Origin of the sequence: Nonomuraea sp. NPDC050404 (assembly GCF_040655495.1) — a bacterium.
Lineage (GTDB): Bacteria > Actinomycetota > Actinomycetes > Streptosporangiales > Streptosporangiaceae > Nonomuraea.
Map to the genome: position 1 here is coordinate 1 of NZ_JBFAKB010000018.1, position 110,708 is coordinate 110,708.

Below are 110,708 nucleotides of genomic sequence, written 5' to 3' on the forward strand. Positions count from 1 at the left end.
GGTCGGGCAGGAAGGCTGCTGGGCTGGCTTCGGCCAGGGTGCGGTAGTGGGTGACGGCTTCCTGGATGGTTTCCAAGGCGGCGGCCCGGTACCCGGCTAGAGCCTGCCGGACAGCAAGGTTATTGAGTGCACGGCCGTGGTCAGCGAGTGCCTGCTCATCGGTCCCGACCTCCCCGGGCACCTGAGCTTGCGCAGCGAGCAGCGCGAGTTCGCCGAGCGAGGTGTGCCCGAGTGGAATCTGTTCGGCGAGGGCCGCGAGCGGCAGGGGCGTGCCGGGCTCACGAGCCAGCGTTTCGAGCGCGGGCACGAACGGACCGCCCTGAGCCGCGGCGACGCTCAAGGCAGACCGCCACAGGCCGGGCCGGCGGCCAAGCGCTGCGGCCGCCAGATCCGCCGCCCGGTGAGCGTCGTTCTGGGTGGCGCGGGAGATCGCCTCACACGCGTGATCGAGTTCCTCGCCGGTCGCTGCGTCAATGCAGCGGTCGAACAGTTCGGGGTCGCGGCGATGGGGGCGCACGAGAAGGTGCGCGCCGATCGGGTCGGGCCGGATGGAGAGGGTTCCGCTCTCGGGCTCGGTGACCACCATCTCTTCGACGAGATCGGCCAGATGGTCCCGTACGATCCGTTCATCGATCCCCAGGACCTTGGTCACGAGCCCCGGCACGCGCTCCTCGCGCGGAGACAGCAACGCCAGACAGGCCCCCAGCGACCAGAAGATGTGTTTCGACGGCACGTCGCTCGCGTGCCGCTGTTGGTAGGTCTTCTGCCAGTACTTGAACTCCCGCTCCATGACCTCCTCATAAAGCTCGGCGTGCCCACGCGGCAGTTCGCGGACGCCCTCGGCGGCGAGCCAGGCGTGCAGGACGAGGTCGAGCGTCGTCCACTGGACCGGTTGCGGGATGTCCACCGGCGAAGGGCCGACGAGGTCGTGTCCGGCGAAGGCTCGGGATGCGAGCCGGAAAACGCGCCACGGCGCCGGGTGCAAGGGTTCGAGGCGGTGGGGTAAAACTGCGACGTCATGGTCGTCGTCGGACAGCGCCTGCTCGATGTCGGCCCACCAATCGCCCTTGAGACGTGCGGTGAGGACCACGCACGTCGGAGCGGCCCGGCTGCGGACGACTCGAAGCAGAGCGTTGACCTCTTCCGACCTCGCGGCTTCCGCGTAGTCGACGACGACGAGCAGCGGTGAGACGAGCCAGCCGAGCCAGGTGAGTTGGACGTCGTCGGGCTTGCGGATGAGGAATCCGGTGTACCAGCCCTGTTTGGCCATCGTCGCAGCGAGTTCGGCCGCCAGGTGGGTCTTGCCGGCCCCACCGAGCCCGTACAGGATCGCGATCCTTGTCCGGTTCTCTTGGTCGGCGAGCTCGCACCAGTCGACGAACAGGTCGAGTTCGTCACGCGGCGCGAACGGGATACGCCCCCGCCGTGCCTGAAGCTCCGTGAGCGGCCCTGCCTTGGTCCGCGCCGTATAGTACGGCCTCGTCAACGGCTCGCTCCTGGGCGTCTCTGGCTGCGGCAGGATGTCCCCCTCATACAGCCCTACATCGACCCCGAGTCCCCACCGCCCGCACAGCTCGGCACCCGCTGCGACGGCCTTCTCCCACGACAGCGGATCCTCTCGCCCCCCATATCCGTGCGCTGCCCCGGTGACGTCGATGGCGAGGAACGTCCCGTTCGTCTCCCTGACGAGCCCCGCGGAAACCTGATCAGGCACCTCCTGCTGTACGAGAGACGACAGCGGATAGTCGAACGACACCGGGCGTTGGTACTCCCCGCCGAGCCACACGACGACGAACGCATGGAACGTTCCGCCGGCGGTGGCGGGCTCAGCGATGACGATGATCGGGTGCAGCCCGGCGTCCAGGCACCCTCCCGCGTAGGTGACGGCGATGTCCAGACACGTGGCGTGCCGGTGATGCAGCAGCACTTCGCCCGGCGTCCGGATGACCTGACCGCCCGAGTCGCTCGCCGCGTCCTCGTGCGCATATCTGATGTCGCGCCGCGCGAACGCCTCGTACAGCGCCCGCGCCCGAGCAGACCGCGCGTCCACGCCGGGAGCCGGCGCGCCCTTGCCGAGCATCTGCCCGACGACCCCGCGCTGCACGTACGCGGGCAGCAGGCCCGCCATGCTCTCCCGCGACCACCGCAGCCAACCGCTCACAGCTCAGCTCTCCTCTTCGACGGCCCCGATGACGTCGGCGCAGCTCAGCGGATCCCCTCCGGGGGCCTGTGCGATGACCTCGACACGATGCTCCCCCGCCGGCAGGGGCGGCAGAGCGAACTCCCAGACACCCGCGTCCGTCGCCACACCGGGTACGGCGAGTCCAGCGATTCGTGCCTCCACGACGGTCTTGTCCTCGACGGCCGCGCCGTGCCAGCGTGCCCTCAGCGCCACCGGCGCCCCAGCCGGAACCGTCTCGTCCAGGTCGAGTCCCAGCCATGGCTCTTCGGGCGCGTCTCCGCGCGTCGCGGACGTCGAGGCACCGGACAGGATCGCGAGCGCTTGGATGATCTTCGGGCTGGACGCCATCGGCAAGTGCCTATCTCGGACGGGCCGCCAGCGCGACCGTTGCCCGTCCAACTCCAGAGGCACAGCCGAGAACCACGGCACCGTCCCGTCACCGCCGCGCTCAGGCTCCGGCAGCCATTCGGCGTTGACCTTCTCCACCCTGACCCGGCCACCCTTCAGTGTGCTGCGCCCGAGCGTCGCGTGGCCGGGTGCGAACAGCGGCTGAAGGTCGGGCGCGCGCTCGCCGAGCCCTTCCCACGCGGTCCGGATCTCCTCGTGCATGGCGTACGCCCGCCGTGCGTGCTCCGCCTGGGCGGCTTCTGGCCACGGCAGCTCCGCCGGGTAGAGCGCCGCGGGATCGGCGCCCGGCTCCAGCCCAGGCGTCAACTTCCCGGCCAGGACGCTGCGGTACCGGGGCAGCAGATCGTACGCCGACGGCCAGCGCCGCATGATCTTCGTGAGCCGCGGATCACGCACGGCTCCCACACCGACGCCGTTCCACAGCCAGTCCAACACCTTCGGAGCTCCCCGATGCGGCGTTCCGGCCGTGATCAGGGCCGCGCACGAGGATGCCCCACCCAGCGGCCCCAGCCAGTACCGGGCGACGAGCCCGCCCATCGAGTGCCCGACGACGACCACCCGCCGCAGGTTGTCCTCCGGCCGCCCCAGACGATCCCGCAGCCGACGAGCCAGTTCCTCGGCGGCGACCGCCACCCCGGCCCGGAAGTCGTATGGGAACAACAGGACGTTCGCGGACGAGTCACCGGCTCGGCCGGGCGCGATCGTGTCGAACTTCGCGTTCGGAAAGGCGTTCCGCATGCGGATGACGAGATCGCCGTATCCTGGCACCAACGTCTTGCCGATAAGTCTGATCGTCGGCATCAGCTCCACCGGCACGAGCGGGGCGTCGATGTCGAGTGCCCCCGGCTGGAACACCCGGCGGAGCCCTTCGTGGAGTCCGCCCCACACACACTCGCCACGCTCGTCTCGCAGAACGCTGCCGAGAATACCCGGAACGATCACCACGATGTGCCTGAGCCGCGCCATTCATCGCTCCCGACCCGCTGACTGAGAAAGCCACGATATATGCGCCGTTCCGGGAACGTTGGGTATCTTCCCCACTAGCTTCCACTGCCCTACATAACCGAAATTCCGATCTCGGCCGACCGCAAATGAGAGAGGTCAGCGGGTATTCGCAATGATCGTGGCGAAGATGCGGAACAGCAGGCTGGCCAGCCCGAGCACCGCGCCGGCGATGACAACACCCCGTAGCCACGCCGAGTCCGGCACCGTCCCGGCGAGGACGAGCAGGCACACCGCCAGGTCGGCGATGATGACGGTGGCTACGGTCAGGGCATAGTTCCGGACACGCTCAAGTGTCCAGAACCGGACGTTCCGCTGCCTCGCAGAGAGGCCATCGAAATACTTCGAATCCCAGACCAAGGCCAGCAACACGACGGGCAGCACCTGCGCCACCGTCGCATAGAAGTCGCGCATTCTGCACCTCTCCGGCCAGGAAACACGAGCATCCTATTCCGACAAGCCCGCCGCATGGCCCGAAGCGGGTTATTCTACCCGGCACTGAACGGGCGATATGCCCCATTGCGTCGGGAACGGGAAAGGGAGCTGGCCGATCTTCCTGGCATCGAACATACGATCTTCGTAGCCTTGTTCGGTTGGCAAGATGCCAGTCGGCAGTTCATCGGCAAGGAGCAGCCTGGCACCCCGCCGCGAAGTTCACGGCCACAGACAATCTCCGATGGCCGCCGGAGGCGATGCCGAGCGGCCTGGGCTCCGGCACGACACCGTCGGAGGTCTCCAAACGCCCGCCTGTCTGCTGGACTAGGTCGAGAGCGCGCGCTGGCGCCTCGGCAAGTCGCGATCGCAGCTCCTGCTCCACTATCCGCAGTGTCTCGGTGGCCGATGCGATGTCGTCCACCTGGTTAGCCTCGGCCACTCGGGTGGCCAGCGGTAGGCCAATGGCCAGCAGGTAAGAGTGGCCGTCCTAGGTCGCCGCATTGCCCCAGGTCGGAGCCGTGTGAGGATGGCCAGTCGCTGCCCCGACTCTACTGGAGTCCCAGTATTTAGAAGTGCGGGCGGGCTCCATAGCGCTCTAATTCGATTATATCTATTTTCCAATCTACACTTTCCTGCGCTCTTAATTCTCCCTTGTTTTCTTTTCGGTGCAGCTCGAATCGGGATTCTGTTTCCTCAATTGGGGTGGTTGACTTTCATGGGTGTCCAGCCGAGAATATTGGTAAAGAATCGCCGGATGTGATTGATCCAAGCTCCGTTTCGAGATGTAATTGAAGTGTTCGAGGGCAGCGACGCGAAAGCGTTGCAACGGAAACGGAGACAGGAAATGTCGTACGCGGCTTCTGGTAAGAGCGTTCCCGCCAACGTCCCCGGAGAGGGTCTAACTCCGGAGGACATGGCGCGGGTGACGGCGGAGGACTGGGCGGAGATTCAGCGGCTGGCGCGCGGCTATTGCCGTACGGTGGACGCCACGCGGTCCCGTAAGCGGATGGACGGAAGCGCCACGATCGTCAAGCAGGGGCACGCGCCGTATGGCACCGACGACGTTTCGGATGACGTCACTCAGGACGCGGTGCTGCTCTTCGCCCAGAAACTCAGGGACATCTCCGCGTCGTGCCGCAAGGCTTCCGAGAGCTCGGCGGATGTCCCTCTGTGGACTTACGTCCGGCGGGATGGGGGCGAGATGACCGTCTCACGCACGACGCTCCACAGGTGGGCCGTCCGAGACGCCGCCGCGCGGAACGGCTACCGGGTTGATGTGCCTCCCACTGAGGTCGAAGCCACACCCGGTGCTCAGCTCATGCGGGCGGTGTCGCACGTGGAGAACGCCACACGGGCGGCTGCGGCGTTCTGCATGGCCCAGAACAGTGCTGTCATCTTCCGGCAGGCGTTCGGGGACGGCGGAGACTTCCCGCTTCTGCGGGCCATGATGAGGATCGCGGGACAAGCCGATGATCTGGGGCGGGCGGGGATTCTGGGCCAGGTCGCACAGGCGCGGTACGGAGGGGCGTACGGCTCCCGGCGGGCTGTGATCAGGACGCGTGATGCCGCCCGGGCAGAGTGGCGGGAACTGTCCGAGCGCATTGACGGCGCCAGGGACATGCTCAGGTGCGACGACCAATCCACGGAGGAGTAGCCAGAAGAGAAGAGAAAGGGCCTCAGAGTTGCTCTGAGGCCCTTTTCTTGTGGCGCGTTCAGCGTGGACGCGTGCTTGGGATGGGACGTATTGAAAAGGCGTCGGATGGCGGACGATTGGGCGGGCTGGGCACCTGTATTTAAGTGAGAGCGAGATTCGTCGAATCACGATACGGAAGCCTGGAACGGCTGCCCTGCTTCGCATCGCATACCTGAAAGGAACATGCGAGCGCGGACGATTGAGCCGTTCCGGTCACCGTATTTAAGTGAGAAAGGTTTCGCGGCGTAGCAACGTCACTAATTCTCGCCTCACCGGTTATTTTCGCCAGCGCGCCGCAGCGTCAGCACAGCGCGGTGCTGGATTTTTCCCGTTCACCCGGTCATCGGCCGGGACTTTCTCATGTCCGGAGGTTTCCATGACCGCTGCATCCGAACTCGCCAACACCGTCACGATCAAGAACCTGGCTGATCTGGTTTCGACCGTGCCCTACCTGCTCGGGTTCCACCCCACGGAGAGCCTGGTGGCAGTGGGTATCCATGACGCGAAGGCGAAGGCGGTCGTGCGCCTGGACCTGACACAGGACCCTGCCGAGATGGCAGAGCGGACGGGCCATCTGACGAATGTGCTGGTGCGCAACGGCATTCACCAGGCGCTACTGATCGGCTATGGGCCTGGTTCTCAGGTCACACCGATGATGGACGCCGCTACCGAGGCCCTTCCCCAAGGCGGGGTGAACATCAGCGACGCGATCCGGGTTGATGACGGGCGTTACTGGTCCTACATCTGCACGGACGCCAGCTGCTGTCCTCCGGAAGGGGCGCCGGTCGGTCTCACCAACAGCGTGCCCGCCGTCGCCGCTGTGGTGGCTGGGATGCGTGCGCTTCCCGACAAGGCGGCCCTGGCCGCAACCTTGGACCCGCCTCAGAACTTCGATCAGGCCCGCGCCCTGAGCATCACACGGGAGGTCTGCGCCCGGGCGAAGAGGACGAGCGGAGAGTGTGACGACTGGTTCGGGGATGGTGTGAAGCGGGTCATCGCCGCGCTGGATCGCGCTCAGGCCAGAGAAGATCTCGACGCTGAGACGGCGGCCTGGCTCGGTGTGTGCCTGACCGCGAAGCCTGTACGCGACATGGCCATGACGTACATCCAGCGGTACGGCGCAGAGACCCACCTGCGCCTGTGGACGGAGGTTACCCGCAAGGTTCAGCCCGCGTTCGTGGCGGCCCCTGCGACCCTTCTGGCGTTCGCCGCGATGTGCCGGGGTGACGGGACGCTTGCGGGCATCGCGCTCGATCTGGCTCTGTCGGCCAGCTCTCATTACACGCTCGCGCTCCTGTTCGTCGAGGCGCTCATGGTGGGGCTGCCGCCGTCCGAGGTGCTCGGGCGCGACTGGAGCCAGATGGCCGACGACATCGCCGCGCGGGTCCAAGAGCAGCCCTCGGCTGCTTGGCCGCTGCTTCCCGAGGGCTGGTGATCACCCGGTCGCTGACTCGTACCGCACATAACCGTCTCGCCGCCGTGCCTTGGAACAGGGCGCGGCGGCGAGGCCGTTCCCCGATCCATCAATGCTGCCTTGACGTGCCGAAACGAAGGGATTTTCGATGGATGACGGCAATGTGAATGATCTCGTGCTGGAGATCGCCGCGCATCTGAACGGATTCACCCCCAAGACCCTCTGGGGGACGCCGTACCTGATGGGACCGGACGGTGCGCGCCTGGCCGTGCACCCGCTGTTGGGACGGATCGAGTGGATCGTGGTGACAGGGCTCTACCGCGTCGAATCGCCCGACCTCCGACGCCACTCGATCATCGTGGCAGCCTCCCGGGGGCCGAAGCATGTCGCGAAGAAGGTCACTCGCCGGCTGCTGCCGAGGTACATGCGCGACCTCAAACAGCAGCAGGCCAAAGCGGAAAGGTGTACCGAGCGGGCCGATCTGGTGGGCACCCTGTCGACCTTCCTGCCCGGCAACACGATCACCGCAGGCGAGCAGGCGATCGTCCTTCGGTGGCAGCTCGGCTCCATGAGCGGAGTCTTCGAGGTACGAGACCAGGCCACCCGCATCGAGATCCGCAACGCGGACCGCGAGCTGACCGAACGAGTCGCGTACGCGATCAACCAGCGCTCCACCTGAGCGCACGAGACATCTCCACGGGCACCGGTTCCGACCGGTGCCCTTCCTATTTCAACCAGCCAGAGAGAGGCAGCGCACCATGTCCCGTGAGTCCCTGGAGTGGCTGAACACGAACACGCTGATCGGTCACACCGACAAGCGCGGAACTGCCTGGCACCACCGGGCAAGCATGCAAAGGGAGGAACCCAACCACTACCCGGGCGCGATCCCCGTGGAAGACGTCAAGCGGCGCCTGTTCGGCTGGCAGGCGCTGTCCAGCCCGGTGTACGTGGAGGACCCACGCGGTGGGCTCGCCCAGGTGCCCGACCGGCAGGCGATCCTGCGCAGCGACAACGGCCACGTCATGGGCATCTTCTCCGATGGCTACGAACCACATCCGTATGTGGAATGGCTGGTCGGCAACATCTCCCGCCTTCTGGACGCCGATCTGTCGATCGGCTCGGCCGGACTGCTGAAGGGTGGCGCGGTCGCCTGGGTGTCGGTCGAGGTGCCCGACAACATCCGCACCCCCGAGGGGGTGGAGTTCCGTCCGCACCTGTTCGGAGCGACCTCCTTCGACGGCTCCCTGGCCACCACCTTCAAACGCGCGATCACGAACATCGTGTGCGACAACACGATGGCCGCCGGACTCGCCGAACGCGGCCAGCAGGTCAAGATCAAGCACTCGCGCAACTCCAAGTTCCGGCTCACAGAAGCTCGCGAGGTGCTGAACATCGTCTACACGCTGGCCGACGCGTTCTCACAGGCCGTCGGAGATCTCTGCCGCGTCCCGGTGCCCCGGAGCCAGTGGAACGCCTTCCTGGACGCCCACGTACCGATGCCCGGTCAGCGGGGCCGCAGTCGCACCATGGCCGAGAACAAGCGCGACGCCTTGGCCAGGCTCTGGAACCACGACCTTCGCGTGTCGCCCTGGCAGGGAACGGCATGGGGAGTGGTCCAGGCGGTCAACACCTACACCCACCACGAGCAGAACGTACGCGGCGCCGATCGTGCCGAACGGAACATGCTGCGCGCGGTGACCGGCGGCGTCGACGAGCTCGACCGCGAGACCCTGCGCACCCTGTCCACGGTCCTGGACCGCTCGCTCACCATAGCCGTCTGAATCCCACTGATGACGAGGTCGGCTCCCGGCCCGCGCCGGGAGCCGATCGGAAGGAGAGATCGTGTTGTGGACCTGCCCCCGCTTGGGGCGCTCCTGGACACCCACCGGCCGTCCTGCGCGGCGGTCTCGGCAGGGCTCCCGTGAGAAACGGCTCAGAAGCACGGAACAGCGCGCGCTTCGTACTGGAAGGACCAGGTCAGAGCGTCGTTCGCTGGCATAGGGTGTGAGCGAGGCTTTGGCTTGGGATTGATGACGTTGTTGGCAGCCTTGCTCAGCATGCCAAAGACGCCGTGCTCGGAAGCTTCTGAGGGTTCTGAGGCCGCCCCGGCCCTGTCTGAACCGCTGGTGCAGCGGAGATGCCATGAGCGAGCAGGGTCGGAGGCGACATGAACGAGGCGACGGCGCATCTGCTGTTCGACGTGGTTGAGCGCATGGAGAAGAACATCATGGCGCTGGAATGCCCGGCGATCGTGGCGCTGCAGGGCGCGACCAAGCTCTTTCTGAGCGATTACGACTACCTGCGCGACACCGGGACGGCGGTGGCGTTCGAGGCCAGGGCGGCAGAGAAGGCCCTGGAGATCGACGCGGTTCGGTGGGTGCTGGCCGTTCCGCAGGTGTGGTTGTTCAGGCCGCCGAGCACGATCTCCGCTCGGGCCGTCTCCAACCATCCCTTGAGGGAGGGCGAGCAGGAGGCGATCACGTGGATGAGCGCCGACCAGGAGGACGGCGTGGACTACGGGCGAGTGGTGTACGTACGCCGCCCGAGCGGGGAGCCAGTCTTCGAAGAGCCGGAAATCTTCGAGATTGGCATCATGCCGGAGGAGGCCATGCCGGGCTTCGTTCTGCTGCAGCGAAGCCTGGCCAGAGAGTGAGGGCCGGCTCCGAGGAGCCAGCCCTCGACCGACTCGAATCTGTTGTTCGAAGGCAGATTGAAACGGTCGCTGTGAGCCTATCGCCTGCTACTGGGCGCCGCCAGAATCCTCGCGGCGGGCCGTACAGCACCGATGAACTCCCGTTCCCGGTAGGGATCACCTGCCCAGGTAGCGATAAGTACGGTGCTGCCGGTGGAGGGGGCGTGCACCATCCGTTTGGCGTCGATGGCTATGCCGACGTGGTGGATCGTTGCCGGGCTGGCGGGGTCGTGGGCGAAGAAGACCAGATCCCCGGGACGGATCTGATCCCGTGGAATGCGAGTGCCTGCGTTCCACTGCGGGGAGGTGTGTCCGCCGATCTGGACTCCTGCTTTGGCCCACGCGTACTCGGCCAGGCCGGAGCAGTCGAACCCGTGGATGTGGGCGCCGTGACCGATGCCGTATGTGGGCCCGTTGGCGTTGCCGCCGCCCCAGGAGTATGGGATGCCGCGCATGCGCAGCGCGGCCTGTACGGCGATCAGCCCACGCTCCGCTCCGGCCAGCACCGCTATGTCGGGGAGCTGCCCGCACAACTCCGCCGAGACGGATTCGGGATGCTCGGCCCGAGGCGGTGAAGGGCTGGCGTCGTCACACATCGTGGCGGTGACGTGGGTGCCTGCGGCGAGCCCGGTGAGGAGCGCGACGCCGCCCATCAGAGCGGCGGCTGCGGCAACGATCGACGCCAGCCCGGTTTCCGTGATCAACCGTGTGCGCTCGATAGGGGCCAGTGGCCGGCGAGCTGTGCCAGGCGCAGGCGTGTGCCTCGGCGATCGTGCGGGAGCCAGATCGCCTCGTGAGGGCTGGCGCCGGTGACAGCCGTGGCGCACGGCACGGAGATCAGGCTGGCACGGAGCTGGAGGCGTTCCTGCAGGTTGATCTCGCGGCGCGGGGAGGAGGTGAGGAACAGGACAGGCGTGGTGATCCCGGTGGCCGTGGCCAGAGCGGCGTAACCGTCCAGTTTGGCCGCGACGCGGCCGATAGTTTCGGTGCCGGTGTCGTATTCGAGGAAGAAGTCCAGCGTCATGTCGTCTTCGGTCCATCGGCCGTAGGCGTCGGGGCGGACGTGCGTGCCCCATTGGGTGGCGCAGCGCCTTTCTGACCACCAGGTATGCAGATTGCATCCGCCGGTATGGCGGGCGGTGCCGTACAGGTGGGCGAAGACGTCGTTGGTGCCGACGGTGTGGGCCAGGCGCTGGCTGTGAGAGATGGACAGGACACGTTCGCGGCGGTAGCCGAATTCGGACACTTCGGTGCCCTCCTCGGTTGCCAGGATGGCAGCGCCGGACTTGCCGAGCACGTAGTGCCAGGGCGCCGAACCGGTCGGTGGCTGAGGGCGGAAGCGGTCCAGAACGCTGATGTCATGCAGCTTGACGAGGCGGTGGCGTGCGGTGGTCGAGTCATTGAAGGCGATGCGGGCGATCTGGTGACTGGTGAGGACCCTGTGGTCCCACACCAGCCGGATCAGGTTCCTGTCGCGGCTGGTGAGCTGGATGGTGAGTGACGCAATGACGTCAGGCGTGTAGTGCTGGTTCATTGATCTTCCCTTCGTGTGGCGGTCTGCTGTCGCGGGTCGTTGTGCGGCAACGCTTTCTGGCGGGGCGGGGTGCGGCCGTGAGCTTGGGCGGCGGCAAATCGGATGCGTTGGGCGACGTCGGGGTCTGGAGGGGGCAGGGGGCGGGTGCGCAGGGTGAAGGGCGGGGTTTCCCCAGACCGGACGATGAGGCGGGCGGCGGCCTGGTAGGCGCCGAGGTTGGCCAGGTCGTGACGGGTGAGGTAAGGGCTGAAGTGGTGTTCGGTGTCGCGGGCGTCCTCGGGCGAGAGACTGAAGTAGATCTTGTTGCGGGCATCTGAGCTGATGGCCTGGATGAGGTCCCGGGGGAGCTGGGCCAGGTGCTGGTGGGCCAGGACGATCGACAGGCCATAGGCGCGGGCCTCGGCGAGCATGTCGGACAGGGCGCGGGGCATGTTGAGGAAGTTCTGGGTTTCGTCGACGTACAGAGCTGAAGGGGCGCGGCTGCGGCCGAGGCGGGCTCGGTGGGAGGCGGCCTGCCAGACCTGGGCAAGCAGGAGTGAGCCGAGCAGGCGGACGGTGTCGTCACCGAGTACGCCTTTGGGTAGGCGGGCGAGAAGGATCTTGCCGTCCAGCACGTCGCTGACATCGAAGGTGGATTGGGCGGAGCCCAGGATGTCGCGGACGAACGGGCGGAGCAGGAACGCTCGCAGTTTGTTCATGATGGGCGCGGTCACGTGGGACTGGGCCTGCTCAGAGAGGCGTTCGTACCAAGTCCAGAAGCCCGCCAGAAACGGATCGTTCAGCCGGTCGGTGAGCTGGTGGCGGTAGGCGGGATCGGTCAGCAGAGCGGGGATGTCGGCGAGAGTCCCACCGCTGCGTGACAGGGTGAGAGCGCAGCCACGCAGGATGTCGTCGCTGCGTGGACCCCACGAATCGGCGTAGATCTTGTGGAAGATGCCGACCAGGTTGTCCACCAGAGTGTCTTGGTTCGGCCCGCTCAGCACGTTGAGCGCAGGTCGGGAATGTGCGTCGTCGGGGTCGATGAGCGCCATGCGCTGCCCGGCGGCTTCGGGGATGAGGCCGAGCAGGTCAGCGATCAGGTCGCCCTTGGCGTCGATGACGGCGACGCCGCGTCCGGCTTCGATGTCCGAAAGGATCATCTGGGCGAGCAAGGTGCTCTTGCCGGTGCCGTTCGGACCGAGGACGTGCAGGTGATGGCAGGAATCCCGTACGCGGAGCGCGACCGGCCGTTGGTGGCCGGCGTCCGCCGTACCAAGTACCTTGCCCTTCTGGGCGACCTGCGGAGTGGGTGCGACCGTGTTGGCTCCGGCCCGCCGCAGACCTGGGACGGCGGGATCGGTGGGCAGATGCGCGAGCGCGGCGAGCTCGGGGATCGACAACAGGAACCCGCGGCCAAGACGGCGAGAGGCCAGCACCGGTGCCGGTCGGAACAGTCGGCGCCGTTCCAGTCGGTTATGCCCCGAGTAGAGGGAGAACGCGGCGGCGACCGCATGCGCACGCCCTCGGATGGCACGGCGGTGCAACTTGGATGCGCCGCCGTCGTCTGCCTGGACGGCGTAGCGGATGGCCACCTCATAGCGGGGCTTGAGAGCTTTGTCCCGGATGGCGCGAGCCTCGGCATAGTGCTCCAGCCGCAGAGCGTGATCCGGCTCCCGATGCTGGCGGGGATTACCCGGAACGGTGAGATCGAGGATGCTACGCAGCAGCGCGACAGGAACTCCTGGGCGGGAGAGGCGGCGGCCGGTGACGGGGCGGGCCAGGATCTGTACTGCGGCGTGCTGCCACGCCGACATGCCCACTCCGGCGCCGAGCAGGGCTCGAAGGGGATCCTGGTCGTGGTCGCTCCGGATCGGCAGCCGCTCCTCGCGGGCGATCACGAACTGTCCGCCGACGGCTTGTCCGCTCAGCGGCACCGGTGGGTCCGCCTCCACCACGGTGGTACGCGCCGAAGGCCAGGCAGCCTCGATCGCGTGGTCGACCAGGTGCTGAGGGACGGTCCCCGGAACCCACATGAGGATCCGCACACCGCCGACACCGAAGTGGTATTCGAAGGTCAGGTGCGGCTGGCCGAACAGGACGCGCTTCCACGCAGGACGAAGAAGCCCGAGCAGGTTCCCCCACAGCGCCTCGGCACCGGGCAGGTCCGCAACCGGAGGGGCCAAGATCTCCAGACAGCGTGCCCCTTGAGCTGCGGCGTTGTGACGCAGACGCACGATCAGGAACCGGCTCAGACTTGCCAGGAGCACACCGCATGAGATCAAGACAGCGACCTGCCAGCCGTCCCTGTGCAGCCACCTCAGTACGAAGGCCAGCAGGACATCCGGATCGTTGAAGAGGTGATCGATAAGCGTCACAGCTCCTCCTCGTACTGGGCCAGGAACTCCTGGCCCGTGGTCACGAGCCGGTGTTCCTGCTCGCTGGCCAGCACCTGGAACGCCACCCGAGCAGCGCCGGAATCGGCGGCCAGGAGCCCGAACCCTCTGTCCGCGGACAGGAGCAACTGGCGTTCGCCGTCGGACAGGTTGAAGGCGTCTGTGACCGCGTCGATGGCCTGAGGCGCCTGCCGTAGGAGGATCTGCGTGGCGGAGTTGGCGATGATCGCCTGACCGGCCGGGGAACCGAGCAGGTCGGCGGCGTCCTGAGTGACGACCGACAGCCCTGCCCAGTGCTTACGGGCTGCCTTGGCCATCCGGAGCAGGAACTTCGCTCCTTCGAGATCTTTCATGAGCAGCCACGCCTCGTCGACCACCACCAGGCGTGGACGTCGTAGGTCCGGGTTGGACACCCGTCGCCAGACAGCGTCCAGGGTGAGCAGCGTGCCGACGGCCTTCAGCTCCTCCGGCAGATCCCGCAAGGAGAAGACGATCAGGTGAGAGTCGGGCCGGGTGGTGGTGGGCCCGTCGAAGAGCCGGCGGTGGCTGCCTGTCACGTATGGCGCGAGCCCGGCTGCCATCTCGGCGGCCCTGGGATCCACGTCTTCGGTAAGCGCGGTTACCAGATCGCGCATCAAGGGCGGAGACCGATCCCAGGTGTCTGGGTCGAAGGTGATCCCCGCCTGCTTGTACGCGGCGAGGATGGCCCGATCCAGCGCGGCCCTACTCGTTTTGTCCAGTGGTTCGCCGAGCATGACCGTGATCAGCGTGTGCAGGAACAGCACCCTTCGGGTCAGCGCGTCCCGTCCGTCGGTGGGCAGGTCGAAGGGGTTGAGCTTGACGTCCGGTGCACCGAGGTGGAGGTAGGCGCCGCCGACGGCTTCGCACAGCCGGGCGTACTCGTCCTCGGGGTCGATGACCGCGACCTCGATGCCGGTGTACAGCGAGCGCAGCGCTTCCAGCTTGGCCAGGTACGACTTGCCGGCCCCACTGCTGGCGATGATCGCCGAGTTGTGGTTGGGCTGGGCGAACCGATCCCAGGTCACCAGGGAAGCGCTGGCCGCGTTCGCCCCGTACAGCACGGCGGTTGGTCCCGTGGCGGCGGGCAGGTCGGGGCTGGTGAAGGGGAAGGCTGCGGCCAAGGCCGGAGTGTCGAACGTACGGGTGGCGTTGAGGTTGTCGACCGCCACCGGCAGCGAAGACACCCAGCCCTGCAACTGGCGGAAGGCGACCTGGCGGGCGTCCAGGAGCAGGGACGCGGCCAAGGCTCGAACCTGGGCACACGCCTCGTCCAACTCGCCCTGACTGGCCGCGTGAACGGTCAGGTAGATCGAGACGCGGAACAGTCGAGCCTGCCCGCGAGCAATCCTTGATGCGAGTTCCTGGGCGTCCTCAGCGGCCACTTCGGCACTTGGATCGAGAAGGCGCCCGTGCTGCTGGTCACTGCGCAGCCCGGATTCCAGCCGGGCCAACTGCTTGCGTAGGCGATCAGCGGCCACCAGGGAGGGAATCGGATCCATGTGGAGCGACACGTCCAGGCGGCCGGGATAGGTCAGCAGCGGCTCCAGCCACCCGGAGGCGACCTCCCGTGGATACCCGCTGATGGTCAAGGTCGCGCACAGCCCATCGCCGACTCGTAGATGGGACGGCCGGACCAGGACCGCGTCCGGCCCGAGGCCACCGCGAGCCGGCGTCGTGCGTCGGAGTTTCACGAGTGCTCTCCCTTTGTGATGACCTCGTCCGGCTCGGCAAGCTGATCGGTGGACAGCGGTGGCGCGGCTGGGTCGAAGCAGGACGCCAGCACGGCGCTGGTGGCATCGGCGCTCAGGAGCTTGACCGTGACGCCGCAGGCCGAGAGAAGCCGCGTGGCCTCCTCCACCCGCCGCACCGCCCTTGCCGCTGCCGCGTCCTGGCCACCCCCGGATGGCTCGCGAACGATCAACAGGACCTGGCGGCGCAGCAAGTCATGCCGGCCGGACAGATCGGCCAGGAACGCGGCATGCTCGTGCGCGGCGGCCGTCAACGCTGGATGAGCAAGGGCGCCGGTGCCCTCTATCAGTTGATTGATCGTCGGTGCGAGGTCCACCCGCTGGGCGCGCAGCAGGATCTGCGCCGGGCCGGACAGAGAGTTGAGCCAGCGGCCGAACGTCGCCACGAGCGCGTCCTGCTCCTCTGGCGTCCGCAGGGCGAAATTGACCGTGGACACCTCCGCCACTGCGGCGACACCATCGGGGCCGAGGTCGATCAATCCGTCACCGATCACGCCGCGAGCAGGCAGCCGCAGTGGTGCAGGCTGTCGGCGCGTGTGGGCAGGCACCCACGCCGGAGCCGCAGGAGCCTGCTCGGACGAAGAGGCGAGGGCCTTCGGCGAGACCAGGTGACGCAGAGCTGCCAGCAGATACCGATCCAGCGGTACGCCGTGACGCCGCCCGATCGCCAGCAGAAGCCCTGCCACCGCGACCGGCAGCGCTCCGGCAACGAACACGAGCAAGTCGATGTGTTCACCGGCGATCAGATAGGCGACGTACAGGAGGGCAGCCGTGCCGCCGAGAATCGCTACCTGGCGTGCGGTGCACGATCCGACGATGCGATCGTCCTGGTCCACATCGGCGGGAATCCGTACTGACCAGCTCACTTGCGCTCACCTCCTGCAGCGGGCGGGGTACGCCGCCCTGGGTTCTTGGTGTTGCCGGGGTAGACCGGCGGCAGGAACACGGCAGGAGGAACCGGTTGGTGGCCGGCCCGGGGTGGATAGGGGTGATCGCGAAGAACCGGGCCAAAGCCGGTAGGCCCGATGAAGACCGGAGGCTGTTGCCACTGCGGCCGGGGCGCAGCGCTTGTGTTCACGACCTGGACTGGCGACGCCGGGGTTCGTCGACTGCCCGAGGGACGGTTACCGGTCGGTGGGTGCGTGCCCTGACGCGGCCCTCCGCGAGGAGCCGGTCCAGTGGGCGGACGAGGGGTGCGCGAACCCGCAGGACCTGTTGGCCCCGGCCGTCCGGGCGGACGACGCGGGGGCAGGACCGTGCCCTGAACGCCGGGTACCGCCCGGGTACCGGTAGAGGCCCGGACGCCCCGGCCCAGGTGCAGAGCATTCAGTACGGGGGAGGCGAACTTGTAGGCCAGGGCGTACTTGACGATCCGCATGATCGACGAGCCGCGCCCTGCCGTCTGGGCGAAGATCGGGCGCAAGATCCAGCGTGGAATGCGCACCAAGATGATCAGCAAGCACAGGGCAAGGACCAGGTTGATGAGCTGGCCGGACGGGATGAGCCCGAGCAGCAGGCGCCCGTCCTGGTTGAAGAAGACCCGTACGGTCATCACCAGGGTCAGTGACTGTGCCACCTGGGTGATCAGCAACCCGGTGAAGGCGCGCCACCAGAACCGGGCCAGCCCGTCGGTGTAGGGCAGCGCCAGACAGGCCAGCGCCAGGGGCGCGGCCACGACCAGCAGCAGCACCATCGCGGTCCGCATCACGAAGGCGATCAGGAGAAGAATCAGCAGGATGACCGCGACCAGCGCGAGCAGGATGTAGAAGCTCTCGTCCTGGGCGGGAGGCATGATCATGGTCTGCAACGTCGTCAGCGCGCGCCGGCCGTCGAAATCCTGTCCCAGGAGCGCCTGCGACAGCGCATTGGCCAGCTCGATGATCTTGCCGCAGATTGTGAAGCTGGTGTTGGCGGCCAGGGCGGCAACCAGGAGACGGGGCAGCACCTCCTTGACCGCGTACCGGGTCTGCACCGTCTCGTGCCCCATCGCCGCTATTGCGCCGATGGTTGCCAGCAGGACGAACCCGCTGTTGGCGATCACGGTGCTTGCTTGCCACAGGTCGAAGACCCTGTCGTTGCCGGTCACATCCGGGGTGGCAAGCAGCGTTACCGAGAGGACCTTCAACATGGGTTCGATCGCCAGCGCTACCAGGTTGGAGAACCACGAGTTGATCCAGCCCGCGACCCAGTCCCCGATGCCGAACCCGCCCCCGGGAGCCTCGATCGTGACATCTCCCGGCGATGGGGACGGCGAAGGAGAAGGAGACGGTGTGGCAGCGGCGGCGGCCGTTGCGGCAAGACAACTGGCAATGGCGGCAGCGGCCAGGGGCACCAAGGTCCGGCGAGCGGAAGCGCCGATGAAGGAGCGCGGCATCGGGACTCACTCGCCCACGATTCGCTTGAGCACGCTCATGAACAGCGGTGCCAGCACGGCCAGGGCGTAGCCGAAGGCCGCCGCCTTCAGGGCACCCTTGGCCTTCTGGATCTCCCCGGGGTCACCGCCTGCGATCAGGTAGCGGAGCCCGCCGATCGTGAGCATGAGCGTTGCCAGGGTGGCCAGCAGCCCGATCAGCCAGTTCCGCAGGTTGGTGAACACCGTGTTCAGATTCGCGGGAGCGGCAGCCGCCGCGTCGGCGGCGGCGAGTGCCTTGGTTGCCACTGCGGCAATCAGCAGTGCGGCGATTGCCGCTGCGGCAATGAGAGAGGCGGCCATGCCTCGTAGGTGGTACTTCCGCTGCCGTGGCTGCCGTGCCGGTTGCCGCCGTTTGGCCCGCCCGGCTACGGACGGGTGGTTGGGAGAGATCCGCGCGGGGCCAGGGTCAGTGTCCCCGCCTCCTTTACTGTCGGTTGCTGTGTCTGCATCCGGTGTTGCCTGGCTCCGCGCGGAAGTTGTGGGCGCGTTCCCTGGAAGTGGGGAAGCGGTGGGGGGATCAGTGGCCCGCCGGCACAGTTCGTGCAGCAGAGCCATGTCTGTGGGGGACGGCTTGTGGGTTGGATCCGAAGGGCGCAGAGGTGCGGGCTCCAGCCGGGTCAGGCTGATGAGTTCGGCCTCGTGTTCGCTGAGAACGCCGTCGGCGATGGCGTCGATCAGCACCACTTCGGGGTGATACCAGGGGCGCAGTGGCGTCGGTCGCTCACCCGCCGGAGCCCTATCGACGATGTAGCGGCGAGCGCGCTCTCCCGACCAGTGCGCGGCTTCACACAGGCGCGGACGGATGCCCGTCAAGTGGGTGTCTACCCGGTGCAGCCCACGGAGGAAGCCCGCCAGGACCGCGATGTCGATGTCCACCGGATCCCCGCAGGGCAGATCACGGGTCAGTGAGAGCGCGATCCGGCGAAGCGGGGGCATCGCCATGCCTACAGCCGCGACCGTCCATGACGGTCCGGAGTGACGGGCTCGCACGACCAGCTCTCGCCAGACGGCGTCTCGTACGTCATCGGTGATCTCATTGCTGGTGAGCAGCTCGCGCAGCTGCAGCAGCACGATCGGTCCTCGGGGCAGACCGGGCGCAAGGGCGGTGCAGTCCAGGGCCAGGCTTCCCGGGCCGGTGGTCAGCAGCCGGAACGAGGTCTCCGCGGTGTCCAATGGCGATTCAGCAGGGCGACGAGCGCTCATGTCGTACTCCGGTCGAGATGAATCTCTGTGGTCTCGAAACCGGTCTACGCACCGCCTCAGAAACGGCTGAGAATCCCACTGGGAGGCTGCTCAGAAATTCGTCAGAACCTCGCGTTTCTGAGCGATCCCCACAACAGGCGAAGCGGTCATATGGGGCGTGTTGCCGAGCTTCTGAGCGGATTCTGAGCCCGCTGCTTGCCTGGTCACTGCCGCTCAGGGTCGTCGCTGCGACTTCTGGCGGCACGCATCCGGAAATGTGTCCCGACAACAACCATGGAGATTCGTAATGAGATTTACACCGACGGACTTTCCGTTTCGATCAAGCGGCGTGGCCAGTGTCTGACGGTTTCTCCGGTCGCGATCCAGACAGCACGGGCTTTCACCGCCTGGACGCACCACCACCTCGCCCCACCGTCCGAGGTTGAAATTGTCCTCGGAGCTCGAACCGGCAACGGAACCTTGGTGGGCGTTGTGTTCGTCGTCGACGGGGATGTCGATGGAACGGCCGAGCTCGCCTGCCTGTCCACCGATGGCACGCCCAACGCCAGCTCAGCCCTACTGGGCGCAGCCCGAAAGGCAGCCCACGCGGCTGGCTATCGGCATCTGATCGTCTACACCTGGCCGAACGAGCTCGGCACCAGCCTGGACGCCGCCGGCTTCCGTCCCATTGGGCAGACCTGTACATCTCATGGCGCGATCCGCGTGGTGTGGGAGGCCAGCACGGTCGGGGGTCGCCGATGACTGTTCTACGCGAGCCGTACTGGAGCGACGAGCAGGCGGCCATCTACCACGGCGACGCACGCCAGGTGCTGGCCGAGATGCCCGCAGCTTCGGTGGACTGCATCGTCACCAGCCCGCCGTACTGGGGGCTGCGGCACTATTGCGACGGTCAATACGGCCAGGAACCCACGATCTGGGCGTACATGGACACCCTACGGGACACCTTCGCGGAGGCTCGCAGGGTCTTGGCGGACGATGGCACCTGCTGGCTCAACCTGGGTGATGTCTACGCCGCCAACTCCGACGGCTGCGCCCGCGGAGCCGACTACAACCACCGCCAGCCGCTCGTACGCCCCAAGGCCCGCCAGTCGGTGCCGCCGAAGAACCTGCTCGGCATGCCTTGGCGGGTGGCCTTCGCGCTACAAGACGACGGCTGGATCCTGCGAAACGCGATCGTCTGGCACAAGCCGAACGCGATGCCGCAGTCCGTCCGGGACCGACTGTCCAACCGCTACGAGCTGATCTTCCTGCTGGTCAAAGAGCGGCACTACCGGTTCGACCTGGATCCGATCCGGGAGCCGTACACAGGAGACCGCCCGATCAGCAGGAGGAGCCGCTCGGGCGGCAACAAGCCGAACAGCATTGCCACCGCCTGGCCGCCACCCGGCAAGAACGGCGACGCGGCAGGCCCCCGCTACGGAGCGGCAATGTGCCCCACAGGAAGACGGCATGCCGCCGCCCACCCGGACGGCAAGAACCCAGGAGACGTCTGGTCGATCTCCACCCGTCCACTACGGGCGGCGCACTTCGCGGCCTTCCCGATCGACATCCCGCTCAAGGCCATTGCCGCCGGCTGCCGCCCCGGTGGCAAGGTCCTGGACCCGTTCATGGGCAGCGGCACGACCGGCATTGCCGCCCGGCAACTCGGCCGCACCTTCTCCGGCATCGAGCTCAACGTCGACTACTGCGACCTGGCTCGTACCCGCCTCACCGAGGCTGGGGGCCGGGGTGTCTGATCAGCCACAAAGGGCCTGCTCAGGGCCTCTGGAAACAAGCTCGAAGGCATACCCTGCAGGGCCCGCACGCTCGCGGACCGGTAACCGGGGTTCCGAGCAACACGAGCTGCGAGTGGAGGTCCCTGAGACGTGTCCGTCCCTGACCGCTGGAGCAGCACGCATGCTCCTGCGGATTCTTCTGAAGCGAGCTGCAGAACGTCAGCAGAAAGAGAGGAACACTGAATGACCCGATTCGCCTTCTGGGGAAGGGTGTCCACAGAGGACAACCAGGACCCCACCTCGTCGAGGAACTGGCAGCTATCCCGATCACGGGCGTTGATCGAGCCCCACGGCGGCGTCATCGTCGCGGAGTTCTTCGACATCGACAAGTCACGATCGATCCCACCGCAGCGAAGGCCGCAGGCCGGGGCACTGCTGGACGAGCTGAGTAACCCCGCACGAGGGTTCGACGCCGTCGTGGTCGGTGAACCGCAGCGAGCCTTCTACGGCAACCAGTTCGGGCTGACCTTCCCACTCTTCGAGCACTTCGACGTCCCGCTGTGGGTGCCCGAGATCGGCGGGCCCATCGATCCGGCCAATGAAGCCCACGAGCTGATCATGTCGATGTTCGGAGGGATCAGTAAGGGCGAGCGCAACCGGATCAAGCTGAGGGTGCGCTCCTCGATGGCGGCGCTGGCGCAGGTGGAGGGGCGCTATCTCGGAGGGCGCCCACCTTACGGATACCGCCTGGTCGATGTCGGCCCGCATCCCAACCCTTCCAAGGCGGCCGACGGCAAGCGCCTTCGCCGTCTTGAGCCGGACCCTCTTACCGGTCCCGTGGTGCAGCGCATCTTCGCCGAGTTCCTCGGGGGCAAGGGGCTGTTCGCCATCGCGGAGGGGCTGACCCGCGACGGCATCCTCTGCCCCTCGGCTTACGACCGGGCCAGGAACCGCCACCGCAGCGGGATCGCCTGGTCCAAGGCGGCGGTCCGGGCGATCCTGCTCAACCCTCGCTACACCGGCCGGCAGGTCTGGAACCGGCAGCGTAAGGACGAGGTGCTCATCGATGTCAACGACATCGCCCTCGGCCACATGACCAAGCTCCGCTGGAACGACTCCGACAACTGGATCTGGTCCCAGCAGGCCGCCCATGAGGCGCTGGTGGACGATGACACCTTCGCCCAGGTTCAGGCACTACTGGCGGCTCCTGGACGTGCGCAGGAAGGTCGTAAGCCGCGCCGGACTCCCCGTCCGTACATCTTCCGAGGGCTGCTCTTCTGCGGTCTCTGTGAGCGGCGCATGCAAGGCAGTTGGAACAACGACAAGGCGCACTATCGCTGCGTCTTCCCGCGTGAGTACGCGCGGGTCAACCAGCTCGACCATCCACGCTCGGTCTACGTCAGAGAGGAACTGATCGTCGAGCCTCTCGACGCTTGGCTGGCCATGACCTTCGACCCTGAGCACCTGCCGGACACCATCCGGGCGATGTCCAACGCCCAGCTCGCCGACGACCACCGCCTGGCGGAACTCGAAACCATCCGCCAAACCGTGGCCGAGTGTGAGCGCAAGCTGACCTCCTATCGCGCTCTCGTCGATGCGGGGAGCGACCCGGCTGTGGTCGCCGGGTGGATCGCCGAGACCGAGGCGAAGCGGAAGGTCGAGCAGATGCGCCTGGACAAGGTGATGAGCAAGATCCCGAAACGACTCAACGAAGAGGAGATAGCCGAGATGGTTGCCAGGGTCGGAGACCTGCGCGGGACACTCCGTAACGCGGACCCGAAGGACAAGGCCGAGGTGTACGCCGAGCTGGGTCTGCGTCTGTCCTACGAACCGGCCAGAAACGCAGTGATCGCCCAAGCTGAGCTTGGGCGATCATGTACGAAAATGTGTCCGAGGGGGGACTTGAACCCCCATGCCCATCACTGGGCACTAGCACCTCAAGCTAGCGCGTCTGCCTATTCCGCCACCCGGACTTGGTGCCTGCACGCGAGACCGTCATCCCGCGTCGGCTCAGTAAGGTTAGCAAACTCTGAGGGGTGCGTCATACCAAGAATCCGCACGCCGTCAGAGTCCTCCCTCATCACCGACTCATGGGCCCGTCTGGAGCTCCGGATGGGGTCTTCTTGGAGTGGAGGGCTGGGGGTTGGGGTGGTTGTGGTGGGTTTGGGGGATGGGGGCTTGATGAATTTCTGGTTCCTGGGCGAAAGGGCCTTGCGACAACCTTGGGTGGCGCTACAGTTACGGACTGTTGAGGGGTGAGTCCACGGACCGGCCTCACGACGTGAGGCCGGTTCTGGAGCTCGGGAGGGCATGTGACGCGCGAGGCGGTGCGACAGATGAGGGTTGTGGCCCGTGCTGCGTGCCGCCCGCGCGTGACTGTCCCGGCGCAGGACGTGACCACCGATCAGGGTGACCGGATGGCGCGGTTCGCGGCCGGTGCCCGTCGGAGCGTCGTGCGGGCAGTCGCGATTGGCGCCCTGGTGGCCGCCGGGTGGCTGCTTGCTGTTGTGTTCGGCATGCTCACCGCCGCTCCGGCGGCCGCGGACGCCACCGCGGTGACTGGAGCGGAGCTGACAGGGGCCGCGCATCAGTCCCTCACCGGTTCCGACCGTGCCTCGGCTCCGGATGGTGCCGATACTCCCGACCGTGCCTCGGCGTCGGACAACGCCGAGGCCATGGCCGGACGTACGGTCAACGGTCTCAACAGCCAGCGGGACCCTGGTCTTCCACCGCCTTCCGACGCCGGCAAGATTCTCGACACCGGCAGTCTGGTGCCAAATGGCGGCGGCAGTGGTCCCTCCGGGTCCGGGGAGGTCGCGAGGTCTGTGTTTGACCCGCGGCCCCAGGCTGGACGCGTCCCCCTGGCGCGTCTGCTTCCCCCTATCGTCCGCACAGCGGCGGACGACCCCTCTTTCTCACCTGACTGATCCCCGCCCCCGGGCGTCGGCCGGAGCTGATCGAGTACGGAGTCAGCCGGCGGCGCATTCCAAGCGGTAGATGCGGCGGAGCGTGGCATGTAGTCCCTCCGTCCGCGGCCGAACACCTCAGTTCGGTTGGTTCGCGAAACCCGAGGTTATTCCGCTGTACGCGTGAGGTTGTGCGTGTGCGCGTGGGGTTGTGCGAGAGCACGTGAGGTTGCGTGAAGAGCGCGCGAAGCTCGGCGTCGCAAGGCGGAGGACTCAGCGTCGGTAGGCGTGGAGTTCGACGTCACATGGCAGAGAGCTCAGAAGCGTCGCAAGGCGTGGAGCTCGACGTCTCAAGGCGGAGGGCTCGGTGTCGGTAGGCGTGGAGTTCGACGTCTCAAGACGGAGAGCTAAGAAGCGTCGCGAGGCGCGGAGTTCGACGTCGCAAGGCGCGGAGTTCGACGTGCAGGTGCGTGAAGCGTAGGTGGGGATACGCGCGTAGGTGGGGATACGTGAAGCTCGGCGCGAAAGCGTACGGCTTCGCTCGCACCTGAGCACGTTGAGCCGCGTGAAAACACGTGAAGACGCGTGGATTCACGTAAGTGCGCGACGACACGCGACAGCACAGACCTCTCACACCACACCGCATGACACACCCTCACGCGGCCTCGGGTGGCCCGCGGACCGTTCAGGTAATCCCCCCAAGAACCACAAGGAGCATTCATCATGCGAACGTGGGTTAAAGCATCGAGCCCGGCGGCTCTGCTCGCCGTGGCCGTAATGTCCTTCGGCGGCGGTACCGCGCTGGCCGACACCTCCGGCGACGGGTCAGTCGCCGGCGGCAACCAGGCCGACCTGCCGATCTCCGTGCCGATCGACATCAGCGGCAACTCCGTCGGCGTGGTCGGCAAGTCGGAGGCCACCTCTCAGGGCGGCGCCGAGGTCGTGAACGAGGGCCGTGGGGGCATCCCCAACCGCACCTCGGGCAACGGATCCGTCGGCGGCGGCAACCAGGTGAACGCGCCGGTCAGCGTGCCGATCAACGCCTGTGGCAACGCGGTCTCCCTGATCGGCAAGTCCGACGCGGGCTGCAAGGGCGGGGCCACCGTCCGCACGCAGGGCAGGGGCGGCGCCGGCGGTAACCAGACCTCGGGCAACGGCAGCGTGCTCGGCGGCAACCAGGTCACCGCGCCGATCAGCGCGCCGTTGAACGCCTGCGGCAACGCGGTGGCCATCTTCGGCGACTCGACGGCGGGCTGCACCGGCGGCGCCAACGTCTTCAACACCGGCCGGGGTCCGGGCGGCAACCGTACCTCTGGTAACGGCAGTGTGCTCGGCGGGAACCAGGTCATCGCGCCGATCAGCGCGCCGATCAACATCTGTGGCAACTCGGTGGCCGTGGTCGGACGGGCGTTCGCCGGCTGCAGGGGCGGTTCGACCGTGACCAACAACGGCGGCCCCGGCAACCGTTACCGGACCGCGCAGCACCAGGCCGCGGGTTCGAGCGGCAACGACACCGACGGGCGCTTCGGGGCCGGCAGCGGGAACCAGGTCATCGCGCCGGTCAGCCTGCCGGTCGACGTCTGCGGCAACGCCGTGGGGAACGCCGCCGCCGGCTGCAAGGGCGGCGCGACCGTCTCCAACAGCGGCGCGGGCGGCAACCGTACCTCGGGTGCCGGTGGTGTGCTGAGCGGCAACCAGGCGGTCGCGCCCGTGAGCGCGCCGATCGACGTCTGCGGGAACGCAGCGGCCGTGCTGGGCCACGCCTTCGCCGGCTGCAAGGGCGGCGCCACCGTGAAGAACCCGGGCAGGTACTCCGGCGGCAACCGTACCTCGGGAGCCGGTGGGGTGGGGTCGGGCAACCAGGCGATCGCGCCCGTGAGCGTTCCGGTCAACGTCTGCGGCAACGCCGCGGCCGTGCTCGGCGCGTCCCAGGCCCGCTGCACGGGCGGCACGGGCGTCTGGCCGCAGAACGGGCCCGGTGGGGGCAACAACCGCACCTCCGGCGCCGGTGGCGTGGGGTCGGGCAACCAGGCCGTCGCGCCGATCTCCGTGCCGGCCAACGTCTGCGGGAACGCCGCGGCCGTCCTGGGTGACGCCGCCGCAGGGTGCCTCGGCGGCTCGCACGTCGGCAGGCCGGGGTACGAGCGTCCCGACGGGTTCGAGCGTTTCGCCCGATCCAACAGCAAGTACGCGGCGGCCAAGGGCGGGCTGCTGCCCATCACGCCCAACCTGCCCGTCCTCGGCGACGCCCAGGCGGTCGGTGGCCAGGTCGGCCAGGTCGGCAGCCAGGTCGGCGGGGTCGCCAAGCAGGTTCAGGGCCTCGGCAACCCGAGCGAGCTCACCGGGCAGATCCCGGGTGCGAGCGGCGTCAGCAAGGGGCTGGATGGCCTCGGCGAGGTCGCCAAGCCGGCCGAAGGTGTGGCCAACGTCACCGACCTCACGAAGCAGGTCCCCGCGGTCGGCGACCTCTCCGGCGGCCTCGGCCTGCCGAAGCTGCCCGAACTGCCCGGTCTGCCCGGCCAGGCCCAGACCCCCCAGGCTCCCAGCCACCAGGCTCCGGGCTCGCCGAAGCGCATGCCCGCGTCCGCTCCGGTAGACGGCAAGACCCGCAACGCGCCCTCCGGCCCGGTCTCCGCGCTGGACCCGGCCACCAAGCTGGTCAACTCCACCCCGGCGGGCGGCGTGGTCAACTCGACCACCCGCACCCTGCCGGTCGGCAGCGTCGGCCTGATGAGCGCCGAGCAGCCCGCCGGCGTGACCGGCATGAACGCGAACTCCGTGCTCGCGCTGCTGCTCGGCTCGCTGCTGGCGGCCTCGGCGACGCTGTTCGCGGGTGCCCGCCGATTCCGGTTCGGCCGCGACTAGGGAACTCGCCGGTTCCGGTTCGGCCGGAACGAGGGGACCCGCTGGTTCCGGTTCGACCGCGACCAGGGAACCCGCCGGTTCCGGTTCGACCGCAACGAGGGAACCCGCTGGTTCCGGTTCGGCCGGAACCAGGGAAATCAGGTAGTACGTAACACAGAAGGGCTGCTGCTCACTGCCTGTGAGTAGTCGCCGGTAGAACGCTTTGCCCGTTCCGGGGGCGCGGCCCGGGGCGGGCAAAGCCATGTCCGCGTTCAGAGCGTGCTGCGTACTCGCATGACTTTACGGCGCAGGCGTACGTGACGGCTGCCGTCGGAGTACACCCGCACGCGGGCCAGCTCCCACCGTCCGTACTCTGCGTGTTCGGTGAGCAGTTGACGTGCTGCTTCGCGGGTGAGGTCGCGCGGAATGAAGATATCCATGTAGGAGTAGTCGAGCACAACGATTAGTCTCCAGGGTGAGTCAGGGCGCCATGCCGCTCGCTGGGCCTTATTCTGCGTGCTTGTGGGTGGACCCGGAAGCTAGTGGGTAGCCCGGGGGAAGGAAATTTCCGCGAGTCGGGTTACCTTTCAGATCTGTGCCGACTCCCGGTAGGGGGATTGCAAGCGAACAGTGAGGTAGGAAGCAGCGTGCCAGCCAACAACGGCAGCACCGGTGGAACACGCCTGGTGATCGTCGAGTCGCCCGCCAAGGCGAAGACGATCAAGGAATACCTCGGTGCCGGCTATATGGTCGAGTCCAGCATCGGTCACATCCGTGACCTGCCGGAGAAGGCCGACGACATCCCCGAGAAGTTCAAGGGGGCGCCGTGGGCCCGCCTCGGTGTGAATGTTGAGCACGAGTTCGAACCACTGTACGTCGTCAACCCTGACAAAAGGTCGCAGGTCAGCAAGCTGCGGCAACTGTTGAAGGACGCTGACGAGCTCTACCTGGCCACTGACGAGGACCGCGAGGGCGAGGCCATCGCCTGGCACCTGCGCGAGGTGCTGCAGCCCAAGGTCCCCGTGCACCGCATGGTCTTCCATGAGATCACTCCGCAGGCGATCAGGGACGCCGTGGCCAACCCGCGTGATCTGAACCTCCGGCTCGTGGACGCCCAGGAGACCAGGCGCATCCTCGACCGCCTCTACGGCTACGAGGTCAGCCCCGTCCTGTGGAAGAAGGTCAAGCCGAGGTTGTCGGCGGGCCGGGTGCAGTCGGTGGCGACGCGGCTGGTGGTGGAGCGCGAACGCGAGCGCATGGCGTTCACCCCTGCCCACTACTGGGACCTGCAGGCGCTGTTCGACTCCAACAAGCCCGAGGAGCGTCCGCGCGACTTCACCGCCACGCTGAACACGGTCGGCGGCAAGCGGGTCGCGCAGGGGCGCGACTTCGCCAGCACCGGGCAGCTCAAGACGGCCAACGTGCTGCACCTGACCGAGGCCGCGGCGGGGGAACTGGCCGGCAGGTTGCGGGAGACGTCGTTCGCGGTCAAGTCCGTCGAGCGCAAGCCGTACACGCGTAAGCCGTACGCGCCGTTCCGGACGACCACATTGCAGCAGGAGGCCAGCCGGAAGCTGGGCTTCTCCGCGAAGTACACGATGCAGGTCGCGCAGCGGCTCTACGAGCAGGGCTTCATCACCTACATGCGAACCGACAGCATCACGCTGTCGGACACCGCGATCGCGGCCGCGCGTTCACAGGCGATCAAGTTGTACGGCGCCGCGTACGTGCCCGACAAGCCCCGCGTCTACTCCAGCAAGGTCAAGAGCGCGCAGGAGGCCCACGAGGCGATCCGGCCCTCGGGCGAGGAGTTCCGCACGCCGGGCGAGACCGGGCTGAATGGCGACATGTTCCGCCTGTACGAGCTGATCTGGCAGCGCACCGTGTCCTCCCAGATGAAGGACGCGGTCGGCGAGTCGATCACCGTGAAGGTGGCCGGCAGGTCGTCGGCCGGGGAGGACGTCGAGTTCAGCGCGTCCGGCCGGACGATCAAGTTCTACGGGTTCCTGAAGGCGTACGTCGAAGGGGCCGACGACCCCTCGACCGACCGCGACGACTCCGAGAAGCGCCTGCCCAACCTGCAGGAGGGCGACGCGCTCACCGTGTCGCGGCTCGACGTGGCCGCTCACTCGACCAAGCCGCCCGCGCGTTACACCGAGGCGTCGCTGGTCAAGGAGCTGGAGGATCGGGAGATCGGGCGTCCTTCGACGTACGCCTCGATCATCGGGACCATCCTCGACCGCGGGTACGTGTTCAAGAAGGGCACCGCGCTGGTGCCGTCGTTCCTCGCGTTCGCCGTGGTCAACCTGCTGGAGCAACATTTCGGGAACCTGGTCGACTACGACTTCACGGCCGAGATGGAGAAGGTGCTCGACGACATCGCCAACGACCGGGCGGAGCGGGTGCCGGAGCTGCAGCGCTTCTACTACGGCGCCGACGGCGACGAGGGCCTGAAGGAGATGGTCACCGACCTGGGCGACATCGACGCCAAGGAGATCAGCTCGTTCCCGGTCAGGGGGTCGGACATCGTCCTGCGGGTCGGGCGTTATGGGCCTTACCTGGACAGGGAGGGCACCCGGGTCAACGTGCCCGAGGACATGACGCCCGACGAGCTGACGGCGGAGAAGGCCGAGGAGCTGTTCTCGCGGCCCACGGGCGATCGGGAGCTCGGGAACGATCCGGCGACCGGGCACATGATCGTGGCCAAGGACGGGCGGTTCGGGCCTTATGTGACCGAGGTCCTGCCGGAGCCGGCCGCCGACGAGGACGCTCCCAAACGGCGTACGAAGAAGGCCGATGCGCCGAAGCCGCGTACGAGCTCGCTGTTCAAGACGATGTCGCTGGACACGATCACGCTGGAGGACGCGCTCAAGCTGCTGACGATCCCGCGGGTCGTGGGACAGCTGGACGGCGAGGAGGTCGCGGCGCACAACGGGAAGTTCGGTCCGTACCTGAAGAAGGGCACCGACTCGCGTTCGCTGGCCTCCGAGGACGACCTGCTGACGGTCACGATCGAGCAGGCGAAGGAGCTGTTCGCGCAGCCCAAGCAGCGCGGGCGGGGGCGGGCCGCGGCGGCGCCGCCGCTGCGGGAGCTGGGCGACGACCCCAACTCCAAGAAGCCCGTGGTGGTCAAGGAGGGGCGTTTCGGCCCGTACGTGACCGACGGCGAGACGAACGCGTCCCTGCGCAAGGGCGACACGGTCGAGGACATCACGATCGAGCGGGCCGCCGAACTGCTGGCCGAGCGGCGTGAGCGGGCGCCGGCGCCCAAGAAGGGCACCACCAAGAAGGCTCCCGCGAAGAAGGCCCCGGCCAAGAAGCCCGCGGCCAAGTCCTAGCGGAGTCCGTGTTTCCGGCGGCCGCGTGCGACGGTCGCCGGAAGTAGCATCGACAGTGTGTTCGTCTTCGTCTTCCTGGGCCTGGTGCTGGTCGTGCACTGGTATCTGTGGCTCCGGCTGGTGCGCCATACGACGGCCGGCCCAGGGCGGCTGCGCAGGTCCCTGACCTGGGGGCTGGTCGCCCTGCTCGGGATGCTCGTGTTCACGATGGTGGGCACCAGGATGGGCCTGGAGGGCTGGCCGGCCTGGCCGGGGTACCTCTGGCTGGCGGTGATGTTCTACCTGGTCATCGCGCTGCTCGTGCTGGAGGTCCCGCGGGCTGTGGCGGCGGTCGCGCTGCGGCGGGCGCCTGAGCCCGTTCCGGTGGCGGCCGGGCCTTCGGCACCGCCGCCTTCGCCTTCGCCGGGGATCGTGCCCATGAGCAGGCGGCTTTTTCTCGGGCGGGCCACCGCCGCCGTCGCCGGGGTGAGCGCGCTGGGGACGGTCGGGTACGGCCTCACGAGCGCGCTGGGCGACCCCGTGATCGCGCCGGTCAGGGTCACGCTCCCGAAGCTGGATCCGCGGCTCGGCGGCCTGCGGTTCGCCGTGGTGAGCGACATTCACCTGGGGCCGCTGACCGGAATCGGGCACACCGAGCGGATCGTCCGCATGATCAACGGGCTCGAGGTCGACGTGGTGGCGATCGTGGGCGACCTGGTGGACGGGTCGGTGGCCCAGCTCGGGGCGCTGGCGCGGCCACTGAAGAACCTTGAGTCCCGCTACGGGGCATATTTCGTGACCGGTAACCACGAGTACTTCACGGCCGAGGGCCCCGGTGAGTGGATCGAGGAGCTGGGGGAGCTCGGCGTACGCTCTCTGCGAAACGAGCGCGTGGAGATCAAGCACCAGGGCGCCGTGCTGGACCTGGCCGGGGTCAACGACGTGGGCGGCGCGGCCGGCGGCGACGGCCCCGACTTCGGCAAGGCGCTCGGCGGGCGCGACACCAGCCGCTCCACGGTGCTGCTCGCGCACCAGCCCGTCCAGGTCGCCGAGGCCGCTCGGCACGGCGTGGACCTGCAGCTCTCCGGTCACACGCATGGAGGGCAGATGGCGCCGTTCAACCTGGTGGTGGGGTTGCAGCAGCCGGTGGTCTCGGGGCTGGCCACGGTGTCGGGGACTCAGGTGTACGTCACCAGGGGCGCGGGCTTCTGGGGGCCGCCGGTGCGCGTCGGGGCCCCGCCGGAGATCACGATGCTGGAATTGCGCGCTGACTTGTCGTAATGCACTGGTCACGCGCAGCCATAATGGCGTAGAGTATCCGACTGGATACTTTGCGGAGGTGGGTTCATGGTTACGGCCGGTTCGCCGTTGGAGCAGGCGCTGGGGCAGGACATCGCGCCCTGGGCCAGGCGGGGCGGGCTGCTGTTCAAGCAGGCCCGGGACGCCGCGAGCCTCAACCAGAAGGCGCTGGCCAGGGTCAGCGGCACCTCGCGCACCACGTTGTCGGCCTACGAGCACGGCAGGAAGTCGCCGACGCTCGAGACCGCGGGGCGCATCCTCGACGCGGCCGGGTTCCGGTTGGTGCTGGAGGCCAAGGTCGAGTGTGCCGCGCACGCGACCGGCGACGGGGGCTCCTTCCACGTGCCCAGTCGGCTGCCGCGGTTGCCGGTCGCGACGGCGCTGGGCGTCGTGCGGGTCGGCGGCCGGGCCTACGACCTGGCCGACCGTGACGAGCGGCGGGCGGCCTACACCGCGTTGTTGTGCCAGGGGGAGCCGGGAGACGTGCTCGGCCACGTGGACGGCGTGCTGCTGCTCGACTTGTGGGACGAGCTGGCCCTGCCCGAGGAGATCAGATCCGGATGGCGGCCTTTGGTGGAACAGGCGCGGCAAGAGGCCGGAGTTATGAATTGATGACGCTTTTGGGGGCCTATTCGGGGTGTGTAACCTGCGCCCGAGGCCGATCACGTAATACTCTCAGCCCCGAGCAGCCGGGAATATCCGGCTCGTCTCAAGCCTGCCCCCCTTCCGGTCAACACCTGGATACGCTGAAATCATGACTGCCCTCGGCCGAAGCCGCCCGACTCATGTGCTGGCCAATGCGCCGTTCCGACGGCTCTGGATGGCCATGTCGGTGTGCAGTCTGGGTGACTGGCTCAACCTTCTGGCGCTGACCGCCCTCGCGGGAAATCTCACGCAGGGTGACTACCGCGTGCAGTCGCTGGCCGTCGGCGGCGTGTTCGTCGCCAAGATGTTGCCGGCCGTGCTGCTGGGGCCGCTCGCCGGGGTGTTCGCCGACCGGTTCGACCGGCGGCTGACGATGTTCACGGCCGACCTGGCCAGGTTCGCGGTGGTGCTGTCGATCCCGTTCGTGGGCAGCTACCAGTGGGTCATCATCGCGACCGTCCTGGTCGAGTGCGTGAACCTGTTCTGGGTTCCGGCCAAGGACGCCACGGTGCCCAACCTGGTGCCCAAGGCGCAACTGGAGTCGGCCAACCAGCTCAACCTGCTGGTGACGTACGGCACCGCGCCCGTCGCGGCCATGTTGTTCGCCGCGTTGTCCGTGGCGGGCGACCTGGTCACCGGGATGGTGCCGTTCCTGATGGGCCGGGACGCCACGGGCCTGGCCCTGATCGTCAACGCCTGCGCCTACCTCGTCTCGGCCGTCCTCATCTTCACCCTGCGCGACATCCCCAAGCGCCGGCAGGGGCCGATCTCCACACCCTCGGTGCTCAAGCAGGTCGTCGAGGGCTGGCGGTTCGTCGGCGGCAACCGGCTGGTGCGCGGCCTGATCATCGGCATGCTGGGGGCGTTCGCCGCGGGCGGGGCCGTCGTGGGCGTGGCGAAGATCTACGTGGTGGCGCTCGGCGGTGGCGACGCGGCGTACGGCGTGGTGTTCGGCGCGGTCTTCGTCGGCATGGCGCTGGGCATGTTCTTCGGCCTCAGGCTGCTGCGCGAGTTGTCGCGGCGGCGGCTGTTCGGGCTGGCCATCACCGTCGCGGGGCTGGTGCTGGTCGCGATCGCGCTGATCCACAACCTGGTGATCGTGGTCATGCTGACCGTGGCGCTGGGGGCGTGCGCCGGGATCGCCTGGATCATCGGCTACACCCTCATCGGCCTGGAGGTCGAGGACGCGCTGCGTGGCCGCACGTTCTCCTTCCTGCAGTCCACGGCGCGGGTGACGTTGCTGCTCGTGGTCGCCGTGGCCAACCCGCTGGCCGCGCTCTTCGGGGTGCACGTGCTGGAGCTGGGCGAGTTCAGCTACCGTTTCGACGGCACCAACCTGGTGCTGGTGATCGGCGGCGCCCTGGCGGTGGGCGTCGGGGTGCTGGCGCTGCGGCACATGGACGACAGGAAGGGCTTCCCCCTCCTGGCCGATCTGATCTCGGCGGCGCGCGGCGAGCGGTTCCCCGCCGAGGCGGTCGAGCACGTGCCGGGGCTGTTCGTGGCGTTCGAGGGCGGCGAGGGATCGGGCAAGACCACGCAGTCGCGGCTGCTCGCCATCTGGCTGCGCGACCAGGGCTACGACGTCGTCCAGACGCGCGAGCCCGGCTCGACCAAGGTGGGCATGCGGTTGCGCGCCATCCTGCTCGACGCGGCCGAGCGCGGGCTGTCGGCGCGGTCCGAGGCGCTGCTGTACGCCGCCGACCGGGCCGAGCACGTCGAGAAGGTGATCAGGCCGGCGCTCTACCGGGGCTCGCTCGTGGTCACCGACCGCTATGTCGACTCCTCGCTGGCCTACCAGGGCGCGGGGCGGTCGCTGAGCCCCGATGACGTGTCCAAGATCAACGCGTGGGCGACGGGCGGGCTGGTGCCGCACCTGACCGTGCTCATCGACACGCCTCCCGAGGTGGGGCTGACCCGTCTGGGCGGCGCGGCCGACCGGATCGAGTCCGAGCCGATGGAGTTCCACGAGCGGGTACGCAAGGAGTTCCGCAAGCTGGCCGCGGCGGCGCCCGAGCGGTACCTCGTGGTGGACGGCACGCTGCCGCAGGACGTGATCACCCGGCAGATCCACGACCGGGTCCACGAGATACTGCCCGACCCGGTGCCGCGGGAGTCGGAGGACATCACGGGGACGATGCCCGCGATCCGCGACTAGTTGTCACCTTCCCGCTGTCCCGCGATCCGCAGCCAGCTGTCCCGCGATCCGCAGTTAGTCGTCCCCTCGTGAGGCGAAGTGCAACTAGCCTTACGGCGTGACGGTTTTCGATGACCTCGTGGGGCAGGACCAGGCGATAGCCGTGCTGTCGCGAGCTGCGACGGCGGCGGGCGAGGTCGTCGCGGGCGGGCGGGGCGCCGGCATGACGCACGCGTGGCTGTTCACCGGCCCGCCCGGCTCGGGCCGCGAGGAGGCCGCACGCGCCTTCGCCGCGTCGCTGCTGTGCCCCGACGGCGGTTGCGGCCACTGCGACCAGTGCCATCAGGTGCTCATCGGCTCGCATCCCGACCTGGAGTCCGTACGTCCGCAGGGGCTGTCCTACAGCGTCAAGCAGACCCGGGAGCTGATCCTGCGGGCGGCCGGGGCGCCGACGCAGGGGCGGTGGCGGGTCATCCTGTTCGAGGACGCCGACCGTGCCACGGAATCCGCCGCGAACGCCCTGCTCAAGGCCATCGAGGAGCCGCCGCCGCGTACCGTATGGCTGTTGTGCGCGCCCGCGCCCGATGACCTGATGATCACCATCAGGTCGCGATGCCGCGTGGTCAACCTGACCACCCCCGCCACTGAGGCGGTCGCCCACGTGCTGGCCACCCGCGACAGCGTGCCGTGGGAGACCGCCAGGTTCGCGGCCAGGGCCGCCCAGGGGCACATCAGCAGGGCGCGCGCCCTGGCTCTGGACGAGGGGGTCAGGACGCGCCGGGAGGCGGTGCTGAGCATCCCGCGTACGCTGACCGGCGTCGGGGAGTGCGTGTCGGCCGCGGAACGGCTGGTGAAGACCGCCGAGGAGGAGGCCGCCGCCGCCACGGCCGCGCTGAACGAGAGCGAGACCTCGGAGCTGCGCAAGTTGTACGGGGAGGGGTCCAGCGGCAAGGGGCTCAACCGGGGGCTGGTGCGTGGTGGGGCCGGGGCCCTGAAGGAGTTGGAGGATCGGCAGAAGTCGCGGGCCACGCGGATCAAGCGGGACTCGCTGGACGCCGCGCTGCTGGAGATGGTGTCGTTCTATCGGGACGTGCTGGCCATGCAGTTCGGGGCTGCCGGGGTTGAGCTGGCCAATGATGATGTGCGTTTCGATCTGGATCAGCTGGCCAAGTCGTCCACGCCCGAGGAGACGTTGCGGCGGGTCGATGCGATCATGCAGTGCAGGGAGCGGCTGGCGGCGAACGTCAATCCGCAGATGGCCGTCGAGGCGATGATGCTGGCGCTGCGGCCCTGAGGCGATGTTTGAGGGCATTTCGCTGGCTCTGCGGCATTGGAGCATGGCGTCGGCTCTGTGGTACTGACCGTTTTCTTTGTGAGGGGTTCGATGCGGAGAGCAGGACTGCGCTGGTTAACCGGTGTGGCGGCCGTCGCCGTGCTGGGGATGCCGGTCATCGCGGGTGGGCCGCCCGCGGAGGGGGCGATCGTCGAGCCTGAGGTCGTCGTGGGCGGCGAATGGGAGCTCAGCGTCTTCCTGTGCACGCCGGCCGTCAAGGGCTGCCACCAGCGGTACGCGACGGCGGGGCAGAAGCGGAGGATCCGTGCGCTTCTGGAGAAAGTGCCGGAGGTGACGGAGGTCCGGTTCGTCGATCGGCCATCGGCGTACAGGAGCTTTCGGCGGGACTTCTCCGGTAGAGGGGCGTTGCTGAAGGCGGTTCGGGCGAAGGATTTGCCGGAGTCGTTCCAGGTGCGGATGGTGCAAGGGGCTGACCGGGATCGGGTACGAGCCGCGGTCGTGAAGCTGCCGGGAGTGCAAGAGATCGAGACCTACAGTGACCCGGTCGTCCTGCAGGATTTCCACAAGGACCACGGCGTCTCAGTTTTCCTGTGTCGCAAAGGGTCTGACGTGCCCGCCTGCGGAACAGGCCGGGGCGCGGCCGACGGGGCACGTGTGACGTCCCGCGAGAAGAAGGCCATCGTCTCGTCGATCAAACGGATGCCCGAGGTCGAGTCGTACATCTTCGAGGACAAGAAGACCGCCTTCCGGAATTTCTCCGAGATCTACGCCGACAATGAGGCATTGGTGGCGGCGAGCAGAGTCTCGGACATGCCCGAGTCGTATCGGCTGGCGGTCAGGCCCACGGCCGACTGGGACCTGGTGAGTCTCAGGCTGGCGCGGTTGAAGGGGGTGAGTCAGGTACTGAACGACAGGTGCCAGACCGCCAGGGCCACGCTGAGCGTGAAGTACGGGCTCGACAAGTTGCGGAACCGTACTGACGACAAGGTGTGCGCGCCCGGATAGCGGCGCTGGTCAGCCGGGCTCGGGGATACCTTCTGGCCCGGGGTGGAAGATATTCCTGTGACCCAAGCAGCAGATGAGGCCAACAGGCGTCTCTGTTACGTGGAAGTCGAACTACTCACCCAGCAAGAAGTCCTGGCGCGGCAGCGGATCGACGTGGCGTCCATCTTCGCCGAGCATCACGTCGGCCTCGTGCGGCTGGCGCTCATCATGGTCGGTGACCAGGCCACCGCCGAAGACGTCGTGCAGGATGCCTTCGCGCGCACGCACGCCGGCCGGGGCAGGTTGCGCGATGCCGACAAGGCGCTGACCTACGTGCGATCGGCGGTGCTCAACGGGTGCCGGTCGGTGTTGCGCAGGCGGGCGACGGTGTTCCGGCGGGCGGTGCCGTACGAACCGCCGGTCTGGTCGGCGGAGAGCGCCGCGCTGCTGGGTGAGGAGCGGCGCGAGGTCCTCCTCGCGCTGCGCGGCCTGCCACGCAGGCAGCGGGAGGCGCTGACGCTGCGCTACTACTTCGACCTCGCCGACCAGGAGATAGCCGAGACGATGCGGATCAGCGCGAGCACGGCGAGGTCCACGATCGCACGAGGGCTGGCGACCCTCGCCCGAGTGCTTGGGGAGAACTCATGAACAGTCCGATGGAAGACAGGCTGCGTCAGGCGCTCGCCGAGGCGGGAAAGACGATTGACCCCGGCACACTGCAGCCGCTGCGGGCATCGGAGCGGCGGCGCCTCCGGGTGGACTTCCGGATGGTGGCCGCGGCGGCGGCCGTGGTGGTCGTGGGATCGGGGGCCGCCGTGATGGTGAGCGGCGGCGCCGGCGACGATGATCGCATGGTGGCGGCGGCGACCGCGATCACCCGAGAGAAAGCGGACCTGGTCGTGGCCCTGTGTACGGCCACGGCGCCGAAGGATACGCGGTGCGAGGGGGCCGTCGATCCAGAGCAACGTGAGGGGGTCGAGCGGGTGCTGGCGGAGTTGGAGCCGCAGATCGCCATCTCGCAGTGGGCGAGTGCGGAGAGCACCTACGACGACTTCCGCACCAGATTCGCGGACAACCAGGCGATCCTGGAGGCAGTGAAGGCCACGGACATGCCACAGTCGTTCCTGCTCAAGCTCCGGGAAGGAGCTGACCGGCGGCAGGTGATGGCCTCCTTCGTGGGGGTGCCCGGGGTCATGAGCGTCATCGATCGGGCGTCCAACCCCTACGCTGCGGGCCATCCTCCGGAGGAGGAGAAAACGGATGTCAGTGTCTTTCTGTGCAAGACGGGAACGCAACTTCCGGGGTGCGGCGCGAAGCGCGTGGACAACAAGGACGGCGACCCCAAGATCCCAGCCCATGGGAAGGGGATAACAGGTGCTCAGACACGGGCGCTCGAGAAGCTGATCGGAAAGATGCCCGAGGTTGAGAAGTACGTCTTCGAGGACCAGGCGTCCGCCTACCAGAAGTTCGTGGAATCGTTCAAGGACAACAAGGCCCTCGTCAATGCGACCAGTCCGGAAGACATGCCTGAATCGTTCAGGATCATGCTGAAGGATGGCTCGCTGTGGCGGGAAGTGGTCGAAGAGCTGCAGCGGCAGCCGGGCGTGGCCCAGGTCATGGCCAACGGATGCATGGTCAACGCCGCGGTTCTGACCACGGAATTCGCCGTGGAGATACCCAAGAGCGAGGCGTGCCCCACGAACAGGTGATCCGGTCAAGTCTCACGTTCACACCCTGACTTCCGGCCTGCGGACACACGTAATGTGGCTAGGAAGGCCGTAAGTTACCCCCTAGGCCGTCAGGAGGCGAGCTCGAGCCCATGGGAATGATCATGGCCGTGAGCTTCACCCGTTACGGGAGGCTCTACTACCTCGATCCCGGCGAGCACAGCCCCAAAGTGGGCGACAAGGTGCTCGTGCCGACGGACGCGGGTCCCGAGGTGGCGGAGTGCGTGTGGGCGCCGCAGTACACGAGCGAGGACATCGACGGACTGCCGGTGTGCGCGGGGTTGGCAGGGGAAGAACACATAACCCGAGATGAGACGAACAAGCGCCGCAGGGCCGAGGCCCGCAGCGTGTCCAAACGATTGATCAAACGGCACACGTTGCCCATGAAGGTCGTCGGCATCGACTACTTCGACCAGGACAACATCTACACGGTCTACTTCTCGGCACCGCACCGGGTGGACTTCCGCGCTCTGGTGCGCGACCTGGCCCGCAACCTCCGGGCCAGGGTCGAGCTGCGGCAGATCGGCCCCAGGGACGAGGCGCGCCTGCAGGGCGGCATCGGCCCCTGCGGCCGAGACCTGTGCTGTGCCACGTTCCTGAAGGACTTCGAACCGGTCTCCGTCCGCATGGCCAAAGACCAGGATCTCCCGGTCAACCCGCTGCGCATCGCCGGGGCCTGCGGGCGGCTGATGTGCTGCCTGAAGTACGAGCACCCGCTCTACCAGGAGTTCCGCGCCTCAGCTCCCCGAGTTGGGGCCAGCGTGGAGACTCCGCAAGGAGCTGGGACGGTCGTGGGACACAACGTGCCGTCCGACTCTGTGGTGGTGCGCCTGAATGACGGCGGGCGGCGATGCGCCTGCTCGAAGGCCAGCGTGTGCGGACCACGAAAGGCTTACGACGGCGCGTACGGGGGTGAATCGGGCGAGGAGGGAGCCTAGGAGCTGAAAGGGCCAGGAGCCACGAGCCGTACAGGTCTCGGTCGCACGGGGCCTGATGATTCCTGGGAACGGTATTTGGTGGCGGCGTGGCGCCGGGCGATGGGACGATGTGTCCGGGCATCGGGTGATCGATGGGAGCGAGAACCCCTCGCGCTCCTGTAGACTCATCCACGCTGCACAGCGCACGCCGCCTTAGCTCAGTCGGCCAGAGCACTTCACTCGTAATGAAGGGGTCTGGGGTTCGAATCCCCAAGGCGGCTCCCAGGTCAGAGCCCGTTTCTCCCTAACCGGAGAGACGGGCTCGACTCGTTTTGGGAGGTTTTTGGGAGATCAGCGGCGTAACGATCCCCTCGGCGGCCTCGCCGTCGGCCTCCTCCGCGAGCTCCTCCGCGAGCGCCTGCAGCGCCGCGTCGAGGATCACCACCGACGACCGTGGGGACATCTCCAGCCGCCGCCGGAGCGACTCTCGCCACAGCCGCGTGTCCAGCGCGAGCAGCTCGGCGGTCATCTCGGGCGTGACGTGACCGTACCGCGCCGAGATCGTCGCGTCAGTGTGCCCCATGATCAGCAGCTTGAGCGCCATCGCGATCCGGCCGTTGTCCATCGACGTCTGCCGGCCATGGCGCAGGCCATGCATGGTGAGGCCCTCACAGAGCGCCATCCACGAGACGACGGCGTTGCGGCTCGGACGCACGTACGCGTCGAGTAGCGCCTCCCGCGTGGCCTTGGCCACGAACGCAGGATCGGCGCCCTGCGCGACCGCGTACGCCCGCAGCTCGGCCGCGCTGGACCGACTGCCGACGGCCTTCTTGGTCTGGCGGGCGATGTGCCGCAGCACCGGCGGCGTGTACGGCTGCCCCGGCACAGGGGCAGGCCACGACTCCAACGGCACGCCCGGCCAATTCCTCGACGCGTCCGCGAGCACCCGCCGGCCGATCGGCTCGCGCTGCTCGACGCGCTCGGGCCACTCCGACACAGGTCCCTCGAACGCGCCGTCAGCGGCGGGCCGTAGGTACTGCGACCGGAACGCCGAACGGCGGTGGTGTTGCCGATCGCCGAGGAACAGCACAGCAGTGCCTTTGCAGTAGTGCGCGGGGTCATCCTTCTTCCTAGCCTCGGCGCACGTGCAGGTGCGGGCCTCGGCGGCGACGGCGGCCACCATGTCCCACAGCCACATGGGGACGGTGATGTCCCTCATGGAGCCGTCTTTCGGCGGCCCCCAGTAGAACCGACCCGCGCCGTTCTCGTACAGCTTGCGCCTGAGCTTGATGACGCCCGGCTCCTCGACCATCTTGGGCGTCAGCGCAAGCAGCTCGGACCACCGCGCGCCCGAGTAGAACGCGAGCAGGATGAGCACGAAGTCCGCCCACCGGCCGGACAGCAGCGCGACACGCTCGGCGATCAGCACGACCTGGGGCGGCGTGCACCACACCTTTTCGGCGTGCTCGAACCTCTGCACACGCTTCGTGGACTTGCGGCCCTTCCCGCGGGGCTTGGCCGCCGGATTGACGGTGATGGGGATGCTCTCGTCGCGTACCGCGTCGTCGAGGCACGACGAGAGCACGGCTCGCGCGGTCGCGGCGGTGCTCGGGGCGTACCCCGCCTTGACGATCGAGCGTTCCCACTGGTTGATCAATTTCGGAGTGATGACCACGAGCGCGAGGTGTCCGAACGTGGCCATGATGTGATCCTTGAGCATCCGGAGGTAGTTCTCCAGGGTGGAGTCCTCTAACTCAAGATCCTCGTACCAGGACGTGGCCCACTCAAGGAACTTGATCTCGGCGGCCCTGGGGTCCTTGAACTGGCCCCGCCGGATGTCGGCCTCTTGGGCATCGCCGTAGTTCTGAGCGTCTTCCCTGGTGAAGAAGTAGTTACCGAACTCGTCTCGGCTGGCCTGCAACTCCTTGCCTGGCCGTGCGGGGTCGGGCCATTTGACGCGCCAGCGGTCGCGGCCGTGGCGGTCCTTTCCTCTGTACTCGGGGTAAGCCATGTGTCCTCTCTCTGTGCCTAGCTGGCCTCCTTAGCCAGCAGATACGGCGGGATGGGCGGGGGAGGTCTGCGGGATGGTCCGACGAGACCGGGCGGCGGCTCGTACCACCGCTGCACCTCGGTACTGATCTGGGAGGCATACCGGAGCATCTCGGGCGTGCACGAGTCCCGGGGTAGATACTCGATGATCTCACCCGGCGTGGCTCGTGGGTCCAGGATGATGGGCCCGCCTGCCAGGGACATGTCCGCGCCGAGCAGGTGATAGCGCAGCGCCGGTGTGGCGGTCGGTGTGGCCCGTCGGCGGAAGTTGGCGAACGCCGCGCGGGAGGCGGCCACGATACCCGGGATGATTGCCGAATCGATGTGATCCCGGTTGACCAGCCCCGTGATCGAGGTGGCAGTCAGGTGCACGGCAACGAGGCGCCCCTCCAACCGGTCGTTTGACGCGAGGATGATTTCAAGATTTTTCACGGCGTGTTCCTAAGCTGCTTGGAACGGTGCAACAAAGGCCCGACTCCTGGCGGGCAAGGGCGCCGATACGCGGCGGTCGGCCGTCGGCTGAAACCACCTCAGGATGTCGCTGCCGAGCACGGCGGCGTACCGCATCAGCTCGGGCGTGCACGCGTCTCGGGGGAGGGTTTCCCAGACGTCGGTGTCGGTGGCGGTGATGTCGAGCGCCCCGGGGTCGGACACGTCCGCGGAGACCAGGTGAAAGGTCAGGGCTGGGCGGTCGGTCGGGGAGATCCGCCGTTGGAGGTGGCCGAGGCGCTCGCGGGTCTGGTCGAGAAGCGGGCGGATCAGGGCCTTATCGATCTGATCCCTGTCGATGAGGACGGTCAGGCCGCCGGTCTTGGGTAACAGGGCACCGACTGGCTTCCCCCTGAGCCGGTCTGCGGACGCGAGGACGATGTTGCAGTGCTTCACAGACGCCCCCCGGGTCTGCTCGGAAGTGAGGATCTATCACGTTTTTCGTGCTCGGGGGCTAAAACGTACACAGCGGCACGGGGCGCTACCAGATGCGAACTCCCGATCGAGAAAAAGTGTTGATTTTGTTACCTGGAGCCTCAAGTGTTGTCAGGAAGCTCGGAAACCCCATCCTGACTCTCCTGACGCAGGCGAACGATATCCCAGGCAAGGCGAGCGGCCGACTCCCGAACCACCGCCTTTTCTTCCTCTGTCATGTTCGCGGGAACATCAGGGACCAACAGCGTTCCGTCTGGAGTGCTGATCTCGCTGAAACGTATTCGTGTTCTGAGCGACTCCACGGGGCCGGCCTCAGTGGCTTCCGTGATGGCGTCCGGCTCCAGGTCGTACGCGGCCTCAAGCGCGGCGAGCATCTCTGGGGAGAAGTTCGTGCGTCTGGCACCCTCGATGTCTTGGATCACCTTGTAGGTGACTCGGCGCTCCTCGCAGAACTTCTTTCGGTTGACGTATCGGGGGTCGATCTCGGCGCGTCTGGCCGTAAGCAGCTTGCCGAGCTGCCGCCATGCCGTCCGCTGTCGCTCCGTCAGGGAGCGTCCACGGTTGGTGGGAGACATGCTGAGTCCAATGTGAGTCTGGTTAGGACATCCTAGTTTCGCACGCCTTTGTGCAGGTCAGACCATGCGCACCCCGCAGATAGCGGGCCGAAGTGCGTTTCGGTGAGTCCTTGATTCAGCATTGTGAGTCCAAGTGAATCCAAGCGCAACGTGGACTCATGTTGCATGTGAGTCCATCTGAGTCCTAGTCTTGTCCATGTGAGTCCAAGCACATCGCCTCGCGAGAGGCAAGGCGCCCTCATTCGCGATCACCGTGAGCGGGCCGAACTGTCGGTGCGTGAGCTGGCCCAACGCGTCGGGATCCATCAGCAATCGCTGCGGAATATCGAGCTGGGGAAGCGGTCCGCCTCCGCCTCAACGCTTGAGTCCCTCGCTGTTGAACTCGGCATCGATGTGACGCAGATCACCAACGTTTCGGGTAACCCCAATCTGGCCCCGACGCGTCATGAGCCGACTTCAGCCGAGACTGACGCGCCTGCGATCGCCGCTGAGCCCGCGCCCTCGTATCGGGTCTTCACCAGCATCGAGGGTGCGCGCCGAATCGGGGGCAAGGTCACCGCGAACTTGCTGGAGACCCTTGCCACCCAGGGATTCGAACACACCCGAATCGGCGGAAAGATCCACTACACGGACGCTCAGCTCGCCCTCGTCGTCGCCGCGCACGCTCGCGGCGAGACGGCTATCACCGCCGAGCAGGAGCCCGCGCAGGCCCCCGAGCCGACGCCGCTCCCCGCTGGCACCCCGCGCCGCCGTACGAGCCGCACGGTCAAGACCGCCCCGGCGGTGGACCTGTCGGCCACACCTGGCCGCCGCTACACCGCCTGAACACACGAGAGGGCGCCCGGTCCCGCTACGGCCGGACGCCCCATTGTCCCCACCGAGAGAGGCAGGACATGACCATCATCTCACCTCAGCCCCTGACGAGGGGGGAGCAGCAGGCCGCCGCTCTGGCCGCCCTCGCTGACCTCGCCGGCATCCCCGGCCTTCCCGTCCCCGACGGCTACAACATCGTCCGCGACTGGGACTCCGACGAGCTGACCGCCTTCATCCAGTTGCCTGGCCGTGGCCTGGAGAACCGCGACCGGCCCCGCGCCTACGTCGAGCACCTCACGGGGGCGCGGTGGACCGTGCGCCGCTACACCACCAGCCCTCACGGTGAGCTGCGTGTCAGCGGTCAGCGCGGCACCGCCCACGTCACGGCGTGGATCGCCGTTGACGGGCACGAGCTGGACGACGCTGAGCTGCTCGCCAAGGCGCTCACGTGAGGCGGCTGCTCGCCTGGCTGCGCCCCGACGCCGGCCTGCCCGCCCTCGCCGACGAGCCCGAGGAGCTGTGGCTCGACCCGTTCCGGTTCGACTGGGCCGACGAGCCCGGCATCTGCGCCAAGACCGGCGCCCGCTACACCTCCCCCTACACCCCCCGGAGCGCCTAATGCCGCGCATCACATACGTCCCGAAGAACTTCACCGACGCCCACATGCGGATCATCCAGCAGGCTGACCGGTTCTGCCGCGACTACGCCGCGCAGGGCCTCGACCTCACGTTGAGGCAGTTGTACTACCGGTTCGTCGCCGCCGACCTGATCGAGAACACGCAGAAGTCCTACAAGCGGCTCGGCAGCATCATCAACGATGCCAGGCTGGCCGGCCAGTTGGACTGGGACCACATCACCGACCGGACGCGCAACCTGCGCGGTCTGCCCACCTGGGACAACCCCGAGGACATCATCACCAACTCGGCGTACGGCTACCGCACCGACCGCTGGGAGACGCAGCCGTACCGCGTCGAGGTCTGGGTTGAGAAAGATGCCCTGAGCGGCGTCGTCGGTCGTGCGGCCGGCCGCTACCAGGTGGATCACTTCTCCTGCCGCGGCTACACCAGCCAGTCGGAGCTGTGGACTGCCGCGCGCCGCATGCGCCGCTACCAGGACCAGGGCAAGCACTGCATCGTGATTCACCTCGGCGACCACGACCCCAGTGGGATCGACATGACTCGCGACATCGAGGAGCGGTTCGCCCTCTTCGGCGCCGACGTCGAGGTTCACCGGATCGCGCTCAACATGGACCAGGTCATCCGGTACTCGCCGCCGCCGAACCCGGCCAAGACCACCGACTCGCGGTATGGCGCGTACATCGAGGCGCACGGCACGAGTTCGTGGGAGCTCGACGCGCTCGACCCGACGACCCTCGACGCGCTGATCTCGGCCGAGATCGAGCAGTTCCGCGACGAGGGGCTGTGGGAGTCGGCGACCGCTGACATGGAGCGTGACAAGACGCTTCTGCGCGCGGTGTCGAACCGGTGGGCCGAGGTCGTCGAGATGGTCGAGGACGGTTCCTGATGCCCGTGTACCGCTTCACCGACCGCGATGGCGACAAGCTGGCCATCAGCAGCGCGCCGAACAACCCGAACACCGTGCACATCGCCCGAACCTGTGGTGTGCTCATGCCCGCTGACGAGCTGCCCAAGTTCGTGGCCAAGCTGTATGAGGCGGCTGGCCAGCCCGCGCCGATCATCCTCGACCGGCCGAGCCCCGAGGCCCTGCGCGAGTGGATCAGTGGCGGCGAGGTTGATGCGTACACCGACCTGCGTTGGCACTCGCCTCAGGCCGCCCGCGAGCGGGCCGCGCACCTCGCCGCCGCCGCTGACCTGATCGAGGCCGAGAAGACCAACAAGGCGGTGAGTGACCTCGCCGTGCTGCTCGTTGGCGCCGCCCAGCTTCCCAAGTACGCTGCCGAGACCCTCGCCCGCGCCGTGCTGAGCGCTGGTTACGCCAAGGCGGCTGAGTGACCGCCCAGGCCATCGCGCCCGCCGCCCCCATCGTGGGGCGGCGGGTCACCCCCACCGCCCGCCTCCTCCTCCCGGCGGACGCCCCCGAGGACCTATGGCTCGCCACCCGCCGCGGCGACCACCGCGACGGCACCACCCGCATCGGCTCCTCCGACGTGTCCGACATCCTCGAAGTCGGGTACAAGACGCCGCTGCACGTCTTCCACATCAAGCGCCGCGAGCTGCCCGAGGACGACGCCGGCGAGGCCGCCCTCTGGGGCAAGCTGCACGAGGAGACGATCGCCCGAGAGTGGGCGAGGAGAAACCGCAGCGTCGTGCGGCGCGTCGGCATCGTGGCCAACATCAAGCGGCCCTGGATGACCTGCACGCTGGACCGGCGCATCCTGGAGTGCCCCCTCAACCGCGAGACACGCGAGTCCTGCGCGCTGGAGATCAAGACCAGGAACGCGTTCGTCGCGGACAAATGGGTTCGAGCCGTCCCTGACGACGTGCTCGCCCAGACGCTGTGGCAGATCGAGGTCACCGGCTATGACCACGTCCACGTGGGCGTGCTCATCGGTGGCAACGACTACCGGCAGACCGTCATCCGCCGCGAGGGCAACGAGCAGATCATCTCGGACATCGTCACCGCGGCGGCCAACATGCGCGACCGGATCATGACCGGGCGCAAGCCGTACCCGTCCGGCGACCCCGAGCGGCTCGTCGAGCTGTACGGCGCGCTCTACCCCGAGCGTGAGGGCACGGTGGAGCTCGGCTCTGAGGTGGTCGAGATCCTCGGCCGGTACGAGGACGAGCGGCTGAAGGAGAAAGCGGCCAAGACCGCTAAGGAGCTGGCCAAGGTCGAGGCGGTCGCGCTGCTCGACGGTGGCGAGTTCGCCAAGTACGGCGACGAGCCTGCTTTCTCGTACACCTCCCGGCGTGGCCGCCCCGCCGTGGACCTGGAGCTCATGGCCGAGCAGTACCCCGACGCCTATCAGGCGTGCGTGCGTGAGACGACGCAGCGCGCCATCAACCTTGCTTCCGCTTACCGCAAGAAGGGAACCGCCTGATGTCCCTGGCTTCCAAGGCCGCCGCCAAGGCCGCCGAGGCGACCGGCCAGCCCGCCGAGGCGCAGGAGACCGTGCCGCCGGCCGCCGACGATTGGGGCCTGCCCGAGCGTGAGCCCGAGGGGCCGTCGCCTGAGGTCCTCGCGTACGAGGCCGAAACCGGCAGCGACGACCCGCCCCAGATCCCCGTGCACGTCGCGTTCATGCGCGTCATGCGCGACATCCGCGCCGTGGCCAAGCTCGACAAGCCCACGGAGGGTGTGCGGTTCGATTACCGGGGCATCGACCGCGCGATGGAGGCGTACGCGCCCGTCACTCGCCGACACGGCGTGATCATCATGCCCACCGAGGTGCAGGCGAACTACGCGCCCGCCACCACCTCGACGGGCAAGGCCACCCGCGAGTGCACGGTCATCGTGCAGTACCGCATCTGGGGCCCGATGGGCGACTGGATGCCCGCCTCTGCCGCTGGTGAATCCCTCGACTCCGGCGACAAGGGGACGGCCAAGGCTCAGGCGGTCGCGCTGCGCACGCTGCTGTTCCACGGCGGCATGGTGCCGACTCGCGACACTGACCCCGACGCGCACAACATCGAGCGCGGCGAGGCCGCCCCGCGCAAGGCCACGGACTACCGCGACGAGGCCCTTGAGCCGCGCACCTCGAAGGGCCGCCTGCGTCAGATGCACCACGAGCTGAAGTCGATGAACCGCCTCGGCGAGCTGGTCACTAACGAGATCGACGAGAGCGAGACGATCGGCGACCTGATCGTCCGCATCGGCCACACCCGCCGCTGACCCCCGGTGCGGCGCCGCCTGGCCCTCTTCCCCGGGCGGCGCCGCATCGGCCCCCACACGCCATCACAGGCCCTCACACGATCCTTTGAAAGGACAGGACATCATGACAACCGCGTACGACCGGCCGCCCGTCACGAGCGACGATGCCGATCAGACCCTGATCGCCTACCTGCGCGACCGGCAGGCCCAGCACGCCAAGGCCGCCCAGGAGGCCGCCGCCGAGCGGGTCGAGCTCGACAGCGAGGTCACCCGACTGACCAAGCTGCGCGACGCGGCCACCGCCCGGCAGATCGATGAGGCCCGCCTCGCGACGGTGCTGCAGCGCCACCTCAACCGCATGCCCGCCGCCACCGCTTCGGCGGGCTCGGGTGTCCCGGCGCCCGTGCAGGAGCCCACCACTGACCGGGCGTTCGAAGCGTTCATGACGGCTGTGCGGCCCTCCGCTTTCCTCCCGTCCGAGCAGTGCGGCGTGTGCCTCGCGCCGATCACGAAGGACGAGCAGAACGGCATTTACCACGCCGCCGACGGCAGCCCCGCCGGCGCCGCGTGCGGACGGAGGACGAGCCTGTGACCACCACGTTCATGCTCCTGACCGGTTCGTTCGTGCTGGCCGTGGCCGCCGTCGTGACCGCGCTCGTGATCCGCCACCGCCGCCGCGCCAGCGTGGCCGCGTTCGAGGCCGCGTTCGAGGAGGCCATCAATCGCTATTTCGCCGGCGCGTTCATCGACGCCCTCAAGCCGGACCAGGAGGAGAAGTGAGGTACCGCATCCGCCGCGTGCTCGCGCTGGCCGCCCGCCGCCGACGCGCCCGACAGGACCAGGAGGCCGCCGACCACATCCGTGGCTTCGCCATCGCGCATGACCCCGACGCGACCGAGCTGCTCGACATGGCCGCCTTGCGCGGCTCCATGACCGACGAGGCCGCGTGGGCGATGGGCGAGACCCAGTGAACGGGGCCGAGGGAGGTACGACGCTCGCGCGGGGCAGCGCCGTACCTCCTCGGCCGTGGCTTGAGGTCGTCGTGCTCGGCCAGCCCGCCCCCCAAGGCTCCAAGAAGCACGTCGGCAAGGGCGTCATGGTCGAAATGTCGAAGCGGCTCAAGCCCTGGCGGCGCGCGGTGGCCGAGTACGCCGCCGTGGCCATGGCCGCCGCCGGCCACCCCGCGCCGCTCGACGGCCAGATCGTCGCCGAGATGGTGTTCACCGTCCGGGCCAGGCCGACCGGCCGCCCGACCTGGTGGCCCGCCGGCCTGCCGTGGTCGCGCCGCGCCTGGTGGCTGCCCGCGTCCGCTCCCGACCTGTCCAAGCTCATCCGCGCCACGGAGGACGCCCTTACCGGCGTGGTGTGGCGCGATGACGCCCGCGTTGTCGCGTACCGGTGCGCCGCCAAGGTCTACATCGGCCAGCCCGGCGAGCCCGACGCCCTACCCGAGCCCGGCGCGGTCATCCGCGTCTGGGAGATCCCCGCCGCTACCGAGGAGATGCCTTGAGACTCACGCTGGTCCCCCAGCGCCACCCCCGCGGGGTTCTCCCGTACGGCTCCCGCCGCCGCATGGAGGCCCTCGCCGCGCTCGGGTGGCCCATCTCAGAGCAAGAGTGCCGTCTCGGCCACCCTGACCTGTTCGGCCGTCTCACCAGGCAGAAGTACGTCCGCCCGGCGACCGCGCGGGCGATCGAGCGGCTGTATTCCGAGCTGTGGGCCCAGACGCCGCCCGACACGCTCGGGTCTCGGCGGGTGAAGGCCCGTGCGGAGCGCGCGGGCTGGCCTCGGCCGGCTGAGTGGGATGACGACCTGATCGACCTGCCGCCGTCCGCGCTGGCCGCCGCGATCGAGCGCGAGGTGTCGTCGCTGGAGCCGGCCGAGCTGCACAGGTGCGCGCGGGATCGGGAGGCGGGCGGTCGTGGCCTGCTCACGCTGGCCGCCGCGCGGGAGTTCGAGCGGCGGAAGTCGGCGAAACGGCGGGAGCGGCGCGGAGCCGTCCGGGCGGCCTGACTCACCCAGGAAACCTAGTTGTACTTGTTGACAGGGTTTCCATTGCTCAGTAGCTTGTCGGCATTCCCAACAAGGTTTTCCGAGAGGATCGCATGACCACCCCCAAGCCCAAGCCCCCCGTGGCCCCCCTCCTCAAAGAGGCCGAGACCGCCGGGCTCGCCGTCGCCTACCGCACGAACAAATGGGTCATCACCGGCCCCGCCCCTCACCCGCCCGTGTTCATCCCCGTCAACGCCAAGGAACCGCGCGCCCTCGCGAACTTCGGCGCCCGCATCCGCCGCATGGCCACCGACGCGGCCCCCGAGGAGTTCGAGATGCCGCCCACCTGGACCACGGCCGACCTGATCGAGCACGCCCGCGAGCAGGGCGTCACCCTCGACCCCTCCGGCGGCGTCCTCAGGGCCACCGCCCCGCAGGGCGCCGAGGGCATCGTCGCCACCCTCCACCACCACGAGGCCGCCGTCATCGCCGCCCTGAAGGAGCCCACGCCCGCCGTCGAGCCCACCCAGGACACGCCCGCCGACGAGCTGGACCTCTCCGACCCACTGACGTGGATCAAGGAGGTGCAGGCCCGCATCGACAAGGCCGAGGAGATCGCGAAGGGCTGGGAGGAGATCGCCGAGGGCGAGATGAAGGCCGCCGAGGTCGCCGAGGGGGAAGTCCAGGGCCTGCGGGACCAGCGCGACACCGCCGACCGTCGCGCCCGGCACGCCGAGGAGATGACCCGCAAGGCCGAGAAGCGCGTCGCCGAGCTGGAGGCCGACCTCATCAACGCTCAGGCCCGCGCCGACGACGCCGAGGCCGAGAACCGCGCCCTGACTGCCCGCCTCGACCAGGTCAAGCCCCAGCTCGACGAGCTCGCCACCATCAAGGCCGCGTTCCGCGCCATCAAGGGCGGCGGCAAGTAGTGGACCCCTGCCGCTACCCGAACGGCGCCACGGGGAACTGTGGCGCCACCCCCACCCGCCGCTACCTCCCCGGGCACCGGTGCGCCGACCACACCCCCGCCGCGCTGGCCGGCCTGCCCGAGCCCCCTGAGACCGCGTGCCCGCCCCGCCGCTGCTACTGCGGCCAGTGCGAGTGGTGGACGCCGTACAACCGGTTCGACGTCCCCTCGGACACGTGGACCACCGACGCCCGCGCCATCGCGTCCGGCAAGCGCCGCGCCTCCCCCGAGATGCGGGCCGCCGCCATGGCCGAGGTCGCCGAGCAGCGGGAACGCCGCGCCCGCCTCCGCAAGGGAGGTGCCACCCCCGACCAGTAGCCGCGGCGCCGTCTACGGGAGCGACAGCGCCAACCAGCACAACGAAGGAATGAACTAGTGGGACGTCAGATCCATCCGGCCGGGATGTTCCCCGGCATGCCCGACGCCGTCAACGGCAAGCCTGCCAAGGCTGCCGAGCGACCTCCAGCGCGCACCCTTGACGAGGCCATCGTCCGTAGCCGCGACATCATCGCTGAGGCGCTCGACCGCTACCCCATCGTGGGCAGGCAAGCCCTCGTCTCTGGTGGCAATGACTCGACGGTGCTGCTGCACCTTGTGCGCGAATACCTTGACTCTTCGGCCGATGACGCGGTTGTCCACGTCAACACCGGCATCGGGATCGAAGAGACGCGCGATTACGTCCGTGACCTGACACGTGAGTGGTCGCTGCCGCTTCGAGAGCTGCACCCGCGCGACTCGTACGAGGACCTCGTCCTCGGCAGGGTGCTCGCCCGCACGGGCCCCAACGCGGGCATCCGCCCCGTCTGGAAGGGCTTCCCTGGCCCGCCCGGACATGCCGTCATGTATCGGCGCCTTAAGGACGAGCCCCTCATGCGCAACCGCGCGGAGATCATCGGGACGCAGGGCCGCTCTCGCAAGTTGATGTATCTGGCCGGCATGCGTTGGGACGAGTCGGATCGTCGGTTCCGCAACGCCGAGGAGATTGACCCGCAGGGCGGCATCGTCTGGGTTTCGCCCATCGTGCACTGGACCAACGAGCAGATGCACGAGTACCGAGAGCGCTACATCGTGCCGCGAAACCCGGTCTCCGTGCACCTTCACATGTCCGGCGAATGCCTTTGCGGCGCGTACGCCAAGCCTGGCGAGCTGGACGAGATCGAGTTCTTCTACCCGCGCACCGCCTACCGCATCAGGTCTCTTGAGAAGAAGGTCGAGGCGGCCGGGATTGCTGCGTGCAAGTGGGGCCAGATCGCGCCGGGCAGCAAGCAGCCTCAGCCCGGGACGCCTGCCGGTCGGCTCTGTAGCTCGTGCCCGCCCCCGATAGAGGGCCAGACCGACCTCATGGATCTGTGGCGGCAACGCGGCCTCTTGCCCGAGGAGCCACCCACCAGCGCCGAGGCTTGCTCTCTCCCTGCCTGACCCACGTCTGACCATCGAACGGAGCACGACCCGATGCCACGTGTTGAGGCGAGAGTGTTCGTCCGCATCTGGGACGACGAGCACTTTCTTGCGCTCTCGCCGAACGGCCAGCGTTTCTTCCTCTTCCTCCTGTCGCAGGCCGATCTCACCTACTGCGGGACGCTCATCCTGCGCGAGCGTAAGTGGGCGTCCAAAGCCCGGGGGCTGACCGTCGCCGACGTCTGCGATGCGCTCGCTGAGCTGGCCAAACCCCCGGCGTTGAACCCTTCCGGAAACCCTTCGCTGAACCCTTCCGCCAACCCTCCTGCGGCTGGCGCGCTGATCGTGACCGACGAGGACACAGAGGAGCTCCTCATCAGGTCCCTGATCCGCCTTGACCGGATCTGGAAAGAGCCGAACCTCATGCGGTCCGCGAGGAACTCCGCCCTGCTTATCGACTCGGCCAAGATCCGCGCGGCCCTGCTCGCCGAGCTGCTGCGCATCCCCGACCTCTTCACCTCCGACACGACGGCCAACGTGCGCTCCGAGCACGCCGTGTTCGTGGAGAAGATGGGCGGCCCGCCCGCCCCTTCCGACCTGGCCAAAACCGCTGATGAGCGGCTCAAGCGAAAGGGTTCCCGAAAGACTTCCCCGAAGCCATCCGCGAAGACTTCTAGGGGTAAAGGGGCTAAGGGGGAGGTTCCTACCTCTCCCTCTCGTACCAATACAGGTAGCCCCGAGCCTCACGGCTCGGACGACGCCGACGCCTCACCGCAGCAGGCCAGCACCAAGCCCAGCAGCAGCGCCACACCGGCCAAGGTCTCCGACACCCCGCCCCGCCTCGACGTCGAACGCGTCTGCAAGCACCTCGCCGACGCGATCGAGGCCCACGGACTGCCCCGCCCCACCATCGGCCAAGGCTGGCGCGACGCCGCCCGCCGCATGATCGACCTCGACGGCATCCCCGAACGGCAGATCATCGGCGCCATCGAATGGGCCCACGGGGACGAGTTCTGGCACCGGAACATCCTCAGCGTGCCGACCCTGCGCAAGCAGTTCCCCAAGCTGTGGCTCGCCGCCAAGGCCGAGAAGTCCAAGACCCCTAAGAGCAGGAACGCCCAGGGCAACGCCACCGCCTACCAAGAGGCCATGGCCCACGCCCTCGCCGCCGAGGCCGCCGCTACCGGCCACGGACAGGCCACCGCACACCAGATCGTCATCCCCGGACACGTGGAGTAACACCGTGACCCCCACCGAGACCGTCACCTTCCTTCGCGCCCTCGGCCTCAAGTTCCCCACCTTCCAGTGGGAAGCCGGAACCGCCTCGGAGTGGCACAAGTCCGGGCTCGCGTTCGTCAGCCCCACCGACGCCGAGGCCGCCGCTCAGTCGCTCGTACGCAAGCAGTCATTCGTTGCGCTGGCCGACGTGCTCGCCGAAGTCCGCCGCATCCGCGACCAGCGCGGCGCCGGCCAGCTCCTGCCCGCCCCGCCCAACCCCGACGACACCACCGCCTACCGCGCTGAACTCGTCGCCAACCTGCGCCGCCGCGCCGACGGCTTCCACATCGACACCCCCCGCGCCCTCCCCGCCGGACAGCGCCGCCCAGGCCCGCCCCCCGCCGAGTTCCTCCGCGCCCGAGGCCGCAACCCCGCCGAGGAGCTCGCCCGATCCATCCAATGCCCCTGGTGCCAGGCCATGCCGCACACCTCCTGCACCAACGCCATACAGAAGCCCCTCCCGCAGAGCCACCAGGCCCGACACGACGCCGCCCGCGCCCTCACCAGTCCACCCGAGTAGGACTCAGTCCACCTCAGTCCACCCCGTGCGGCCCCCAGACGGCCACAGACGGCCCAACGCCCCCGCGCAGGGCTCCCAGGGCCACCCGAGCCCCCACAAGCCCGCACAGACGATCTCAGCGCCTCGAACCGGGAGGAGACCACACATGCTCCGCGCCGACCCCGAATTGATCGACCTCCTCATAGCCCTACGCGGCGGCCCCCACTGGACCCCCGCCACCATCCGCAACGCCATCACCACCGCCGACAACCTCGGCCAGCCCTGGACCACCACCATGCACCAGCTCATCAACCTCGCCCAGATCGACGGCACCAAGCCCGAGCAGATCCCCGCCCAGGCCAGACAGGAGAAGCCATGACAAACCACACGCCTCACGCGGGAACGGTCGGTCAGAGCGCCGCGCGTACGACGCCGCTCGACACCCCCCTCGGCCGGTACATCGACCGCCGCCTGCACGCCGCCCTGGCCACCCTCGCGAGCCCGGACGCTGACCGCGCCGCACGCCACCGCGCCCGCGCGATCAGAGACGAGATGAACGCCGTCATCAGCCTCCTCGACGGCGTGCGCATCGCCGAGCGGGTCGCCGACATCGTGGGCAGACCGCCCACCGTTGACCACGCTCGCGCCTACTACCGCCGGTACGCCGAGCAGTTCGCCCGCAACGCCGACCAGGCCACTCGCGAGCAGACGCGCCGCATGTTCGACGTGGCCGCCGCCGAGATGGAGACGATCGCTGGCCTGCTCGACGCGTGGGAGCGCCGGAACGATGGCGGGTGGGTGGTCGTGCTGTGCGGCGCGTGCCGGGGCGAGGTGGCGCGGGTGGACGCTGGCGACGACCTGGCCGAGTTGGACGCCGCGCGGAAGCTGCACGCCTGCCCGCCGCTTCCCGCCGAGGTGGCCAAGTGACCGACGCCGAGACCCTGCGCCAGGCCGCTGCTCGCGCCCGCCAGATGACCGCCGCTCACGCCGAGCCACTCGCCGAGCTGCTCGACGACGCGGCCAGGGCCGCCGACTTCAATCCTCAGCTCTCGCCCCGCCACCGGCGGGACGTGTCCAAGGCCGTCGCGGTTGCCCGCGCGGTCCTCACGGAGCCGGCGGGCAGCCCGTGATCGTCGATCTGTTCGCCGGGCCTGGCGGCTGGGACGAGGGCCTACGCCTCCTCGGCCTCAAGGCCCTCGGCTTGGAATGGGACACCGCCGCGTGCCGTACCCGGGTCGCCGCCGGCCACGCCACCGTGCAAACGGACGTGGCCGCCTACCCGACCAAGCCGTTCGCCTGCCTCATCTGCGGATTCATCGCCTCGCCGCCCTGCCAGGCGTGGTCACGGGCCGGCAAGGGCCTGGGCCTCGTCGATCAGCCACTCGTGCACCAGTGCGTTCACGACCTCGCCCAAGGCCGCGACACCCGCCCCGCGCTCCTCGCCGCGTGCAAGGACCCGCGAAGCCTCCTCGCGGCTGAGCCGATGCGCTGGCTGTACGACTTACGGCCCGAGTGGGTCGCCATGGAGGAGGTTCCCGACGTGCTCCCGCTGTGGCGGCAGTACGCCGAGGTGCTGCGCGCCTGGGGCTACTCGGCGTGGGTCGGCATCCTCAACACCGCCGACTACGGCGTTCCGCAGACCCGCCGGCGCGCGATCCTCATTGCCTCACGTGTGCGAGAAGTTGCAGCGCCACCGCCCACGCACACAGAGCACGACCACGGGATCGACCTGTTCGGCGAGCACCGGCCCAGATGGGTATCCATGGCGCAGGCCCTCGACCTGCCCGCCGGACTCCGCATCAACACTCGCGGGAACCGCAAGACATCGGGGGGCAACGAGTTCTCCTGTGACGGGCCCTCGTGGGCGCTGACAGAGAAGGCGCGTTCGTGGTGGGTTCTGCGGCACAGTAAGCGCGCGAACGCTACAGAGCGCCGCCTGGACCAGCCCGCCGCCACCCTCGTGGCCGGCCACGCCCGACGTGACTTCCACTGGGTTCGCGTCGATGGTCGAACTGACCTGGAGAAACGGCCCCTTCTGCTGTCCGAGGCTGCCATCTTGCAGGGCTTCCCGGCTGATTACCCGTTCCAGAGCAGCGAGTCCAAGCGGTTCCTGCAGATTGCCAACGCTGTCCCGCCGCTGCTTGCTGCGCATGTCGTGGCCGTCGCCACGGGTCGGCGTGTGCCTGCCTTGCTCGACGAGGCCGCGTGATCAGCGGCAAGGCCGTCCGGCTCGCCGTCCTCCTGGGCGGCGAGTGGGCTGACCTCTCCTCGCACGTCATGACCGAGCGCGACATCCAGATCGCCGAGGCCCGCCAGATCATCCGTGATCGCCTCGCCCGAGTTGATCACCGAGAACTGAACTTCTCAAAGATCATTAAGCCCGCTAACCCCCGATAACACCACTTATCGCGGGCCAGGAATCAGCCTCATCCAAGATCATCTAGCGAAGGAGAGCCCGTGCTCACCCCCGAGGAAACCCTCCGACAGGCCCACCTCGTCATGAACGCCCTCGGCGGCGCGATCAGCGACGACGAGGACATGGTCAACACCAACATGAACGCCCTCGCCGAGTGCGGATGGCCTGCCCTGTTCGGCGCCACCCTCGGGTTCGCTGAGGCCGTCAAGAAGGTCGCCGGCGTCGAGCTGGACGAGGGCGAGTTCTTCGGCCTGCTCGCGTTCAACACCGAGACCGGCGAGCCGTGCGACATCTCCGACATGGACCTGCCGCCCGAGATGGTCACTGCGGCGCGCATCTTCACCGCGAACGCCAACGGCGACCACCGCACGGCCGGTGACCTGTTCTTCGCCGCCGTTGACCAGGGCATCGGGAACGAGGTGGTGTCGGCCGCGCTCGCGCTGGCGTCCACGTACCTCGCCGCCGAGATCGAGCGCCGCGAGACCCCCTCAACGTGAAGGAACCTCCCATGTCCCGCAACACCTTCCCGTACCACCTCGCGTTCATCGCGCTCGCCATCCCGGCCGCCTGGCGGCTCATGTTCGGCGACTTCGACCTCGGCCTCACCGGCGCCATCGCCGCCGGGTTCGCGCTGCGCTGCGCTGTCCAGGCCCGCACCATCAACACGCTTCACATCAAGGAGACCGAGGATGCCTGAGAAGACCACTCCCGCCCTGCTCACCCCCGACGAGCTGGCCGAGATCCACGCCGCCTACACCGCGTGGCTGAGTGAGTCCGCGCTCCTCGGCCCGCACGGCACCAAGGCCCTCACCGCCGTACCCCGCCTGGTGGCCGAGATCGAGCGGCACCGCGCCGAGATTGAGGCCATCGCCCGAGTACGTCGCTTCTCCGAGATGGTCGTCGCCACGTCGATACGGCTCGGGGCCATCGACCAGGCCCGCGACACCCTCGCCATCCTCGACGGCAAGGAGCTGAGCAGCACGCCGGCCGAGCAGCCGCCCGCGAACCTCGACGAGAACGCTCGCGTGATCATCAACGGCGAGCTGTTCCGCATCATCGAGTGGAGCCCCTCCGGCAGCCATGGCAACGGTCGCGAGGAGTTCGTCATGTACGCCCAGAGGCTGCCCAGTGAGTGAGTGGGCGTCCATCCGCCTCGACGGGCCGCCCCGCCTCGTCGCCGAGCTGGTCGCCCAGCTCGGCAGCGCGGGCCTCGACATCGAGCAGGCCGCCCCGGTGCCGCACCCGGCCGAGGTTGAGGGGACGTGGCACGCGGTCATCCGGCCGAAGGGCTGGGGGCCGCCCGTCAAGCGCAAGCGCCGGCCGCGTGGCCGAGGCGTCCGACACGCTGGCCCGCCCGCGCCGTGCGTGGTCGAGGGCATCGACGGGCCGCGGCTGCTCGTGGCTGGCGCGCGGGTGGCCGAGGTGTACGAGCGTGCGAGCGCGTGGGCGGTCGAGCACGGGCGGGTGCTGGCCGAGCGGGTCGAGGCGGTCGAGGTCGAGTCGATCAGGGCTGTTCGGTACTGCCTGCCTCACTGCGGGTGTGGGCGCGAGACGGTGCACTACCAGCCGTGCGCGAGGACTGTTCGGGGGGCGTTCCGTGGGGCGTTCATCGAGGTCAGGGCGGCGTGACAGATTTCTGAGTTGGCTTTGTTGACAAGGTTTCCAGGTGACCATTAACCTTGTCGCATAAGCCAACAAGGAAGGGCGGACATGAACACCGAGCGCGAGATGCACAAGATCGCCGACCGGATCATCAAGGCCGTACAGTCCGGCCACCTCAGCCGCGTCGATGACCTCGCAGAAGCGCTCGTAGACCTCGGCCGAAAGGCCGGCAAGAACGACCTCCTCATGGACCTCGTGGACACCAAGCAGATCAGCCCCGAGGCCGTTGAGTTCGCCATCGAGAACAACGGCTGCACCGACCCCCGCAAGTAGCGCCCCCAGGGCCCCGGGCAACCGGGGCCACCCCCACTCACCCCACGGAGGACCACATGACCGCCACCCACACCGCCGACGCCATCACGATGATGACCGCCGAGCTGGCGCTCATCGGCCGCACGCCCACCGCGACCGACATCGAGATGACCATGCGCATGGGCTTCCGGCCGGTCAGGTACATGATCCTCGTGGACGGGCAGGGCTACCGGTTCGCGGTCAACCGCCTCGCGGCGCGCATCGCCGCGCGCTCGGCCGGCCGCCTCCACCCCGACGCGGTCATCGAGGTCGAGCACCGGCCCACCGGTGAGCGCGCCGTAGCCGACGTGGACGGCTCGTTCGTGCACGTCGAGGGCGTGTTCCACATGAGCGCCGATGACACCGCGTGGTCGCTGGCCAACATGCGGCGCCGCCGCACCTGATCCTCTCGGCTCCCGGGCGGGCGCCCGGGAGCACCCCCTCGACCCTGGAATGGAGCACCGATGACCAGACCATCGCGCGCTTTCCTCGCTCTCACACTCGCTGCAGACCTCCTCAACGTCGGCCGGACCGCTACCCGGTGGCGCCTCACTGTGGACAAGCTGTCGCGCACCGCCCAGAGCGACGGCAAGTTGGAGCGCTTGACCTTGTGGAAGACGCTCGACGCCACCCCCGACGGCGCCGACACCGGCCTGTCGGAGTTCACCAAGGACAGCGAGGCCGCGATCCTGTCCCACCTCAACCAGATCGACGACGAGCCGGGCACCGCCTGGTACGCGTACGGCCTGGAGGTCAAGGACCTCGCGAACTGGGACCAGTACCCCCAGGGTCACGCGGTGATCGCGTACATCAGCTTCTGGAAGATGACCGACGAGGCCGCCGCCGCAGACGCCGCCGGCACCCTGCACTGAGGAGCCGACGTGTTCAAGCCCAACCTCACCAATTGGTTCGAGCTCAAGGCCGCTTGGATCGCTGAGTGGACGCCGCGCCACGCGATCGAGGGCTACTTTCTCGGGGCCGACGCGAACGGCCTGATCATCGAGGCAGCTCAGTGGCATCGAGCCCTGGTGATCCAGGACACCCGGGCCGCCCGATGAGGACGACTCTCACCCCCGAGACGCTCGCCGAGCTGGCCACCCAGGGCCGCGCCGAGGCCGCGCGAAGCCCGTTCGTGGACCCGTGCGCCGCCGCCAAGTCCAAGCAGCTCCTCCGCGAGCGCGGCGAAGAGTGGGCCGCGAGCGTGCTCATGCGTGACCTCTCCCGGCGCTCCCTGCGCGGCGGCTGGCCATGGCTGGAGACCGGCGAGCTGGAGGCGCTCATCCTCGCTGACCGCGCCGAGTGGCAGCAGCTCGAACGCGCCGCGACCGCCTGACCCTCACCGGCCCCTGGGCAACCGGGGGCCGGTCCCTCACCGGAAGGACATCCATGGCCCCCACTCCTGCTCGACAGGCCACCATCGCCGCGGCGATCGAGCACCTGCGCACCACCCCGCCCGCGCTCGTGCGCCGTCAGCTCCTCGACGCCTCGCTGCACGCGCACTGGCAGCGCAACCCCGCCGCCCTCGCTGACTACCTGGCCAGAAGCACCGCCGCCCCGCACGACTTCGCCCGGTTCTTCGGCGCGTGGAAGGGCGCACAGCGTGTGCTCCTCGCGGCTGGCCTGCCTTGGCACCCCGACGACTACGCCCCCGAGGAGACCTGAGATGGCCAGCAAGCGGAAGCTGCCCGAGACCCCGCTCACGATCAGCGAGCAGAAGTGGGCAGACCTCCGGCGCCGCGCCGCCAAGAGCCCCGAGAGCCCGTTTAGCCCGCGCGCCCTCGCTCGTCGAGAGGCCGTCAAGGACCAGCAGCAGAAGCGTCACCAGAGCTGACGCACGCCGACCCTGGAGCACGCATGAACAGCGCGAACGCCGACCGCCTCACCTCCTACGCCAACACCGCCATCAAGCGCGACCTCGACGCCCGGCAGCGCCTCGCCAAGAGCCTCACGGGCGGCCCGGCCTTCCACCTCCCCGACCTGATCACCACGGTCCTGGGCAACGCCGGCCGCGCCGCGCCGTACCGTCAGGCGCTCGACGCCGCCGAGTTCGCCGGCGACACGGTGAAAGGCTTCCGCATCACGTACGCCGCCATCCTCAAGGAGGTCATCAAGCAGGGCCTCGGCACTGGTGAGACCCCGGTTGAGGACCTGCAGAAGCGTGCCGACCATGAGGGCCTGCTGACGTTCCTGCGGGACGTGGGGCCGCTCCTCGGCATCACCAGGTAGAGCTGACAGCACCACTCAGGCCCTGGCGATCTCCTCGCTGGGGCCTTTCGCGTACCCCCAACGCCTCGCCCGGCCCGGCACGCTGGCGCGCGTGGCAGACGAGATGCACCCATGCGCCCGCGGCCCCCGCTGCGCCGCCCGCACCAAGGCCGGCCCCGCGCCGACCTGGCGGCCGTTCTGCGACGAGGACCGCGCCCTCATCGCCCAGGCGATCACCGGTATGCCGCTCCTGTACGCGGCCATGGCTGATCTGCTCGTCGCGGACATGACCGGCGGCAGCGCGTACGACACCATCCGCGTCACCACCTCGAAGTCTCGGCCGGTGCCGCTCAACCTCGACGCCGACGCCAGCCAACGCGAGATGGCCGAAATCCTCGTGAGCTGGGAGGAACGCGTCAGGGACGTCGCGCGCATGCCGCCGCTCGACACCGCGGCGTCACGCGGCCAACGCCTCGGCGTGCAGATCGCCCAGGCCGTGACCGTGCTCGCCCCCCGCCTTGACGCGCTGCTCGTGCTGCCGTCCGCGCCGATGGTGCGCGACCGGGAGCTGGTCGAGCTCGACGGGGCGGGGGCGGGGCTGGAGATCCTCGACGTGCGCCGGCGCGCGGTCTCCCGCTTGCCCGAGTCCGGCGGGGATGACCGGCCGCTCAGCGTGCCGTGCGGCGGCTGCGGGTGGAGGGCGTTGGTCGAGGTGATCGACTTCCTCGGCTACCTGGCCGGCGCGCGGTGCCGCCAGTGCAACACCCGGTACGACGTCGAAGGGCTGGCCGAGTTGCGCGCCGCCGCCCTGCGACGTGCCCAGAGGCGCGCAGCAGCGAAGGGAACCACATGAGGATCTGGTACGACACCGAATTTCTTGAGGACGGGCGGACGATCGAGCTGATTTCGATCGGCATGGTTGCCGAGGACGGCAGGGAGTTCTATGCCGTCAACGAAGAGATCGACACGGGCTCACTGCACGAACTCATCTGCCAGCACCAATGGCTCATGGAGAACGTCGTTCCGTCCCTCCCACTGCACACCGACACGAGAGGCCAGAAGTCGCACGGACGCATCTCGACGTCCAGCCGATACCAAGGTTTCTTCAATCTGGACATGACCAGTAACGAGGTCATGCCGCGCCGAATGATCCGCAACGCGGTCCGTGACTTCATCCTGGCCACGCCGGACGTCGAGCTGTGGGCCTGGTACGGCGCTTATGATCACGTCGCCCTGGCGCAACTCTGGGGCCGCATGATCCACCTGCCCAAGGGTGTGCCGATGTGGACGAACGACCTCAAGCAGGAGTGCATGCGCCTCGGCAACCCGGACATGCCCGTCCAGGCCGAGGGACAGCACAACGCGCTGGCGGACGCGCGGCACAACCGCGTCATGCACGAGTTCCTGGAGAGCCTCGCGGCGGGGGACGCCTGATGCCGTGGACGACGCATGGCTACTGGAACGGCCCTGGTCTGCCTACCGAGCCTGGCCCGGCCCTCACCAACTGCGGCGGCCCCCGCGTGTGTGTTGTCTGCGGGGCCGAGGTGCTCGCGTCTCAGACGCCCGAGGCGCTCGCGGCCGAGCACCAGGCCGACGCCGAGCAGCTCCGCGAGGACCTCGACGCCGCCCGCGCCGAGCTGGAGGAGCTGAAGGCCGAGCGCATCAAGTTCGCCGGCGGCTACCTCATCGAACACGAGCGCGCCGAGCGGCTGGAGATCGAGGCTGATGAGCTGTGGACCAGGGCGTCCGCGCTGGAAAAGCAGCTCAACGCGGCCGGCCTACGCCAACCCGAGGACCACGGCGCTCACTTTGACATCTACGTCGGCCCGCGCGACACCCCGAACAGTGACGGCACCACCTCGACGCGCTGGCAGGTACACATCGGCGAGTGGCCCCGAGGGGAACTCATTGCCGACGAGGCCCGCCCGTACAAGGCCGCCGCCTGGCTCAAGACGTTCATCGACGAGGCCAAGACGGCGCTCGAACACCTGGAGAGCCTCGGCGTGTACCGCGAGGACCGGCCCGCCGCCGAGACGCCCGACGGGGCCTCGATCGCGCGCTGCCCCGCGCTGCCGTGCCCGTGGCACACCACCTGGGACACCGAGCAGGAGGCCACCGACGCGACCAGGCGGCATGTGGTCGAGGACCACGAGGGCGACCCGAGCCCCACGCGCGAGTATCGGGAGCTGTTGCTGTGGCAGCAGATGCGGGGGAGCGTGATGCCGTGATCCAGCACCTCGCGTGGTGGCTCGTGCATGTCCGCACATGGGCGTACAACGGCGGAACATGGCCGCCAGTGATCACCGCTGAGGGGACCGTGGGCCGCTGGGTGCCGTCCTGGATCGTGATCCGACTCGCGCCGGTCATGCTCACGTCGCGCCGCGACGACCGCGCCCGCCTGGTGCCGATCTCAGCGTCCCGCCGACGCGATGCCCTCGGCCGCCAGCCGGACGAGTGGCGGGTCGAGTGGCACCTCAAGGGCGGCGGCTGCCTGTGCTGTCGATGAGCATCAACTCGTGCCCACGGTGCGAGGTCTCGGCGCTCACGGAGCTGTACTGCTCGGGGTGCGGGCGTTCGCTGTGGGACTCCCCAACGGTCCAGCGGGTGACTCGGCGGCGGTCGCTCTGGTCACGGGTGGCCGCGTGGCGCCGTCGATCTGCGCGGCGGGCTGCTGGTGGGCGATGATGGACGGCATGAACGAGCCGACGCGGTCGAAGCCGATGTTCATCCCATACCGGTTCATGTTCGAGTACAGGACACCCGGCGTAGATGATGCGGTGGCGTTCCTGTACGTGGGCGGCGAGGAGAAGGCGTATCTCATCTCGGACAGCGGTGCGCCGTACGAGACCCCGGACGGGCACCTGTGACGGCAACACCTGAGGGCGCTCTCATCCGAGTAGCTCGCAAAGCACGAGGTCTGAGCGTCAAGAAGGCCATCGAGCTGCTACGCGAACAGGCGCCCGACGTGCGGCTGGGCGAAAGTCGCTGGTACCACATCGAGGGCGGAACCGAAGGAAAGAACCAACCGGTCGTGGCGCCCGATGACACTCTGGCTCACATGGCCTACGTTGTCGGGCTCACACCTGACCGGCTCGTCTCCGTGGGGCGTGAGGGCGCTGCCGAGATCCTGGAGGAGATCCACCGGCAGATGGATGCTGGCGCGCGGCGGGACGAGACCCCTGTCGATCCGGCTCTGCGACGGCTCATGGAGTTGTGGCCGAGCCTGCGTGAGTGGCAGAGGCAATCGCTTGTGGGCATAGCCCGCGAGATGACGTCAGATCTCGCAGGCCCATGATGGGCAGCATGTCCGCCATTGGTGTTATGGACGGCGGCCGAACCACCCAAGCAGGCCCCACAGCGTCGCGCCGCCCGCGGCCAGCCCCGTCAACAGGGAAGCCGGCCATGTGGAGCCATCCGCGAGCATGAGGGCAGTTGCGACGCTGGTCGCGACGACGACCGAAAGCGCAATCAGTAGGGACTTTTCGGGGGGCACAAGTCTCCTTATAGAAGTGGGTGCCGCCCGTCGCTCATCGTAGGGTTCGCGGCAGTGTGTCCGCTGAGAAACGGCGCATGTGTACCCCCAGCGCGTCGAGGGCGGCGGCATCCTCGGCCGCATGAGACATCAGCGCCGCCGCGGCTTCGTGCGCCGCCTCCTCGACCGCCTCGCCGAGCTGCTCGACGACCTCATGCACTGGGATGAAGTCGAGCCGCCCTGCGACGCGGCCGATTGGGGATTCGACCAGCCGAACACGAGACGGCCATGACCGGGCGGTGCCGACACTGCGGAGCGTGCCCCATCTGCGAGCCGACCACGCGCGGGCACCGGCCAGGCTGCCTCATGCTGTGCCCGACCTGCCTCGACGGCACCCTGCGCGTGCTGGAGCGCCGCCTCGGCTACGAGGAGCGGCGCCGGTACTCGTGCGGCTGCCCGTGGCGGCCTCTTGAGGCGTGGATCCTGGAGCCCGGCGGGGTCGAGCGGTACCGCGTCGCGCTGGACCGGGCGGCGGCCGAGGCGGGCCGCATCGTGGCCGGCTTCCTGGCGGGTGCCTGATGCGCGAGGACATGCGCGCGTACCTGCGCTGGCACGTGCGCCAGCACGCCGAGGTCATAGCCGCGCAGGCCCAGGTAGCGGGCATGATGTCCGCGATGCGGTCGGCGGGCCTGGTCGATCCCGTGCCCGATCCTGATGTCGAGGCGATCGGCACGCAGATCGGGTTCGAGCTGCTCAACCGGGGTGTGCTGCGCTCCTCGCGCTGCTCGCATCCTCGGCCGGTGCCCGTCGAGAGCGTGGTGACGGGCGAGTTGCTCGCGCGGCTCTGCCCGGACTGCGACGAGCAGCTACCGGCCCAGGCGTCGGAGTGGTGGCCTGGCGGGATGATCTGAGGGGAGACAGCGCCGATCGGCGGGGCGTAGCCTGCACGCCATGCACTTACCTCCGCAGCAGCAGCCCCCGCCGTACGCTCGCCCGCCCATGCCGCCGCGGCGGCGGCGCAAGTCGAGGGCGGGGCGCTGGGTCCTTGGCATCGTGACCGGTGTCCTGGCGCTCCTGGTGGCTGTGGTCGTCCTGGCGTCGCTCACCGCGCCCTCGTCGAGGACCGAGGCCGACGCCGGCTCAACCCCCGCGTTCCCGATCCCCAAGCCGGACGAGCAGCAGACGGACGCCCTGTTGGCCGGCCTGCGCCGGATCGACCCGGGGCTCGACCATGAGCGGTCGATCGATCGAGCGCGGAACGCGTGCTGGTCCCTGTTGCAGGGCGGCTCCCGCGCTCAGGTGGTGAAGTCCACGCAGGCCCGTTTCGACGGCAGTGTGCGTGTGACCAGGGCTGACGCTGAGGCGATCTTGAAGCTGATTGAGGCGGGCGGCTGGTGCCACAAGGACAGCGGCGAACGCTAGTGTGATCTGCGTCACATTTTGTGATCGTGGATCCGGTGGCAAGCCGTGCCCGCACAGCGATTCACGCGCTTGCGGCACGATGCCACCCCGCTTGCCAACGCTCTGACCTGGTGTAATACTCACGTCTCAAGCTGGTGATCTATACCCCCGATGCCCCTCGGCTCGGGGGTTTTTCGTGTTTCAGGGGGTGGCCAACCTGATCGAGCCCATCGCCCTTGCCGACGCCGCCGAACGCCTCGACACCCCACGCTCGACCATCGGCGTGTGGGTCCACCGGTACGGCGTGCGCCGCCTCGGCACCCAAGGCCGCCGAACCCTGGTCGATTACTGGGACCTCGCTGCGGTTGAGTGGTGCCTACGCACCGGCCGCGCGGTGCCGGCCACGCCCGCCGAGCGCGCGGAGCTGCGGACCGTGGCCGCCTGAGCATGAGAAAGCCCCCACCCGGACGGGGCAGGGGCTGTGTCACCTGGCCTTGGCCCGCTCGATCATGCGGGCCTTGATCTGCTCGGTCGTCGGCTCTGTCCACCGGTGCCAGCCTGCCGCCTCGGCCCACCTCGTGAAGTGGTCGCGCTCGGCCAGGCCGCACCAGCGGCAACCGCTCGGCGTGATCACGCCGCGTCGGGCTGGGCGAGCAGGATGACCGCGATCGCCACGTCGGCGGGGTCGGCGTCCGCCGGGTAGAGCGCTTCGGTGTTCGACTTCGACCAGGCGGCCCGCCGCTCCCCGTTGGGGCTCTCGACGATCGTGCACCACCGGTACTCGCGGAACGCGATGCGCGTGAACGTGCGTCCCTGGAACTCGACCTCGTAGACGGTGCTGCGGTTGTTCCGGACGGCGGTCGTGGTGACGGTCTGGCTGGTCTGGACGGGCGTCATTGCAGCTCCAAAGCTTGTTGGCTTATGCGACTAGGATATGCCCGTAGTGGTTACCTAGTCAATAAAGCCAACAAGCAAAAGCTACTCCCGCTGCTTGCGCGGCCGGCCCCCGCCGACGCCCGGACCGACGCGCCCCGCCGCCCACGCCTGCCACTCGCCGGCGCGCGACGGCAGCCACCCTGGCACCTCGCGCCCCTCGCGCACCACCACGTCCGGCTCCGGGCACGGGTGATCCGTGTCCGCGTACCGCTTCCGGTAGACCGCGACACTCGCCCCGGACACGCCGATCCACTCGCCCACGGTGGCCATTCCCACGTACACCTGGGGCCTCCTCTGCTGCTCGGCGGCCATGCGCGGCCACCTCCGAATCCATGTCTTGTATGCCAACAAGGTTATCAGGCGACCCGTCGAGAGGGGAGGGCCCATGACGACCCCCGTCTCAGACGACGAAATCGCGCAGATAAAGCGAATGAACGCCGACGGCCATTCTCTCCGAGACGTGGCCCGAACCCTCGGCCGTGCGCACTCGACCATCTCGCGCATCGGTGCCCGCGAGAACCTCACGTGGGCGCGCACCGGACACACCGCCGCCGCGACCGCCGCCGCCAGCGCCGACAACAAGGCCAGGAGAGTGGCCATCGTGAGCCGCCTCTACGGCCAGGCAGAGGCCCTCCTCGACCGACTCGACGCCGCCGAGTACGTGTTCACCACCACCACCGGCCAGGGCATCGAGACCATCACCCTCGACGAGGCGCCCGCCCAGGAAGTCAAGGCGCTCGTGCAGTCGATCAGCTCGGCCACCGCCTCGGCGGCCAAGCTCGAAGCGATCGACTCCGACCAGGGCGCCGAGGGCGCGCGGTCCATGCTCGCCGGCCTGGCCGACGGCCTACGCGCCATCGCGCAGCAGCTCCCCGACGACGAGGGCGCGGCCGACCAGGAGCCGGCCGAGGATGGCGATGCTCAGCCTTGACGCGGTCACGGCGGTCCTGTCTCCCAAGCAGATCAAGAGCATCGTCGGCTCGTTCGACGTTCCCCAGATCGCGCTGTGGTCGGGGGCGGTGTCGAGCGGCAAGACCATCGCCAGCCTGTTGGCGTTCCTGTTCGCCGTGGCCAAGGCCCCGGATACGGGCCTGATCGTCGTCGTGGGCAGGACGCTACAGACGATCGAGCGGAACCTCATCGACCCGCTACAGAGCGCTTCCCTGTTCGGGCCGCTGGCCGCCCAGGTGCACCACACGACCGGCAGCACGACGGCGACCATCCTGGGCCGCACGGTGCACCTCGTGGGCGCATCCGACAAGCTCGCCGAGGGTCGAATCCGAGGCGCGACCGTGGCGCTGGCGTACGTCGATGAGGCCACGCTCGTGCCGTACTCGTTCTGGATGATGCTCCTGTCGCGCTTGCGCGTGCCCGGGGCGAAGTTGCTGGCGACGACGAACCCCGACGGGCCGGCGCACTGGCTTCGGCGGGAGTTCATCCTCCGAGGCGCCGCCGTCGGCCTGCACACCTGGTCGTTCACGCTGGACGACAACCCCAGCCTGACGGCCGAGTACGTCGAGCGGCTGAAAACGCAGTACACGGGCCTGTGGTACCGCCGCTTCATTGAGGGCGGATGGGTGCTGGCCGAGGGCGCGGTGTACGACGCCTGGGATCCGTCGGTGCACGTCGTGGCCGAGCTGCCGCGCATTGACTCGTGGATCGCGACCGGCGTGGACTACGGCACGACGAACCCGTTCCACGCGGGCGTCCTGGGCCTGGGCGCGGATGGCTGTCTGTACCTGACGCATGAGTATCGGTACGACTCCAAGATCGGACGCAGGCAACTCACGGACCACGAGTACAGCGAGCGCCTGCGTGGGTGGCTCGCCTCGGCGATGGTGCCCGGTACCGATCTCACGGGGATCGCTCCCCGGTACACGGTGGTGGACCCGTCCGCCGCGTCGTTCCGTATCCAGCTCCACCAGGACGGCGTCCGGTCGGTGCTCGGCGACAACGAGGTGTTGCCCGGGATCAGGACCGTCGCGTCATTGCTCGCCACGCGGCGCCTGAAGGTGCACAAGTCCTGTACGGAGCTGATCGACGAATTCCCCGGCTACTCGTGGGATCCGAAGAAGGCCGAGCGCGGCGAGGACGCGCCGATCAAGGTGGCTGATCACGGCATGGACATGCTGCGGTACGCGACCCACACGACCCGCGCGACCTGGCAAACCCGCCTGATGAGAGCCCGATTGGAGACCGCAGCATGAGCCCGACTCCGGCCATTGGCCGCATCGTCCACTACGTGAGCCGTGGCAGCGCCGACGGCCAATACCCGAGCCTTTGCCGGGCGGCTTTCGTGACCCAGGTGGACACCTACCAGGACGGCCCCGACGCGGATGGCCAGCACATCGGACACGTTGGCCTGGCCGTGTTCAACCCGGAGGGCATCCACTTCAACCGCACTGCGCGCCAGGACGAGACCGAGCACCGCGGCGGTACGTGGCACTGGCCCGAGGGAAGCCCCGCCGCCGCGCAGGCCGGCCCGGTGGACCTACCCGCGCTCGCTGCGGGGGTCCGGAAGGTCCACGAGATTCAAGGACGGGCTGGCAACTGGGACTACGACGCGTACCAGCGTGGCCTATACAACGGGCTTGAGTTGGCCGTGTCGATCCTCGACGGGGACCGCAAGCCGGACTACCGGGACGCGCCGCCCGAGGGCTACCGCAGCGAGCGCGCGAGCAGCCCACCGGCCTCGGTCGCGACGCCATGATGGCCACCGTCTATGTGGTGATCGGCGACCCCGACGGACGCCTGAGCGCGTCGGGGTTCGCCGAGTACGCCGAGGTCGTCGCGCGCACCATCGCTGAGCACGCCGAGCGGCTGCACGGCCAGTGGCGGTCCGACCCCGCTGACGCCCTGCCGTCCGCGTGCATCGCGTTCCGCGTGGCCGAGGCCGCCGTCGCCCGGCTCAAGCAGGCGCTCGCCACCGTGCGCAGCCACTACGGGCAGCGCTCGATTGCCTGGGCCGAGGCCGCAACCACCTACTTCCTGTGAGGCCCAAGTGACCGCTGACGAGGCGATCGACAACGCCGCCCGCGTGCTCCGGCACGCCGAGGGCGAGACGAACCACACCACGATGGAGCGGCTCGAACACCTCGCGGACACCTGGCTTGTCATGGCTGGCATGCTGCTCGATCGCGAGCGAGCGTGATCACGCGCTGGCGTACGCGCCCCGAGCCGCGTGACGTCGAGGCGGTCGAGTGGCTCGGCTACACCGAGGATGTACGGCCCTTGTTCGGTGAGGCGCTCGTCGAGGTGACCGCCGACCGGCGCCTGTTCGTGCCCACTCTGCGGGGCGGCCGGTTCGCCCAGCTTGGGGATTGGATCGTGCGCGACGCCGCCGGCGAACTCAGCGTGTGGCAGGAGCCAGGCTTTCACGCCTATCACGAGCCGCTGCAGGACACGCGCCCTGACCTGATGTCCCTCTGACCTGGGAGACTCCATGCCGTTGCCCGACGGCGGCGGCGCGTGGCCGCCCCCGCAGCTTGCCCCCGTGCTGGACAAGATGGCCGAATGGTCGGCCTGGTACTCAGGCGACGCCAACCAGTTGAGCGTGTACTACGGCGGCGAGAACGCCGACAGCTTCGACTCCGTCTCGCGCGCCCGCATCATCAACCACCCGAGCCAGTACCGCGGCGGCGTCGTCGGACGGCTCGCACGGTGGTGGTGGGGCCAACCCACACCGGCCGGCGACCGCCGCGCCAAGATCCATCTCCCGATCGCGGGTGACATCGCTGCCGTGTCGTCGAGGCTCCTGTTCTCCGAGCCGCCGACGCTCACCGTTGAGGACCACGCCCCTACTCAGGAGTGGCTCGACGAGCTGACGGCCGAGACCAGTTTCCGCGCTGATCTCCTGGAGGCGGCCGAGGTGTGCGCCGCTCTGGGCGGTGTGTACCTGCGCACCTGCTGGGATCGGGAGATACGCCCCGAGGGGCCATGGCTGTCCGCCGTGCACGCGGACGCCGCGATCCCGGAGTGGCGATGGAACGAGCTGCGCGCCGTCACGTTCTGGCACGTGATCGCCGACGACGGCAAGAAGGTCATCCGCCACCTGGAGCGGCACGAGCCCGGCGCCATCATCCACGGCCTGTACGAGGGCGACGCCGACAAGCTCGGCCGCAAGATCCCGCTCACGGACATGCCGGAGACGGCCCCAATCGCGGAGTCACTGACCGACGGCGACCTGATCGAGACGGACCTCAAGACACTGACTGTCGGCTACGTTCCGAACATCAAGCCCAACCGGGTATGGCGGGCCCTGCCCGCGGCGGCCAACCTCGGTCGCTCCGACCTCTCCGGCGTGGAGCAGTTCCTCGACGCGATCGACGAAGTGTACGCAAGCCTGATGCGGGACATCCGCATCGGTAAGGGGCGCCTCGTCGTTCCGTCCAGCTACGTCGAGAACCTGGGGCCTGGCCAGGGCGGAGCGTTCGTCGATCGCGAGGTGTACGAGGCCGTCGAGACTCTCGGCGGAACCGACAAGTTGGAGATCGGAGCCCATCAATTCGAGATCCGCGTTGCTGAGCACCTGACCGCCATCGAGCACCTGCAAAACCGGATTGTCGGCATGGCTGGCTACTCGGCGCAGACGTTCGGCGACACCGGCGACGTTGCGGTGACGGCCACAGAGGTCAAGGCCCGCGAACGCAAGTCCAACACCACCCGAGATCAGAAGACGGGTTACTGGGGGCCGTTCCTCGGTGCCCGGATCGAGAACCTCGCCGAGGCCACGCGCGTGCACTTCGAACGGACGGACATCGAGCCGCAACGGCCTCGCGTCCAGTTCGGCGACACGGTCAGCGAGGACATGCTGACTCTGGCGCAGACCGCCGCCGCGCTCCGGCAGGCCGAAGCCGCCTCGACGAAGATCCTCGTGGCCATGGTCCATGCGGACTGGGATGAGACGCAGGTTGACGAGGAGGTCGAGCGGATTCAGAAGGAGCGCGGCTCTGTCGTCTCCGACCCGCTCGCGATCCGGCCTGAGGGTGCCACGATTCAGCCTGGCGACCCCGATGAGGAGGGCCAGGACGAGCCCGCCGACGAGGAACCCGTCGAGGACGACGCCGCGTAGCGGCCGAGTGGGGCGCGGGGCGGTGGTCGCGTGGCCATCGATGAGGACCAACTCGACCGGATCAGCGCGACCGTGGCTGACCTGTTCCGGTCGGTCGAGTCAGCCGTCAACCGGGCGCTGGCCGCGCGGTTGCGTGATGGGCTCGCCGCTGATCCGCTGAGGGACAAGGCCGACGCGCTCGCCAAGCTGCGCCGCTCGACGCTGGCGATTCAGGCCGCGATGCAGGAGCGCAGCGCGCCGGCCATTCGGCAGGCCATCGCGGACGCCTACGCGGCGGGGCGCGGTGGCGCGCTGACCGATCTGCCCGAGCAGTGGTTCCCGAGGTCGGGCATCGGGCAGGATGCCGCGGCGGCGGCCGAGACGGTGCCGAACGTGGCCACCGTGGAGCGGCTCGCAGGCGCGCTCCACGCGGACATGGGGCACGTCTCCAGGAACGTGTTGCGCAACGTGCTCGACGCGTACCGGGCGGTTCAGACCGAGTCTGCGGCCCGCATCGCAAGCGGGGCGTTCACTCGCAGGCAGGCTGCTCAGGCGGTGTGGCAGCGCCTGATGGACAAGGGCATAACGTCGTTCACAGACAGCCGTGGCCGTCGCTGGTCGCTCTCGGCGTACGCGGAGATGATGACCCGCACGAACGTGAAGCGGGCGGCCGTCGAGGCCCACAACGCGAGGCTTGCCGAGGTCGGGCTTGACCTGATCTACGTGCAGAACGTGACGCAGGAGTGCCGCCTGTGCCGCCCGTACGAGGGCAAGGTGCTGTCCATCGGTGCGGGCGCGCGAGCAGGCGAGGTGCAGGTTGAGCACTCGACGCGCGACGGCGAGATGGTCACGGTCACCGTGGTCGCCACGCTGAACGAGGCGCGTGAGAAGGGCTTGCATCACCCGAACTGCCGCCACTCCATCAGCGCGTACTTGCCTGGGGTGACCAAGCTGCCTACCAGCACGGAGGACCCTGAGGGGAACAAGGCTCGGGAGCGGCAGCGCGCCATCGAGCGGGCGATCCGGAAGTACAAGGAGCGCGCGGAAACGGCCTTGACCCCTGAGGCCAAGAAGGACGCTGAGCAGCGCGTACGCGACTGGCAGGGCGTCATGCGTGACCACCTCAAGGCCAACCCCAAGCTCAAGAGGCTGCCGTACAGGGAGCGGCCCGGAGCGGGCAACATCCCCACGCGCCGCGGCCCCGAGGGCGGCGCGGTCGGCGACCAAACGCCCGCACGTCAGCTCGACATCACCGGCGCGGAGCGACCGCTCCCGACGTCACGGCCTGCACCTGAGCCCGAGCCCGCACGCGAGGCGCCCGCCGCCCCGCGCGTGCCCGGACAGCTCGGCCTCGACGACATCAAGCCCGAACCCAAGCGCGGGCGACTGAGCGACGAGCAGTACCGCGCCCTCGGCGATGAGGACCTCGCCGAGCGGTTCAACCGTGCGCTCGCCGACGGCGACGAGGCCGAGATCGAGCGCGCTGCGGTCGAGATGGCCCGCCGCGACGGCGCCGGCCAGGACGAGCAGCCCGCCCAGGAGGGTGGTTCGTGGGGGACGTTCAACGACGAGCGCACCCCCGACGAGCAGCGCGTTGACGACCTGGTCTCGCAGGGCTGGGACTACGTCGAGGCGTACGCCGACGTGCACGGCCTCGACCCCGAGGCCCTGCGCCGCGAGGAACGCCGCGCCGCGCTCGATTCCGAGCGTCAGTCGGGAGAAACTCTTGATCAAACGGTTGCTCGTCTGTACCGTGACTGGGTGCACACGCAGTGGCTCCAGGCTGAGGCCGCGACGAACGGGTTCCTCCTGAACAAGGAGGGCGAGCGGGCAGGAATTGACCCGCTGAGCCTGTTCTCTGGCCCCACCTCGCGAGCCCGCCGGTACGCCTCGGAGGAACTCAGGCGCTGGTGGAACTCCAACCAGCGGATGACCCTCACGGAGTTCCGGGCGCAGGTGCTCGACCGCGAGTCCGACCGGCGCGCGGCCCGGACGACGCAGGAGATGGGAGGCGCGGGCATATGAGCCTGACTGAGGCGCAGACACGCGCCGCCCAGACCGCCGCCCGGTTCGCCGCGCGTCGCCGTGCGCCGATGACGAGCTGTCCGTACACCGGCCGGCCGGATGACGCGTCTCGCGCGCTTGCGCAGGTGTGGGTACGCGCCTACCTGGCCGAGCGTCCGCCCGCCGCTGATGCGGTGGACCTGACCGGCTGACCGTTTCTTTTCAACGCCCCGTCGATGTGATCGGCGGGGCGTTCGCATTTCCACCCCCGCGCGCCTGTGCGCCCTCGTGCGCCCCTTTCGCGCGCCGTTGAGGCATCTGTGCCGCCCGCGCCCCGTGGGGCCGGTGTGGCGACACTGGAGCGTTCCCGCCTGCGGTTGAGCGCCAACCCCTGATCTTCCCGCCCGCAACGGGCGGGCCTTGCCCGCAACGGGCGAACACCCATCCATCCCGAAACGGGAGTATCCGCATGACCTCTCCTGGCAGCACGATGCCCGACGACTCCACCGCGCAGGACGACGGGACCGCAACGGACCCGCACGCCGACGACAAGCCCGACACCGACGCCCCCGCCGACGGCCTGGACAAAGCCGACGACGGCAAGCCGGACGACGGCAAGGGCAAGAGCGACGACCTGGAGTTCTGGAAGAAGAAGGCGCGCGAGCAGGAGAGCCGCGCCAAGCAGAACAAGCGGGACGCCGACAAGGCCGCCGCTGACGCCAAGGGGCTGCTCGACAAGATCGCTGAGGCGATCGGTGTCAAGGCCAAGAACGAGGACCCCAAGGCGGTCGTCGAGACGCTGACGACCAAGCTCAGCACGACTGAGGGCGACCTCCGTTCGGCCCGCGTCGAGCTGGCCGTGTACCGCGCTGCGGGCAAGGCGGGCGGTGACGCTGACGCGCTGCTCGACAGCCGCGGCTTCCTCAAGGCGCTCGACGCCCTCGACCCCGCCGACGACGGGTTCGCCACCGCCGTCAAGGACGCGATCAAGGACGCCGTCAAGGCCAACCCCAAGCTCGCCGCGGCCGAGGCCAAGCCCAAGGTGCCCCGCAGCGGCGGCGACATCCCCGGCGCCCCCGGTGGCGGCTCCAAGAAGCCCGCCGGCGGCCTGGCCGGGGCCATCGGCAATCACTACAACTGATAGGAGGGCCCCGTGCCCGTTACTCTGGCGCAGGCGCAGGTCAACGCCCGCAACGACATTGACCACGAGGTGATCGACAACCTCAGGCGGTACTCGTGGCTCGGCGACCAGATCGTCTGGGACGACACGGTCACCCCGGGCACCAACGGCGCGTCCCTGGTGTACGGCTACACCCTGCTCAAGACGGCCAGGGCGGGTGCGTTCCGAGCGATCAACTCGGAGTACACGCCCGGCGTGGCCGAGCGCGAGCAGAAGACGGTCAGTCTCAAGCCCCTCGGCGGCGCGTTTGAGGTTGACCGGGTGCTCGACGGCCTCGGCCCGGCGCAGACCGCCGAGGTTGCGTTCCAGATGCAGCAGATGCTCGTCGGGACCATGGTCAAGCTTCAGGACGCGATCATCAACGGTGACTCCGCCGTTGAGACGAACGGGTTCGACGGCCTGGACAAGCTCCTCGTCGGCTCGACGACCGAGTACGTTCCCGCGGACGCGACGAAGTACGTTGACTGGACCGTCGCCACGGTGGACAGCCAGGTCAAGGCCAACCAGAGGCTCGACATGGTGGACGAGTGGCTGTCCAGCATCGTGCCGAGCAAGACCGGCTCTGGTGACCTCGGCGCCCCCGGCGCGCTGCCGCCCGGCGTCAAGGCCATCATCGGCAACACCAAGAGCATCGCGCGTCTGCGGGCGCTCGCCCGGTGGGCGTCGATCTACACCAGCGAGAAGGACTCGCTTGGTCGGCAGATCGAGCGGTACGGAGACTGGGTTCTCATCGACGCCGGCGACAACGCTCTCGGGACCGGCCCGATCATCCCGATCGAGACCCGTGACCCGGACGGCGCCGGTTCCGGCACCAACATCACCGGCCTAACCGACCTGTTCGCGGTCACGTTCGGCCTGGACTCGTTCCACGGCGCGACCATGGCGGGCAGGCCGTTCGTTCGGTCATGGCTGCCGGACTTCTCCACGGCGGGTGCCGTCAAGACCGGGGAGATCGAGGTCGGTCCCGGCGCGGTCGTGCTCCGCAACACCAAGTCGTGCGGCGTCCTGCGAAACGTGAAGGTGGCGGCCTGACCATGCGCTTCTACAAGATCACCGCCCCGTCGGCGGACTACAGCGGCACCGTGGGCGGCGTCGGCTTCCACAAGGGCGTTGCCCGGGTGGCTGAGGACGAGGCCGGTACGGCGCTCGACTACTTCCGGCGCAAGGGCTACAGCGTCGAGGTCGTCGAGGAGACCCCCGCCAAGGCCGAGGCCAAGGCGGGGGGAGAGGGGTCCGAGCAGACTCCGGAGATCGAGGGCCAGGGCGAGGGCAACGACCCCAAGCCCAAGCCGGAGGAGCCCAAGGCACCCGCCAAGCCAGCGGCCAAGGCCGCCCGGTAGGCCCCGGATGGCTCGCACTGCTCTGACGCCGGCCATCGTGGGCGCGGCTGGGCTCAACCTGGCGGACACCGCCGTCGCTGCGCAGCTCACGGACGGGAATTCGTTCCCGTGGGCGCCGCGCAGGCACGCGTGGGTGTCCAACGGGGATGACGCCGTTCTCACGGTGACGGTCCCCACCCCGGGGACGGTCGGCCCGCTTGCGCTGCCGATCGGGGATGCCACTTTCGCCGTGCCTGCTGGTGAGGCTCTCCTGCTGCCTGTGCTGGGCCAGGAGTGCCGCCAGTCGGACGGGACCGTCCACCTCAACTACACCGGAACCACGCCGACCAGCGTGACGGTCGCCGTGGTGGACACCTGACAGGGGGTGTGTCCCCTTGTCTCGCGTCTACGCCACCGAGGCCGACCTGACCGACTGGCTCGATCCTGACCCGGTGCCGTCGGGGGCGGCCCGGATGCTGGCCCGCGCGTCACGGCTGATCGACAACCGGCTGCTCAAGACGGCTGTCTACAGCACCGACGCCGACGGCTACCCCACTGACCAGGACAAGCGCGACGCCCTCCGTGACTGCGCGTGTGCCCTGGTCGAGTGGTGGGAGGCCGGCGACGACGACGGCACCGGCGCGGGCGGCAACCTGACCAGCGTCAGCGCGGGGAGCATCAGCTACTCGCGCGGCGCGGCCCCGGGCGGCGGCATGGCCGACACCCGCATATCGCGTGAGGCGGTTGAGATCCTTTCCGGCGCCGGGTTCAGCCTGCATGGCGTCGGTACCTGGGACTCGTGATGGCTCGTGGGCGCATCCCAGGGTGGATGCTCACGCAGCTTGGCCAGGACATCGAGATAGAGCCGTACCTCGGTAGCGGCTCGTTCGGTGACGTTTGGGGGCCGGCGGCCCCGGTGCGGGCCTTGGTCGATGAACGGCGGCGGCGCGTCCGCTCGGCGTCCGGGACCGAGGTCATCAGCGAGGCCACCATCCGTGTCCAGCTCACCGTGACCTGCCCGGTCGGGTCTCGGGTGACCTTGCCGGACGGCCGCACGGCAATCGCGATCACCAACGCTCGCCATGACGGCGGGCGGCTGCGGGTGCCGTCGCATCTCGAAGTTGCCCTTACCTGACCTGGAGGGAGGTGGGGGCGTGCCGAAGTCTGCCCGGCTGAAGCTCAACATCAAGGCCATCACAGCCAAAGAGAAGGACGGCGCTGTGAAGGGCCTGCGCATCGCTCTGGAGCACCTGCTCGGCGAGTCCCGGAAGATCGTTCCCCTTGAGGAGTCCACCCTCTCGGACTCCGGGGTGCCGTCGATCGACGAGAAGAATCTCAAGGGTGCCGTCTCGTACGACACCCCTTACGCCGTGCGTCAGCACGAGGACATGACCCTCAAGCACGACGAGGGCCGGTCGGCCAAGTATCTGGAGGGGCCGCTCCGCGAGGAGCGCGACACCATGCTTGAGCTGGTCGCGGCGCAGATCCGGCGGTCCCTCCGGTGACGCTGCTTGAGGAGTTCTGCGCGTTGCTCGACGAGCTCGGCGCGGGCTCGTACGACGCCCAGGGCCTGCCCGGCGGCGACATCTTCCACACGGTCTTGCCGCCTGCCCCGGACGTGGCCATGGCTGTTGCTCTGTACGGCGGCGGCGAGTCCGACGCCGCGCTCGGCTGGGACGAGCCGTCGATCCAGGTCCGCGTACGCGGCACCTCGACGGACGCTCGTGTCGCTGAGCAGCGCGCCCAGGCCGTGTACGACCTCGTGCACGGCCTGGGCGACCGCTACCTCACCCCGGGCGGGACGTGGCTGCAACTCGCCATCGGCGTCAACGGCGGCCCTGTCTACATCAGCACCGACGGCAACGGCCGGCACGAGTACACCTGCAACTTCCGCGTGGACCTTGACCGGCCCACGCCCAACCGCCTTTGAGGAGGCGAATATGGCTCAGCGGCGCATCAACGCGCGCGACATCATCATTGAGGTCGAGGCCAGCACTCCGGACACGTGGCTGCCGATCGAGAAGCTGACGACCGCCACCGTCAATCCGGCCGAGTCGGAGGAGACCGTCGAGACCACCGATTTCGAGTCGGACGGCGCGGCCGAGGTCGAGATTATGCAGCGTGGCGCCAGCATGGAGCTGGAGGGTCAGGCGCTGCAGGATTCCGACACTGGCGCGCTCCCGGTCGGGCGTGCCCGCGTGGAGGAGATGGCGGGTGAGGACAAGGTGGCGTTTGACAGCCTTGGCCGCATCCGCTTCCGCTATCCGACCTCGCCGAACTGGCGCATCTGGACCTGCACTTTCAGCCTGGGTGAGGCTGGCGGCGGCAACAACGACAAGGTTTCGTGGGGCGCCACGATCGTCAAGAGCGGCAAGACCACCACGGCGGCGGTGACTCCGTGAGCGAGCAGCACGAGATTGACGAGACCCCAGACGACGAGCAGGCCGACGAGTTCGCGTCCTGGGATGCGTTCTGGGATGAGGCCACGCGCAAGGAGGCCGAGGCTCTCGGCCAGGCGCGGACTGTGGTCATCCGCGGCGTCAGGGTCAGGGTTCCGCAGGACATCCCGATGTCGTTCGAGTTCAAAGCCAAGAAGGTTAAGAACTCCGACAGCGACAAGGATTTCGCTGCGCTGCTCGCTTCCCTGTTCGGCACTGACGTGCTGACCAAGTGGGTTGCCGCGGGCATGGGCGGCAGGGAGTTCCGCACGGTCCTGCACTGGGGTCTCAGCCACGGCAAGGGCCAGCCGCTGACGTTCCAGGAGGCGTACGACTTTGTCATGACGCGCGAGCAGGACGAAGAGGCTGAGGGCGAGGACGAGGGAAAAGCCTGACCCCAGATGATCGGCGGATACGCCGCTACTGGGGCGCGATCGAGGCTGATTTCCACCGCGAGTACGGCCTACTCCCCAAGGACATCGCGGCCTTGACATGGCGCGCGTTCTGGGTCCGGCTGATCCACCTGTCGCCGAACTCCATCTACCGCCGTATCACCGCGAACCTGCCGATCGAGCTTTCCGGCGAGCATGCGGCGGCGTTCATCGACACCATCTGACACACACGAGGGGTGGTGATCTCTCGTGGCAGGACTCACCGTTGGTGAGCTGGTCGGCTTTATCGATCTCCAGGACGAGGGTTTCGCGTCCGAGCTGAACAAGGCCGGCACGGCGCTGGACAAGTTGCAGTCCACGACCAGCAGCAAGACCGCAGCCATGGAGTCCACCGTCTCTCGCAGCATGGCGGACATCGAGCGGGCCCTGTCCGATGGCCTCGACCCCACCGAGGCCATCGCGGATCTCGACAAGTTGGAGGCGGAGCTCGACGCCGCGTTCGCCGCGATCGTGGAGGATGCCGACAAGTTCGCCGCCGAGCTTGAGGCCGAGGTCGATGCAGCGTTCGCGAGCATGGACGACGACGCCCGCGAGTCGGGGCGGCGGGCTGGCCGGGAGCTGGTTGACGGCCTTGAGGCGGGGCTGGAGGGGGCCGAGCGTACGGCGCATGACGCTGGCCGGGACGCCGGGCGCCGGTTCAGCGATGGCGTCGAGGACGGCACCGGCGGCGGCGGGGGTGGTGGCGGCGGCGGGATGGCCGGCGTCGGTGCTGGCCTGATCGGAGGGCTGAAGGCCGGCGCGATCGGCGTGGCCGCGGCGGCTGGTGCCGCGATCGGCGGCGCGATCGTGGACGGCATCAAGACCTCCCTCGAACGGGAGAATCTGTTTGCTGAGTTGGCCGTGAAGGTCGGTGCTTTCGGTGCGGAGTCGGAGCGGCTCGGCAAGATCGCGGGCGATCTGTACGCGGACGCGTACGGGGAGAGCTTGGGTGAGGTCACTGCCGCTCTGGCCCGAGTGATCCAGGACATCGACGGGGCTGGCAAGCTCGGCGATGACGCGCTGAAGGACATGACCGCTCAGGCCATGACGGTCGGTCGGACCATGGATGAGGACGTGGGCGCTGTCACGCGCGCCGTGTCTCAGATCATGCGGAACGATCTCGCGCCCAGCGCTGAGGATGCGTTCGACGTCCTTGTGCGTGGCCAGCAGGAGGGCGTGAACAAGTCGGGTGACCTGCTCGACACCTTCAACGAGTACAGCACCATTTTTCGTGATCTCGGCCTGAATGCTGAGGACGCGCTCGGGCTGATGGCGCAGGGCCTGAAGGCCGGTGCCCGCGACTCGGACACCGTGGCCGATGGCCTGAAAGAGTTGGACATCAGGGTCAAGGACCTCAGCGCCAAGGGCGCGCTCAAGTCCTTGGGCCTCGACGCGCAGCAGATGGCCGACGCGTTCGCCAAGGGCGGCCCTAAGGCCAGGGAAGCGCTCGGGCAGATCCTTGAGCGGCTCAGCGCGGTCAAAGACCCCGCCGAGCGGTCGAGGCTGGCCGTCGAGCTGTTCGGGACCAAAGCCGAGGACATGGCGGGCGCGCTGAACGCCCTGAATCTGGACAGCGCCAAGACAGCCGTCGGCGGATTCGAGAACGCCGTTGCGACGGCTGGAAAGACCCTCGGCGACACAGCGAAAGCGGACGCTGATCGGTGGGGGCGTAGCTGGGAAGACATGTGGGCGGGCCTCGGCGAACACGCCATGTTCGTTATCCAGGACATGTTTCCGTCTCCCGCTGAACTGGAGGCGGGTTGGAACGAGCTTTCCACCTGGTTTTCCACCACCGTAGGGCCGACTTTCTCTGAAGGCTGGACGGCGGTCAAGGACAAAACGGTAGAAATCTGGAACGGCATAGGCGAATGGCTGTCCACTAAAACAACCGAGATAGCCGATTGGATCGGCCAGACGCCCGCCAAGGTCGGCGAATTCTTCTCCACCGGATGGGAGAGCGTGAAAACGCTGACCTCCGAGAAATGGGAAGGCATCAAGTCGGCGGCCACCGACAAAGCGAATGCCGCCGTGGAATGGCTGCAAGGCGTCCCGGGTACGGTGGCTGGGTTCTTCTCGTCCGGCTGGGAGAACCTGAAGAGCGATACGTCTAGCAAGTGGGAGGGCATCAAGTCTGCGGCCACCGACAAAGCGACCGAGCTTATTACGTGGCTGAAGGGCGTTCCCGGCAAGATCAAGGCCGAATTTTCCGCAGCGGGCACGTGGTTGCTCCAGGCTGGCAAAGACGTGATCGATGGCCTCATAAATGGCGTGAAATCCAAAGTCTCGGACGCGGTCAGCGCGGTCAAGGGTGTCGGCCAGAGCGTAATCAACGCCGCCCAGAGTGTGTTCGATACGCACTCGCCGAGCGAAATCTTTGACGGTATCGGCCAGATGGTGACGACCGGCCTGGCCAATGGAATCGCCGCCGTCAAGGGCGCGGCCACAGCGGCGGTCAGTACCGTCGCATCCCAGGTGATCGGCACGGCCAAGACCGCGACCGGCACGGGGACCGGCGCGGGGCCTGGCGGTCAGCCCTCGACGGTCATGCACGAGATCGGGAAGCTGACTGTGCAGGGCCTGATCAAGGGCCTCACTGCGGAGGGCGGCCGGGCCACTGAGACGGTCAAGACGCTGGTCTCGCAGATCAAGAGCGCTTTCAAGTCTCAGCCTGATGTGGCGGACGGGCTGTTGGAGTTCGTCAAGGGCGGTAACGCGTCCCTCGAAGTTCTGGCGGCCGAGCGCGAGGCCCTCGTGTCCCAGCTTGGCGCCGCCAAGGAAGCGGCCAAGACCATTGCTGGCGATGCCAAGGAATGGGCCAGCATCATGGGCCTGAATCTCCAGGAGGGTGCGGGCGTTGATGACGTCATCAATGGCCTCAAGAATCGCGTTCAGGCGCTGAAGGATTTCGCGGCGAACGTGACCGCTCTCGCCAAGAGCGGCCTAAACAAAGAGACCCTCCGGCAGATCATCCAGGCCGGTCCCGAGGCTGGGGCCAGCATGGCGGAAATGCTGGTCGGCGCGGACGGCTCCGAAATCAAGGCGATCAATAAGGCTCAGACGCAGATCAATAAGGTCGCTACGCAGGTCGGAAAAGCCGGTGCTGATGCGATGTATGACACCGGGAAAAAGGCAGGCGACGGCTACCTTAAGGGCCTTGAAGAGAGTTTGAAAAAAACCGATGCGCTGATGACGAAAATCGTTAAGGCGCTGGTGACCGCAGTGAAACGTGAATTGAAAATCAAGTCGCCGTCCGTCGTCATGGCTGAGATCGGCCAGTACACGATGCAGGGACTCTCCCAGGGCATGCAATCGATGCTGTCCAGCGTCGTCGCTACCGCCCAGGGAATCATCAGCAAAGCCGTCGCTGCGGCCAGGAAAGCGGCGGGTTCGGCTGCTGCCAGCGCTGGCGGCGGCGGGTCAACCGGTGGCTCGGGATCCATGATCGCAGGCGATTACGGGTCGGGCGGTTACGTGACGGTGGCGCCGATGTACGGCGTTGATGCGCCGTCGTCGTCGAGCAGCGGCGTCACGGTCAATATCGCCGAGGCGACCGTCCGCGAAGAGGCGGATTTCGCGAAGCTCGGCGCGCAGTTCGGGTTCGAGTACACCGCGCACGCCTGACGCCGGCCTCACCTTCCCCCACAACAGACAGGAGGTGATCCCGGCATGCCCTGGGATCCCAATGGCGCCGAGACCTTCGGCGCGTACATGCGCGGCAAGAGCCTCCAGGTGCACGGTGGCCGGTCCGCGCCGCAGCGGCGTGAGTTCCGCGACGAGTCCGACCGGCGCCGGCGCGAGGTGACCGAGATCACGGAGAGCGGCGCGGTCACGACCGTCACCAACAGGACCGACGAGCGCGGGGGCGCCCACCAGGACGTGCACGTCCGCGCTCCCGTCGTGCGGATGAAGGCGGCGATCCATGAGCCGGCTTAAGAGGAGGCAGGAGACCGAGCTCGCGATGGCGTGCTTCCCGATCGATGACGCGATGGTCGCCGCGAAGAACACGCACGCTGAGGAGGGCTCGGAGGAGTCGCGGGCCGCGAAGCGTGACGCGATGAAGACCACGCACCAGACGCGGGCGTGGTTGCGGGCGGCCGATGACCTGCAGAGGTTGCCGGGTGTTATCGCCTCTCTGGAGCAGAAGGTGGCCAGCGCGCGGCACGCCCAGGATGACCAGGCCGCCGAGCGGGTCGCGAAGTTGGAGCGGCTGTTGGCGGCCGAGGTCGCTCGCTTGGCCCGAATCCAGCGTGATTTCGGGCCGCTCGTGCAGTCCATGCAGGAGCTGGCGGCGGGGGGTGAGAGCTGATGTCGTGGTCCGGTAGCGGCGTCATGGCGCAGACCCATGTCGATAAATGGGAAAACGAGCTGGCGCTTGACCTCGGCTCTGAGAGTCAGTGGAAGGCCGCTTTTTTCGGGTCGTCGGTCACGCCGAATTTCACGACGGATACCGCGTACAACGCGAATACCTGGCTGCTCGCCAACGAGAGCGCGGGTGTCGGATATACCGCTGGTGGCCTCGCGATCGTCTCGACCACCATTGTTGCCTCTTCCGGGAACATGGTGTGGGACTTCGACAATTTGCAGCTCGACGACAGCACGATTGTCGCTGAGGGCTATCTGGCGTACGCGCCGAGCGTCAGTAACAGGGCTCTGCTCGCGGTCTGGTTTGGGGCGCCCAAGGAGACGCAGGACGGCACTTTCTTGGTGACATTGGATCCTGCGGGCGCCGCCGTTCTGGATTGCACGCCGTAAGGGGGTTGCGTTGCCTTTCAAGGACAAGCTGTATCCGGATGAGGCGTCGGTTCTCGCCTCCAATATCGCGGTTCTCAAGAAGTTCCCTGGCTCGGTGTCTCCGGCGTCATGGCTGGCTTTCAACGATTCCGCGACTCGGGATGCGTTCTGGTCTCTGTCCGCCACTGATTACACGTCGGGGAACGTCACAGTCACGATTTTGTGGGGGGCCGACACTGCCACCAGCGGGACGGTTCGTTGGCAGGCTGCTATTGCCGCTGTCACTCCGGAAACGGACGCCACGGATCCGTCTGCCAAGAGCTACGGAACGGCTGTGACCGTGGACGATGCCCACTTGGGGACCACAGCCAGGCGACTGATGCGCGCCACTCTGACCCTGTCGGGCAGCAGTCTCGATTCACTGGCTCAGGGTGATGAGGTGTGGCTCAAAATCTCCAGGGTCGGCGGCAATGTGGCGGACAACCTTTCCGGGGATGCTTGGCTAAACAAAGTCCTCGTCTCCTAGTAGAAGGGAGGCGAACCTGTGGCGGTACGGTTCTCTGCCGACAACCAGCATTACACGCGCACCGGCCTTGCTTGGGGCGCTACGACGCAGTTCACGGTCACTTTTTGGGGCAAGATATCCGTAGATCGGAATGACTGGTCTACGTTCTGGGAATTGGATAATTCCACCAATCCAGAATATTTCCTGGTTCAGGCGAGCCAGGGCGGGACGATGCTAACCGTCCTGAATACCACTGGCGAGTTTCCCAATGAGCTGCAAGAACTCGCCCTAAACACCTGGTATTACATTGCGGTAGCGGTCAGCGGCACCACATGCACGACCATCGTGCGGGCCGCGAACTCGGCAACCTTCACCCAATATGCGCCTACTCTTACGCCCGGCGTGTTCACGCCGGACACGCTCCTCATAGGCAGATCCACCTTCTCTGGCGGCGAGTGGCTCAATGGCGCGATGGCGGCCGTCAAGGTTTACCAAGCTACGCTTTCTGTCGCCGAAATGGAAGCTGAGTCGTATACATATCAGCCCAGGCGAACCAACAATCTGGCGGCCTGGTACCCATTCACAGTCGCCGAGCCCACCGACTACAGCGGCGGCGGGCTGACCCTCAGTGGCGGCGCAGGCGTCCTGACCGAGGAGGGGCCGCCCATCGCGTGGCGGGCGCAGAGGTTCCGGCGGAACGCTGGCACGGACACAGCAGCAACCCCCGCCCCGATCCTGGCATCATGGTCGCTTCCGGCCCCAGCCATCGCGGCCGGCGCTGGTGTCGAGCCAGCTCCGATCGTCGCGCCGTGGAGCCTTCCCACCCCGGACGTGTCCACCACTGGTTCGCCGCCGACGCAGGTGTTTCCGGCTCCGATCATCGCGCCGTGGAGCCTGCCGACGCCGTCCGTCAGGGTGGACGTCACTGTCCGGCCGGAGCCAATCATGATCGGCTGGACGTTCCCAAGCCCTGAGGTCGGTGTGCCGGTCGTTCCCGGTGCCGACCTCGACGGCCCGGGGCAGCTCAGCCTCAATGGTTTCAAGATGGGCGGCGGCACCCCGTACCACCTCGTGGGCGAGCTGGTCGGCGCCGACATCGACATGCCCGCGGTTGATGAGGGCGACGTCCTCAACCCCTCGTCGGACGGCGCCCAGTCCGGGACGCCGCTCCCGCAGCCCCGCTACATCACCGCGAATTTCAACATCTCGGTTCCGAGAACGGATATCCGCGCGGTGATGGAGGAATGGCGCGACGGCACCCCGCTGGCGGACGCCGACGAGGAGGTCTCTCTCGCCCTTCAGGTGCTGGACCGCATTTACATCACCAGGGGCAAGGTGATCCGCCGGACGGCGAAGATCGACAAGAACTATCGGTTGGGTCTGGCGCGGGCCACTCTGCAGATCAAGTGCAGCGATCCCCGTCTCTATAGCCAGGAGTTGGGCAACGCGGCCATCGCCGATGGCCAAACCGTCGCCGTCACCAACCTCGGCAACAGGCGCACGCGCCCGCTGGTGAGGATCCCAGGCCCCGCGGTGACCCCACGCTTGGAGGTGTTCCGCACCCTCGCTGACGGCACCGAGGACCTGAGGGTCCTGGAGTTTGACATCACTGTCGGCAGCGGCGAACTGCTGATCGTGGACATCGAGAACGCGGCGGCCGAGGTCGGCGGCGAGTCCGTCGAGTCCGACCTGACCGGCGCGAGCATCGGCCTCCCGGACTGGGTGCTGGGGCGCGGCCTGTCCGAGATCAGCTATGAGACGGAGACCGGGACCGCGCCGCCGATCATCGCGTTCTGGCGGCATGCATGGCTCTGACGGGGGGTGACGGATGCCCGCCGAGGTGCGCAGCGTAGCCGCAACCCCCCTCTCAATTACCGAAGAGGAAGACGTTGAGCGGGGGGAAGCTCAGCCGGGCGACCTGATCCTGGCGTTCCACTCCAGCGACTGGGGCTCTCTCAACTCCATGTCGATCAGCGGGGGCGGCACGTGGCAGCCGCTCGGCTCTCGCGCCGGCAGCGACTGGGCTGGTAGCGAGATCTGGGCGAAGCCGGTCACGTCCGGGGAGCCGACCCATTACAGGGTCCGGCAGGAGGATGAGGACACCGACGGCACCGTGATCCTTCTGGTGCTGCGTCTCGCCACCCTGTCCAACGTCGTTGTCCAGTCAGCGAACGGGTTCGTTGCGCCGGCCGCGTCGCCGGGCTTCGCCAGCGGCGTGGAAATCCGGTACGCGGCTGCCAGCCCGTACGACGATGACGTCACGTGGCCGCAACTGTCCGGGTACAACGGTCTGGACGTGATCACGCTCGGCGGTACGGTCACTGCCACCCTGGCCGTCCGCTCCTACGTCACCAACGCTCAGGTGCCCGCGCTCAATCTGGCGCCTGACCCAAACAACTTCACTGGCCACGCGTTCACCATCCTCGTCAGGTCTACCGGCTCGGGTGGCGGCACCCCGCCGACGCCGCCGGAGTTCCCGGCGACCATGCCGGGCCGCGGCGAGACCACGATGCGGTACACGGTCCACGATTTCCTGACTGGGCAGTACCTGGCGGACATTCGGCCGTCGGACGTGCGTCTCAGCCAGTACATCAACGAGCCGGGCTCCTGGTCGGGCCGCCTCAACTTGGCCAATCCGCGTGAGGCGGATCGGATCAACCGGTTGTTCCCGGCGGACGCTGACGACCTCACGTCAGGTCCTGGCCGCCTCCTCATCCACACGTGGCGGTCTGGCGTGCTGTGGGGTCCGCATTGGATCCACACGACGGAGACGGGCAGGGATGAGCGCGGTCGCGTCTATATGGATCTCCGCGGTTCGACTCTGGACGGGTACCTCAATTACGTCGCGATCGAGGATGACACGGACCTGGTATTCGGTGACGACCAGATCCAGAACGCCCGTGACCTGCTGTTGCACATGATGGCGAATCCCTCCTCAAATCCGGGTTTCGGCCTCATGGCTGGGTCGTCGGGGGTGTTTCGCCTGCTGGAGGCGAAAGCCGATGGCAGCGCGCGGTACGGCCAGGTGTTGCAGGCGTTCGCCAAGGCCAGCGACGGTTTCGAGTACACCGTCAACGGCAGGGTTGTGGATGGCAGCATCATCCGGTCGTGGGAGTGGGGATCCCCGAAGATCATCAAGTCTGCGGTGCACACGTTCGTTGAGGCGGCCGAGGGCCGCGGCACGATCACGAACTGGCGCGAGGTCCGATCCGCTCTGTCGGGCGGGAATCGCTGGGGGTCCTTCGGCGGCACGCCTGAGCAGGAGGACGCGACGATGACGGCGACCGCCGTGCGGGCCGCGCTCATCGTCACGCCGCACGTTGCTGCAGGGTGGCCGCTGATTGATCAGCGGCCGGTGCATCCGTCCGCCTCGACCGATCAGGATGAGGTGGACCGGTACGCGGCGTACTGGGCGGCCACCGCGCCGGGCGCGCCGTCGGTTTTCACGTTCGACGCGATCCTCGGCGCGAAGGCGACGCTTGGGCCTACGTCGCTGGGTGAACAGGTGCGCGCCATCCTCAACAACGCGAGGTATCCGATCCGTTCCGATGGTTCCGCGAGCTTCGACAGGCGGATGCGGTTGATCGGCTACGAGCTCACTCCCGGGCAGCGCGGTTCCGGCAAGGACCGCATCAAGTGCGTCACGGAAAGCCAGGTGGCTGCATGAGCGGATTCGACGCGACCGGCGCGACCCAGATCAAGATCATTCAAGCGCTTGAGAATCGCATCGCCGCCTTGGAAAGCCAGGTCAGGACACGGCTCGGTGCCCCCGTGACCCGGACGTCGGGGGCGCTGTTCATCCCGAACGTGTCCGAGCCGTCCCCACAGTCGGGTGGCGTCAAGGTCTATGCGGTCAGCGGCGGCCTGCGGGTGATCGAGCCGGATGGGACGGTGCACGAGGTGGGCGGCGGCGTCCAACCTGCTGAGGACGCCCCCACCTATCCGGCGTCTTTCACGAGTCCGGCCACCATCGGCGGCACCCCCACCGCCTCGAACTACAACGACTTGCGCGCGGACGTCGTCAACCAGCTTTTCAATCCGCTGAGAGGGCTGATCCAGATCGGCCGCGACGCGGGGTTCTGGCCTTCCTCCTGAACTTGGCCGCCTGCACGAGGCGGTCACAATCGCTCACGGCACTCTCGCCGTACAGATATGAACGGAGGGCGCGTGACGGTGACGCACCTCGACCCCCTCGGCCCCGTCCAGATCGGCGCCAGGGAGATCTATGACCAGCTCCTGCAGACCGACCGCAAGGTTGACCAGATCGGCGGCAAGGTCGAAGGAATCGGCGGGAATCTTGCCAGCGTCGTGTCAGAGGTCGCGGACCATGAGACCCGTATCAGGGTGCTGGAGCGCGGCCGGTGGCCTCTCCCCGCTCTGGCGGCGGTCCTCGGCGCGGGTTCGTTGGTCATGACCATCATCAACTTCGCGGCCAAGGGAGGGTGACGTGGCCGACATCATCAGCCGCAAGGAGTGGGGCGCGGCCAAGGCGACCGGCTCGTACACGCGGGTGTCAAGCACACGAGGCGTGAAGGTCCACTACACAGGCGGGCCGGTGCCCGCTCGGATCGTGGACGACCACAGCGTCTGTGTGCAGCTCGTGCGGGATGTGCAGCGGATGCACATGTCGGGTGGGCGCGAAACGAGGTATGTGGACATCGGCTACAGCCTGGTCGCGTGTCCGCACAGGAAGGTGTTCATGGGCCGTGGCCCTGGCCATCTGGTCGCCGCGAACGGGCCGGGGCTGAACGCCGGCCATTACGCCGTGCTGGCCCTGGTCGGCTCCAGCGGGTTCACCACCCCGAACGAGGGGGTCAAGCACGCGGTGCGCGACGCGATCGAGTACCTCCGCAAGGAAGGTCGCGCGGGCGTCGAGATCAAGGGCCACCGGGACGGCTACGCCACGGCGTGCCCTGGCGGGCCGCTGTACGCGTGGGTCAAGGCTGGTGCGCCGAGGCCCTCGGGGGGCGGTTCGTCGGCGTCGCCCAGCTCGACGCCGGCGGACTTGGCCAAGCTGCTGCCGATGCTCAAGCTCGGCGCGACGGACTGGCACGTCAAGACCGTCAGGGGGCTGCTGCACGCGCGCGGGTACGTGCCCGCGGACTTGCTCTCAACCGAGTTCGACGCCGCGCTCAAGACGCTCGTGCGCCTGTTCCAGGGCGCCGAGGGGCTCGATGCTGACGGGATCGTGGGCGCGCTGACGTGGCGTGAGCTGATCGGCGCGCTGCCCGAGCTGGCCGCGAACGATGAGGCGTGGGCGGTCAAGACCCTCCGGGGGCTGCTGTTCGCGAGGGGCTACGACCCGGGCGCGCTGTGGTCCACCTCGTTCGACGCCGCGCTACGGGCGGTCGTCATCGCCTACCAGCGCGCCGAGGGCCTGGCCCCGGACGGGATCGTCGGGCCGAAGACCTGGCGGCGGCTGCTGCGCCTGTAGCGGCTGCTCGCCGAGCACGTTCCACGCCCCGCGCCGACCGGTCCGGGGTTTCTTCATGTCTGGAGGAATCATGAGCGAGGACAACAAGAGGGCTGTCAGGACCGGCCTGCAGACTGCGGTCGGTTTCGCTGTCGCGCTGCCGGCCATCGTGGGCGCGGCCGGTATCCCCGAGACGCTGCCGTGGGTCGCGGGCGGCCTGGCGGTCGCGGGCGGTTTCGCGCGGGTGATGGCGCTGCCGTCGGTGCAGGCGCTGCTGCCGTCGTGGCTGCGGACCAGCACCCCGGCTGAGTAGGCCCTGAGCATGGAAGCGGCCCCGCTCTCTTCGGAGGGCGGGGCCGCTTTTCGCGTGTGTGGGCTTGGCGGGCTCTGTGGTGGTCTGTGCGGCTCTGAGATGCCCTCGTGCGCCCCTTCTGTCCGGCATGTGCCCGCGAGGCGCTCACGGCGGCTCTGAGAGCCTTACGTCAAGACATCCGGACATGGAAGCGGCCCGCCCCCGAGAGGAGAGGGGCGGGCCGCTGACCGCGTGCGCAGAGTGCTGCAGGAGAGTTACGCGAGAGCCCGCGCACTCTCACGAATCTTCGTCTTCAGCACGTTAGACACGCGGAACTTGGGGACGGTCCGGGCGGGCACCTGCACCGGCTCGTTCGTGTGCAGGTTGCGGGCCGTGGTCGCCGCCTGCTCGCGGGTCTCGAACACCCCGAGCCCCTGGAGCTGCACCGCGCCACCCTCGACGAGCTCCTGCGTCACGACGAGCTGGAACGCGTCGAGGACGTTCTTGAGGTCGGCCTTGCTGATCGAGCCCCCAAGAGCCTCGCTGAGGCCGTCGATGAGTTCGCGCTTGTTCATGTCCCCTCCTGGGGTGATCTCTCTCGGTGTCGAGATCATGCTGTCGAGAACCCTTTTCGGCTGGGGGTACGCAGATGAGCGCAAGAGCCGAACGGCTCGTCACTGAGGGCAGGAGGCCTGAAGTTTGCGCAGGTAGTGGAGATTCAGCGTGGCCGCATGGCCGTTGATAAACCTCGTTGGAGAGCGCGGATTTGATGCGCTTCGACCCTCACCATCCGTCGCCGCGTCGAGGCGTAGCCGAGACAACCTGTAGTTGTACGAGAGGGAGAGGTATCACACAACCTTCCCCCTTCCCCCTACCCCTACATGGGTTCGCCGAAGGGTTTCGGGAACCCTTCGGGAAACCCTTACGTCGTAGGGTTCCGCCTGGAGAAATAGCAACGCCCGCTCTCGGCGAGAGCGGGCACCGCGAGCGGCGTGCGAGGGCGCGACTCGGGGAAGTTAGATCGAGCGAATCGAGTTAGGTCCGTAACTGCGCCGCGATGCCCACCTAACCGGCCATCTGACCTGCACAAAGTTAGCAAAGTTAGGTCGATCGAGCTTTCGCAAGAGCGCCCCTTTAGGCCCTCCAGACGGCCCCATGCTCCGCCAGGAGGACCTAACTTAACTCCCCTCCTCCTCGACGGCCCGACGCTCCGCAAGCGCCTCACGGACAGCCTCAGGCGACACAGGCCACCGGTTGCCCGTGCTCGGCACCCGTACCCCCGCGTCGGCGAGCTGCTCACGCAGCGCCTTGCCCGTCAACGACCGGTACGGCAGCCAACGCGGCGCGAGCCTGGCCAGCAGCGCGGGCAGATCAGCGACGGGGATCGGCTCGTCGCCCATCACCTCGTCAAGGTCGTCGAGCAGGTCACGCGGCGGCTCGACCGCCCGGACGGACCGATGCCGGCCGGGCAGCCCCGTGCCGCGCTTCTCGATCGCGGACATGGCCCGGTCGAGGATCGGGGTCACCTGGTCATTGCCCTTGCTGATCGACAGGAAATAGACCTGTACGACGTCGGAGCGCTCCCCGGTGAAACCCTTCACGATGGCCGTTCCCCGGTCAACGCCGGGGATCAGCTCGGTCGCGCGGTGGCCGCCCCGGTACGCGCCAGCGCCCAGCAGGGCATCGTTCGCCACGTGGTCACCGACCGCGAACGCGACACCGTTCGAGCAGTTGCGGGTGACGTCGCGCGGCATGCTGTCCTTCGTCGGGGCCTGCGTGGACACGATCAGGTGGATACCGCGCTTCCGGCCGAGACGAACGATGTCGATCAGGAGCTGCGAAATCTCCTCCCCGTGCTCCTTGTGCGTGATCGCGATATGGGCCTCCTCCAGGAGGCACACCAGCGGATGCAGCCCGATCCCCGCGTCCGCGAGCTTGCGGGTTACGGCGGGCTCCTCGTGCTCGATCAGCAGTTCGCCGCGCGCCTGAACCTCGGCGTACAGCTCAAGCAAGTCGTCGCGAATCTGCTCGATCTTCTCGTCTTCGGCGCCCATCACGTACCGCGAGCAGCGCCGACGGAACACCTCGAAGTCGAAATTCGCGTCGGGTACCCAGATGCGGAGCTCGGCCGTGGGGTCGAGCGCGGCGCCGGCCATGATGACGCGGGCTCCGCTCGACTTGCCCTGACCGGGCATGCCGCCGGTGATCGTGTTGCGCTCCATGAGCGGCGCGACCATGGGGTCTCCGCGCAGCGTCTTCCCGAACGGGACGCCTTTGAAGACGTCCACCAGGCCCGCAGTGAGCAGCGGGTGAGCGCCTGCGCCCTCAGCCAGCGCGCCCTTGTCCGCGATCCACAGCTTGAGGATTCCGGCCTCATCGCCGGTGGTGGGCCAAACCTCCTTGGTCGCGCGGTACAGGCCAGTCGCCAGGCCGGCCCGCTTCTCCGGCTTGCTGATCTCCTCGGCGGGCACGCCCATCGGTAGGCGGATCTCGGCGTACGTGCCGCGTCCGTCCTTGCGGGCGGGCACGAGGAACTGCAGGGGCAGGCCCTGCTTGAGGTAGGCGTTGATCAGCGAAATCCGCAGAGCGCCGAGCGCTTTCGCGATCGTTGTCTCGTCGATGGCCACGTCCACGTCTGCGTCTGCCGAGGTGGCCAGCCATGAGGGTGTGCTCCCGCGTCGGCGGCCTTCACGCCACCCGCCGGCCACGAGCACGACGGGCAGGCTGACGACGACCCACGGCCAGATGAACGCTACGGCGTCGAACAGCCACCGGATCGTGTCGCGCACCCACCGGAACACCGCGATGCCGTCGCCGCCGGTCGCCCACACCAGCGTGGCGACCAGCGGCACGAGCACAGCCAGCACGAGAGACCCGATCACGGACATCTTGAGCAGGCCGAGGGCGAGCAGCGGCAGCTCCATGAGCCGCTTGTGACGGCGCTCGACGGCGAGCTGCTTGCGGTCGGTCCAGTCGGCGAGCGCTTCCCGGTCGCCCATCGCCTCGGCCGCCCGGATCTGTCGCCGGTATACGCCGAACGTCCATCCGTCGTAGCCGCGTACTGCCCACGAGTGCCAGCCCTGCCCGACCGTGAACGCGGCCACGCCGAGCGCGCGGGCCGCGCGCATGGTCTGCTCGGACGGCTGCACCAGCGCGGGGCCGGCGGGCCGCCGAGCCTCGACCTCGTGGCCGGGCTCGGACGGTTCGGCGGGCGGGTCCTCGACCAGTTCGGTTTCGTAGACGAGCGGTTCGAGGTCGGCGCTCGGCCGCGCGCCGTCGGCGGCGCGCGGTCCGGAGCGGTGCTGCTCGATCACGCCGCGGCCTCCATCGTGCGCGCGGTGCCAGGCCACAGGACCTCGATCCCGGCATCGATCGTGCCGAGGACCGTGAGCACGGCCACAGCGGCAAGGATGACCGGCACCGCGGCGAGCACGCAGACCGCGATGAGCGTGCAGCGGACGACTCCGGCGCGGCGCACGGCGGCGCACATCTGACGGCGGGTGAGGTCGTCGCGGGAGGCGGGGCGTAGTCCGCTGAGGATGAGCACGGCGGCGGTCATGACGACGGCGAGAAACACGATCATGACGAGTCCCTTCAGCGGTCGTGGCCGTTGAGAGCGGGCAGGCGGTGACGGTCGGCGATGGCCTGGGCGATGGCGCGGTCAAGGGCGCTCATGCCGTCGTCGTGCGACGGTCGCGCGGGCTCCTCAGGAACCGTCACAGAAGGCTCGTCGGGCGGCGCCTGGAAGAGGATCGTCAGGGCCTGTGGGGCGGTGCGCTGTGACGGTACGGCGGGGGCCTCGACGGGCGGCTCGGGAACCGTCACGGACGGCTCGTCGGCGGTCGTCTCGCGGGCCTCCTCGGCGGCCTCCTCGGGCGGGGTGCTGTGACGGTCGTTGGCGGGCGCCTCGGGGGCGGCGCTGATCGTCACAGCCGCAGGTCGCGGGGCGTTCTCGGCTGTCGCGGCGCGCTCGTCGGCGGCCTTCTCCGGCGCGGTGCTGTGACGGTCGTCGGCGGCCTCCTGGCGGGCGTCGGCGGGCGTCGCGCGAAACCACGCGATGAGGGCGGCGTCGGACGTATCGGGGGTCTCGTCAGCGGGGGTGCTGTGACGGTCCTGGGCGGTCTCCTCGGCGGGGTCCGAGTCCGTCACGGCGGGGGCCGCCTCGGGGTCCTCGGCGGGCGGCTCGTCGGCGGGCTCCTGCGACGCCTTGATGATCTCCTCGGCCGCGCGGTGCTCGATCCCGAACCGGCGCGCGAGCGTGCGCTGTCCGAGGGGCCGCCCAGGGCCGTTGAGACTGTGCTCGTAGGCAATGCGTGCGGCGTCGAGCGCGTCAACGGGGACGATCGGTGTGGGTACCTCGACGCGCGTCTCGACCGTTACGGGCACGGGCTTCTCAACGATGCGCTCGACCTCGACAGGCTTCTCGACGACCGTCTCGACGGGCTTCTCGACGACGCGCCGGATCGTGACGGGCACCTTGACGGCCTCGGGGGCGGGGCAGACGTGCGGCTCAGCAGCCTCGGGCGCGGGCTCGGTGGCGCGCATGGCCGCCTGGCGGACGAGGCGGATCAGCCGCATGAGCAGCTCGTAGGACGCGAGGAACGCGAGCGGGGCGAGCGCGCCCAGCGCGGCGGCACCTTGTCCGTTGGCCCAGCCGTGCGCGACGTTGACGACGAGCGCGACGGCGACGCCGAATACGAGGGCGGTCCAGGCCAGCAATGGAACGCGAAGTCCGCGGCGCGAGCAGTAGAGCTTGACGAGGCCGGCCATGATGACCATGCCCTCGGCGGCGGCGGGGTACAGGAATGCCTCGGATGGCCTTTCTCCGAGGGTGATTGCGAGGTCTACGAAGTGGCGGAACGAGATCCAGCCGACGGCGCCGGAGACGGCGGCGGTGACGAGGACGGCGACGCCGAGTAGGGCGCGGTCGCCGGCGCGGCTGGCGCGGGTGCGGGGTGCGGGCGGTCTTGTCCGCTCGATCTTTTCGGCCGAGGTGGCGCGCTTGAACAGGCGCGTGAGAGGGTTACGCACGGTGCGGTCTCCTGGTTTGGTCAGGGGGCTCGTATCAGGGCGGGACCGGTGGGCTCAATCACCTGGTCTCGCCCGTTTTCAGTTGTGGGGCGCGAGGCCCTAAAACGTTGTTTGCTTAGCCAACAAGGTATCAGTCGATTCGATGCCTGGCAACGCCTGCAACGCGAGAGGGCCCCGCCCTCTCCCAACCTGGGAGGTGGCGGGGCCCTTCCGCGGGCTCAGATGCTGCTCAGCACCTCTTCCGGCGTATCGAGCCATACCGTCTGGCCGTTCGGCGTGACCGTCACGCCGAACCGCTTCCAGTGCGGTTCGCCGAACTCCACCCACCGGGCGTAGGCGTGCAGCACCTCATCCCAGACAGGCCGGTCGCCCACCTGCTGCACTGCGTGATCCGCTTCCCCGGGCCGCCAAGTGGCGACGGCCCACGATGCCGCGTCGTTCGGGTCGGAGACCCACATGCGCAGGTACTCACCGTCGTCGTCGGTCCCCTCGGTGGTGTTCGAGCAGAGCCCGGTTAGCGCGCCGATGGCCAGGTCTGCGCCTGCGTCGAGTTGGTCGAGCGCTCGCGGGTCGAGCGCCGTCCGGTAGTTCCGCCGCTCCTCCGACTGCGGTTGGTTCTCCAGCGGCTTCCGTCGCTGGGAGCGGATCATCATGTAGCCGGCGTACCCGACCACGCGCCCGACCGCCGTGCTGTCGTCCTGCACCTCCAGGCGCAGCGCGTGACTGGTGCCGAAGCCGGGATGCCATGGCAGCACGATGACCGCGCCCGGCCGGCACTGCTCGACCCACGCATGCGGGATGTCGCGGATCCCACAGGTGACGTGGACGCGGTCGTACAGCGTCCCGTCCGGGCAACCGAGAGCGCCGTCGCCGACGAGGAGCCGCGTCCTGAAGACACCGGCCGCCACGAGGTTCTTCGCGGCCTGCTCGGACACTTGCGGGTCCACCTCGACCGAGGTGACCAGCTCTTGGTGCCCGACGAGCTGGGCCAGCAGCGCGGCCGTGTATCCGGTCCCCGTGCCTATCTCCAGGACCCGCATGCCCGGCTCGGGCGCCAGGTGGTTGAGCAGATCTGCGACGGTGCTGGGCGCGGATGCCGAGGATGTGGAGTCGCCGTGCAGATCGCCCAGAGGAGTCCGGCCGTCGTCAAGTTGCGTGACGATGATGCTGCCCGAATAGACGGTGTCCCACCATGCGGCGGGGTCGGCTTGCCGGTCGATCAGGTACGGCGCCCCGTCCTCCTCGACGACCAGGCCCACATCCGGGATGAACAGATGCCGGGGCACGGTACGGACGGCGTCCTTGATGGGTTCGCTGATGTCCCCGACAGGATTGGCGGCGGTGATCAGCCGTTCTATGCGCTCAGGTGTGGCGGTCACTTCTTCTTGCCCTTCCCCTTCGCGTGGTCGCCCTCGGCTTCCCTGTTCTGGTCGTTGGTGCTGCCGGTGCCACCCTCGGTGCCGTCCATGTCCTTGGCCTTGGGGCTGTCCGGGTCTTCGTGCTTTCCACCCATGATGGTGAGTCCCTTCTCGGTGTGGCGGTTGGGGTGAGCCACGGTCTTGCTAGTCCCGCATGTAGGGGCGGGACGATCAGGGGGTGTTGCGGGGGTGCGCGGCACATGACGGGCCTGCGCACTTCGGGAGAACGGGCAGGCAGGCGAAATACCCCATGGCCAGGTCAGCCAGCTTCGGCAGCACCGGCACAGACCACCACAACGTCGCGGTAGTGAGGGTCATCAGCGGTGGCCCGACACGGCCGAACGAGCAGAACCACGCGCGTTTCCGAGTCCAGTACGTCTGGAGTCGCGCCCGGCAGCCCGCGCAAAGCCCGACGTGCGTCGTGAGCCGCCGCTCAGCCTGCGTCACGGGCAGCAGGGCCAGCACGGTCAGCGTGCCCCACACCATGCCGATCCACGGTATGACGTCGGTCATGACGCCGCCCGGTCGGTTTCGCGCTGACGCCGATCGGTGAGGCTCTGCCACACCGTGAAAGCGGTGAGGTAGTCGCCGCGGGCGGTCTCCTCCAGGGACCGGCCGGTCCATCGGGTCACGAAGTACTCGGACATCTCGTGGCAGAGCTGGTATTCGTCGTCCCATGACGACTCGACCACGCGCTTTCGCCGGGTGGTGTTCGGGATGTGCGGGCGCCAGGTATGGACGTACAAGGGATCACTTCCAGTGGCGCGACGGCCGGACCTGGGGGTCTGGGCCGGGAAGGGCCGCCGCGCCTGTCGGGGCCCCGGGCCGGAGGGGTCACCGCGGCCCGGGAGCGGCTTACAGGCGGTCGCTCAGATGACCGCGCCGAACTTGCGCCAGTCGTTGCCGGGCCGCCGGATCTCGCCCGGGTGCTCCACGTCGCGGACGGCGTACGCGTCGAGGTCGTCGAGCTTCGCGTACTCCAGGCCCGTGCCGTCGATCAACCTGTACGCGTCGTCGTCCGCATGGATGTCCTGGAGGCTCTCCTCGCGGGCCGTCTCCTCAGCGGGAGCGCCCCGGCCGAGGGCCGCGCCCAGCTTGCGCCACTCGTCGCCGGTCCTGCGGATCTCGACCTCGGGGTGCGCCGTGTCGCGGACGGCGTAGTCGTCTTGGTTCGCGATCGGCGCGTACTCCAAGCCGGTGTCGGCGAGCTGCGCCCACTTGTCCTCGGGCACGTCGATCGCATACAGCTCGGGCTCGATGCGTCCCGTTTGCTTCGCCATGGATCGTTCTCCTCGGGGGTTGGTACTCGTTGGCCGCCGGGGCTCCGTAGCGGGGAGCGTACGAAGCCCCGGCTGTCCGGCAACGGGCGTCGCCGGACGTGGTGTGGTGGCCTCGCTCCCCCTGACGACCGAGGCCACCCGGCGCGGCGGCCCGGAAATGCAAGAAACCGCCGCCGCGCCAGCTCATGGGGTGCCGGCCTCGGGGGGTGCGGGGGCAGGGCACGGATAATCGCCGCGCCGGTTCGGACAGCGCACCACGGCAGCCGTCCAATGCTGGGCCGGGAGCAGCCCCTCCTCCCACTCCCAGTCCTCCCCGTCGGCCAGGATGCGCAGCGCCCTCGCGTGCCGCTCCTCAAGGGGCTCGGTGGCCGGGAACTTGCAGAACTCGGCGATCTTCCCGTACTCCGTGACCAGCCAGTCGGCGGCCTCCTCCGGATCGTCAAAGGTCGCCACAATCTGGCCTGCCGGCCGGGCTAGCCAGTGACGTGTTTTACCGGGGGCGCACCGCGACGACATGAACGCCGCTGTCCCCGGCCAGCGCTCATCCGGATGCGGGCGCTCCTCCAGGTTGCTGGTCGCGGTGTAGGCGTGCCAGTGGGGCTGCATCGGTGCTCCTGTGAGATGGCGAACAAGGTGGTGCCCGGCCCGCCGCCACGCGCATGTAAACGGACGGGCCGGGGGCTCATGTGCGACGCGGGGTCAGGTAGTGGATGGTGTTCCGTTGAGTGCTGAGGTCCGCCATGAGAGCGACAGGGTTCGTGCGCTCCAGCCGTTGCAGCACGCCGACGGCCACAAAGTCCTCAGTGAGATGCCAGGTCGGCAGCACTGCGACCCACGCCCACCCGTTCGCTGTGTACTCGTGAGTGATGGCCCATTGCGGGAAGCTGAGGCGCAGCACGGCGAGTTGCCGGTCTCTCGGCTCCAACGCAAGCCATGCCCCGATCACAGCATCGTGATCGGGCTGCACTGCCGGATCATTTCGGCTCATTCCGACCACCAAATGAACATCGCGGCCTTCCTGATCAGGGGTTTTGCGGATTACAAAGCGGTGACTTAAGAAAAGCGCTTCCTTCTACGCCTGGCGATAGTTCGGGAGTAGTCTCGCCGTAGTCCCGTTGACACCGAGCGTTGGGATTTCCAGTCGTGACCAGGCCACCGCTCGCCGCGCATCCGCTGGCGCATGTTCGATCACAGCGCGGCTGGAGCATGACCGACGTCGCGAAGATCATCGCTCGGCGGTCTGGCCTGAATATGGCCGAAGGCAAGCAAAAGGTGTGGCGCTGGGAGCACGGCAAAGCTGTCCCTGAGATGGCCTCTCAGCGCGCCCTGGCCGACGAACTCGAAATCGACCCCAATTTCCTCTTTAGGCTGCCGTGGCCGGATTGGCTCCAACTTGCTTACGTTATAGATGTGACAAGACCGTGGGACGAACCACAGGCCATGCTCGCGTTGACTGGGAGCGTGGATGCGATATTGGACCGACGGCAGTTCTTTGCGTTCTCTGGCGAGGCAGCCGTCATGCTGGCACATGCGTGGTCATCCGCGCCGGTGGGGCAACTCGCCCGCGGCGTCGAGGGGAAGCGCGTGGACACAGAAGTCGCCTCTTGGGTGGAGGGCCGAATACCTGAGCTGTGGCACCTCGACGATCTCGTGGGCGGTGAATCCTGCTTGGACGTCGCAGTCTCGCAACTTCGGCTCGTCGTACGGCTGCTCTCTCGCGGCTCGTACAGCGAGGCTGTAGGGCGGCGGCTGCACGCCTCGGCCGCCGAGTTGGCCCGCTTCACTGGATGGGCAGCGTTCGACGCTGGCAAGCACACAGCAGCGGAGCGGTATTGGCATGCTGGACTGCGAGCCTCGGCGACGGCGGGTGATGTCGGCACGGGGGCGTACATCCTGTCGCAGATGGCGATGCAGCGCACGTACTCAGGCGATGGCACGACGGCGGTTGACCTGTTGGAGGCGGCGCGGGTTCGCGCGGGAACGCGGGTGTCACGGACGGTCCACGCGATGCTGGATGCTTGGCAGGTCCGGGCTCACGCGGTCGCTGGAGAATCCCTCCCGGCGGCCAAGACCCTTCTGCGTGCTGATGATCATTGGAGCGCCCGACGGCCGGAGGACGACCCGGCATGGGTTTACTGGATGCGGCGGCCTTCCACCACGATTGAGGTGGGGATGGCGTTTTCAGCTCTGGGGGAGCCGGACACGGCTGAGGAGTTGTTGGCCGAGGGGATGCAGGCCCGCGGCCATGACTATGAGCGTGATCGGGTTCTGGGGTGGACGGCCATCGCGACCGCGCGCCTGGAACAGGGCGAGATCGAGGGGGCGATCGAGGCCGCTGGGGAGGCTGCCGAGACGGCGGCGGCGATCGACTCCAGTCGGGTCATGGATGAGATGGAGGCGTTCACGTCTCGTCTGCCTGCGCGAGAGGCGGGGGAGTTCCGAAGTCGGCTGCAGGAGTTGAGCTAGGCCGGCGTGCGGCCGGCGCCGGTGAGGTGGCCGCTCCACTGGTCGGGCCGTTCGCTTGTGCGGTGGTAGCAGTTGAGCCCGGCTTTGGCCTCTCTGCCGTCGGGGAACCTGACGGTGTACTCATCGTACGGCGCGACTGGGAGCTTGCCCTCGGCCTCGGCTGTCCAGCCGTGCGTGTGCATGATTGGCTCCAGGTCTGGCCCGCCGAGGCTGGCGTAATCCGTGTCGGTCCGGTGCCACAGGTGTATGTGGACGGGGTACTCGCCGTGCTGCTCGCGGGGGATCAGCACGGCGGGGCCGTGGTAGCCGGGCACGTCTCGGCGCGTCTCGGCGCGGTGCTCGCATCGGTCGCTCATGCGCCCATCATGCTCCTGCCGAGGGCGGGGAGGAATTGGGAGGTTTTTGGGGGGAGTGATCTTGGCTAGGGTCGGCTGAGATCGGCTAGGAATGGCCAGGATCGACCCGTTTCGGGACTCATGGCGCACCCCACCTGCATAAACGCTGGTTGCGCAGGTGGGGTGCGTCTGACTCACTTTGCTCGTAATGAAGGGGTCTGGGGTTCGAATCCCCAAGGCGGCTCCCAGTTGGAAGAGCCCCTCGCGATGATCGCGGGGGGCTCTTTTTCTGCTTCTTGCTGACCGGGGCACGTGCGCCGGCCTTCGTGCGTCTCCTGTGAGACCCTCTGCCATGCCCGGCAGCAATGAATGGCTGGCTGGTCCGTCGCCGACCAAGCGCCTGAGAAAGAACTGTTGGTAGAGCGCATCCTGAAGCTGTTCTCCTCGCAGAACATGTGCGTCCTGGCGACGTCGGGGGCTGACGGGTCGCTGGCGACCCCTGTGCGTTACTTTCGCCTGGGCTTGGCGCTCATGTTCACGGCGGTGCCTACGTCCCCGAAGATGCGGAACGTAGCCGCCGATCCGCCTGGAATGTCGGCGTGGTAAGGCATCATGGCGCGATGAGCTTGCGCTACGACGATGTGATCGGTCCGCTTCGGGCGGCATACGACGGTGGGGCCGAGCGGCGTGACGGCAGTGGGAAGGCGCCGTGGAAGCTGGCCGAGCGTGAGGCGTTTCTGGGGCGGCTCAAGGGTGACGGTTGTGGGCGGTTGCTGGAGGTTGGTGCTGGGACGGGGCAGGACAGTGCGTACTTCAAGGAGAACGGGCTGGAGGTCGTGGCCGTTGATCTGTCGCCTGCCATGGTGAGTCTCTGCCGGGAGAAGGGCCTTGAAGCGCATGTGATGGATTTCCTGCGACTGGATTTCGCGCCCGGGTCGTTTGATGCGGTGTATGCGATGAACTGCTTGTTGCATGTGCCCGACAGTGACCTGCCGGCGGTCATGGAGGCGGTGCGCGCGGTTGTGCGGCCCGGTGGGCTTTTCTTTGTCGGTGTGTACGGCGGGGGCAGCCTGACGGGGGAAGGTCTGTTCGAAGAGGATGATCATGAGCCTCCTCGGTTCTTCTCCTTTCGTGGTGATGAGGAGTTGCAGGGGTTCGCGAGGGGCGCCTTCGAGATTGTGGACTTTCATGTGGTTGGAAGGGACGAGCTGCGGTTTCAGTCGCTGACGTTGCAGCGTTCGGGGTGAAGGGGTGCGTGTTTGCCAAGGTTGGCGGCAGGGAGCGGACGCACGTTGTGCGTGCTTGGCGGTGAGTGGGCGCGCGTTGTCTGTGCTTGGCGGTGAGCGGGTGGCTGTTGCCAGGAAGCTTGGAGGGGGGAACGGTTGATTGGGTGTGTCGGGGGAGATTAGCCTCGTTCAGCGCAACCCTGATCTTCCGGCGCTGTCAAGGGGGCCGTCATGTCCGTGGTGGGGAACTTTCGGAGAGTGCTGGCGGTGGCGTTGGTCATCGTTCTGGCCATGAGTGTGACCACCTCGCAGGCAGGTGCTGGGGCGGCGGGTGCGCCCAAGCGGCCGAATATTGTGTTCTTCCTGGTTGATGACATGTCGGCTGATCTGCTCGCGTACATGGACACCGTCAGTGGGCTGGCGAAGGACGGTACGACGTTCAGCAACTACTACGTGTCCAATTCCTTGTGTTGTCCGTCGCGGGCCTCCATGTTCACCGGGCAGTACCCGCACAACACGGGTGTCGCCACGAACAAGGGGACCGATGGGGGCGGGTATCAGGCGTTCCAGAAGCACGAAGGGCGCACCTACGCCGCCTCGCTGGATCAGGCCGGATATCGGACCGGTTACCTCGGTAAGTACATCAACGAATACCCGGTGGCGGCCGGTTATCACGTGCCGGTCGGGTGGGATGAATGGCATGTGGCGGCGGGTGGGGGATACAACGAGTTCAGGTATGAGCTCACCCGTTACATCAAGGAGGAGACGGCCGGCGACAAGCCGATCGATCCGTCTGACGGCACTTATCTGGTCGATGAGCTTGGGGAGCGGGCGGTGGATTTCATCGCGCGGTCCAGGGAGCATGCGCCGGATGAGCCGTTCTTCTTGCAGGTTTCGCCGTTCTCGCCGCATTCCAGGGTTGGTTACCAGGCGGGGCAGAAGGAGCCGCGATTCCCGCCCGCGCGGCGGGATCGGCCGAAGACGGCGTGGCCTGCCGGGGAATTTCCGAATGGTGACTGTGGTGGGACCGACTGCCTGAGCATCGACGTGACGACTCTGCCGGGGTTCAACGAGGACACGGCCGACAAACCCTCCTGGGTACGGCGGGAGCCGCTCGGGGCCAAGGTGGTCAAGGATCTGCGTAAGGACTTCCGGGACCGGATCCGCATGGTGCAGTCGGTTGACGACATGGTGGAGCGGGTTCTCGGGTCGCTGACTGCTGAAGAGAAGCGCAACACGTACGTCGTCTTCACCAGCGACAACGGGTTCCATCTTGGGCAGCATCGGCTGCTTCGGGGTAAGTCCACCGCCTATGACCACGATGTGCGGGTGCCGCTGCTGGTCAAGCGGCCGGCTGCCGGGCGGCACGGTGATCTCGTGAGCGAGGCGATCACTCAGAACGTGGACCTCTACGCGACCTTCCTCGACATGGCCCGCGTCGGGCCGGACAACCGCGATGGGCGCAGCCTGTTGCCGCTCATCCAGGGGCACAAGGCCAAGGAGTGGCGGCAGGCCGCGCTGATCGAGCACGTCAAGCCGAACCCGCAGGCGCCGGGTGGGCCGGATCCGGATGCGGATGATGTCAAGGCCGGTAATTCGCAGCCGCCCACTTATGCGGCCGTGCGGACGGCCGGTGATCTGTACGTGGAGTATGAGGGGGAGCCGAAGCCCGAGTACTACGACACCGTTGCCGATCCGAAGCAGGAGTCCAACGATCCGGCCAACGCCAGGATTGCTGAGCTGGACAAGGTGTTGGAGGGGCTGCGGAACTGCGGGCAGCCGGGGGCAGCCGACTGTTGGGCCGCTTCGCTCGCTCGCTGATGGTGTCGGACACGGTGGTGCTGGTGGTGGCGGTGTCGGTCCTTGCGGTCTGATGGTGGGGGTGCTGGCGTCGCTGGTGCTGGTGCTGGTGCTGGTGCTGGTGCTGGTGCTGGTGCTGGTGCTGGTGGCGGTGCTGGACCTTGCGGTCTGATAGTGGCGGTGCCGCTCTAGGCGGTCTGGTGGTGGGGTGCCGGTCGCGGGGTGCCGACCACGGGGGCGCCGATTACTAGGTGTGCCGATGGTGCCGGCGGGCGAGGCTGAGTGGCCACGCGTTTGTTGAGCTAAGGGCGAGCAGGTCAGCCGGGTTGTGGGGCGGGGGTCGGCAGGGCGAGCAGGGCTGCGCGGCGGTGGCCAGCAGGGCTGCGCGGCGGGGTCGGCAGGGCGAGCAGGGTTGAGATGGTGGGTGGGCGGGTTGAGGGTGGTGGGCTGAGCTAGGAAAAGGCTTCGACAGGGGAGCGTGTTCGCCGGGAGGATTTCGACGGTGATGCGACGATTTATGCGAGCTGAAGACGTGGCTCCCCTGGCAGGCGAGGTCTTCGGGGCCAACCGCGGACTGGACGAATTGGAACGTCTGCGTGGAGGTACCAAGAAGGGCGTCTACCGCCTCCGCGCCGACGACGGCCGCAGTGCCATCCTGTACGTCTGGAGCGAGGAGGAGAACTTCTGGCCCGACTCCCGGCAGAACAGCCTGCATGCCTCCGGTCTCGACACCTTTGAAGCGGCCAGGAACCGGCTGGAGGGCCTCGGGGTACGTGTGCCGCGGCTCTATCTCGCCTCTCGTGCAAGTGAGCCGCGCCCTTATCTCTCGTCCCGCGCTAATGGGCTGCGAGGAGCTGACGTCGCCGTCGTTGAGGATGTGCGCGGCGGAACCCTGGAGGCACGACTTCAGCAGGACCCCGCGAAGGCCGAACCCCTGCTGGATCGCCTGGCGGAGGGCCTGAGGTTGATGAGCCGGTGCCGGTCGCCGTATACGGGCGAGGTCCTTCAGGTGGATGCGGGAGCGGTCGCGGAGGAGGAGTGCCCCGAGACCGTGATGCGGTGGGCCACGAAGGACCTGCGGGAGGCTGCGGGGCGGGTCGAGCGGATCGCGGCCGAGCGGGAGGCGTTCGAGGCGGCTCTGAAGGAGTTGGGGGCGGCAGTGCGTCCGCGTACGGACTACGGGCTCATCCACGGTGAGCTGGGACCCGACCACGTTCTGGTGGATGACCGGGACGAGCCCGTGATGATCGACATCGATGGCGCGCACTACTTCGACATCGAGTGGGAGCACGTGTTCCTGCGGATCCGGTTCGGTGAGCATTATGAGCGGCTGCGTGTGGACGGTCTGGATGAGGCGCGGATGCGGTTCTACCAGCTCGCCCAGCATCTGTCGCTGGTCGCGGGGCCGCTGCGGCTGCTGGACGGGGACTTCCCCGACCGGGAGTTCATGACCTGGATAGCGGCGAACCATACCGAGGCCGCGCTCGCCTTCCTGCGCGACTTCAGGTGAAAGGCGCGGGAGCGCCACCTCAGTGAGAGCACCTCAGTAGTGGCACCACCGCAGCGGGAGCAGCACCGGCTGACGGGGTCCTATCAGGGGGCCGATGGGGTGTTCGGCAGGTTGCGGTCGGGGCCGGCCATGCTGGTGGTGGAGCCGCAGCACTTTCTTGCTGCCGATGAGGTCGCTGTCGCGCTGGTGCGGGTGCACGGTGAGCACCAGGGGCGGCATCTGGACATTTCGGCCATTCACGCATATGTCGTACGCGACGGTCGTATCGTGGAGTCCCGTACGTACTTCGAGGATTCCCGGGTGATGGACAGGTTCATCGGCTGAGCCCCAGGCCAGTGACCTCAGGGGCAAGGGGGCCCTTGCGCGCCCGTTCCGGATCGAATAGGAAAGGTTCCTATCTATTTGGGGAGTTGAGGCGGGTGCGCAGACTGTTGGCGGTCCTCGGGCTCCTGCTGGCGGCCGCATGCGGGCAGCAGGAACCCGAGTCGCCGGTGAACGCCGAAGACGTGATGTTCGTGCAGATGATGGTGCAGCACCACCGGCAGGGCATCGAGATCGCCAGGGTGGGCACCACGCGGGCCGACGACCCCGAGGTCAAGACGCTCACCGCGGCCATCGAGAGCACGCAGCAGAGCGAGGTCGAGATGATGCTGCGCTGGCTGCACTCCTGGGACCAGCCGCTCACGCCCGCCACGGGGGCGCACGACCACCACGGCGGCATGCCCGAGACCGACGTCAAACGCATCCAGCAGCTGAAGAACTCCAAGAGGCTGGAGTACGACCTGCTCAACCTGCTGATCGCGCACCAGGACGACGCCGTTCAGATGGCCGCCGCGGAAGTGGCGGGCGGCGCCAACCCGGAAGTCCAGCGGTGGGCGGGCCAGGTGCAGAGCTCCCGAAAAGGACAGATCGACATGATGCTGGACCTGATCAAGAAGTAGAGCCCGGGAAGGCCACCGCTCCCGGGAAGGCCGCCTCCCTCAGGAAAGGCCACCGCCCCCAGAGAAGGCCGCCGCCCCCAGAAGGCCCGCCTCCCGAGAAGGCCGCGCCCCGGGAAGCCGGTGCGGGGGAAAGAAAGGTGCACCGTAGACGCCTGACGCGTTAAGTGATTAGATCACTTGATATGTCCGAGGTTACGCGGCCCACGCTTTCCGACGCTCTGACCGAGCGCATGCTGGAGCTCATCCGCACAGGAGGCCACCGGCCAGGCGACAGGCTGCCCTCGACCAGGGAACTCTCCCAGCGCTTCGCCGTCACCACCCCCACCCTGCGCGAAGCCCTGCGCAGGCTGGAGGCCACCGGCGCCATCGAGCTGCGCCACGGCTCCGGCATCTACGTGGGGGCCGACATCGAGCGCCTGGTCCTGCCCAACCCGAACATGCGTGAGATCCACGCGGCCCAGCTCCTGGAACTGCTCGACGCCCGCATCCTGATCGAGCCCCCGATAGCCGCCATGGCCGCCGAACACGCGGGCCAGGAGGAGCTGGCGGCGCTCGGCAGGGCGCTCGACGAGGCGGGCAGGCACCTGCGTGGCGAGGACGCCGAACTACACGACGCGAACATGACCTTCCACCGGGCCACCGCGCGGCTGGCGGGCAACAGCGTGCTGCACGAGGTCGTCGACTCGCTGCTCACCGTGCACGGCCCCGAGCAGCGCGAGATCCTGCAGATCTTCGACGACCGGCGCCGCGACCACGACGAGCACCTGTCGATCATGCAGGCCATCCAGGCGCGGGACGCGGTGCGGGCGGAGGCGCGCATGCGGGCCCACCTGGTGGACGTCAAGACAGTGATCGAGCAGAGATTGCGAACCCCCCGATGAGAACCAAGGAGGCGGCCCATGTACCGCTCTCGTCTGGCCACGCTCGGCGTGGCGGCCCTCGTCCTGGCCGCGTGCGGCGGTAACGGCGGCGGCGCCCCCCAGAAGAAGACCGAGCTGACGCTCTACAACGACAAGGGCGCCTGGACGAAGTATTTCGACGAGATGGGCGCCACGTCCAAGCAGGCCATCGGCCTGGGCATGAAGCCGACCGGATACACCGACTCGGCGCAGTACCAGGCCTTCATCAAGGCCAGCTTCCGCACGAATGTCAAGCCCGACCTGTTCACCTGGCAGACCGGCGGGATGCTGGAAGAGATCGTCAAGCAGAAGCAGGTGGCCGACACCACGGCCATCTGGCAGGAGGCGATCAAGGCGGGCGACCTCTCACAGGACCTCGTTCCCTACTACACGGTCGGCGGCAAGCAGTACTGCGTGCCGATGAACGTCGCGTACTGGGGCATGTTCTACAACAAGCAGATCTTCGACAAGTACGACCTCAAACCCCCGCAGACCTGGGACGACCTGGTAGCCACGGCCGAGACGCTCAAGAAGAACGGCGTCAAAGCCTTCTACCACACCAGCGTGTTGTTCTCCTTCGTCTGGTTCGAGCAGCTCATGGCCGGCACCGACCCCGACCTGTACGACCGCCTGGCCACCGGCAAGGCCAAGTACACCGACCCCGGCGTGGTCCAGGTGATGGAGCGGTGGAAGCAGCTCATCGACGCCGGCTACTTCATCAACCCCGGCGACAAGACCGACCCCGGCGACGTGCTCAAGACCGGCAAGGCCGCGATGGTCACGTTCGGCACCTGGTTCAACACCAGCATGGCCTCGCGCAACATGAAACCGGGCACCGACTACGACTTCTTCGTCATCCCGAACGTCAACACCGCGCTCCCCAAGACCTCGATGATCTTCGAGAGCGGCCCGCTGTGCTCGCTCACCAAGGCGGCCGACCCGGAGGCGAGCACGAAGTACCTCAAGTGGTGGACGAGCGCGCAGGCCCAGGAGAAGTGGGCGAAGAGCCGGGGCGACGTGAGCGCCAACCCGAAGGTGACGATCGACGACAAGGCGCTCGGCGCGGTCACCAAGGACGCGGGCGGCGGGAAGTACCGCCTGGTCAACCGCTACTTCGAGGCGACGCCGCCGCCCATTCTGAGCGCCGCGCTGGACGGGTTCAGCAAGTTCGTCACCGAGCCCGGCACGTACAAGGAGGTTCTGGAGACCATCCAGAAGGAGGCTGACGAGTACTGGAGCACGCACCAATGACGCGTGCCCCCATACTCGGGCGGTTCCGCTACGGCTACGTGGCGCCGGCGGCGTTGCTGGTCGCGGTGCTGCTGTACGCGCCGTTCCTGTACACCGCCTACCTGAGCCTGACCCGCTACGACGGCCTGGAGCCGCCGGTGTTCACCGGCCTGGCCAACTTCGCCAAGCTGTTCGACGACGCGGCGCTGCTCACCTCGACCCGCAACACGCTCATCTGGGTGATCGGCACGATGGTGCTGCCGGTCGGGCTCGGGCTGCTGGTCGCCGTGCTGTCCTACGACCTCAAGGGCGGCGCGTGGTACCGGGTTCCCTTCATGCTGCCGTACGCGCTCAGCGGCGCGGGGCTGGCCATGGTGTGGAGCCCGGTACTGTCCCACGGCGGCATCGCGAACCTGCTGCTCGGCTCGGACACCGCCTACCTCCAGGAGGCCCCGGCCAACACCTTCGCCATGCTCGCGGTCTGGACGTGGCAACAACTCGGCGTGAACACGCTGCTGTTCGTGGTGGGGCTGCAGTCCATCCCCAAGGAGCCCATCGAGGCCGCGCGGCTGGACGGCGCCGCGGGATGGCGGCTGTTCCGGCACGTGATCTGGCCGCTCATGCGTCCGCTGACGGCCGTGGTGGTGGGGCTCGCGCTGGTGTCCAGCCTGAAGACGTTCGACATCGTGTGGGTGATGACGCAGGGCGGTCCCGGACGCAACTCCGAGACGCTGGCGGTGACCATGTACAAGGAGACGTTCGTGGCCGGTGACTACGGTTACGGCTCGGCGGTGGCGGTGATGCTGACCGTCGTGACGGGGCTGGCGTCCTACCTCTACCTGCGCAGGCAGGTGACGGCCACGTGATCAGGCGGATCGTGCTCATCGTGCTCGGGCTGGTCTGGCTCGGGCCGACGTACCTGCTGCTCGTCAACGCCTCGCGGCCGGCCGACGCCTACGACCCGGCCGGCGCGTGGGTGCCGTCCGGCGACTTCGCGCTGCTGGAGAACTTCGCGAAGGCCGTGGAAGGCGCGAACCTGGCCGGCAGCCTGGCCAGCACCGCGCTCTACAGCATCGTCTCGCCGCTGCTCGGCGTGCTCATCGGGGCGCTGGCCGGGTACGTGATCGTGGTGCTGCGGCTGCGGCACGGCTTCTGGTGGTTCCTGCTGATCTTCGGCGGCACCGTCTTCCCCTCCCAGATGTTGCTGGTGCCGCTCTTCGTCAGCTACAGCGACGCCGGCCTGTACGACACCCACCTCGGCCTGATCCTCATCTACACGGCGATCAACGCCCCGCTGGGCGCGTTCGTGCTGCGCAACTTCTACAGCGGCGTGGCCTTCTCGATCTTCGAGGCCGCCCGCATGGACGGCGCCACGACCTGGCGCATCTTCTGGCGCATCTACCTGCCGATGTCGCTGAGCGCGCTCACGGCCGTGTTCATCCTGGAGTTCACCTTCATCTGGAACGACCTCGTCTTCGGCCTCACCCTGTCCCAGACCGAGAACGTACGCCCGGTGATGACCGCCATCGCCGGCCTGATGACCGACGTGTACGCCGGCACCCCGGTCCCCGTCGGACTGGCCGCGGGCCTGGTGGTCTCGCTGCCGACCGTCCTGCTGTTCCTCGGCACCCAGCGCCTGTTCGCCAGGGGCCTTTCACTAGGGAGTGTGCAATGACCAGCCGGTTGCTCCAGCGCAGCCTGGGAAGTCCTGACTACGACGGGATCAGGCAGGCGCTGCGCGACGACACCTCCACGCCCGTGATCAGCGTGCGCGGGGTCGAGGTGCGGGTCGCGGTGCTGCCGCTGTTCACCCACGACGGCCGCCAGGCGGTCCGGGTCTCCAGCACCGAGCCGCTGACCCACGTGCTGGTGGGCGTGGACAGCGCCACCGGCCGCGACGTGACGCTGCTGGTGCCCGAGGTGGACGCGCCGCGCGTACTGACCCTGGAGTGCCGCGACGACGCCGGCGTGGTCGGCAGCGCGCAGGTCACCGTGACGCCGCAGCGCAAGTGGCACGTGTTCGTGGTGCATCACTCGCATCTCGACATCGGCTACACCGACCCGCAGGGCACGGTGCTGCGCCACCACCTCGACTACCTCGACGCCGCGGTACGGCTGGCGGAGGAGACCGCGTCCTGGCCCGACGACGCCAAATTCAGGTGGTCGGTCGAGTCGTCGATGCCGGCGCTGAAGTGGCTGGAGGCCAGGCCGCCCGAGATGGTGGAGTCGTTCGCGGCGCTGGCCAGGGCGGGCTCGATCGAGGTGACCGCGCTGCCCTTCCAGCTGCACACCGAGGCGTGCTCGACCGAGGAGTTGCACCGGCAACTGCGTTTCACCGGCCAGTTGGAGCGGCGCTTCGGCTTCGCCACCAAGTCGGCCATGCACACCGACGTGCCCGGGGCCGTCGTCGGCCTGGTGGACGCGCTCAACTCGGCCGGGGTGCGTTACCTGGCCGCCGCGCACAACTGGGCCGGCAGGTCGGTGCCCTACCTGCACGGCGGTGACAAGCTGACCAGGCCGTTCCGGTGGCGGGCGCCCAGCGGGAACGAGCTGCTCGTGTGGTTCACCGACACGCCGCACGGGATGGCGTACATGGAGGGCAACACGGTCGGGCTCACCGACTCCTATGAGCTGGCCGACGACCTGCTGCCGCGCTACCTGTCGGCGCTGGCCACGCGCGGGTATCCGTACGGGCCGGGTACGTTCGGATGGCAGGGGCCGGACGCGCCGAAGGAGCCGTACGAGCTGGACGTGCTGCACCTGCGGGTGCAGGGGGCGCACGCCGACAACGCGGGGCCCTCGATCGTGCCCGCCTCGATCGCCCGCAAGTGGAACGAGCAGTGGGCCTACCCGCGCCTGCGTTCGGCGGTCAACAGCGACTTCTTCGAGCACGTCGAGGAGCGTTACCACGACCGGCTGGCCGTGCACGAGGGCGACTGGACCGACTGGTGGGCCGACGGGCTCGGGTCGGGCGCGCGCCCGCTCGGGTACGTGCGCAGGGCGCAGTCGGCGCTGCGGGTGGCCGAGACGCTGCACACGCTGGCCGGGGTGGACGCCACCGAGCAGATCGACGCGGCCTACGACAAGGTGGCGCTGTTCAACGAGCACACCTGGGGCGCGGCCAACCCGTGGGAGGACGCCGAGGAGGCGGGCGACTCGGGCGGGCTGCAGTGGACGCGCAAGTCGTCGGGCGCGTACGACGCCCAGGACGACGCCGCCGACCTGCTGCACGCCGGCGTGCGCAGGTTCGGCGCGGCGTTGTCGGAGTCGGGTACGGAGGGCGGCGCGCTGGCCTCGTTCGCCGTCTTCAACCCCGCCACGCGGGCGCGCACCGACGTCGTGCGCGCGTTCCTGCCCAGGGACGTGGTGGGGGTGGACGTGCCGATCGCGCTGGTGGACGCCAGGACGGGCGACACGCTGCCGCATCACGAGGAGCTGGTGGATCCGGACGACTGGCCGACCCGGCCGATCGGACGGCACCTCCACGCCGTCGTGCCGGAGATTTCCGGATACAGCTATGTGCGGGTGGACGTCGTCCCGGGGGAGACTCAGGCTCCGGAGCCGGTCGAGCTCGATCAGAACGGGGTGATCGAGAACGAGTTCTACCGGGTCGCGTACGACGTGCGCGAGGGCTACATCT

At 68.1% G+C, this 110,708-nt stretch carries 135 protein-coding genes, 2 tRNA genes and 1 pseudogene (1 of these 138 running past the window's edge); 107 read left to right on the forward strand and 31 right to left on the reverse strand.

Features of this window, described 5'->3' with window-relative positions:
- The 3 genes from AB0I81_RS39720 to AB0I81_RS39730 all read right to left on the reverse strand — a co-directional run.
- Positions 1–2,128 (reverse strand): hypothetical protein (locus tag AB0I81_RS39720; protein WP_360668294.1); only part of this gene is annotated, 2,128 nt, incomplete at its 3' end.
- 36 nt (positions 2,129–2,164) lie between these two features.
- Positions 2,165–3,556 carry a hypothetical protein gene (locus AB0I81_RS39725; RefSeq protein ID WP_360668297.1) on the reverse strand — a complete coding sequence of 464 codons (1,392 nt, stop codon included), beginning with the start codon at positions 3,554–3,556 and terminating at the stop codon, positions 2,165–2,167.
- A gap of 135 nt (positions 3,557–3,691) precedes the next feature.
- Positions 3,692–4,006, reverse strand: a complete 315-nt coding sequence (locus tag AB0I81_RS39730; RefSeq protein WP_360668300.1) for a hypothetical protein — start codon at positions 4,004–4,006, stop codon at positions 3,692–3,694.
- A gap of 814 nt (positions 4,007–4,820) precedes the next feature.
- On the opposite strand from AB0I81_RS39730, the gene AB0I81_RS39735 reads away from it, so the two are divergent.
- The 5 genes from AB0I81_RS39735 (at position 4,821) to AB0I81_RS39755 (ending at position 9,787) form a co-directional block, all read left to right on the forward strand.
- Positions 4,821–5,681, forward strand: coding sequence for a hypothetical protein (locus tag AB0I81_RS39735; protein WP_360668303.1), 861 nt, complete (start codon positions 4,821–4,823; stop codon positions 5,679–5,681).
- A gap of 415 nt (positions 5,682–6,096) precedes the next feature.
- Positions 6,097–7,155, forward strand: a complete 1,059-nt coding sequence (locus AB0I81_RS39740) for a DUF4192 domain-containing protein (protein WP_360668306.1) — start codon at positions 6,097–6,099, stop codon at positions 7,153–7,155.
- A 127-nt stretch (positions 7,156–7,282) separates the two neighbouring features.
- Positions 7,283–7,813 carry a hypothetical protein gene (locus AB0I81_RS39745; protein WP_360668309.1) on the forward strand — a complete coding sequence of 177 codons (531 nt, stop codon included), beginning with the start codon at positions 7,283–7,285 and terminating at the stop codon, positions 7,811–7,813.
- Between the two features lie 79 nt (positions 7,814–7,892).
- Positions 7,893–8,915, forward strand: a complete 1,023-nt coding sequence (locus AB0I81_RS39750) for a DUF932 domain-containing protein (RefSeq protein WP_360668312.1) — start codon at positions 7,893–7,895, stop codon at positions 8,913–8,915.
- Positions 8,916–9,301: 386 nt separating this feature from the next.
- Positions 9,302–9,787: a hypothetical protein gene (locus tag AB0I81_RS39755; protein WP_360668315.1), complete on the forward strand. Its 486-nt coding sequence runs from the start codon at positions 9,302–9,304 to the stop codon at positions 9,785–9,787.
- 77 nt (positions 9,788–9,864) lie between these two features.
- On the opposite strand, the gene AB0I81_RS39760 is transcribed toward AB0I81_RS39755, so the two are convergent.
- From AB0I81_RS39760 to AB0I81_RS39790, 7 genes are read right to left on the reverse strand one after another with little or no spacing between them, the layout of a single operon-like run.
- Entirely contained in the window at positions 9,865–10,530 is a 666-nt protein-coding gene (locus AB0I81_RS39760) for an NlpC/P60 family protein (RefSeq protein WP_360668318.1), read from the reverse strand.
- Positions 10,527–11,360 carry a replication-relaxation family protein gene (locus tag AB0I81_RS39765; RefSeq protein ID WP_360668321.1) on the reverse strand — a complete coding sequence of 278 codons (834 nt, stop codon included), beginning with the start codon at positions 11,358–11,360 and terminating at the stop codon, positions 10,527–10,529. The genes AB0I81_RS39760 and AB0I81_RS39765 overlap by 4 nt, the downstream gene beginning before the upstream one ends.
- Entirely contained in the window at positions 11,357–13,714 is a 2,358-nt protein-coding gene (locus AB0I81_RS39770; RefSeq protein WP_360668324.1) for a type IV secretion system DNA-binding domain-containing protein, read from the reverse strand. Before AB0I81_RS39770 ends, AB0I81_RS39765 begins: the two co-directional genes overlap by 4 nt.
- On the reverse strand, positions 13,711–15,444 hold the full coding sequence (locus AB0I81_RS39775) for a DUF87 domain-containing protein (protein ID WP_360668327.1): 1,734 nt from the start codon (positions 15,442–15,444) through the stop codon (positions 13,711–13,713). The genes AB0I81_RS39770 and AB0I81_RS39775 overlap by 4 nt, the downstream gene beginning before the upstream one ends.
- Positions 15,441–16,367, reverse strand: coding sequence for a PrgI family protein (locus tag AB0I81_RS39780; protein ID WP_360668330.1), 927 nt, complete (start codon positions 16,365–16,367; stop codon positions 15,441–15,443). The genes AB0I81_RS39775 and AB0I81_RS39780 overlap by 4 nt, the downstream gene beginning before the upstream one ends.
- Complete coding sequence (locus tag AB0I81_RS39785) at positions 16,364–17,875, reverse strand: conjugal transfer protein TrbL family protein (protein ID WP_360668333.1); 1,512 nt, start codon at positions 17,873–17,875, stop codon at positions 16,364–16,366. The genes AB0I81_RS39780 and AB0I81_RS39785 overlap by 4 nt, the downstream gene beginning before the upstream one ends.
- Before the next feature lie 6 nt (positions 17,876–17,881).
- Complete coding sequence (locus AB0I81_RS39790; RefSeq protein WP_360668336.1) at positions 17,882–19,117, reverse strand: hypothetical protein; 1,236 nt, start codon at positions 19,115–19,117, stop codon at positions 17,882–17,884.
- Between the two features lie 273 nt (positions 19,118–19,390).
- Here AB0I81_RS39790 and AB0I81_RS39795 point away from each other — a divergent pair, with 273 nt between their 5' ends.
- The 3 genes and pseudogenes from AB0I81_RS39795 to AB0I81_RS39805 all read left to right on the forward strand — a co-directional run.
- Complete coding sequence (locus AB0I81_RS39795; RefSeq protein WP_360668339.1) at positions 19,391–19,858, forward strand: XF1762 family protein; 468 nt, start codon at positions 19,391–19,393, stop codon at positions 19,856–19,858.
- On the forward strand, positions 19,855–20,853 hold the full coding sequence (locus AB0I81_RS39800; RefSeq protein WP_360668342.1) for a site-specific DNA-methyltransferase: 999 nt from the start codon (positions 19,855–19,857) through the stop codon (positions 20,851–20,853). Before AB0I81_RS39795 ends, AB0I81_RS39800 begins: the two co-directional genes overlap by 4 nt.
- Before the next feature lie 222 nt (positions 20,854–21,075).
- Positions 21,076–22,188: pseudogene (locus AB0I81_RS39805) on the forward strand (recombinase family protein); the annotation flags it as partial.
- A gap of 531 nt (positions 22,189–22,719) precedes the next feature.
- On the opposite strand, the gene AB0I81_RS39810 reads toward AB0I81_RS39805, so the two are convergent.
- A tRNA-Leu gene (locus AB0I81_RS39810) sits at positions 22,720–22,805 on the reverse strand.
- A 1,710-nt stretch (positions 22,806–24,515) separates the two neighbouring features.
- Here AB0I81_RS39810 and AB0I81_RS39815 point away from each other — a divergent pair.
- Positions 24,516–26,603, forward strand: coding sequence for a chaplin family protein (locus AB0I81_RS39815; protein WP_360669093.1), 2,088 nt, complete (start codon positions 24,516–24,518; stop codon positions 26,601–26,603).
- A 251-nt stretch (positions 26,604–26,854) separates the two neighbouring features.
- Here AB0I81_RS39815 and AB0I81_RS39820 read toward each other — a convergent pair whose 3' ends face one another.
- Complete coding sequence (locus AB0I81_RS39820) at positions 26,855–27,040, reverse strand: DUF5703 family protein (protein WP_360668345.1); 186 nt, start codon at positions 27,038–27,040, stop codon at positions 26,855–26,857.
- Positions 27,041–27,229: 189 nt separating this feature from the next.
- On the opposite strand from AB0I81_RS39820, the gene topA reads away from it, so the two are divergent.
- From topA to AB0I81_RS39870, 10 genes are all read left to right on the forward strand, one after another.
- Positions 27,230–29,920, forward strand: a complete 2,691-nt coding sequence (gene topA, locus AB0I81_RS39825) for a type I DNA topoisomerase (protein WP_360668348.1) — start codon at positions 27,230–27,232, stop codon at positions 29,918–29,920.
- A gap of 57 nt (positions 29,921–29,977) precedes the next feature.
- Positions 29,978–31,180, forward strand: coding sequence for a metallophosphoesterase (locus AB0I81_RS39830; protein WP_360668350.1), 1,203 nt, complete (start codon positions 29,978–29,980; stop codon positions 31,178–31,180).
- A 66-nt stretch (positions 31,181–31,246) separates the two neighbouring features.
- Complete coding sequence (locus AB0I81_RS39835) at positions 31,247–31,810, forward strand: helix-turn-helix transcriptional regulator (RefSeq protein WP_360668352.1); 564 nt, start codon at positions 31,247–31,249, stop codon at positions 31,808–31,810.
- A gap of 142 nt (positions 31,811–31,952) precedes the next feature.
- The gene (gene tmk, locus AB0I81_RS39840; RefSeq protein ID WP_360668355.1) at positions 31,953–33,998 is read left to right on the forward strand and encodes a dTMP kinase; all 2,046 of its coding nucleotides are present in this window, start codon (positions 31,953–31,955) and stop codon (positions 33,996–33,998) included.
- A gap of 97 nt (positions 33,999–34,095) precedes the next feature.
- The gene (locus AB0I81_RS39845) at positions 34,096–35,271 is read left to right on the forward strand and encodes a DNA polymerase III subunit delta' (protein ID WP_360668358.1); all 1,176 of its coding nucleotides are present in this window, start codon (positions 34,096–34,098) and stop codon (positions 35,269–35,271) included.
- A gap of 123 nt (positions 35,272–35,394) precedes the next feature.
- Positions 35,395–36,276 (forward strand): permease-like cell division protein FtsX, encoded by an 882-nt coding sequence (locus AB0I81_RS39850; RefSeq protein WP_360668361.1) that lies wholly within the window; start codon positions 35,395–35,397, stop codon positions 36,274–36,276.
- Between the two features lie 99 nt (positions 36,277–36,375).
- Positions 36,376–36,903 carry a SigE family RNA polymerase sigma factor gene (locus AB0I81_RS39855; RefSeq protein WP_360668364.1) on the forward strand — a complete coding sequence of 176 codons (528 nt, stop codon included), beginning with the start codon at positions 36,376–36,378 and terminating at the stop codon, positions 36,901–36,903.
- Positions 36,900–37,964 (forward strand): permease-like cell division protein FtsX, encoded by a 1,065-nt coding sequence (locus AB0I81_RS39860; protein ID WP_360668367.1) that lies wholly within the window; start codon positions 36,900–36,902, stop codon positions 37,962–37,964. The genes AB0I81_RS39855 and AB0I81_RS39860 overlap by 4 nt, the downstream gene beginning before the upstream one ends.
- A gap of 116 nt (positions 37,965–38,080) precedes the next feature.
- Positions 38,081–38,920 (forward strand): regulatory iron-sulfur-containing complex subunit RicT, encoded by an 840-nt coding sequence (ricT, locus tag AB0I81_RS39865; protein WP_360669095.1) that lies wholly within the window; start codon positions 38,081–38,083, stop codon positions 38,918–38,920.
- 186 nt (positions 38,921–39,106) lie between these two features.
- Positions 39,107–39,180: transfer RNA gene (locus AB0I81_RS39870), tRNA-Thr, on the forward strand.
- 23 nt (positions 39,181–39,203) lie between these two features.
- Here the strand turns inward: AB0I81_RS39870 and AB0I81_RS39875 are convergent.
- From AB0I81_RS39875 to AB0I81_RS39890, 4 genes are all read right to left on the reverse strand, one after another.
- A complete protein-coding gene (locus AB0I81_RS39875) occupies positions 39,204–40,910 on the reverse strand; it encodes a hypothetical protein (RefSeq protein ID WP_360668370.1) in 1,707 nt (568 codons plus the stop codon).
- 17 nt (positions 40,911–40,927) lie between these two features.
- Positions 40,928–41,380, reverse strand: a complete 453-nt coding sequence (locus tag AB0I81_RS39880; RefSeq protein WP_360668373.1) for a hypothetical protein — start codon at positions 41,378–41,380, stop codon at positions 40,928–40,930.
- Between the two features lie 9 nt (positions 41,381–41,389).
- Positions 41,390–41,833 carry a hypothetical protein gene (locus tag AB0I81_RS39885; protein WP_360668376.1) on the reverse strand — a complete coding sequence of 148 codons (444 nt, stop codon included), beginning with the start codon at positions 41,831–41,833 and terminating at the stop codon, positions 41,390–41,392.
- A 140-nt stretch (positions 41,834–41,973) separates the two neighbouring features.
- Positions 41,974–42,447: a hypothetical protein gene (locus AB0I81_RS39890; protein WP_360668379.1), complete on the reverse strand. Its 474-nt coding sequence runs from the start codon at positions 42,445–42,447 to the stop codon at positions 41,974–41,976.
- 198 nt (positions 42,448–42,645) lie between these two features.
- Here AB0I81_RS39890 and AB0I81_RS39895 point away from each other — a divergent pair, with 198 nt between their 5' ends.
- The 45 genes from AB0I81_RS39895 (at position 42,646) to AB0I81_RS40115 (ending at position 65,078) form a co-directional block, all read left to right on the forward strand.
- A complete protein-coding gene (locus AB0I81_RS39895) occupies positions 42,646–43,272 on the forward strand; it encodes a helix-turn-helix transcriptional regulator (RefSeq protein WP_360668382.1) in 627 nt (208 codons plus the stop codon).
- Between the two features lie 68 nt (positions 43,273–43,340).
- Entirely contained in the window at positions 43,341–43,712 is a 372-nt protein-coding gene (locus AB0I81_RS39900) for a hypothetical protein (protein ID WP_360668385.1), read from the forward strand.
- Positions 43,709–43,879, forward strand: coding sequence for a hypothetical protein (locus AB0I81_RS39905; protein WP_360668388.1), 171 nt, complete (start codon positions 43,709–43,711; stop codon positions 43,877–43,879). The genes AB0I81_RS39900 and AB0I81_RS39905 overlap by 4 nt, the downstream gene beginning before the upstream one ends.
- A complete protein-coding gene (locus tag AB0I81_RS39910) occupies positions 43,879–44,784 on the forward strand; it encodes a hypothetical protein (RefSeq protein ID WP_360668391.1) in 906 nt (301 codons plus the stop codon). Before AB0I81_RS39905 ends, AB0I81_RS39910 begins: the two co-directional genes overlap by 1 nt.
- Complete coding sequence (locus AB0I81_RS39915; RefSeq protein WP_360668394.1) at positions 44,784–45,233, forward strand: hypothetical protein; 450 nt, start codon at positions 44,784–44,786, stop codon at positions 45,231–45,233. The genes AB0I81_RS39910 and AB0I81_RS39915 overlap by 1 nt, the downstream gene beginning before the upstream one ends.
- The gene (locus AB0I81_RS39920) at positions 45,230–46,282 is read left to right on the forward strand and encodes a YqaJ viral recombinase family protein (protein WP_360668397.1); all 1,053 of its coding nucleotides are present in this window, start codon (positions 45,230–45,232) and stop codon (positions 46,280–46,282) included. The genes AB0I81_RS39915 and AB0I81_RS39920 overlap by 4 nt, the downstream gene beginning before the upstream one ends.
- The gene (locus AB0I81_RS39925; RefSeq protein ID WP_360668400.1) at positions 46,282–47,073 is read left to right on the forward strand and encodes an ERF family protein; all 792 of its coding nucleotides are present in this window, start codon (positions 46,282–46,284) and stop codon (positions 47,071–47,073) included. Before AB0I81_RS39920 ends, AB0I81_RS39925 begins: the two co-directional genes overlap by 1 nt.
- A gap of 103 nt (positions 47,074–47,176) precedes the next feature.
- Positions 47,177–47,644 (forward strand): hypothetical protein, encoded by a 468-nt coding sequence (locus tag AB0I81_RS39930; protein ID WP_360668403.1) that lies wholly within the window; start codon positions 47,177–47,179, stop codon positions 47,642–47,644.
- The gene (locus AB0I81_RS39935) at positions 47,641–47,832 is read left to right on the forward strand and encodes a hypothetical protein (RefSeq protein WP_360668406.1); all 192 of its coding nucleotides are present in this window, start codon (positions 47,641–47,643) and stop codon (positions 47,830–47,832) included. The genes AB0I81_RS39930 and AB0I81_RS39935 overlap by 4 nt, the downstream gene beginning before the upstream one ends.
- Positions 47,829–48,023: a hypothetical protein gene (locus tag AB0I81_RS39940; protein ID WP_360668409.1), complete on the forward strand. Its 195-nt coding sequence runs from the start codon at positions 47,829–47,831 to the stop codon at positions 48,021–48,023. Before AB0I81_RS39935 ends, AB0I81_RS39940 begins: the two co-directional genes overlap by 4 nt.
- Positions 48,020–48,562, forward strand: coding sequence for a RusA family crossover junction endodeoxyribonuclease (locus AB0I81_RS39945; RefSeq protein ID WP_360668412.1), 543 nt, complete (start codon positions 48,020–48,022; stop codon positions 48,560–48,562). Before AB0I81_RS39940 ends, AB0I81_RS39945 begins: the two co-directional genes overlap by 4 nt.
- Positions 48,559–49,065 carry a hypothetical protein gene (locus AB0I81_RS39950; protein WP_360668415.1) on the forward strand — a complete coding sequence of 169 codons (507 nt, stop codon included), beginning with the start codon at positions 48,559–48,561 and terminating at the stop codon, positions 49,063–49,065. The genes AB0I81_RS39945 and AB0I81_RS39950 overlap by 4 nt, the downstream gene beginning before the upstream one ends.
- 92 nt (positions 49,066–49,157) lie before the next feature.
- Positions 49,158–49,973: a hypothetical protein gene (locus tag AB0I81_RS39955; protein ID WP_360668417.1), complete on the forward strand. Its 816-nt coding sequence runs from the start codon at positions 49,158–49,160 to the stop codon at positions 49,971–49,973.
- Complete coding sequence (locus AB0I81_RS39960) at positions 49,973–50,329, forward strand: hypothetical protein (RefSeq protein ID WP_360668420.1); 357 nt, start codon at positions 49,973–49,975, stop codon at positions 50,327–50,329. Before AB0I81_RS39955 ends, AB0I81_RS39960 begins: the two co-directional genes overlap by 1 nt.
- Before the next feature lie 57 nt (positions 50,330–50,386).
- Complete coding sequence (locus AB0I81_RS39965) at positions 50,387–51,430, forward strand: phosphoadenosine phosphosulfate reductase family protein (RefSeq protein WP_360668423.1); 1,044 nt, start codon at positions 50,387–50,389, stop codon at positions 51,428–51,430.
- A 33-nt stretch (positions 51,431–51,463) separates the two neighbouring features.
- On the forward strand, positions 51,464–52,648 hold the full coding sequence (locus AB0I81_RS39970) for a hypothetical protein (RefSeq protein WP_360668426.1): 1,185 nt from the start codon (positions 51,464–51,466) through the stop codon (positions 52,646–52,648).
- A gap of 4 nt (positions 52,649–52,652) precedes the next feature.
- Positions 52,653–53,207 (forward strand): hypothetical protein, encoded by a 555-nt coding sequence (locus AB0I81_RS39975; protein ID WP_360668429.1) that lies wholly within the window; start codon positions 52,653–52,655, stop codon positions 53,205–53,207.
- Positions 53,208–53,352: 145 nt separating this feature from the next.
- Positions 53,353–53,565, forward strand: a complete 213-nt coding sequence (locus tag AB0I81_RS39980; protein ID WP_360668432.1) for a hypothetical protein — start codon at positions 53,353–53,355, stop codon at positions 53,563–53,565.
- The gene (locus tag AB0I81_RS39985) at positions 53,562–54,113 is read left to right on the forward strand and encodes a hypothetical protein (protein WP_360668435.1); all 552 of its coding nucleotides are present in this window, start codon (positions 53,562–53,564) and stop codon (positions 54,111–54,113) included. The genes AB0I81_RS39980 and AB0I81_RS39985 overlap by 4 nt, the downstream gene beginning before the upstream one ends.
- Complete coding sequence (locus AB0I81_RS39990; RefSeq protein ID WP_360668439.1) at positions 54,110–54,316, forward strand: hypothetical protein; 207 nt, start codon at positions 54,110–54,112, stop codon at positions 54,314–54,316. The genes AB0I81_RS39985 and AB0I81_RS39990 overlap by 4 nt, the downstream gene beginning before the upstream one ends.
- Positions 54,313–55,395, forward strand: a complete 1,083-nt coding sequence (locus AB0I81_RS39995) for a DNA cytosine methyltransferase (RefSeq protein WP_360668441.1) — start codon at positions 54,313–54,315, stop codon at positions 55,393–55,395. Before AB0I81_RS39990 ends, AB0I81_RS39995 begins: the two co-directional genes overlap by 4 nt.
- On the forward strand, positions 55,392–55,583 hold the full coding sequence (locus AB0I81_RS40000) for a hypothetical protein (RefSeq protein ID WP_360668443.1): 192 nt from the start codon (positions 55,392–55,394) through the stop codon (positions 55,581–55,583). Before AB0I81_RS39995 ends, AB0I81_RS40000 begins: the two co-directional genes overlap by 4 nt.
- Positions 55,584–55,643: 60 nt before the next feature.
- Entirely contained in the window at positions 55,644–56,099 is a 456-nt protein-coding gene (locus AB0I81_RS40005; protein ID WP_360668446.1) for a hypothetical protein, read from the forward strand.
- Between the two features lie 11 nt (positions 56,100–56,110).
- The gene (locus AB0I81_RS40010; protein WP_360668449.1) at positions 56,111–56,299 is read left to right on the forward strand and encodes a hypothetical protein; all 189 of its coding nucleotides are present in this window, start codon (positions 56,111–56,113) and stop codon (positions 56,297–56,299) included.
- Positions 56,292–56,738 (forward strand): hypothetical protein, encoded by a 447-nt coding sequence (locus AB0I81_RS40015; RefSeq protein WP_360668451.1) that lies wholly within the window; start codon positions 56,292–56,294, stop codon positions 56,736–56,738. Before AB0I81_RS40010 ends, AB0I81_RS40015 begins: the two co-directional genes overlap by 8 nt.
- Complete coding sequence (locus tag AB0I81_RS40020; protein WP_360668454.1) at positions 56,731–57,231, forward strand: hypothetical protein; 501 nt, start codon at positions 56,731–56,733, stop codon at positions 57,229–57,231. Before AB0I81_RS40015 ends, AB0I81_RS40020 begins: the two co-directional genes overlap by 8 nt.
- Before the next feature lie 81 nt (positions 57,232–57,312).
- On the forward strand, positions 57,313–57,537 hold the full coding sequence (locus tag AB0I81_RS40025) for a hypothetical protein (RefSeq protein WP_360668456.1): 225 nt from the start codon (positions 57,313–57,315) through the stop codon (positions 57,535–57,537).
- 56 nt (positions 57,538–57,593) lie between these two features.
- Positions 57,594–57,959, forward strand: coding sequence for a hypothetical protein (locus AB0I81_RS40030; RefSeq protein WP_360668458.1), 366 nt, complete (start codon positions 57,594–57,596; stop codon positions 57,957–57,959).
- A gap of 60 nt (positions 57,960–58,019) precedes the next feature.
- On the forward strand, positions 58,020–58,427 hold the full coding sequence (locus tag AB0I81_RS40035) for a hypothetical protein (protein WP_360668461.1): 408 nt from the start codon (positions 58,020–58,022) through the stop codon (positions 58,425–58,427).
- 9 nt (positions 58,428–58,436) lie between these two features.
- Entirely contained in the window at positions 58,437–58,613 is a 177-nt protein-coding gene (locus AB0I81_RS40040) for a hypothetical protein (RefSeq protein WP_360668464.1), read from the forward strand.
- Entirely contained in the window at positions 58,610–58,888 is a 279-nt protein-coding gene (locus AB0I81_RS40045; RefSeq protein ID WP_360668467.1) for a hypothetical protein, read from the forward strand. Before AB0I81_RS40040 ends, AB0I81_RS40045 begins: the two co-directional genes overlap by 4 nt.
- A gap of 53 nt (positions 58,889–58,941) precedes the next feature.
- Positions 58,942–59,217, forward strand: a complete 276-nt coding sequence (locus AB0I81_RS40050) for a hypothetical protein (RefSeq protein ID WP_360668469.1) — start codon at positions 58,942–58,944, stop codon at positions 59,215–59,217.
- Position 59,218: 1 nt separating this feature from the next.
- A complete protein-coding gene (locus AB0I81_RS40055) occupies positions 59,219–59,386 on the forward strand; it encodes a hypothetical protein (RefSeq protein WP_360668472.1) in 168 nt (55 codons plus the stop codon).
- Positions 59,387–59,409: 23 nt separating this feature from the next.
- A complete protein-coding gene (locus AB0I81_RS40060) occupies positions 59,410–59,781 on the forward strand; it encodes a hypothetical protein (RefSeq protein WP_360668474.1) in 372 nt (123 codons plus the stop codon).
- A 91-nt stretch (positions 59,782–59,872) separates the two neighbouring features.
- Positions 59,873–60,613 carry a hypothetical protein gene (locus AB0I81_RS40065; RefSeq protein WP_360668477.1) on the forward strand — a complete coding sequence of 247 codons (741 nt, stop codon included), beginning with the start codon at positions 59,873–59,875 and terminating at the stop codon, positions 60,611–60,613.
- Positions 60,610–61,194, forward strand: coding sequence for a 3'-5' exoribonuclease (locus AB0I81_RS40070; protein WP_360668480.1), 585 nt, complete (start codon positions 60,610–60,612; stop codon positions 61,192–61,194). The genes AB0I81_RS40065 and AB0I81_RS40070 overlap by 4 nt, the downstream gene beginning before the upstream one ends.
- A 110-nt stretch (positions 61,195–61,304) precedes the next feature.
- Positions 61,305–61,988: a hypothetical protein gene (locus AB0I81_RS40075; protein ID WP_360668482.1), complete on the forward strand. Its 684-nt coding sequence runs from the start codon at positions 61,305–61,307 to the stop codon at positions 61,986–61,988.
- A gap of 68 nt (positions 61,989–62,056) precedes the next feature.
- The gene (locus AB0I81_RS40080) at positions 62,057–62,266 is read left to right on the forward strand and encodes a hypothetical protein (protein ID WP_360668485.1); all 210 of its coding nucleotides are present in this window, start codon (positions 62,057–62,059) and stop codon (positions 62,264–62,266) included.
- Between the two features lie 136 nt (positions 62,267–62,402).
- Positions 62,403–62,627, forward strand: coding sequence for a hypothetical protein (locus AB0I81_RS40085; RefSeq protein ID WP_360668488.1), 225 nt, complete (start codon positions 62,403–62,405; stop codon positions 62,625–62,627).
- 191 nt (positions 62,628–62,818) lie between these two features.
- Positions 62,819–63,055, forward strand: a complete 237-nt coding sequence (locus AB0I81_RS40090) for a hypothetical protein (RefSeq protein WP_360668490.1) — start codon at positions 62,819–62,821, stop codon at positions 63,053–63,055.
- Between the two features lie 319 nt (positions 63,056–63,374).
- Entirely contained in the window at positions 63,375–63,524 is a 150-nt protein-coding gene (locus AB0I81_RS40095) for a hypothetical protein (protein WP_360668493.1), read from the forward strand.
- A 74-nt stretch (positions 63,525–63,598) separates the two neighbouring features.
- Positions 63,599–63,811 carry a hypothetical protein gene (locus AB0I81_RS40100; RefSeq protein ID WP_360668496.1) on the forward strand — a complete coding sequence of 71 codons (213 nt, stop codon included), beginning with the start codon at positions 63,599–63,601 and terminating at the stop codon, positions 63,809–63,811.
- Positions 63,811–64,143: a hypothetical protein gene (locus AB0I81_RS40105; protein ID WP_360668499.1), complete on the forward strand. Its 333-nt coding sequence runs from the start codon at positions 63,811–63,813 to the stop codon at positions 64,141–64,143. The genes AB0I81_RS40100 and AB0I81_RS40105 overlap by 1 nt, the downstream gene beginning before the upstream one ends.
- 40 nt (positions 64,144–64,183) lie before the next feature.
- Positions 64,184–64,654: a hypothetical protein gene (locus AB0I81_RS40110; protein ID WP_360668501.1), complete on the forward strand. Its 471-nt coding sequence runs from the start codon at positions 64,184–64,186 to the stop codon at positions 64,652–64,654.
- A gap of 187 nt (positions 64,655–64,841) precedes the next feature.
- The gene (locus AB0I81_RS40115) at positions 64,842–65,078 is read left to right on the forward strand and encodes a hypothetical protein (protein ID WP_360668504.1); all 237 of its coding nucleotides are present in this window, start codon (positions 64,842–64,844) and stop codon (positions 65,076–65,078) included.
- Between the two features lie 39 nt (positions 65,079–65,117).
- On the opposite strand, the gene AB0I81_RS40120 is transcribed toward AB0I81_RS40115, so the two are convergent.
- From AB0I81_RS40120 to AB0I81_RS40130, 3 genes are all read right to left on the reverse strand, one after another.
- The gene (locus AB0I81_RS40120) at positions 65,118–65,267 is read right to left on the reverse strand and encodes a hypothetical protein (protein WP_360668507.1); all 150 of its coding nucleotides are present in this window, start codon (positions 65,265–65,267) and stop codon (positions 65,118–65,120) included.
- Positions 65,264–65,530 (reverse strand): hypothetical protein, encoded by a 267-nt coding sequence (locus AB0I81_RS40125; RefSeq protein WP_360668510.1) that lies wholly within the window; start codon positions 65,528–65,530, stop codon positions 65,264–65,266. The genes AB0I81_RS40120 and AB0I81_RS40125 overlap by 4 nt, the downstream gene beginning before the upstream one ends.
- A gap of 81 nt (positions 65,531–65,611) precedes the next feature.
- Positions 65,612–65,881, reverse strand: a complete 270-nt coding sequence (locus AB0I81_RS40130) for a hypothetical protein (protein WP_360668513.1) — start codon at positions 65,879–65,881, stop codon at positions 65,612–65,614.
- A gap of 73 nt (positions 65,882–65,954) precedes the next feature.
- Between AB0I81_RS40130 and AB0I81_RS40135 the strand changes: the two genes are divergently transcribed.
- The 31 genes from AB0I81_RS40135 (at position 65,955) to AB0I81_RS40285 (ending at position 88,953) form a co-directional block, all read left to right on the forward strand.
- Positions 65,955–66,500: a helix-turn-helix domain-containing protein gene (locus tag AB0I81_RS40135; protein WP_360668516.1), complete on the forward strand. Its 546-nt coding sequence runs from the start codon at positions 65,955–65,957 to the stop codon at positions 66,498–66,500.
- Positions 66,487–67,776, forward strand: a complete 1,290-nt coding sequence (locus AB0I81_RS40140) for a PBSX family phage terminase large subunit (RefSeq protein WP_360668519.1) — start codon at positions 66,487–66,489, stop codon at positions 67,774–67,776. Before AB0I81_RS40135 ends, AB0I81_RS40140 begins: the two co-directional genes overlap by 14 nt.
- Complete coding sequence (locus tag AB0I81_RS40145; RefSeq protein ID WP_360668522.1) at positions 67,773–68,279, forward strand: hypothetical protein; 507 nt, start codon at positions 67,773–67,775, stop codon at positions 68,277–68,279. Before AB0I81_RS40140 ends, AB0I81_RS40145 begins: the two co-directional genes overlap by 4 nt.
- On the forward strand, positions 68,276–68,563 hold the full coding sequence (locus tag AB0I81_RS40150) for a hypothetical protein (protein ID WP_360668525.1): 288 nt from the start codon (positions 68,276–68,278) through the stop codon (positions 68,561–68,563). Before AB0I81_RS40145 ends, AB0I81_RS40150 begins: the two co-directional genes overlap by 4 nt.
- 7 nt (positions 68,564–68,570) lie before the next feature.
- On the forward strand, positions 68,571–68,720 hold the full coding sequence (locus AB0I81_RS40155) for a hypothetical protein (RefSeq protein WP_360668528.1): 150 nt from the start codon (positions 68,571–68,573) through the stop codon (positions 68,718–68,720).
- On the forward strand, positions 68,717–68,998 hold the full coding sequence (locus AB0I81_RS40160; protein WP_360668530.1) for a hypothetical protein: 282 nt from the start codon (positions 68,717–68,719) through the stop codon (positions 68,996–68,998). The genes AB0I81_RS40155 and AB0I81_RS40160 overlap by 4 nt, the downstream gene beginning before the upstream one ends.
- Before the next feature lie 13 nt (positions 68,999–69,011).
- Positions 69,012–70,640 carry a phage portal protein gene (locus AB0I81_RS40165; protein WP_360668533.1) on the forward strand — a complete coding sequence of 543 codons (1,629 nt, stop codon included), beginning with the start codon at positions 69,012–69,014 and terminating at the stop codon, positions 70,638–70,640.
- Positions 70,641–70,670: 30 nt separating this feature from the next.
- Positions 70,671–72,644: a phage minor capsid protein gene (locus AB0I81_RS40170; protein WP_360668536.1), complete on the forward strand. Its 1,974-nt coding sequence runs from the start codon at positions 70,671–70,673 to the stop codon at positions 72,642–72,644.
- Complete coding sequence (locus tag AB0I81_RS40175) at positions 72,641–72,835, forward strand: hypothetical protein (protein WP_360668538.1); 195 nt, start codon at positions 72,641–72,643, stop codon at positions 72,833–72,835. The genes AB0I81_RS40170 and AB0I81_RS40175 overlap by 4 nt, the downstream gene beginning before the upstream one ends.
- A gap of 257 nt (positions 72,836–73,092) precedes the next feature.
- Positions 73,093–73,764, forward strand: coding sequence for a hypothetical protein (locus AB0I81_RS40180; RefSeq protein WP_360668541.1), 672 nt, complete (start codon positions 73,093–73,095; stop codon positions 73,762–73,764).
- A gap of 12 nt (positions 73,765–73,776) precedes the next feature.
- Entirely contained in the window at positions 73,777–74,835 is a 1,059-nt protein-coding gene (locus tag AB0I81_RS40185; RefSeq protein ID WP_360668543.1) for a major capsid protein, read from the forward strand.
- A gap of 2 nt (positions 74,836–74,837) precedes the next feature.
- Positions 74,838–75,143, forward strand: a complete 306-nt coding sequence (locus tag AB0I81_RS40190; RefSeq protein WP_360668546.1) for a hypothetical protein — start codon at positions 74,838–74,840, stop codon at positions 75,141–75,143.
- Between the two features lie 7 nt (positions 75,144–75,150).
- Positions 75,151–75,501 (forward strand): hypothetical protein, encoded by a 351-nt coding sequence (locus tag AB0I81_RS40195; RefSeq protein WP_360668548.1) that lies wholly within the window; start codon positions 75,151–75,153, stop codon positions 75,499–75,501.
- A 16-nt stretch (positions 75,502–75,517) separates the two neighbouring features.
- Complete coding sequence (locus AB0I81_RS40200; RefSeq protein WP_360668551.1) at positions 75,518–75,925, forward strand: hypothetical protein; 408 nt, start codon at positions 75,518–75,520, stop codon at positions 75,923–75,925.
- A gap of 26 nt (positions 75,926–75,951) precedes the next feature.
- The gene (locus AB0I81_RS40205; protein ID WP_360668554.1) at positions 75,952–76,257 is read left to right on the forward strand and encodes a hypothetical protein; all 306 of its coding nucleotides are present in this window, start codon (positions 75,952–75,954) and stop codon (positions 76,255–76,257) included.
- 19 nt (positions 76,258–76,276) lie between these two features.
- Positions 76,277–76,627, forward strand: coding sequence for a hypothetical protein (locus AB0I81_RS40210; RefSeq protein WP_360668557.1), 351 nt, complete (start codon positions 76,277–76,279; stop codon positions 76,625–76,627).
- Positions 76,624–77,052 carry a minor capsid protein gene (locus AB0I81_RS40215; protein WP_360668560.1) on the forward strand — a complete coding sequence of 143 codons (429 nt, stop codon included), beginning with the start codon at positions 76,624–76,626 and terminating at the stop codon, positions 77,050–77,052. The genes AB0I81_RS40210 and AB0I81_RS40215 overlap by 4 nt, the downstream gene beginning before the upstream one ends.
- Before the next feature lie 10 nt (positions 77,053–77,062).
- Entirely contained in the window at positions 77,063–77,524 is a 462-nt protein-coding gene (locus tag AB0I81_RS40220; RefSeq protein WP_360668563.1) for a hypothetical protein, read from the forward strand.
- Positions 77,521–77,955, forward strand: a complete 435-nt coding sequence (locus tag AB0I81_RS40225; RefSeq protein WP_360668566.1) for a hypothetical protein — start codon at positions 77,521–77,523, stop codon at positions 77,953–77,955. Before AB0I81_RS40220 ends, AB0I81_RS40225 begins: the two co-directional genes overlap by 4 nt.
- A gap of 92 nt (positions 77,956–78,047) precedes the next feature.
- Positions 78,048–78,176, forward strand: coding sequence for a hypothetical protein (locus AB0I81_RS40230; RefSeq protein ID WP_360668569.1), 129 nt, complete (start codon positions 78,048–78,050; stop codon positions 78,174–78,176).
- Positions 78,177–78,201: 25 nt separating this feature from the next.
- Positions 78,202–81,612 (forward strand): phage tail tape measure protein, encoded by a 3,411-nt coding sequence (locus tag AB0I81_RS40235; protein ID WP_360668572.1) that lies wholly within the window; start codon positions 78,202–78,204, stop codon positions 81,610–81,612.
- 45 nt (positions 81,613–81,657) lie between these two features.
- A complete protein-coding gene (locus AB0I81_RS40240; protein ID WP_360668575.1) occupies positions 81,658–81,924 on the forward strand; it encodes a hypothetical protein in 267 nt (88 codons plus the stop codon).
- Positions 81,911–82,297 (forward strand): hypothetical protein, encoded by a 387-nt coding sequence (locus tag AB0I81_RS40245; protein ID WP_360668578.1) that lies wholly within the window; start codon positions 81,911–81,913, stop codon positions 82,295–82,297. The genes AB0I81_RS40240 and AB0I81_RS40245 overlap by 14 nt, the downstream gene beginning before the upstream one ends.
- A complete protein-coding gene (locus AB0I81_RS40250; protein WP_360668581.1) occupies positions 82,297–82,743 on the forward strand; it encodes a hypothetical protein in 447 nt (148 codons plus the stop codon). The genes AB0I81_RS40245 and AB0I81_RS40250 overlap by 1 nt, the downstream gene beginning before the upstream one ends.
- Before the next feature lie 10 nt (positions 82,744–82,753).
- Positions 82,754–83,248: a hypothetical protein gene (locus AB0I81_RS40255; protein WP_360668584.1), complete on the forward strand. Its 495-nt coding sequence runs from the start codon at positions 82,754–82,756 to the stop codon at positions 83,246–83,248.
- 18 nt (positions 83,249–83,266) lie between these two features.
- Positions 83,267–85,042 (forward strand): LamG-like jellyroll fold domain-containing protein, encoded by a 1,776-nt coding sequence (locus AB0I81_RS40260; protein WP_360668587.1) that lies wholly within the window; start codon positions 83,267–83,269, stop codon positions 85,040–85,042.
- A gap of 13 nt (positions 85,043–85,055) precedes the next feature.
- Positions 85,056–86,894 (forward strand): hypothetical protein, encoded by a 1,839-nt coding sequence (locus AB0I81_RS40265; RefSeq protein WP_360668590.1) that lies wholly within the window; start codon positions 85,056–85,058, stop codon positions 86,892–86,894.
- Positions 86,891–87,322, forward strand: a complete 432-nt coding sequence (locus tag AB0I81_RS40270) for a hypothetical protein (protein ID WP_360668593.1) — start codon at positions 86,891–86,893, stop codon at positions 87,320–87,322. Before AB0I81_RS40265 ends, AB0I81_RS40270 begins: the two co-directional genes overlap by 4 nt.
- A 72-nt stretch (positions 87,323–87,394) precedes the next feature.
- Positions 87,395–87,673: a hypothetical protein gene (locus tag AB0I81_RS40275; protein ID WP_360668596.1), complete on the forward strand. Its 279-nt coding sequence runs from the start codon at positions 87,395–87,397 to the stop codon at positions 87,671–87,673.
- A gap of 1 nt (position 87,674) precedes the next feature.
- Complete coding sequence (locus AB0I81_RS40280; protein ID WP_360668599.1) at positions 87,675–88,661, forward strand: N-acetylmuramoyl-L-alanine amidase; 987 nt, start codon at positions 87,675–87,677, stop codon at positions 88,659–88,661.
- 70 nt (positions 88,662–88,731) lie between these two features.
- The gene (locus AB0I81_RS40285) at positions 88,732–88,953 is read left to right on the forward strand and encodes a hypothetical protein (RefSeq protein ID WP_360668602.1); all 222 of its coding nucleotides are present in this window, start codon (positions 88,732–88,734) and stop codon (positions 88,951–88,953) included.
- A 254-nt stretch (positions 88,954–89,207) separates the two neighbouring features.
- Here the strand turns inward: AB0I81_RS40285 and AB0I81_RS40290 are convergent, their stop codons facing one another.
- From AB0I81_RS40290 to AB0I81_RS40340, 11 genes are all read right to left on the reverse strand, one after another.
- Positions 89,208–89,507, reverse strand: a complete 300-nt coding sequence (locus tag AB0I81_RS40290) for an HU family DNA-binding protein (protein WP_360668605.1) — start codon at positions 89,505–89,507, stop codon at positions 89,208–89,210.
- 603 nt (positions 89,508–90,110) lie between these two features.
- Positions 90,111–92,246, reverse strand: coding sequence for a hypothetical protein (locus AB0I81_RS40295; protein WP_360668608.1), 2,136 nt, complete (start codon positions 92,244–92,246; stop codon positions 90,111–90,113).
- Positions 92,243–92,515, reverse strand: coding sequence for a hypothetical protein (locus AB0I81_RS40300; protein ID WP_360668611.1), 273 nt, complete (start codon positions 92,513–92,515; stop codon positions 92,243–92,245). The genes AB0I81_RS40295 and AB0I81_RS40300 overlap by 4 nt, the downstream gene beginning before the upstream one ends.
- Positions 92,516–92,526: 11 nt before the next feature.
- Positions 92,527–93,963, reverse strand: coding sequence for a DUF2637 domain-containing protein (locus AB0I81_RS40305; RefSeq protein WP_360668614.1), 1,437 nt, complete (start codon positions 93,961–93,963; stop codon positions 92,527–92,529).
- Between the two features lie 218 nt (positions 93,964–94,181).
- Complete coding sequence (locus AB0I81_RS40310; protein ID WP_360668617.1) at positions 94,182–95,342, reverse strand: methyltransferase domain-containing protein; 1,161 nt, start codon at positions 95,340–95,342, stop codon at positions 94,182–94,184.
- Positions 95,339–95,476, reverse strand: a complete 138-nt coding sequence (locus AB0I81_RS40315; protein WP_360668620.1) for a hypothetical protein — start codon at positions 95,474–95,476, stop codon at positions 95,339–95,341. The genes AB0I81_RS40310 and AB0I81_RS40315 overlap by 4 nt, the downstream gene beginning before the upstream one ends.
- A 76-nt stretch (positions 95,477–95,552) precedes the next feature.
- The gene (locus AB0I81_RS40320) at positions 95,553–95,894 is read right to left on the reverse strand and encodes a hypothetical protein (protein WP_360668623.1); all 342 of its coding nucleotides are present in this window, start codon (positions 95,892–95,894) and stop codon (positions 95,553–95,555) included.
- Complete coding sequence (locus AB0I81_RS40325) at positions 95,891–96,127, reverse strand: hypothetical protein (RefSeq protein WP_360668625.1); 237 nt, start codon at positions 96,125–96,127, stop codon at positions 95,891–95,893. Before AB0I81_RS40325 ends, AB0I81_RS40320 begins: the two co-directional genes overlap by 4 nt.
- A 123-nt stretch (positions 96,128–96,250) precedes the next feature.
- Complete coding sequence (locus AB0I81_RS40330; RefSeq protein WP_360668628.1) at positions 96,251–96,661, reverse strand: hypothetical protein; 411 nt, start codon at positions 96,659–96,661, stop codon at positions 96,251–96,253.
- A gap of 183 nt (positions 96,662–96,844) precedes the next feature.
- Positions 96,845–97,267, reverse strand: a complete 423-nt coding sequence (locus AB0I81_RS40335) for a hypothetical protein (protein WP_360668630.1) — start codon at positions 97,265–97,267, stop codon at positions 96,845–96,847.
- A gap of 76 nt (positions 97,268–97,343) precedes the next feature.
- Entirely contained in the window at positions 97,344–97,649 is a 306-nt protein-coding gene (locus AB0I81_RS40340; protein ID WP_360668633.1) for a hypothetical protein, read from the reverse strand.
- Positions 97,650–97,867: 218 nt separating this feature from the next.
- Between AB0I81_RS40340 and AB0I81_RS40345 the strand changes: the two genes are divergently transcribed.
- The gene (locus tag AB0I81_RS40345) at positions 97,868–99,127 is read left to right on the forward strand and encodes a hypothetical protein (RefSeq protein WP_360668635.1); all 1,260 of its coding nucleotides are present in this window, start codon (positions 97,868–97,870) and stop codon (positions 99,125–99,127) included.
- Here the strand turns inward: AB0I81_RS40345 and AB0I81_RS40350 are convergent.
- Complete coding sequence (locus AB0I81_RS40350) at positions 99,124–99,483, reverse strand: hypothetical protein (protein ID WP_360668638.1); 360 nt, start codon at positions 99,481–99,483, stop codon at positions 99,124–99,126. The genes AB0I81_RS40345 and AB0I81_RS40350 overlap by 4 nt on opposite strands.
- 348 nt (positions 99,484–99,831) lie before the next feature.
- Here AB0I81_RS40350 and AB0I81_RS40355 point away from each other — a divergent pair, with 348 nt between their 5' ends.
- From AB0I81_RS40355 to AB0I81_RS40405, 11 genes are all read left to right on the forward strand, one after another.
- The gene (locus AB0I81_RS40355) at positions 99,832–100,068 is read left to right on the forward strand and encodes a pyridoxamine 5'-phosphate oxidase family protein (RefSeq protein WP_360668641.1); all 237 of its coding nucleotides are present in this window, start codon (positions 99,832–99,834) and stop codon (positions 100,066–100,068) included.
- A 14-nt stretch (positions 100,069–100,082) separates the two neighbouring features.
- Entirely contained in the window at positions 100,083–100,709 is a 627-nt protein-coding gene (locus tag AB0I81_RS40360) for a class I SAM-dependent methyltransferase (RefSeq protein ID WP_360668644.1), read from the forward strand.
- A 246-nt stretch (positions 100,710–100,955) separates the two neighbouring features.
- Positions 100,956–102,509 (forward strand): sulfatase, encoded by a 1,554-nt coding sequence (locus tag AB0I81_RS40365; protein ID WP_360668647.1) that lies wholly within the window; start codon positions 100,956–100,958, stop codon positions 102,507–102,509.
- Positions 102,510–103,020: 511 nt separating this feature from the next.
- On the forward strand, positions 103,021–103,998 hold the full coding sequence (locus tag AB0I81_RS40370; protein ID WP_360668650.1) for a phosphotransferase: 978 nt from the start codon (positions 103,021–103,023) through the stop codon (positions 103,996–103,998).
- A 39-nt stretch (positions 103,999–104,037) separates the two neighbouring features.
- Positions 104,038–104,322 carry a nuclear transport factor 2 family protein gene (locus tag AB0I81_RS40375; RefSeq protein WP_360668653.1) on the forward strand — a complete coding sequence of 95 codons (285 nt, stop codon included), beginning with the start codon at positions 104,038–104,040 and terminating at the stop codon, positions 104,320–104,322.
- Positions 104,323–104,417: 95 nt separating this feature from the next.
- Complete coding sequence (locus AB0I81_RS40380) at positions 104,418–104,939, forward strand: DUF305 domain-containing protein (RefSeq protein WP_360668655.1); 522 nt, start codon at positions 104,418–104,420, stop codon at positions 104,937–104,939.
- A 182-nt stretch (positions 104,940–105,121) separates the two neighbouring features.
- Complete coding sequence (locus AB0I81_RS40385) at positions 105,122–105,820, forward strand: FadR/GntR family transcriptional regulator (RefSeq protein ID WP_360668658.1); 699 nt, start codon at positions 105,122–105,124, stop codon at positions 105,818–105,820.
- 18 nt (positions 105,821–105,838) lie between these two features.
- Positions 105,839–107,089, forward strand: a complete 1,251-nt coding sequence (locus AB0I81_RS40390) for an extracellular solute-binding protein (RefSeq protein WP_360668661.1) — start codon at positions 105,839–105,841, stop codon at positions 107,087–107,089.
- Positions 107,086–107,934: a sugar ABC transporter permease gene (locus AB0I81_RS40395; protein WP_360668664.1), complete on the forward strand. Its 849-nt coding sequence runs from the start codon at positions 107,086–107,088 to the stop codon at positions 107,932–107,934. Before AB0I81_RS40390 ends, AB0I81_RS40395 begins: the two co-directional genes overlap by 4 nt.
- On the forward strand, positions 107,931–108,743 hold the full coding sequence (locus AB0I81_RS40400) for a carbohydrate ABC transporter permease (RefSeq protein WP_360668667.1): 813 nt from the start codon (positions 107,931–107,933) through the stop codon (positions 108,741–108,743). The genes AB0I81_RS40395 and AB0I81_RS40400 overlap by 4 nt, the downstream gene beginning before the upstream one ends.
- Positions 108,740–110,708, forward strand: partial view of a glycoside hydrolase family 38 C-terminal domain-containing protein gene (locus AB0I81_RS40405; protein ID WP_360668669.1) — the 5' portion only. It continues 965 nt past the right edge of the window; only the first 1,969 of its 2,934 coding nucleotides appear in the window; it begins with the start codon at positions 108,740–108,742; its stop codon lies beyond the right edge, outside the window. Before AB0I81_RS40400 ends, AB0I81_RS40405 begins: the two co-directional genes overlap by 4 nt.

What these genes read in the sequence shown, in the direction of transcription:
- AB0I81_RS39725 (WP_360668297.1), bottom strand. Translation starts at nt 3,556, where the DNA reads ATGGCGCGGCTCAGGCACATCGTGGTGATCGTTCCGGGTATTCTCGGC.
- AB0I81_RS39730 (WP_360668300.1), bottom strand. Translation starts at nt 4,006, where the DNA reads ATGCGCGACTTCTATGCGACGGTGGCGCAGGTGCTGCCCGTCGTGTTG.
- AB0I81_RS39740 (WP_360668306.1), top strand. Translation starts at nt 6,097, where the DNA reads ATGACCGCTGCATCCGAACTCGCCAACACCGTCACGATCAAGAACCTG.
- AB0I81_RS39745 (WP_360668309.1), top strand. Translation starts at nt 7,283, where the DNA reads ATGGATGACGGCAATGTGAATGATCTCGTGCTGGAGATCGCCGCGCAT.
- AB0I81_RS39750 (WP_360668312.1), top strand. Translation starts at nt 7,893, where the DNA reads ATGTCCCGTGAGTCCCTGGAGTGGCTGAACACGAACACGCTGATCGGT.
- AB0I81_RS39755 (WP_360668315.1), top strand. Translation starts at nt 9,302, where the DNA reads ATGAACGAGGCGACGGCGCATCTGCTGTTCGACGTGGTTGAGCGCATG.
- AB0I81_RS39765 (WP_360668321.1), bottom strand. Translation starts at nt 11,360, where the DNA reads ATGAACCAGCACTACACGCCTGACGTCATTGCGTCACTCACCATCCAG.
- AB0I81_RS39785 (WP_360668333.1), bottom strand. Translation starts at nt 17,875, where the DNA reads ATGCCGCGCTCCTTCATCGGCGCTTCCGCTCGCCGGACCTTGGTGCCC.
- AB0I81_RS39790 (WP_360668336.1), bottom strand. Translation starts at nt 19,117, where the DNA reads ATGAGCGCTCGTCGCCCTGCTGAATCGCCATTGGACACCGCGGAGACC.
- AB0I81_RS39795 (WP_360668339.1), top strand. Translation starts at nt 19,391, where the DNA reads ATGGAGATTCGTAATGAGATTTACACCGACGGACTTTCCGTTTCGATC.
- AB0I81_RS39800 (WP_360668342.1), top strand. Translation starts at nt 19,855, where the DNA reads ATGACTGTTCTACGCGAGCCGTACTGGAGCGACGAGCAGGCGGCCATC.
- AB0I81_RS39815 (WP_360669093.1), top strand. Translation starts at nt 24,516, where the DNA reads ATGTCCTTCGGCGGCGGTACCGCGCTGGCCGACACCTCCGGCGACGGG.
- AB0I81_RS39835 (WP_360668352.1), top strand. Translation starts at nt 31,247, where the DNA reads ATGGTTACGGCCGGTTCGCCGTTGGAGCAGGCGCTGGGGCAGGACATC.
- tmk (WP_360668355.1), top strand. Translation starts at nt 31,953, where the DNA reads ATGACTGCCCTCGGCCGAAGCCGCCCGACTCATGTGCTGGCCAATGCG.
- AB0I81_RS39860 (WP_360668367.1), top strand. Translation starts at nt 36,900, where the DNA reads ATGAACAGTCCGATGGAAGACAGGCTGCGTCAGGCGCTCGCCGAGGCG.
- ricT (WP_360669095.1), top strand. Translation starts at nt 38,081, where the DNA reads ATGATCATGGCCGTGAGCTTCACCCGTTACGGGAGGCTCTACTACCTC.
- AB0I81_RS39875 (WP_360668370.1), bottom strand. Translation starts at nt 40,910, where the DNA reads ATGGCTTACCCCGAGTACAGAGGAAAGGACCGCCACGGCCGCGACCGC.
- AB0I81_RS39890 (WP_360668379.1), bottom strand. Translation starts at nt 42,447, where the DNA reads ATGTCTCCCACCAACCGTGGACGCTCCCTGACGGAGCGACAGCGGACG.
- AB0I81_RS39900 (WP_360668385.1), top strand. Translation starts at nt 43,341, where the DNA reads ATGACCATCATCTCACCTCAGCCCCTGACGAGGGGGGAGCAGCAGGCC.
- AB0I81_RS39910 (WP_360668391.1), top strand. Translation starts at nt 43,879, where the DNA reads ATGCCGCGCATCACATACGTCCCGAAGAACTTCACCGACGCCCACATG.
- AB0I81_RS39915 (WP_360668394.1), top strand. Translation starts at nt 44,784, where the DNA reads ATGCCCGTGTACCGCTTCACCGACCGCGATGGCGACAAGCTGGCCATC.
- AB0I81_RS39925 (WP_360668400.1), top strand. Translation starts at nt 46,282, where the DNA reads ATGTCCCTGGCTTCCAAGGCCGCCGCCAAGGCCGCCGAGGCGACCGGC.
- AB0I81_RS39930 (WP_360668403.1), top strand. Translation starts at nt 47,177, where the DNA reads ATGACAACCGCGTACGACCGGCCGCCCGTCACGAGCGACGATGCCGAT.
- AB0I81_RS39955 (WP_360668417.1), top strand. Translation starts at nt 49,158, where the DNA reads ATGACCACCCCCAAGCCCAAGCCCCCCGTGGCCCCCCTCCTCAAAGAG.
- AB0I81_RS39970 (WP_360668426.1), top strand. Translation starts at nt 51,464, where the DNA reads ATGCCACGTGTTGAGGCGAGAGTGTTCGTCCGCATCTGGGACGACGAG.
- AB0I81_RS39980 (WP_360668432.1), top strand. Translation starts at nt 53,353, where the DNA reads ATGCTCCGCGCCGACCCCGAATTGATCGACCTCCTCATAGCCCTACGC.
- AB0I81_RS39985 (WP_360668435.1), top strand. Translation starts at nt 53,562, where the DNA reads ATGACAAACCACACGCCTCACGCGGGAACGGTCGGTCAGAGCGCCGCG.
- AB0I81_RS40010 (WP_360668449.1), top strand. Translation starts at nt 56,111, where the DNA reads ATGTCCCGCAACACCTTCCCGTACCACCTCGCGTTCATCGCGCTCGCC.
- AB0I81_RS40015 (WP_360668451.1), top strand. Translation starts at nt 56,292, where the DNA reads ATGCCTGAGAAGACCACTCCCGCCCTGCTCACCCCCGACGAGCTGGCC.
- AB0I81_RS40025 (WP_360668456.1), top strand. Translation starts at nt 57,313, where the DNA reads ATGAACACCGAGCGCGAGATGCACAAGATCGCCGACCGGATCATCAAG.
- AB0I81_RS40030 (WP_360668458.1), top strand. Translation starts at nt 57,594, where the DNA reads ATGACCGCCACCCACACCGCCGACGCCATCACGATGATGACCGCCGAG.
- AB0I81_RS40035 (WP_360668461.1), top strand. Translation starts at nt 58,020, where the DNA reads ATGACCAGACCATCGCGCGCTTTCCTCGCTCTCACACTCGCTGCAGAC.
- AB0I81_RS40045 (WP_360668467.1), top strand. Translation starts at nt 58,610, where the DNA reads ATGAGGACGACTCTCACCCCCGAGACGCTCGCCGAGCTGGCCACCCAG.
- AB0I81_RS40050 (WP_360668469.1), top strand. Translation starts at nt 58,942, where the DNA reads ATGGCCCCCACTCCTGCTCGACAGGCCACCATCGCCGCGGCGATCGAG.
- AB0I81_RS40055 (WP_360668472.1), top strand. Translation starts at nt 59,219, where the DNA reads ATGGCCAGCAAGCGGAAGCTGCCCGAGACCCCGCTCACGATCAGCGAG.
- AB0I81_RS40060 (WP_360668474.1), top strand. Translation starts at nt 59,410, where the DNA reads ATGAACAGCGCGAACGCCGACCGCCTCACCTCCTACGCCAACACCGCC.
- AB0I81_RS40070 (WP_360668480.1), top strand. Translation starts at nt 60,610, where the DNA reads ATGAGGATCTGGTACGACACCGAATTTCTTGAGGACGGGCGGACGATC.
- AB0I81_RS40090 (WP_360668490.1), top strand. Translation starts at nt 62,819, where the DNA reads ATGGCCTACGTTGTCGGGCTCACACCTGACCGGCTCGTCTCCGTGGGG.
- AB0I81_RS40095 (WP_360668493.1), top strand. Translation starts at nt 63,375, where the DNA reads ATGAGACATCAGCGCCGCCGCGGCTTCGTGCGCCGCCTCCTCGACCGC.
- AB0I81_RS40100 (WP_360668496.1), top strand. Translation starts at nt 63,599, where the DNA reads ATGCTGTGCCCGACCTGCCTCGACGGCACCCTGCGCGTGCTGGAGCGC.
- AB0I81_RS40105 (WP_360668499.1), top strand. Translation starts at nt 63,811, where the DNA reads ATGCGCGAGGACATGCGCGCGTACCTGCGCTGGCACGTGCGCCAGCAC.
- AB0I81_RS40110 (WP_360668501.1), top strand. Translation starts at nt 64,184, where the DNA reads ATGCACTTACCTCCGCAGCAGCAGCCCCCGCCGTACGCTCGCCCGCCC.
- AB0I81_RS40125 (WP_360668510.1), bottom strand. Translation starts at nt 65,530, where the DNA reads ATGACGCCCGTCCAGACCAGCCAGACCGTCACCACGACCGCCGTCCGG.
- AB0I81_RS40130 (WP_360668513.1), bottom strand. Translation starts at nt 65,881, where the DNA reads ATGGCCGCCGAGCAGCAGAGGAGGCCCCAGGTGTACGTGGGAATGGCC.
- AB0I81_RS40135 (WP_360668516.1), top strand. Translation starts at nt 65,955, where the DNA reads ATGACGACCCCCGTCTCAGACGACGAAATCGCGCAGATAAAGCGAATG.
- AB0I81_RS40140 (WP_360668519.1), top strand. Translation starts at nt 66,487, where the DNA reads ATGCTCAGCCTTGACGCGGTCACGGCGGTCCTGTCTCCCAAGCAGATC.
- AB0I81_RS40145 (WP_360668522.1), top strand. Translation starts at nt 67,773, where the DNA reads ATGAGCCCGACTCCGGCCATTGGCCGCATCGTCCACTACGTGAGCCGT.
- AB0I81_RS40150 (WP_360668525.1), top strand. Translation starts at nt 68,276, where the DNA reads ATGATGGCCACCGTCTATGTGGTGATCGGCGACCCCGACGGACGCCTG.
- AB0I81_RS40165 (WP_360668533.1), top strand. Translation starts at nt 69,012, where the DNA reads ATGCCGTTGCCCGACGGCGGCGGCGCGTGGCCGCCCCCGCAGCTTGCC.
- AB0I81_RS40175 (WP_360668538.1), top strand. Translation starts at nt 72,641, where the DNA reads ATGAGCCTGACTGAGGCGCAGACACGCGCCGCCCAGACCGCCGCCCGG.
- AB0I81_RS40180 (WP_360668541.1), top strand. Translation starts at nt 73,093, where the DNA reads ATGACCTCTCCTGGCAGCACGATGCCCGACGACTCCACCGCGCAGGAC.
- AB0I81_RS40190 (WP_360668546.1), top strand. Translation starts at nt 74,838, where the DNA reads ATGCGCTTCTACAAGATCACCGCCCCGTCGGCGGACTACAGCGGCACC.
- AB0I81_RS40195 (WP_360668548.1), top strand. Translation starts at nt 75,151, where the DNA reads ATGGCTCGCACTGCTCTGACGCCGGCCATCGTGGGCGCGGCTGGGCTC.
- AB0I81_RS40205 (WP_360668554.1), top strand. Translation starts at nt 75,952, where the DNA reads ATGCTCACGCAGCTTGGCCAGGACATCGAGATAGAGCCGTACCTCGGT.
- AB0I81_RS40220 (WP_360668563.1), top strand. Translation starts at nt 77,063, where the DNA reads ATGGCTCAGCGGCGCATCAACGCGCGCGACATCATCATTGAGGTCGAG.
- AB0I81_RS40240 (WP_360668575.1), top strand. Translation starts at nt 81,658, where the DNA reads ATGCCCTGGGATCCCAATGGCGCCGAGACCTTCGGCGCGTACATGCGC.
- AB0I81_RS40245 (WP_360668578.1), top strand. Translation starts at nt 81,911, where the DNA reads ATGAGCCGGCTTAAGAGGAGGCAGGAGACCGAGCTCGCGATGGCGTGC.
- AB0I81_RS40250 (WP_360668581.1), top strand. Translation starts at nt 82,297, where the DNA reads ATGTCGTGGTCCGGTAGCGGCGTCATGGCGCAGACCCATGTCGATAAA.
- AB0I81_RS40265 (WP_360668590.1), top strand. Translation starts at nt 85,056, where the DNA reads ATGCCCGCCGAGGTGCGCAGCGTAGCCGCAACCCCCCTCTCAATTACC.
- AB0I81_RS40270 (WP_360668593.1), top strand. Translation starts at nt 86,891, where the DNA reads ATGAGCGGATTCGACGCGACCGGCGCGACCCAGATCAAGATCATTCAA.
- AB0I81_RS40285 (WP_360668602.1), top strand. Translation starts at nt 88,732, where the DNA reads ATGAGCGAGGACAACAAGAGGGCTGTCAGGACCGGCCTGCAGACTGCG.
- AB0I81_RS40290 (WP_360668605.1), bottom strand. Translation starts at nt 89,507, where the DNA reads ATGAACAAGCGCGAACTCATCGACGGCCTCAGCGAGGCTCTTGGGGGC.
- AB0I81_RS40300 (WP_360668611.1), bottom strand. Translation starts at nt 92,515, where the DNA reads ATGATCGTGTTTCTCGCCGTCGTCATGACCGCCGCCGTGCTCATCCTC.
- AB0I81_RS40315 (WP_360668620.1), bottom strand. Translation starts at nt 95,476, where the DNA reads ATGGGTGGAAAGCACGAAGACCCGGACAGCCCCAAGGCCAAGGACATG.
- AB0I81_RS40320 (WP_360668623.1), bottom strand. Translation starts at nt 95,894, where the DNA reads ATGACCGACGTCATACCGTGGATCGGCATGGTGTGGGGCACGCTGACC.
- AB0I81_RS40330 (WP_360668628.1), bottom strand. Translation starts at nt 96,661, where the DNA reads ATGGCGAAGCAAACGGGACGCATCGAGCCCGAGCTGTATGCGATCGAC.
- AB0I81_RS40335 (WP_360668630.1), bottom strand. Translation starts at nt 97,267, where the DNA reads ATGCAGCCCCACTGGCACGCCTACACCGCGACCAGCAACCTGGAGGAG.
- AB0I81_RS40340 (WP_360668633.1), bottom strand. Translation starts at nt 97,649, where the DNA reads ATGAGCCGAAATGATCCGGCAGTGCAGCCCGATCACGATGCTGTGATC.
- AB0I81_RS40345 (WP_360668635.1), top strand. Translation starts at nt 97,868, where the DNA reads ATGACCGACGTCGCGAAGATCATCGCTCGGCGGTCTGGCCTGAATATG.
- AB0I81_RS40350 (WP_360668638.1), bottom strand. Translation starts at nt 99,483, where the DNA reads ATGAGCGACCGATGCGAGCACCGCGCCGAGACGCGCCGAGACGTGCCC.
- AB0I81_RS40355 (WP_360668641.1), top strand. Translation starts at nt 99,832, where the DNA reads ATGGCTGGCTGGTCCGTCGCCGACCAAGCGCCTGAGAAAGAACTGTTG.
- AB0I81_RS40360 (WP_360668644.1), top strand. Translation starts at nt 100,083, where the DNA reads ATGAGCTTGCGCTACGACGATGTGATCGGTCCGCTTCGGGCGGCATAC.
- AB0I81_RS40385 (WP_360668658.1), top strand. Translation starts at nt 105,122, where the DNA reads ATGTCCGAGGTTACGCGGCCCACGCTTTCCGACGCTCTGACCGAGCGC.
- AB0I81_RS40390 (WP_360668661.1), top strand. Translation starts at nt 105,839, where the DNA reads ATGTACCGCTCTCGTCTGGCCACGCTCGGCGTGGCGGCCCTCGTCCTG.
- AB0I81_RS40395 (WP_360668664.1), top strand. Translation starts at nt 107,086, where the DNA reads ATGACGCGTGCCCCCATACTCGGGCGGTTCCGCTACGGCTACGTGGCG.